This window comes from Cupriavidus sp. KB_39, assembly GCF_052114485.1.
In the GTDB taxonomy this organism is placed as follows: Bacteria; Pseudomonadota; Gammaproteobacteria; order Burkholderiales; family Burkholderiaceae; genus Cupriavidus.
This window is the reverse complement of the sequence record NZ_JBFREV010000020.1, coordinates 1-115,343: the sequence shown is the minus strand read 5'-3', so window position 1 is coordinate 115,343 and position 115,343 is coordinate 1. Positions and strand designations below refer to the sequence as shown.

Below are 115,343 nucleotides of genomic sequence, written 5' to 3'. Positions count from 1 at the left end.
GCGACCTGGCCCTGATGCGCGACATGGCGACCTGGCTCGAGCGCGTCTGGGTGGATGGCCGCCGGCTCAAGCCGCGCGAGGTGGTGGCCGAGTTCGACAAGTACCTGCACGACGAACTCGACCTGATGATCGAGGCCGCCAACGCCAGCCAGTTGCGCCGCAACTTCATCGAGAGCGGGCTGCTGCTGGTGCCGGAAGTGTTCTGGGACTGGTGCACCAGCAACGTGTTCGTGATGGAGCGGATGCACGGCATCCCGATCTCGCGCATGGAGTCGCTGAAGGCGGCTGGCGTGGACATGCACCAGCTGGCCGAGGAGGGCGTGGAGATCTTCTTCACGCAGGTGTTCCGCGACGGCTTCTTCCACGCCGACATGCACCCCGGCAACATCCTCGTCTCGGTGCAGCCGGAGACGTTCGGGCGCTATATCGCGCTGGACTTCGGCATCGTCGGCGCGCTGTCCGAGTTCGACAAGAACTACCTCGCGCAGAACTTCATCGCATTTTTCCGACGCGACTACCACCGTGTGGCGCTGCTGCACGTGGAATCGGGCTGGGTGCCGGCCGAGACGCGCGTGGAGGAGCTGGAGTCCGCCGTGCGCGCCTGCTGCGAGCCGTACTTCGACAAACCGCTGCGCGAGATCTCGCTCGGCATGGTGCTGATGCGGCTGTTCCAGACCTCGCGGCGGTTCAACGTCGAGATCCAGCCGCAGCTGGTGCTGCTGCAGAAGACGCTGCTCAATATCGAGGGGCTGGGCCGGCAGCTCGACCCGGAACTCGACCTCTGGAAGACCGCCAAGCCGTTCCTCGAAAAGTGGATGTACGAGCAGGTGGGCTGGCAGGGCGCCTGGGAGCGGGTAAAGGTGGAGGCGCCGCAGTGGGCCAAGATGCTGCCTGACTTCCCGCGCCTGGCGCACCAGTTCCTGGAACGCCGCGCGCTGCAGAACAATGGCGAGCAGGAGCGGTTGCTGGCGCAGCTCGTGGTGGAGCAGCGGCGCACCAACCGTCGGCTGTCCACGGCGCTGATGCTGATCGGCGGCTTCCTGGCCGGCATCGTGCTGGTGCAGGCGCTGGCCTGGGCGGGCTACTGGTAAGCCTCGGACGCACGCCATGCCGAATCCCCCGAAACGCGAATTCGAGAGCCGCAACGCCGCCGACGCGGCGTTCTGGGACGAGCGCTTTGCGCGGCAATTCACGCCTTGGGACGCTCAGGGCGTGCCGGCCGAGTTCGAGGCGTTCGCTGCCGGATTGACGCCGTGCCCGACCCTGGTGCCGGGCTGTGGCAACGGCTGGGAGGCCGGCTGGCTCCACGCGCGCGGCTGGCCGGTGACGGCGATCGACTTCTCCGCCGAGGCGGTGGCGTCGGCGCGGCGGGCGCTCGGCGCCGCCGCCGTGGTGGTGCGGGAGGCCGATTTCTTCGCCTTCACGCCCGAGCCGCCCTGCCAACTGATCTACGAGCGCGCCTTCCTGTGCGCGCTGCCGCCGGCGCTGCGCCAGCCCTATGCCGACCGCGTAGCGGCACTGYTGCCACCGGGCGGATTGTTGGCCGGGTACTTCTATATAGGTGAGACGCGCGGCGGGCCCCCGTTCACCATGCCCCGCACCGAGCTGGACGGGCTGCTGGCGCCGGCCTTCGATCTGGTGGAGGACCGTCCGTCCGCCGCGCCGCTGCCGGTCTTCGCGGCCGGCCAGGAGCGCTGGCAGGTCTGGCGCCGGCGCGCCTGAAGCGAACCTGATCCGATCCAGATTCGACCCCGAGCCGTTTCCAAGTCGTCCATGCGGCGCTTCCCGCACCGGCGTGGGGAATTCGCCGCGCCCGGGGATTTTTTTTCGACCCGTCGGGTCTGCATCGCTATAATCCGCCGGCATTTCTCCGCAACTTCGGAAATCTGGGATAGGGCAGCGGCATGCTGATCTGGTTCGTCATCATCTATTGGGTTATCTCGGTCGGCATTGGGCTGTGGGCGGCGCTGCGCGTCAAGGGCACCGCCGACTTCGCCGTGGCCGGCCGCAGCCTGCCGTTCTACATCGTCACCGCCACGGTGTTCGCCACCTGGTTCGGCTCCGAAACCGTGCTCGGCATCCCGGCCGTGTTCCTCAAGGAGGGGCTCTCCGGCGTGGTGTCCGACCCGTTCGGCTCCTCGCTCTGCCTGATCCTGGTGGGCCTGTTCTTCGCCCGGCCGCTGTACCGGATGAACCTGCTGACCATCGGCGACTACTATCACAACCGCTACGGGCGCGTGGCCGAAGTGCTGACCACGCTATGTATCGTGGCGTCCTACCTCGGCTGGGTGGCGGCGCAGATCAAGGCGCTGGGGCTGGTGTTCTATACGGTGTCCGACGGCGCGCTGTCGCAGGACGCCGGCATGATGATCGGCGCGGCCAGCGTGCTGGTCTACACGCTGTTCGGCGGCATGTGGTCGGTGGCGGTGACCGATTTCATCCAGATGATCATCATCGTGATCGGCATGCTCTATATCGGCTACGAGGTCAGCGGGCAGGCCGGCGGCGTGGCGGCGGTGGTGTCGCACGCGGCGGCGGCCGGGAAGTTCGAGTTCTGGCCGTCGCTGGACCTGATCCAGATCATTGGCTTCGCGGCGGCGCTGTTCACGATGATGCTGGGCTCGATTCCGCAGCAGGACGTGTTCCAGCGCGTGACCTCGTCGCGTACCGAGAAGATTGCCGGGCGCGCCTCGGTGCTGGGCGGCGTGCTGTACTTCTTCTTCGCSTTCATCCCGATGTTCCTGGCCTATTCGGCCACGATGATCGATCCCGGCATGGTCGAGAGGTACATCAACTCGGATTCGCAGCTGATCCTGCCGCAGCTGATCCTGACCCATGCGCCGATGTTCGCGCAGGTGATGTTCTTCGGTGCGCTGCTGTCGGCCATCAAGAGCTGCGCGTCGGCCACGCTGCTGGCGCCGTCCGTGACGTTCGCTGAGAACATCATGCGGCCGTACTTCCGCCRTCTGACCGACAAGCAGTTCCTGCGCGTGATGCAGGCCGTGGTGCTGGTCTTCACGACGCTGGTGACGCTGTTCGCGCTGAATTCGCACCTGTCGATCTTCCACATGGTGGAAAACGCATACAAGGTGACGCTGGTGTCGTCCTTCGTGCCGCTGGCGTTCGGGCTGTTCTGGAAGCCGGCCACGCGACAGGGCGGGCTGGCCGCCATCCTGATGGGGCTGGCATCCTGGCTGACCTGCGAGGTGGCCTTCGCCGACGCCGCCGTGCCGCCGCAGATGGTGGGGCTGATGTTCTCGATCAGCGGCATGGTGTTCGGCTCGCTGCTGCCGCAATGGATCAGCGAGCGACCGGGCGTCAAGGAAGTGCATATTGCGTAACTTCCAAGCCTGAAACCGGGTCCGGCACCCCGGCGGCGCCGGTAAAACGGGCCSCAGGCGCCTCATRGGCKACCTGAGGCGCCCGGAATGGCCTCTTTTCCCGGCRGTGGACCGGCCGCCGACAGTTTATAATCCGAGGCTTTGCATCGCCGTGCGGGTGTTTTTCCGCGAATTGCCATTGCAAATGGCCTCCGGCGCTGCCACCTGTTGTTCCCAATCCAGATTTCCGCGAAAAGAACCATCATGCCGATCTATGCCTACCGTTGCGACGCCTGCGGCCACGGGCGCGATGTGCTGCAGAAAATGAGCGATGCCCCGCTCACGGACTGCCCATCCTGCGGCGCTGCCGGGTCCTTCAAGAAACAACTGACCGCCGCCGGCTTCCAGCTCAAGGGCTCGGGCTGGTACGTCACGGACTTCCGTGGCGGCAACAGCGGCAACAAGGGCGCCAGCGCGCCAGCGGCTACGGGCGGTGCGGCGGCATCGGCCCCGGCGGCCTCGGGCGGTGACTCGTCTGGTTCGTCGGCTTCGTCGTCGTCCACGTCCACGTCTTCGACGCCTTCCGCCCCGGCGGGCGGCAGCGCCAGCGCCTGACCCTCATGGCCAAAACCGTGGTTGCCAAGAAAACCTCCGCCCTCAAGACCTGGTTCCTGACCGGGCTGCTCGTGCTGGTGCCGCTCGGCATCACGCTGTGGGTGCTCAATTTGATCATCGGCACGATGGACCAGAGCATGGCCYTGCTGCCGGTGGCGTGGCAGCCCGAGAACCTGTTCGGGCGCCGCATTCCAGGTCTTGGCGCCATCCTGACGCTGCTGTTCATCCTGCTGGTGGGCGTGCTCGCGCACAACTTCATCGGCCAACGGCTGGTGCGCTGGTGGGAAATGCTGCTCGGCCGCATTCCCGTGGTGGGCCCCATCTACACCAGCGTGAAGCAGGTCTCGGACACGCTGCTGTCGTCGTCCGGCAACGCATTCCGCAAGGCGCTGCTGGTGCAGTATCCGCGCGAGGGGTCGTGGACCATCGCGTTTCTGACCGGCCGGCCCGGCGGAGACGTGCAGAATCACCTCCAGGGCGAATACGTCAGCGTCTACGTGCCGACCACGCCGAATCCGACCTCGGGCTTCTTCCTGATGATGCCCAAGGCCGACACCATCGAACTCGACATGACCGTCGACGCCGCGCTCAAGTACATCGTCTCGATGGGCGTCGTGGCGCCGACGGAGCTGCCCCGCAAGTCCGGCACGTCGGGCCGTCCGGCGGATGCGGCCGAGGCCGCGGACACCGCTGAAGAGGCGGTTGCGGTCGCCGACTCGAACTCTACTCATTGAATTGCGCGCGGGCCGCCTCGCGGCCGCGCATTACCGGGAATTTCTCCTATGTCCTCCATGCGTACTCACTACTGCGGTCTGGTGACCGAACAACTGATCGGCCAGGAAGTGGCCCTGACCGGCTGGGTACAGCGCCGGCGTGACCACGGCGGCGTGATCTTCGTCGATCTGCGAGACCGCGAGGGCCTGGTGCAGGTGGTTTGCGATCCGGATCGCCCGGAGATGTTCAAGGCCGCCGAAGAGATCCGCAACGAGTTCTGCATCCGCATCACTGGCAAGGTGCGTCCGCGCCCGGCCGGCACGGAGAACGCCAACCTGACCTCGGGCAAGATCGAGGTGCTGTGCCATGAGCTGAGCGTGCTGAACCCGTCGGTCACGCCCCCGTTCCAGCTGGACGACGACAACCTGTCGGAAACCACCCGCCTGACGCACCGCGTGCTGGACCTGCGCCGCCCGCAGATGCAGTACAACCTGCGCCTGCGCTACAAGGTGGCCATGGAAGTGCGCAAGTACCTGGACGCCCAGGGCTTCATCGACATCGAAACGCCGATGCTGGGCAAGAGCACGCCGGAAGGCGCGCGCGACTACCTGGTGCCGTCGCGCACGAACCCGGGCCATTTCTTCGCGCTGCCGCAATCGCCACAGATCTTCAAGCAGATGCTGATGGTCTCGGGCTTCGACCGCTACTACCAGATCACCAAGTGCTTCCGCGACGAGGACCTGCGCGCTGAYCGCCAGCCCGAATTCACGCAGATCGACTGCGAGACGTCGTTCCTGACCGAGCAGGAGATCCGCGACCTGTTCGAGGACATGATGCGCACCGTGTTCAAGAACGCCATCAACGTGGACCTGGACGCCGCGTTCCCGGTGATGGAGTACCGCGAGGCCATGGCCCGCTTCGGCTCGGACAAGCCGGACCTGCGCGTGAAGCTCGAATTCACCGAGCTGACCGACGTGATGAAGGACGTCGACTTCAAGGTGTTCTCGGGCCCGGCCAACAGCGACAACGGTCGCGTGGTGGGTCTGCGCGTGCCGGGCGGCGGTTCGATCTCGCGTGGCGAAATCGACGCCTACACCCAGTTCGTCGGCATCTACGGCGCCAAGGGYCTGGCCTGGATCAAGGTCAACGAAGTGGCCAAGGGCCGCGACGGCCTGCAATCGCCGATCGTCAAGAACCTGCATGACGCCGCGATTGCCGAGATCCTGAAGCGCACCGGCGCCCAGGACGGCGACATCATCTTCTTCGGCGCCGACAAGGCCAAGGTCGTGAACGACGCCATCGGCGGCCTGCGCCTGAAGATCGGCCATTCCGAATTCGGCAAGTCCAGCGGCCTGTTCGAGGACGTGTGGAAGCCGCTGTGGGTGATCGACTTCCCGATGTTCGAGTACGACGAGGAAGACGCGCGCTGGGTGGCCATGCACCACCCGTTCACGAGCCCGAAGGACGAGCACCTGCAGTACCTGGAAACCGATCCGGGCAAGTGCATCGCCAAGGCGTACGACATGGTGCTGAACGGCTGGGAAATGGGCGGCGGTTCGGTCCGTATCTACCGCGAGGACGTGCAGAGCAAGGTGTTCCGCGCGCTGAAGATCGGCGAGGAAGAGGCACGGGCCAAGTTCGGCTACCTGCTGGATGCGCTGCAATACGGCGCGCCGCCGCACGGCGGACTGGCATTCGGCCTCGACCGTATCGTGACGATGATGGCCGGCGCCGATTCGATCCGCGACGTGATCGCCTTCCCGAAGACCCAGCGTGCACAGGATCTGCTGACGCAGGCCCCGTCGGCGGTGGACGAGAAGCAGCTGCGGGAACTGCATATTCGGCTGCGGGCGCAGGAGGCCAAGACTACGGTTTGAGTTTTTTGACCGGGGTGTTGATGAGGGGTGCCAGCCTTGGGGTGGTGCCCCTTTTGTTTTTGGGGTGGTGATTGTGGGCAACGGCCACCATCGCAACAACAGAAACAACCGCGGCCGAACGAACCCATTAGCACCAAATCCGCCAACAATCTCGTTTCCATTTGTTACGAATAGGAACGAAGCCTCCCGCAACAATGTCTCCCTAGGTTGAAAAACCCATAATCAACCGCGCCGTCTGGGAGGACGAATCTGTGAACCTCGATATCGAACAAATCCGCCAGTTCCTGCAGGCGCATGCGGAGACCATCCTGACGTGGCTGGTGGCCGGCCTGGTGATGATGTTGCTGGCGAAATTCGAGCTGCGCCGCGCGGTGCGCAAGTCGGCGCAGGCGATGTCCGAGTCAGTGGCGACCACGGTGGCCGCGTGCGTGCCCGACATCGCCCATGCGGCGCAAACGGCGCATCCCGTGGCTGTGGATCCCGATGGCGCCGAGCCTGTCACTGCCCAGCGCGCAGATGCGCTGCGTCGCCTGTCGCTCGATACCGTGGCGACCGTCATGGCTCGTGGGCGATGGCTTGAGGATGTCGGCAACCTGCGTCTGGCCGAGGACGCGCTACTGACCGGCCGGCGTGCCGGTGGCGCGGACCCGCTGCTGGTCGTCGCCCCGCAACCGGTCGTGCAGGCCTACCTGACCGCTCAGCGTACGTTCGAGGATGAAGCCGCCCGGCTCCAGACCCATCGCCGCGAGGCGCTGACGCTTCAGGAGGCGCTCCAGGCGCTAGTGGCGGAAGCCGCCCATGTCGAACAGGAAACCGCCAGCATCGTGATGCGCTTCGAGCAGGTCAACGCCCAGGCCGCGCAAGGCGTGGAAGCGGGCGATTACCAGCGCTTCCTGATCCAGAAGTACAACCAGCTGGGTCAGCGCGAGAAGGACATTGGGCAGGAACGTGCCGAGCTGGCCGCGCAACTGCGCGAGAGCACCGATGCGTTGGCCGAGCATGCCCACGTGGCCTCGCAGCGCTACACGCAGGCGCTGGCGCCGCTGATGCAGCAACTGCGTTCTGCGTGGGGCCATGGCGATTCGCCGGACGTCTTCGAGACCTGGCTGCGCCACGCCAAGCCGGAAGACGGGATGCCGGCACCTGCCGCCGATCGCTCGGCGGCCTGAGCGGAGGGGTTTGCGCTATCCTTGGGTTTGTCCTTCCAACGCGCCCCATGCCCTACAAGATTCCCGAATCGGTGCTGGTTGTCATCTACACGCCAGACCTGCAAGTCCTGCTGATCGAGCGCGCCGACCGGCCCGGCTTCTGGCAGTCGGTCACCGGCAGCCTGGACGCCGAGGACGARCCGCTGCCAGTGACCGCCGCCCGCGAGGTGGCCGAGGAAACCGGCATCATCGCCAGCGCGCATAGCCTGACCGACTGGCAACACACCATCACGTACGACATCTACCCCCAGTGGCGCCACCGCTACGCGCCCGGGGTGGCACGCAACACCGAGCACTGGTTCGGGCTGTGCGTGCCCGCACCTCTTAATGTGACGCTGGCGCCRCGTGARCAYCTGCGCTACGCGTGGCTGCCCTGGCAGGAAGCCGCCGAGCGCTGCTTTTCCAGCAGCAATGCGGAAGCGGTGCGCCAGCTGGCCTGGCGGGCGGCGGCGGGGCTCGACGTCACCTCGGGAGCGGCATGATGAAGCTGCGCGTGGTCACGTACAACATCCACAAGGGCGTGAAGGGGTTCAGCGGGAAGCCGCGCATCCAGAATGTACGCACCGGCCTGCAGACCATGAACGCGGACATCGTCTTCCTGCAGGAAGTCCAGGACCGCAACGACCGGCTGGTCGCCGCCGAGTTGTTCGACCCTGACCACACCCAGCTCAACTATCTGGCCACCGACGCCTATCCGCATTCGGTCTACGGCCGCAACGCGGTCTACGATCACGGCCATCACGGCAACGCGATCCTGTCCCGGCATCCGATCCTGATGTCGGAAAATCTCGATATCTCCGATCACCGCTTCGAGCAGCGCGGCCTGTTGCACGCGGTGGCGGACATCAACGGCGTGGAGGCGCACCTGATCTGCGTGCATTTCGGCTTGTTCGCGCGCAGCCGGGCGCGGCAGGCGAGCGCGCTGGTGGAGCGTGTGCGCGCCGTGGTGCCGGCCGATGCGCCGCTGGTCATCGCCGGCGATTTCAACGACTGGAACCATCGGCTGGACGCCCAGATCTGCAACACGCTCAACGCGGTGGAGTCGGCGCACGCCAAGAGCGGGCGTATCCACACGTTTCCGAGCCATATGCCGTGGTGGCAGCTGGATCGGATCTACGTACGGGGATTCGAGATCGAGCGCACCCAGGCGCTGACCGGCCGCGAATGGGCCGAGCGTTCGGACCATGTGCCGCTGGTGGCGGAGCTGGCCCGCCGGGTGGCGATTCCCGAGGCGTAGTGCCCCGGGGTTACAGGCTGATGAGGGCGGTGCGGATCCAGTGGTAGATGGCGTCTGGATCGGCGAGGTCGAGTACCGGCAGCGCCGTTTGCGTGGCAACTTCGGCCGGCGCGTCGGTCGCCACGGCGACCACGCCGGGTACGTCGCGCCAGAGCGGCGGCTTGCCGTGGGCGGGCCGATAGACCTCGAGCTTGGGGAAATCGCTCCATTTATAGCCTTCGACCAGCACCAGGTCGGTCTCGGGCGGCAGCACGGCCAGCGCCTCGCTGATCTCGGGCGACGGCTTCGATTCCGGGTAGTGGCGCATCAGCGTCAGGTGACGCGCCCGGCGATGCCGAATACCTTCACAATTCTTTCCGTTTTCCGCCACACAATGGCCCGACAATAGCAGAGTTGGCCAGGGCGATGTGCAGGAGCCGCCCGTTATCCGATAATCAAGCCATGTCACGGATCTACGACCGGGTCGACCGCCCCACACCTGCCTCGACGCCCCAGGCTCCGGCGCCGCCCATTCCCCCCAAGGCAGCGCCGGCTGGCGCCGCCCTTCGCACGCCGCTGCTGCGCTGGGGCCGCCGGCGCGGCAATCCGGTGCCCGGCAATGCCGTGGAACTGCTGCGCAATGGCGAAACCTTCTTCCCCGCCCTGATCGCCGCCATCGGCGCGGCCACCCGCCACGTCGTGCTGGAGACCTATATCTATGCCGATGATGGGGTAGGCCAGCGCGTCAGCGAGGCGCTGATCGCTGCAGCGCAGCGAGGCGTGGACGTACGGCTGGTGGTCGATGGCTTCGGCGCCGGCGACATGCCCGAAGCCCTGCAACAGCGCCTCCGGGCCGGCGGGGTGAAGCTCGAGATCTACCGGCCACTGCGCGGCTTCAAGTTCGCGCGCCGGCATCTGCGCCGGCTCCACCGCAAGATGGCCGTGATCGACGACAGCGTGGCGTTCGTCGGCGGCATCAATATCATCGACGATCACAACCACGGCCCGCTCGATCTGCCCGAGCTCGGCCCGCGCTACGACTTCGCGGTGCGCGTGTCCGGGCCCCTGGTGGCGCAGATCGCGCTGGCGTCGGCGCGGCTCTGGTTCCGCATCGCCCAGCGCCGCGGCCTGCGCGAGACCGCCGAGGCCTTCGCCGAGGTGGAGACGCTGACCACGGCCGCCCGCCAGGCGCGGCGCAACGTGCAGCCGGGCGGCGTGCCGGCCGCGTTGCTGCTGCGCGACAACCTGCGCAACCGCCGSACGATCGAGCGCGAGTACCTCTACGCGCTGGGCGCGGCGCGGCACGAYGTGATCCTCGCCAACGCCTACTTCCTGCCGGGCCACAAGATGCGCCGCGCGCTGCTGGCCTGCCGCGAGCGCGGCGTGCGGGTGCGGCTGCTGCTCCAGGGGGTGGTCGAGTACCGGCTCCAGCATTTCGCCACGCACGCGCTCTACGCCACGCTGCTCGAGGCGGGCGTGGAGATCTACGAATACGAGGCGAGCTTCCTGCACGCGAAGGTCGCCGTGGTCGACGATACCTGGGCRACGGTCGGCTCGAGCAATATGGACCCGTTCAGCCTGCTGCTGGCGCGCGAGGCCAACGTGGCCGTCTACGACACCCACTTCGCGAACGACCTGCGCGGGCACCTGGAACGGGCCATGGCGCAGCGCAGCGCGCGCGTGGTGCCGGAGGCGCACGCGGGCCTGCCGCGCCTGCGGCGGTTTGCCAACTGGGCGGCCTACTATGTGTTGCGCGTCGGCGTCGTCATCGCCGGGGTGACGGGGCGGTACTGAATGCCTCGACGCATGGCCGCGCGCGTGGCGTTACCATGCTGCCCTGCCGCACGCGCCATCCCGCGCGCGCTGGTGCCGKGCGGTTTTAAGCCGTTGCTGCAATGCGTGGTCAACGCAGGGCCSGCACCGTCTGTTTAGAAACCCCGGTCTAATTAATTGCTTGATGCCAAACGGCCTCGCCAGAATAATCTGAACGACCGTTCTTTTTTGGCTTAGACTGCGTGCATTCGCGACTTGCCACGGCTTTACGGCAGCCGCAATGCCAGGTTCAAAGCAAAGTCAGGTCATAGGCAGCGCCCGGGAAGTGCGCTGCGAGAACGGAGAGAACACCATGCGACACCAGTCAGTCCGTCTTGAATCCGCCGCCGCACCCGCGCCCTTGCGCAAGGGTGAGATGACGCGCGTGGCGATTCTCGATGCCGCACTGGAATTGTCGTCCCGCGACGGGCTGGAAGGGCTGACCATCGGCCTCCTCGCGGAACGCATGCAGATGAGCAAGAGCGGCGTATTCGCGCATTTCGGTTCGCGCGAGGACCTGCAGGTGGAAGTGGTGCGCGAGTATCACCGCCGGTTCGAGCAGGAGGTGTTCTACCCCTCGCTGCACGAGCCACGCGGTCTGCCGCGCCTGTGGTCGATGGTGCGGCGCTGGATGGAAAAGCGCATCCAGGAAGTGACCACGGGCTGCATCTACATCAGCGGGGCGGTCGAGTACGACGATCGCGCGGAAAGCCCGGTGCGTGACGAGCTGGTCAAGAGCGTCACGATCTGGCGGGCCGCGCTGATGCGCGCGATCGACCAGGCCAAGGAAGAGGGGCACCTGCGCGCGGACTGCGATCCGCGCACGATGCTGTTCGAGATGTACAGCCTTGAACTAGGCTTGCATCACGACGCCCGTTTCCTGCGCCTGCCGGACAGCGCCGAACTTGCCATGGTCGCGCTCAACAAACTGATTCAGTCTTACCGAACCTGACGCCGCCCCCGGCAACGGTCTCGCCCCCTCCCTGCAGGCGGCGCGGCGCGTGCGTGTGGCGGCATCGCAAACCTCCAAGGAGTTTTTGATGGGCCAGTACACCGCACCGTTGCGCGACATGCAGTTCGTGCTCCATGAACTGCTCGGCGCAGAAGCCGAACTCAAGGCGATGCCGACGCACGCCGACATCGACGCGGACACCATCAACCAGGTTATCGAGGAAGCCGGCAAGTTCTGCGCCGACGTGGTCTTCCCGCTGAACCAGCCCGGCGACCGCGAGGGCTGCACCTACGAGGGCGACGGCGTGGTCCGCGCGCCCAAGGGCTTCAAGGAGGCCTACCAGCAGTACGTCGAAGCCGGCTGGCCGGCGCTGGCCTGCGACCCCGAGTTCGGCGGCCAGGGCCTGCCCATCATCATCAACAACGCGCTGTACGAGATGCTGAACTCGGCCGGCCAGGCGTGGACGATGTACCCGGGCCTCTCGCACGGCGCCTATGAGGCGCTGCATGCCCACGGCACGCCGGAGCTGAAGCAGACCTACGTGCCCAAGCTGGTGTCCGGCGTGTGGACCGGCACGATGTGCCTGACCGAGCCGCATTGCGGCACCGACCTCGGCATGCTGCGCAGCAAGGCCGAGCCGCAGGCCGATGGCTCCTACCTGATCTCGGGCACGAAGATCTTCATCTCGGCCGGCGAGCACGACCTGGCCGAGAACATCATTCACCTGGTGCTGGCCCGCCTGCCGGACGCCCCGCAAGGCACCAAGGGCATCTCGCTGTTCGTGGTACCGAAGTTCATCCCCGATGCCAGCGGCAACCCGGGCGAGCGCAACGGCATCAAGTGCGGCTCCATCGAACACAAGATGGGCATCCACGGCAACGCCACCTGCGTGATGAACCTGGACGGCGCGCGGGGCTGGCTCGTGGGCGAGGCGAACAAGGGCCTGAACGCGATGTTCGTGATGATGAACGCCGCGCGCCTGGGCGTGGGCGCCCAGGGCCTGGGCCTGACCGAGGTGGCGTACCAGAACTCGCTGGCCTACGCCAAGGACCGTCTGCAGATGCGCGCGCTGACCGGCCCGAAGGCGCCGGAGAAGCCGGCCGATCCGATCATCGTGCACCCGGACGTGCGCCGCATGCTGCTGACGCAGAAGGCCTACGTCGAAGGCGGCCGCGCGTTCAGCTACTGGACCGCGCTGCAGATCGACCGCGAGCTGTCGCACCCCGACGCCGCCGTGCGCAAGGAAGCCGGCGACCTCGTGGCGCTGCTGACGCCGGTGATCAAGGCCTTCCTGACCGACAACGCGTTCACCTCGACCAACGAGGGCATGCAGGTGTTCGGCGGCCACGGCTACATCGCCGAATGGGGCATGGAGCAGTACGTGCGCGACGCCCGCATCAACATGATCTACGAAGGCACCAACACGATCCAGGCGCTGGACCTGCTGGGCCGCAAGATCCTGGGCGACATGGGCGCCAAGCTGAAGGCGTTCGGCAAAATCGTGCAGGACTTCGTCGAGGAAGAGGGCACCAACGAGGCGATGCAGGAGTTCGTCAACCCGCTGGCCGACATCGGCGACAAGGTGCAGAAGCTGACCATGGAAATCGGCATGAAGGCCATGGGCAACCCGGACGAAGTGGGCGCGGCCGCCGTGCCGTACCTGCGCGTGGTGGGGCACCTGGTGTTCTCGTACTTCTGGGCCCGCATGGCCAAGCTCGCGCTCGAGAAGGAGGGCAGCGGCGACAAGTTCTACACCAGCAAGCTGGCCACGGCGCGGTTCTACTTCGCCAAGCTGCTGCCGGAAACCGCCGCGGAGATCCGCAAGGCGCGCGCCGGCTCGGCCACGCTGATGGCGCTGGACGCCGACCTGTTCTGATTTGCCGGCAGGCGCGCGCGGCCATCCGCCGCCGCGCCTGCCCGTACCTCACATCCTCTCAACGCTCACAGACTGAGGAGCGCGCATGTCCAATTTCATCGTCAAGAAAGTCGCCGTGCTGGGTGCCGGCGTCATGGGGGCGCAGATTGCCGCCCACCTGGTCAACGCCCGCGTGCCCGTGGTGCTGTTCGACCTGCCCGCCAAGGAAGGCCCCAAGAACGGCATCGCCCTGCGCGCCATCGAGAACCTGAAGAAGCTCTCGCCCGCGCCGCTCGGCATCAAGGACGAGGCCGGCCTGATCCGCGCCGCCAACTACGAGGACGACATCGCCCTGCTGGGCGAGTGCGACGTGGTGATCGAGGCCATCGCCGAGCGCATGGACTGGAAGCACGACCTCTACAAGAAGGTGGCCCCGCACCTCGCCCCGCATGCGATCTTCGCGACCAATACCTCGGGGCTGTCGATCACCGCGCTGTCGGATGGCTTCGACGCTGGCCTGAAGGCCCGCTTCTGTGGCGTGCACTTCTTCAACCCGCCGCGCTACATGCACCTGGTGGAGCTGATTCCGACGGCCACCACGCAGCCCGAGATCCTCGACCGCCTGGAAGCCTTCCTGACCACCACGCTCGGCAAGGGCGTGGTGCGCGCCAAGGACACGCCGAACTTCATCGCCAACCGCGTCGGCATTTTCTCGATCCTGGCCGTGTTCGCCGAGGCCGAGAAGTTCGGCATTCCGTTCGATGTCGTCGATGACCTGACCGGTTCCAAGCTGGGCCGCGCCAAGTCCGCCACGTTCCGCACCGCCGATGTGGTGGGCCTGGACACCATGGCGCACGTGATCAAGACGATGCAGGACAACCTGACCAACGACCCGTTCGCACCGGTCTACCAGACGCCGRCCGTGCTGAAGGGGCTGGTCGATGCGGGCGCGCTGGGCCAGAAGACMGGCGCCGGCTTCTACAAGAAGGAAGGCAAGGCGATCAAGGTGCTGGACGCCAAGACCGGCCAGTACGTGGAGTCGGGCAAGAAGGCCGACGAGATCGTGGTCCGCATGCTCAAGAAGGAGCCGGCGGAGCGCATCAAGCTGCTGCGCGAATCGACCAACCCGCAGGCGCAGTTCCTGTGGAGCGTCTTCCGCGACGTGTTCCACTACATCGCCGTCTACCTCGAACAGATCGCCGGTTCGGCGGCGGACGTGGACCTCGCCATCCGCTGGGGCTTCGGCTGGAACTCGGGCCCGTTCGAAGACTGGCAGGCCGCCGGCTGGAAGCAGGTGGCCGAGTGGGTCAAGGAAGATGTCGATGCAGGCAAGGCGCTGTCGAACGCCGCGTTGCCCGCCTGGGTGTTCAGCGGTGCCGTGGCCGAGAACCAGGGCGTGCATAGCGCCAAGGGTTCGTGGTCGCCGGCGACCAGTTCGTTCGTCCAGCGCGCCGAACTGCCGGTGTACCAGCGCCAGGTGTTCCGCGCAGCGCTGCGCGGCACCGACGCGGCCGATCCGCGCACGGCTGGCAAGACTGTCGAAGAGAACGATGCCGTGCGCATCTGGACCAGCGCCGGCGCCGACGACGTGCTGGTGGTGTCCTTCAAGAGCAAGATGAACACGATCGGGCCGGATGTCATCGACGGCCTGACGCGCGCCATCGACCTGGCCGAAGCCGGCTACAAGGGCCTGGTGGTGTGGCAGCCGACCTCGCTGCAACTGGGCGCGCCCGGCGGTCCGTTCTCGGCCGGCGCCAACCTCGAAGCTGCCATGCCCGCGTTCATGATGGGCGGCGCCAAGGGCATCGAGCCGTTCGTCAAGAAGTTCCAGGACGGCATGATGCGCGTGAAGTATTCGGCCGTGCCGGTGGTGGCGGCGGCGTCGGGCATCGCGCTCGGCGGTGGCTGCGAGCTGATGCTCCATTCGGCCAAGCGTGTGGCCGCGCTCGAAACCTACATCGGCCTCGTCGAAGTGGGCGTGGGCCTGGTCCCGGCCGGTGGCGGCCTCAAGGAGGCGGCACTGGCTGCCGCGCGCGCGGCGCAGGCGGCGGGCAGCACCAACTACCTGCAATTCCTGACCAACCGCTTCCAGGCGGCGGCGATGGCGAAGGTGTCCACCTCGGCGCTCGATGCGCAGCAGATTGGCTATCTGCAACCGACTGACACCATCGTCTTCAACGTCCACGAACTGCTGTACGTGGCGCAGAGCGAAGTGCGCGCGCTGGCCAACGCCGGCTACCGCGCCCCGGTGCCCGGCGCGCTGGTGCCGGTGGCGGGCCGCTCGGGCATCGCCACCATCCAGGCGTCGCTGGTCAACATGCGCGACGGCAACTTTATCTCGGCCCACGATTTCCTGATCGCCACGCGTATCGCCGAGGCCGTGTGCGGCGGCGACGTGGAAGCCGGCTCGCTGGTCAGCGAGGACTGGCTGCTGGCGCTGGAGCGCCGCGCGTTCATCGAGCTGCTCGGCACGGGCAAGACGCAGGAGCGCATCATGGGCATGCTGCAGACCGGCAAGCCGGTGCGCAACTAACAGGCCAGAATAGGAACCGACATCATGAAACAACTGCAAGACGCCTACATCGTCGCGGCCACCCGTTCGCCCATCGGCAAGGCCCCCAAGGGCGCGTTCCGGAACACCCGGCCTGACGACCTGCTCGCCATGATCCTGCGCGCTGCCGTGGCGCAGGTGCCCAATCTCGATCCGGCGCTGATCGAAGACGCCATCGTGGGCTGCGCCATCCCCGAAGCCCAGCAGGGCCTGAACGTGGCGCGCATCGGCGCGCTGCTCTCGGGCCTGCCAAACACCGTGGGCGGCATCACCGTGAACCGCTTCTGCGCCTCGGGCGTGTCGGCCGTGGCGATGGCCGCGGACCGCATCCGCGTGGGCGAGTCGGACGTGATGATCGCCGCCGGCGTGGAATCGATGAGCATGGTGCCGATGATGGGCAACACGCCGTCGATGTCGCCGTCGATCTTCACGCGCGATGAGAACGTCGGCATCGCCTACGGCATGGGCCTGACCGCCGAGAAGGTGGCGACCCAGTGGCAGGTCAGCCGCGAGGATCAGGACGCGTTCTCGCTGGCGTCGCACCAGAAGGCGATGGCCGCGCAGCAGGCCGGGGAGTTCGCCGACGAAATTACCCCAATCGAGGTAACCGAGAAGTTCCCGGACCTCGCCACTGGTCAGGTCGGCGTCAAGACGCGTACTATCTCGCTGGACGAGGGTCCGCGCCCCGACACGTCGCTGGAAGGCCTGGCCAAGCTGCGYCCGGTGTTCGCCAACAAGGGCAGCGTGACGGCCGGCAAYAGTTCGCAGACGTCGGACGGCGCCGGCGCGCTGATCCTKGTCTCGGAAAAGATCCTCAAGCAGTTCAATCTCGTGCCGCTGGCCCGCTTCGTGTCGTTCGCGGTGCGCGGCGTGCCGCCCGAGATCATGGGGATTGGTCCGAAGGAAGCGATTCCGGCCGCGCTGAAGGCTGCGGGGCTGACGCAGGACCAGATCGACTGGATCGAACTGAACGAGGCCTTCGCCGCGCAGTCGCTGGCGGTGATGCGTGACCTGGCGCTGGACCCGGCCAAGGTCAACCGGATGGGCGGCGCGATTGCGCTGGGCCACCCGCTCGGTGCCACGGGCGCGATCCGCTCGGCCACCGTGGTGCACGCGCTGCGTCGCCACAACCTCAAATACGGCATGGTGACCATGTGCGTCGGCACGGGCATGGGCGCCGCCGGTATCTTCGAGCGCGTTTAAACGCGCCAGGGGCAGCGCGCCACSGGGACAGCCCGGCGGGTGGGCTGTCCCGAACCCTCTGATCAGGTGAAGAACGTAGTGCGATGGAACGGAGAAGCCACACACTGAAACGCTTGATACGGAGGAACACAATAATATGCAGGAGACAGCTATTCTGGCCGACGCGGCATGCGACATGCCGCGCGCAATGATGGACGCGCTGGGCGTCCATACCATCCCTTTCCGGATTCGCGCTGGCGACCGCTTCGTGGTCGACACCCGCGACGAAGCCGCGCTGCCCGACCTGTACCAGCAGTACCTGGTCGGCAAGCAGGACCACTACGCCGAATCGATCCCCCTGCTCGAACGCGAGCTGGAAGACCATCTGCTCAAGCATGTGGTGGCCGGCTGCGACCGTGCCATCCTGCTGACGATTGCCAGCACGCGCAGCAAGTTCTACGCGAACGCCACCGGCGCCGTGGTCGGCACCGTGGCGCGCAGCTTCAAGCTGCGCAAGGACGCCGGGCGCAGCGGCCTGTTCGACCTGACCGTGATCGACACCGGCGCCATCGGCCCGGGCCAGGCGCTGATCGTGCGCGAGGTGGCCCGCATGCTGGGCCACGGCGGTGACGCCGCGGCGATCTCCCATGCSGTGGAGACCCGCCTGCGCGACGCCGCCCACATGATCATGGTGCCGAACGAGCTGCTCTATATGTATACGCGCGCCAAGCAGAAGGGCGAGAACAGCATCACCTGGGGCCGCTACATGCTGGGCAATGCGTTCAACATCCGCCCGATCATCCGCATGCACCAGGGCGAGACCGAGGCGATTGCCAAGGCGCGCGGACAGGAGGACGGCATCCGCCGGCTGCTGGCTCATGCCGAGAGCTGCGTGCGGGCCGGCTGCCTGCTGACGCCGGACATCTCGGTGGCCTATGCCGGCAATATCGACGAAGTGCGCGCGTGGCCCGCGTGGCAGTCGCTGGCCGCCACGGCCGAGCGCGCCGGCGTGGAGCTGATGCTGGCCCCGATGAGCCTGACCGTGGCGCTGAACATCGGCGCCGGCGCGTTCAGCATCGGTTACCTTTCCGAAGTGCCGCCACCGTTCGTATGAGCGGCATCCCAATGAGCTAGACGAGACAGACGAGGTTTGACATGAGCATTGCCACACGAATCGACCAGGGCATCCTGACCATCGGCTTCGACCGCATCGACAAGAAGAATGCGATCACGGCCGCGATGTACCAGACCATGGCCGATGCGCTGCGCGCGGCGGAGACTGACGCCGCCGTGCGTGTGATCGTGATCGAGGGCAAGCCGGAGATCTTCACCGCCGGCAACGACCTCGAGGACTTCATGAAGCGCCCGCCGTCGCACGGCGCGGATGGCACGCCGGCGCCGGTGTTCCAGTTCCTGCATGCGATCAGCCACGCGAGCAAGCCCGTGGTGGCGGCGGTCAGTGGCGCGGCGGTGGGCATYGGCACGACGCTGCTACTGCATTGCGATCTCGTCTACGCCTCGGACACGGCGAAGCTGTCCCTGCCGTTCGCGCAGCTCGGCCTGTGCCCGGAGGCGGCGTCGAGCCTGCTGCTCCCGCGTCTGGTCGGCTATCAGCGCGCTGCCGAGAAGCTGATGCTGGGCGAGGCGTTCAGCGCGCAGGAGGCGCTGGCGATGGGTCTGGTGACCAAGGTGCTGCCGGTGGCCGAATTGCAGGACTACGTGCGCCAGCAGGCGGCCAAGCTGGCCGCGCTGCCGGCGTCGTCGCTGCGCGAGACCAAGCGGCTCATGAAGGGCGACGACGTGGCAGCCGTCGAGCAGAAGATGGGCGAGGAGGGCGAGGTGTTCCGGCGCATGCTGGTGGCGCCGGAAGCGAAAGAGGCGTTCTCGGCGTTCTTCGAGAAGCGCAAGCCCGATTTCTCGAAGTTCAGCTAAGACGCGAGCGTTGGCGCTTCAGGCGGTCGGGAGGGTTCTCGGCTGCCGCGTATCGTCGGTGGCCACGTAGGTCAGCGTGGCCTCCGTCACCTTCACGCATTCGTGGCTGTGGCGCATGCGTTGCGCGTAGACCTCCACCGACACGGTGATCGAGGTCCGGCCGGTCTTGACGATATCGGCATAGAAGCTCACCAGATCGCCCACCATCACCGGGTGCTTGAACAGGAACGAGTTCACGGCCACCGTGGCGACGCGGCCCTGGGCGCGCTCCACCGCCGGGATCGAACCGGCGATGTCCACCTGGGACATGATCCAGCCGCCGAACACATCGCCATGCACATTGGCGTCGGCGGGCATCGGCACCACGCGGAGGGCGGGGTTCTTGCCGGCGGGCAGTTCGGAGAGCGGGGCAGGATGGTTCATATCGGCAGGAAGGTAAGGCGGGGTGCGGGGGAATGTCATGGCCTGCCGGGATGTGCGATCTCTGCGACAATCGCGGCATTGGCAAGAATTCTAACGTATGCGCCGCTACTCCACGTCCGCCGATTCCCCCCCCGAATCGGCCAAATCGCTGTTCCCCGCCGGCGGCAAGCCCCGYAGCGACTGGCAGACCGTCCGTAACCTGCTGCCCTACGTCTGGCACTACAARTGGCGCGTGATGCTGGCGCTGACCTGCCTGGTGGCGGCCAAGGTGGCCAACCTCGGCGTGCCGGTGCTGATGAAGAAGCTGATCGACAGCATGAACATCGCCCCCGGCGATACCGCCGCGCTGCTCGTGGTGCCGGTCGGCCTGATCGTCGCCTACGGGGTGCTGCGGCTCTCGGGCACGCTGTTCACCGAGTTGCGGGAGATCCTCTTTTCGAAGGTGACGCAGAGCGCGGTGCGCGAGATCGCGCTGCAGGTCTTCCGCCATCTGCACGCGCTGTCGCTGCGCTTCCACCTGGACCGGCAGACCGGCGGCATGAGCCGCGACATCGAGCGCGGCACGCGCGGCATCCAGTCCCTGATCTCGTACTCGCTGTACAGCATCCTGCCCACGCTGGTGGAGATGTCGCTGGTGATCGGCTTCTTCGTGGTCCGCTACGACATCTGGTTCGCGGCGATCACCACCTGCGCGCTGGTCGGCTACATCGTGTTCACCATCGTCGTGACCGAGTGGCGCACGCACTTCCGGCGCAAGATGAACGAGCTGGACTCGCGCGCCAACCAGAAGGCGATCGACTCGCTGCTGAACTTCGAGACCGTGAAGTACTTCGGCAACGAGGAATACGAGGCCCACCGCTACGACGAGAACCTGCGCACCTACCGCACCGCCGCGATCCGCTCGCAGAACTCGCTGTCGTTCCTGAACTTCGGCCAGCAGACCATCATCGCCCTGGGGCTGATCCTGATCCTGTGGCGCGCCACGGTGGGCGTGGCGGCCGGCACGCTGACGCTGGGCGACCTCGTGCTGGTGAACACGCTGATGATCCAGCTCTATATCCCGCTGAACTTCCTCGGCGTGATCTACCGCGAGATCAAGCAGTCGACGACCGACATGGATCGCATGTTCGTCCTGCTCGGCACGAACCAGGAGGTGGCCGACACGCCCGGGGCGCTCCCGCTCCAGGTGCGCGGCGCCGAGGTGCGCTTCCGCCATGTGGGATTCGGCTACGAGAGCAACCGGGTGATCCTGGACGACGTCGATTTCACCATCGCCGCCGGGACGACCACCGCCGTGGTCGGCCACAGCGGCTCGGGCAAGTCCACGCTGGCGCGGCTGCTGTTCCGCTTCTACGACGTGTCCCGCGGCGGGATCGAGGTCGATGGCCAGGACATCCGCAACGTGCGCCAGTCGAGCCTGCGGGCGTCGATCGGCATCGTGCCGCAGGACACCGTGCTGTTCAACGACAGCATCTACTACAACATCGCCTACGGCCGGCCGGAGGCCACGCGCGACGAGGTCATCGAAGCCGCGCGCGCGGCCCAGATCGACACCTTCATCCGMGAACTGCCGCAGGGCTACGACACCCCGGTGGGCGAGCGSGGCCTGAAGCTGTCCGGCGGCGAGAARCAGCGCGTGGCCATCGCCCGCACGCTGCTCAAGAATCCGCCGATCCTGGTGTTCGACGAAGCCACCTCGGCGCTTGATTCGCGCACCGAGCAGGCCATCCAGGCCGAACTGATGCGGCTGGCGCAAAACCGCACCACGCTGCTGATCGCCCACCGGCTCTCCACCGTGGTCCACGCCGACCAGATCCTGGTGATGGATCACGGCCGCATCGTCGAGCGCGGCACGCATGCCGAGCTGATGCGCGCCAACGGCCGCTACGCGGAGATGTGGCTGATYCAGGCGCGCAGCGCGGCGGAGGGGGCGGTGGAGGCGGCGTCGCCGTCCGACGTGCTCGCCATCGACGTCGGCGACGCCACGCAGGACGCCTGAGATTGGCTTGGGATTGTCGACAATCGCTGTCGGCAACCCCGTCCCACAGAGCGCCGCGCACAATCATGGTTCGTCAATGCACGGCGCGCRTGCCCCGGATCGGGGCATGACACCCATGTGAAAAGCTGGCACGCGCCTTGCGAAAAGCCTTCCCAGGAGAGATCAACAACTGGAGAAGGTTCATGCCGCAATTCGCCGCGCGCCGTCATCTGCTGAAGCTGTGTACCGCATTGGGCACCACCATGGTGCTGTCGACACTCTGTGCAGGCACCGCTCAGGCGCAAGCCGCCACCAAGGTCCGCTTCCAGCTCGACTGGCGTTTCGAGGGCCCGTCCGCGCTGTTCCTGCTGGGCGAGCAGAAGGGCTACTACAAGGCGGAGAAGCTCGACGTGTCCATCGACGCTGGCAACGGCTCGGGCAACGTGGTCAACCGCGTGGCCTCCGGCACCTACGACATGGGCTTCGCCGACCTGGCCTCGGTGATGGAGTTCTACGGCAATAACCCGGACGCCAAGAACAAGCCGGTGGCCGTGATGATGGTCTACAACAACACGCCGGCCGCCGTGCTGGCGCTGAAGAAGTCCGGCATCCGCGCGCCCAAGGACCTGGCCGGCAAGAAGCTCGGCGCCCCGGTGTTCGATGCCGGCCGCCGCGCCTTCCCGATCTTCGCCAAGGCCAATGGCCTCCAGGCACAGTCGTTCAACTGGCAGGCGATGGACCCCACGCTGCGCGAGACCATGCTCACGCGCGGCGACCTGGACGCCATCACCGGCTTCTCGTTCACGTCGATCCTGAACCTGAACGCGCGTGGTGTGAAGGATGAGGACATCGTCGTCCTGCCGTACCCGCAGTTCGGCGTGAAGCTGTACGGCAACGCCATCATCGCCTCCGAGCAGTTCCTGAAGAGCAACCCGGAGACGGTCAAGGCGTTCCTGCGCGCGTTCTCCAAGTCCGCGCGCGACGTGATCGCGCATCCCGAGGAAGGCATCAAGGCCGTGAAGGCCCGTGACGGCATCATCGACGAGAAGCTGGAGGTGCGCCGCCTGAAGCTGGCGCTGGACAGCGTGGTGAAGTCGCCCGATGCCAAGGCCGAGGGCTTCGGCCGCGTGAGCAAGCCGCGCCTCTCGCTGATGGCGTCGCAGGTGGCCGATGCCTTCGGCACCAAGGGCCGGATCAACCCGGACACGCTCTGGACCGACGCCTACCTGCCTTCTGCCGCCGAACTGGACGTCCTGCGATGATGATGGCGCGAGAAAGCCTGTCCCCCGCCTCGGGCGGGGCGGCCAGCGGGGTCACGGAGGCCACCCTGGCTCCCCCGAAGCCGTTCGTCGATTTCAACCGTGTCTGGCTCGCCTATGACGACGAGCTGGCGCGGCGTGGCGAGTTCGCYGTGGAGGACATCTCGCTGCAGGCGGCGCAGGGCGAGTTYATCGCCATCGTCGGGCCGTCCGGCTGCGGCAAGTCCACCTTCATGAAGCTGGCCACCGGGCTGCGGCCGGCCACGCGCGGCGTGGTCAGCATCGCGGGCGAGAAGGTGAACGGCCCGCTCAAGCAGGTCGGCATGGCCTTCCAGGCGCCGACGCTGCTGCCGTGGCGCACCACGCTCGACAACGTGATGCTGCCGCTGGAGATCGTCGAGCCGTACCGCTCCACCATGCGCGCCAAGCGCAAGGAGTACGAGGCCCGGGCGCGCGACCTGCTCAAGACCGTCGGCCTSGCGGGCTACGAGGACAAGTTCCCGTGGCAGCTGTCCGGCGGGATGCAGCAGCGCGCGTCGATCTGCCGCGCGCTGATCCACCAGCCGCGCATGCTGCTGCTGGACGAGCCGTTCGGCGCGCTCGACGCCTTCACGCGCGAGGAACTCTGGTGCGTGCTGCGCGACCTCTGGCAGGCCCAGCGCTTCAACGTCATCCTCGTCACGCACGACCTGCGCGAGGCCGTGTTCCTGGCCGACACGGTCTACGTGATGAGCGCCCGCCCGGGCCGCATCCTGTTGCGCAAGGAGATCGACCTGCCGCGTCCGCGCGCGCTCGACGTCACCTATTCCGAACCGTTCGCCGAACGCGTGCACGAGTTGCGCGAGAAGATCGGCCACGTCCGCCAGCAATAAGAAGCGATCCACACCATGGCAACCATGACTTCCACCCAGGCAAAGCGCGTGCAGCGCGTGGCGCCGTGGCTCCTGCTGGGGGCTTTCCTGATGGTCTGGCAGGGCGCGTGCCTCGCTTTCCAGATCTCCGATTTCATCCTGCCGAGCCCGTCGGCCATCGTCGCCTCGCTGACCGAGTACAGCGGCGTGATCGCCGGCCATGCCTGGCGCACGTTCTGGACCACGATGGTTGGTTTTGGGCTGGCRATTGGCGTCGGTGTGGTGCTGGGCCTGCTGATGGGCTCGTCGAAGCTGGCCTACGCGGCCACCTACCCGCTGATGACCGCCTTCAACGCGCTGCCCAAGGCCGCCTTCGTGCCGATCCTCGTGGTCTGGTTCGGGCTGGGCGCCGGGCCGGCCATCCTGACGGCGTTCCTGATCTCGTTCTTCCCGATCATGGTCAACATCGCCACCGGGCTGGCCACGCTGGAGCCGGAGCTTGAGGATGTGCTGCGCGTGCTTGGCGCCAAGCGGCGCGACGTGCTGCTCAAGGTGGGCCTGCCGCGCGCGATGCCGTTCTTCTTCGCCTCGCTGAAGGTGGCCATCACGCTGGCCTTCGTCGGCACGACGGTGTCCGAGATGAGCGCCGCGAACGAGGGCATCGGCTACCTGCTGGTGTCGGCCGGCTCGGCGATGAAGATGCCGCTGGCGTTTGCGGGGCTRGTCGTCATCGCCGTGATGGCGATGGGGATGTACGAGCTGTTCGCGGTACTGGAAAAGCGCATGACGGGCTGGGCGCACCGGGGCTGATGCGCCCCGCAGGCGCCGCTCAGGCGTAGTCCAGCGGTAGCGCCGTCGTGTACTTGATTTGTTCCATCGCGAAGCTGGAGCTGACATCGGCCAGTTCCGCGCCCTGGATCAGCTTCTTGTACACGGCGTCGTAGGCGGCGATATCGGGCACCACCACGCGCAGCAGGTAGTCCGTGTCGCCGGCCATGCGGTAGAACTCGGTCACTTCGGGGATCGACGCCACCAGCCCGTGGAAGGCCTTGAGCCATTTCACGTTGTGCTGGTTGGTCCGGATCGACACGAAGACGGTCACGCCCACATTGAGCTTGCCGGCATCCAGCAGCGCCACGCGCTTGCGGATCACGCCCGATTCCTCGAGCTTCTGCACCCGCCGCCAGCACGGCGTGGACGTGAGGCCGACCTGCTCGCCGATATCGGCGACGGGCACGGTGGCGTCTTCCTGGAGGATCTCCAGGATCTGGCGGTCATAGCGGTCCATGAATCCTCAACTGACGATGGTATCCACCAGCAGGTTCACGCCGGTGGCGATGCGGTCCTGGTCCACGCCGTAGATATGGAGCGACACCGCCACGGCGTCGCTGGCATTGCCCAGCGCGTGGATGTGCTGCAGGCCGGCCGGCACGCTGAAAGTGTCGCCGGCCTCGCGGGTGACCGCGTTGACCTGAGATGCGGTGCGGTCCTCCGGGTTCCAGCGGTAGTGGCGCTCGGCCAGCGTGCCGCGCAGCACGCGGTAGGCGCACCAGGTGCGATGGCCGTGGACGSGGCTGAACTGCCCCGGCCGCCAGACCAGCACCATGACCGAGAACCGTTCGAAGGGATCGGCATGGACCAGGTGCCGCGTATAGCGGTCCGGACTGCCTTCGAGCGCGCCCGGCGGCAGGCTGGCGAGCAGCGTGTCGGCGTCCGGCAGGCTGGCCGCCACGTGCGCCGCCACCATCCGCGCGCTCTGGGCGAGCGTGGCTTCCATGCCGGTGGCGAGCGTGGAAAAGGACGAAGGGAGGACAAATGGTTGCATGGCGGTTGCGGGGGCAGGATGGGATCCCATTCATCTTAGTCGGCCCCCCTGAGCAAGGATATCCAATYTGTCGTCCAAATCTCGCTCCAATTGTAATCCTGTTCCAAAAAYATTCAAGAAATTGGAATAGATTTGCTCATCGTGCAGCCCGATGGCCGGCAAGCGATAATCCGCGCCATGGAAATCAAATGGCTTGAAGACTTCGTCAGCCTGGCCGAGACGCACAGCTTTTCGCGCTCGGCGGAGCTGCGGCATGTCACGCAACCGGCGTTCTCGCGGCGTATCCAGTCGCTYGAGGCGTGGGTGGGCACCGAACTGATCGACCGATCGAGCTACCCGACCACTCTGACCGACGCCGGAAAGGTGTTCTACGAGCAGGCGCTGGCCATGCTGGCCCAGGTCAGCGAAACCCGGGCGCTRATGCGCGGCCAGCGCTCGGCCAACGCCCAGGTGCTGGAATTCGCGGTGCCGCACACGCTGTCGCTGACCTTCTTCCCGGAATGGCTCAAGGGCGTGGAGCGCAAGGTCGGCACGCTGCCCTGCCGGCTGCGCGCGCTGAACGTCCACGATGCCGTGCTGATGCTGGTGGAGGGCGGCTGCGACCTCGTCATGGTCTACCACCACCCGCGCCAGGCCATCCAGCTGGATCCGGCCCACTACGACATGCTCGTGCTCGGCACCGAGCGGCTGTCGCCCTACAGCGTGCCCGACAGCACTGGCCGGCCCGTGTTCCGGCTGCCCGGCAGCGACAAGAAGCCGGTGCCGTTCCTCAGCTACACGCCCAATGCGTTCCTGGGACGGATGGTGGACATGCTGCTGTCCGAGTCGCCGGACATCCTCAAGCTCGACAAATGCTACGAGACCGATATGGCCGAGGCGCTCAAGGTCATGGCGCTGGCCGGCCACGGCATGGCTTTCCTGCCCGAGAGCGCGGTGCGGGACGACGTGCACGCAGGCCGGCTGGTGCGGGCCGAGGCCGCGCGCGGGCTGCCGCAGTCCATCGACATGGAGATCCGGCTCTACCGCGAACGGCCCACCGATGTCGGCAACGACCGCCGCAGCGGGCAGAGCCGGCGCAAGCGCCAGCTGGTGGACAAGGTCTGGGCTGCGTTGACGACGCAAGCCTGAGGGGTCGGGCGCAAGGTTATGCGCATCTTGCATAATGCTGCAGGGCGGGATGAGCAAACGGCATTGGATTCCGATGTGGAGGCGCCGATATTCTGCGTGTCACCTTCACTCGGAACTCAACGATGTCTTCCGCAGCACCGTCCAAGCCGTCCATCGCCTCCCACATCCTGCCTTCGTACCTGAACGCCGACGCGCTCGGGCCCTGGGGCATCTACCTCCAGCAGGTTGACCGTGTCACGCCCTACCTGGGTTCGCTGGCCCGCTGGGTGGAAACGCTGAAGCGCCCCAAGCGCGCGCTGATCGTGGACGTGCCCATCGAGCTGGACAACGGCACCATCGCCCACTACGAGGGCTATCGCGTGCAGCACAACCTCTCGCGCGGCCCGGGCAAGGGTGGCGTGCGTTTCCACCAGGACGTGACGCTGTCCGAGGTGATGGCCCTGTCCGCGTGGATGTCGGTCAAGAACGCTGCCGTCAACGTGCCCTATGGTGGTGCAAAGGGCGGCATCCGCGTGGATCCGCGCACGCTCTCCACGGCCGAACTGGAACGCCTGACGCGCCGCTACACCAGTGAAATCAACCTGATCATCGGCCCGACCAAGGACATTCCGGCGCCGGACGTGAACACCAACGCCCAGGTCATGGCCTGGATGATGGATACCTACTCGATGAACTCGGGCAGCACGGCCACCGGCGTGGTGACCGGCAAGCCGATCTCGCTGGGCGGCTCGCTGGGCCGTCACGAGGCGACCGGCCGCGGCGTGTTCGTGGTCGGCAAGGAAGCCGCCCGCAACCTCGGCATGGACATCAAGGGCGCGCGCGTGGCCGTGCAGGGCTTCGGCAATGTAGGCGCCGTGGCGGCCAAGCTGTTCCACGAGGCTGGCGCCAAGGTGGTGGCCGTGCAGGACCACCGCACCACGCTGTACAACCCGGCCGGGCTCGATGTGCCGGCGATGATGGAATACGCGTCGCACAGCGGCACGATCGAAGGCTTCCAGGGCGAAGTGCTGACCACCGAGCGGTTCTGGGAAGTCGAGTGCGACATCCTGATCCCGGCCGCACTGGAAGGCCAGATCACGGCCGCCAACGCGCCCAAGATTACGGCCAAGCTGGTGATCGAGGGCGCCAACGGCCCGACCACGCCCCAGGCGGACGACATCCTGCGCGAGCGCAACATCCTGGTCTGCCCGGACGTCATCGCCAATGCCGGCGGCGTGACCGTGTCCTACTTCGAATGGGTGCAGGATTTCTCGAGCTTCTTCTGGACCGAGGAGGAGATCAACGAGCGCCTGGTACGAATCATGCAAGAGGCCTTCCGGGCGATCTGGCAGGTGGCCCAGGACAATAAGGTCACGCTGCGGACGGCTGCGTTTATCGTTGCTTGTACGCGAATCCTGCAGGCGCGCGAGATGCGCGGCCTGTATCCCTGATTGAAACGGGCAATGAAAGGGGCGGATGGATGTTGCGACGCAGCATCCATCCTTTCCCCGGACATGAAAGGACGCGGCGGCCGGAGTTTTCCGGCTGCCGCGTTTTTTGTTGTCTGAATCATTGCAGTTGTGTCGCATTTTGGCGCAATGCCGCGCAACCATGCCTGAACTGGCACCAGTTAGGGGAAAAACCCGTTGTCTTGGGTCACGAGCTAAGCAATACTGTTTCGCCGGTGGGGCGTTTTTTTGCTAGAGTCCCGCCTTTCTCTTCATGGTCAAGGAGATGTTATGAATGTAGCCAAGCTGGCTAGCCTGGCGGTTGCTGCGGGTATTCTGTGCGGTACCGCGCAGGCTGCAGAGCCGCTGACGGGCACGCTGCAGAAGATCAAGGACACGGGTGTCATTACGCTGGGTGTGCGGGATTCCTCGATTCCGTTCAACTACAACCTTGGCGGCGTGCGCCAGGTGGGCTATTCCTACGATATCAATATGAAGATCGTGGAAGCCGTGAAGGACCAGCTGAAGCTGCCGAACCTGCAGGTCAAGGAAATCCCGATCACCTCGCAGAACCGGATCACGCTGCTGCAGAACGGCACGATCGACATCGAGTGCGGTTCCACGACCAATAACCTGGAACGCCAGAAGCAGGCCTCGTTCTCGAACAGCATCTTCATCATCGGCACCCGCATCATGGTGAAGAAGGATGGCGGCATCAAGGACTGGTCTGACTTGAAGGGCAAGAACGTGGTCACCACCGCTGGCACGACGTCCGAGCGCCTGCTGCGCAAGATGAACGACGACCAGAAGCTGGGCGCCAACATCATCAGCACCAAGGACCATGGCCAGTCGTTCCTGACGCTGGAATCGGGCCGTGCCGTGGCGTTCATGATGGACGACGCGCTGCTCTTCGGCGAACGCGCCAAGGCGAAGAACCCGGCCGACTGGATCGTCGTGGGCAAGCCGCAGTCGCGCGAGTCGTACGGCTGCATGATCCGCAAGGATGATGCCCCGTTCAAGAAGGTGACGGACACCGTGATCGCCGGCCTGATGAAGGACGGATCGATCAACACGATGTACACCAAGTGGTTCATGCAACCGGTACCGCCGAAGGGCCTGAACCTGGACTTCCCGCTGTCCGACGACATGAAGGCGCTCTTCAAGAACCCGAACGACAAGGCACTCGACTGATCCCTGTGATCGGAGCAGTGCGAAACGGAAGGAGAAGTCCTTCCGTTTCTTTTTGAAGGACGCACTATGGATTACATTTTTCACTGGGGAGTGTTCCTCGAGCAGGCCGCGCAGAACGAGACGTACCTGGACTGGATGATTTCCGGTCTCAAGGTGACGATCGCGCTGGGCCTGACCTCGTGGGCCATCGCCCTCGTCATCGGCTCGGTGCTCGGCGTGCTGCGCACGGTGCCGAACAAGCTGCTGTCGGGTATTGCCGCGACGTATGTCGAGATTTTCCGGAACATTCCGCTGCTGGTTCAGCTGTTCATCTGGTATTTCGTGATTCCCGAGCTGCTGCCGTTCGGCGACGCGATCAAGCAGATGAACCCGTTCACCCAGCAGTTCCTGGCCGCCATGCTCTGCCTGGGCACGTTTACCGCCGCCCGGGTTTGCGAACAGGTGCGCTCGGGTATCAACTCGCTGCCGCCGGGTCAGCGCAACGCCGGCCTGGCGATGGGCTTCACGCTCGCGCAGACTTACCGCTTCGTGCTGTTGCCGATGTCCTTCCGTGTCATCGTGCCGCCGCTCACCTCCGAATTCCTGAACATCTTCAAGAACTCGGCGGTGGCGTCCACGATCGGCCTGCTGGAACTCGCCGCGCAGGGCCGCCAGCTGGTGGATTACACGGCGCGTCCGTATGAATCGTTCATTGCGGTCACGGTGATGTACATGCTGATCAATCTGACGGTCATGCTGATCATGCGCTGGGTGGAACGCCGGACCCGGGTGCCGGGCTTCATCGGCGGCAAGTAAAGGGGCGCACATGGCATACGAATTCGACTTTAGTTCCATCAACCACGAAACGCTGGACGTGCTGTGGGAAGGCATGACGGTGTCGCTCAAGATCACCGTGACCGCGGTGGTGGTGGGCATTGTCTGGGGCACCATCCTTGCGATGATGCGCCTGTCTTCCTTCAAGGCGCTGAACTGGTTTGCGCAGGGGTACGTGACCATCTTCCGCTCCATCCCGCTGGTGATGGTGCTGTTGTGGTTCTTCCTGATCATCCCGCAGCTGCTGCAGAAGGTGTTCAACCTGTCGCCCGCGGCCGATTTGCGGATGACCTCGGCGCTCATCGCGTTCGCGCTGTTCGAGGCCGCGTACTACTCCGAAATCATCCGGGCCGGTATCCAGAGCGTGTCGCGCGGACAGATGTTCGCCGCGCAGGCGCTGGGCATGACCTACGGCCAGACCATGCGGCTGGTGATCCTGCCGCAGGCGTTCCGCAACATGGTGCCGCTGCTGCTGACGCAGGGCATCATCCTGTTCCAGGATACGTCGCTGGTCTACGTGAGCGCGCTGGCTGACTTCTTCGGCCAGGCCTACGGCATTGGCGAGCGCGACGGGCGCATCGTCGAAATGCTGCTGTTCGCGGGCTTCGTGTACTTCGTTATCTGCTTCTCCGCTTCGCTGCTGGTCAAGCGTTATCAGAAAAAGGTGGCTGTATGATCGAAATTAATAACGTTTCCAAGTGGTACGGCACGTTCCAGGTGCTGACGGACTGCACCACCAAGGTTGCCAAGGGCGAAGTGGTGGTRGTGTGCGGCCCGTCCGGTTCGGGCAAGTCCACGCTGATCAAGACCGTGAACGCGCTGGAGCCGTTCCAGAAGGGCGACATCCTGGTCGACGGTACTTCGGTGGGTAACGCCAAGACCAACCTGCCGAAGCTGCGCTCGCGCGTGGGCATGGTGTTCCAGAACTTCGAACTGTTCCCGCACCTGTCGATCACCGAGAACCTGACCATCGCCCAGATGAAGGTGCTCGGCCGCTCGAAGGACGAGGCGATGGCCAAGGGCCTGAAGTACCTGGAGCGCGTGGGCCTGAAGAACCAGGCGGCCAAGTTCCCCGGTCAGCTGTCTGGCGGCCAGCAGCAGCGCGTGGCGATTGCCCGCGCACTGTCGATGGACCCGATCTGCATGCTGTTCGACGAGCCGACCTCGGCGCTTGACCCGGAAATGGTCAACGAGGTGCTGGACGTGATGGTGCAGCTGGCTCAGGAAGGCATGACCATGATGTGCGTGACCCACGAAATGGGCTTCGCACGCAAGGTGGCCAACCGCGTGATCTTCATGGACGCCGGCAAGATCGTCGAGGAMTGCCCGAAGGAAGAGTTCTTCGGCGACATCGCTGCCCGCTCGGAGCGCGCCCGCCAGTTCCTGTCGAAGATCCTGCAGCACTAATTGGTGTAGCAGGTCGTCGGACCCCCTCTCCCGTCGGGAGAGGGGCGCAGCATCCCTCCCGCTTTACCCTCCCCAAAGCCTAAAGCCTCAAGTACACGCCGTATTGGCCGCGTTCTTCGCCTGCACCTCGGGCGGGATCGGCACGGTCAGCGTCATCGTCGGCAGGCCATGTTCGAACATGATCAGCTCGCCCGGCATGAAGCGCGTCCACGTCTCGTTGTCGGTCAGCGGCGCGGTGGCGATCACGGCCACGCGGTCGTCGGGTGTGGTCACCTGGGCGAAATCGATCGACAGGTCGGCATCGATCAGATGCGCCTTCGAGAACGGCCACTGCCGCACGATGTAGTACAGATGCGTCGAGCAGTGCGCGAACAGCGCCTGGCCATTGCATAGTAGAAAGTTGAAAACGCCATGCAGCGTGATGTCGCGCGTGATGTCCGCCAGCGCGTGGCCCAGCTCGTTCAGCGGCGGCTGGGAGCCCGGGAACCGCTTGCGCAGCCCCTGCATCAGCGTGCAGAACGCGAGTTCGCTGTCGGTATCGCCCACCGGCTGGTACACGCCGGACAGGAACGGCGAGAAGCCCTTCAGGTCGCCGTTATGGGCGAAGATCCAGTGCCGGCCCCAGAGTTCGCGCATGAACGGATGGCAGTTCTCGAGCAGCACCGTGCCCTGCGTCGCCTTGCGGATATGGGAAATGACGTTTTTCGACTTGATCGGATAACGCTTGATCAGCTCCGCCACCGGCGAGGTGCCGGCGGACTGGTTGTCGATGAACAGCCGGCAGGCCTTGTCCTCGAAGAATGCCACGCCGAAACCATCGGCATGGTGGTCGGTTACGCCGCCACGGGCGGCAAAGCCCGTGAAGGAGAACGTCACGTCGGTTGGCGTGGCGCAGTTCATGCCTAGCAGCTGGCACATGGGGGCACCGGTGCGGCAAGGGGCTGCCGCTTTGCAATAGAATGCAGACATTATCCCGCGCGTGCGGGACGCTGCCAAGCGCGGCGCCCGGGCGCCCCCCCTGCTGTTCAGCCCCAGCCCCTTCCCAGCCATGAGTCAATACAAGATCGCTGTCATTCCCGGAGACGGAATCGGAACGGAAGTGATGCCCGAAGGCATCCGTGCCATGGACGCCGCCGCGCGCCGCTTCGGCATCGACTTCCAGTGGGACCACTTCGACTTCTCCAGCTACGACTACTACGCCCGCCACGGCAAGATGCTGCCGGACGACTGGTTCGACACGCTGGTCAAGTACGACGCCATCTACTTCGGCGCCGTGGGCTGGCCCGAGAAAATCCCGGACCACGTGTCCCTGTGGGGCTCGCTGCTCCAGTTCCGCCGCTCGTTCGACCAGTACGTGAACCTGCGCCCGGTGCGCCTGATGCCCGGCATCAAGAGCCCGCTGGCCGGCCGCCAGCCTGGCGATATCGACTTCTACGTGGTGCGCGAGAACACCGAGGGCGAGTATTCGAGCATCGGCGGGCGCATGTTCCCGGGCACCGAGCGCGAAATCGTGGTCCAGGAGACCGTGATGAGCCGCGTCGGCGTGGACCGCATCCTGAAATTCGCGTTCGAGCTGGCCCAGAAAAGGCCCAAGCAGCACCTGACCTCGGCCACCAAGTCGAACGGCATCTCCATCACCATGCCGTACTGGGACGAGCGCGTGGAGGCCATGGCGGCCAATTACCCGGGCCTGAAGGTGGACAAGTACCACATCGACATCCTGACTGCGCACTTCGTGCAGCATCCGGACTGGTTCGACGTGGTCGTGGCCAGCAACCTGTTCGGCGATATCCTGTCCGACCTCGGCCCGGCCTGCACSGGCACGATCGGCGTGGCSCCGTCGGGCAATATCAACCCGGACAAGACCTATCCGAGCCTGTTCGAGCCCGTGCACGGCTCGGCGCCGGACATCGCCGGGCGCGGCGTGGCCAACCCGATCGGCCAGATCTGGTGCGGCGCGATGATGCTGGAGCACCTCGGCCATGCCGATGCGGGCGCCGCCGTGCTGGCCGCCATCGAGAAGGTGCTGGCCGCCGGGCCGGGCCACGCGCCSCTGACGCGGGATATTGGCGGCACCGCCGGAACGRCCGACCTGGGTCGTGCGATTGCGGAGGCGCTGTGAATACCGCTAACACCACCAACACCGTGACCTCCCATATCGACCCCCGCACGCTGCTGCTGGAGAGCTTCCGGGCCGCCGTGGCCGCAGCTGACCCGCTCGAGATCGTCGCCGCCCACCTGCCGCCGCCCCATGCCGGCGGCCGCACGCTCGTGGTCGGGGCGGGGAAGGCCGCCGCATCGATGGCGCTGGCCGTGGAGCGCGCCTACGCGGGCCGCGCCACGCTCGACGGCATCGTTGTCACCCGCTACGCGCACGGCCTGCCGACCGACCATATCCGCGTGATCGAGGCCGGCCATCCCGTGCCCGACGAGGCCGGCGAACAGGCCGCGGCGGACATCCTCGCCCGCGTGCAGGCGCTCGGGCCGGAAGACCGGCTGATCGTCCTGGTGTCTGGCGGCGGGTCGAGCCTGCTGTCGCTGCCGGCCGAAGGCATCGCCATGGCAGACCTCAAGGCCACCACGCGCGAACTGCTCCGATGTGGCGCACCGATCACAGAAATGAATATCGTGCGCAAGCACCTGTCGCGCATCCAGGGCGGCCGGCTGGCGCAGGCGAGCAAGGCGCCCGTGACCACGCTGATCGTCTCGGATGTGGCCGGCGATGATCCCAGCGCGATTGCATCCGGCCCCACCGTGGCCGATCCGAGTACGTATGCCGATGCGCTGGCCATCCTGCAACGCTACGGCGCGAAGGTGCCGGCCCCGGTGCAATCCCACCTGGAACGCGGCGCGCGGGGCGAGATCGACGAGACGCCCAAGCCGGGTGATCCGTTGTTCACCCGGGTCGAGAATCACATGATCGCCACCGCGCACGGCAGCCTGGAAGCCGCCGCCGCGCTGTTCCGCAAACAGGGCATCCAGCCCGTGGTGCTGGGTGACACCGTGACCGGCGAAGCCCAGGAAGTCGCGCGGGTCTATGCCGCGCTGGTGCGCGAGATTCGCGCGTACAATGCGCCGTTCGCCGCGCCGGTGGCGCTGATTTCCGGTGGCGAATGCACGGTGACGCTGCCCGCGAGCGGTGCCGAGCGGGCCCGGGGCGGCCGTTGCTCGGAGTTCCTGCTGTCGCTGGTGATCGAGCTGGGCGGGGCGGACAATATCCATGCGATCGCCGCCGATACGGACGGCATCGACGGCTCCGAGGACAACGCCGGCGCCGTGTGCTGCCCCGATTCGCTCAAGCGCGCCGAGGCCGCCGGCGTCTCCGCCCGCCAGCAACTCGATGCGCACGATGCCTGGGGTTTCTTCGATGCCATCGGCGACCTGGTCCAGACCGGCCCCACGCGCACCAACGTGAACGATTACCGCGCCATCCTGATTCTTTGAATTTCCAGCTATGACCCAGACGCTCACCATCACCCGCCCGGACGACTGGCACCTGCACCTGCGCGACGGCGCGGCGCTGGCTGCCGTGCTGCCGGACACCGCGCGCCAGTTCGGCCGCGCGATCATCATGCCGAACCTGAAGCCGCCCGTGACCACGGTGGAGCAGGCTGCCGCCTACCGCGCGCGCATCCTGGCCGCGCTGCCGTCCGGCATGGCGTTCGAGCCGCTGATGACGCTGTACCTGACCGACAACTTGCCCGCCGAGGAAATCGTCGCCGCCAAGGCGAGCGGCTTCATCCACGCGGTGAAGCTGTACCCGGCCGGCGCCACCACCAACAGCGACGCCGGCGTGACTGATATCCGCCGCTGCGCCGCCACGCTGGAAGCCATGCAGCGCGCCGGCCTGCCGCTGCTGGTGCACGGCGAAGTGACCGATGGCGACATCGACATCTTCGACCGCGAAGCCGTGTTCATCGACCGCGTGATGCGGCCGCTGCGCAAGGATTTCCCGGAGCTGAAGGTGGTCTTCGAGCACATCACCACCAAGGACGCGGCCCAGTACGTGGCCGAGGCCGAAGGCCCGGTCGGGGCGACGATCACCGCGCACCACCTGCTGTACAACCGCAATGCGATCTTCACCGGCGGCATCCGCCCGCATTACTACTGCCTGCCGGTACTCAAGCGCGAGACCCATCGCGAGGCGCTGGTCAAGGCGGCCACGTCCGGCAGCGCGCGGTTCTTCCTCGGCACGGACAGCGCGCCGCATGCACGCGGCCTGAAGGAACACGCCTGCGGCTGCGCGGGCTGCTACACGGCACTGCATGCGATGGAGCTGTACGCCGAAGCGTTCGATACTGCCGGGGCGCTCGACAAGCTGGAAGGCTTCGCCAGCTTCCACGGCCCGGCGTTCTACGGCCTGCCGCGTAACACCGGCACGCTCACGCTGTCGCGCGAAGACTGGGAGTTGCCGGCTGAACTGCCGTATGGCGACACCACGCTGGTGCCGCTGCGCGCCGGCGAGACCCTGCGCTGGAAGGCGCAATAAGCGACTTGCCTGGCATCGACTGGACGCGGCCGTGGTTCCGGCCATTCGCCGCGTCCGGGGTCGCGCTCTCCGCCGCCGCGCTTTCCGCCGCCGATCTGCGCGCGGCGCTCRACGAACAAGCYGYMGCCGCCGGGCTGGCGAACGCCAACGACCAGCCACTGYGCTTCGTCCCCCAGTCTGACCTCCCCGATGGGGTGGCCTATGAGGCGCATATCCACGCCACCGGCCACGTTCCCACGCGCGACAACCTCCACGACGCGTTCAACGCGCTGATCTGGCTCCATTTCCCCGCGACCAAGGCCGTGCTGAACCGGCTCCAGGCCGAGGCCATCGCCCGTGATGGCGTGCTGCCCGTGCGCGGCGGCCTGCGCGATGCCGCGACGCTATTCGACGAAAACGCGGTGATCTTCCTGACCGAGGACACCCGGCTGGCCCAGGCGCTGCAAGGGTTTGCGTGGCACACGCTGTTCGTGGCGGCGCGCGCCGCATGGGGCAGCGCCTGCAMGGTCATCCCGTTCGGCCACGCCTTGCTGGAGAAGCTGGTGCAGCCCTACAAGTCGATCACGGCCCACGCATGGTGGCTGCCGATGCCGCCCGGCACGCCGCGCGCGGTCATCGACCGGAAGCTGGCCGAATCGCTGGCCGAGGCAGCCGGGCAGGGCACGCTGCGCGGCGGCCGCTGCTTCGCGCCGCTGCCGGTGCTGGGCATTCCAGGCTGGTGCGATGAGAACGATGCGCCGTCGTTCTACGACGATACGGCCGTGTTCCGCCCCGGGCGCCAGATCCGCTGAGTTCGGTGGTAGACTGCGGGCCGCAAAGCAGGCCAGACAATCGCTGCTTGTCTCGCAAGGGGCAAGGGGAGGAAAGTCCGGACTCCACAGGGCAGGGTGTTGGCTAACAGCCATCCACGGTAACGTGCGGAATAGGGCCACAGAGACGAGTCTTGCCGCCGGGTTCGCCTGGCGGGAAGGGTGAAACGCGGTAACCTCCACCCGGAGCAATCCCAAATAGGCAGACGATGAGGCGGCCCGCTGAGTCTGCGGGTAGGGAGCTGGAGCCGGCCGGTAACGGTCGGCCTAGAGGAATGGTTGTCACGCGCAGCGCGCCGCAAGGCGGGCCGCGCGCACAGAATCCGGCTTATCGGCCTGCTTTGCTCTCTCTTCCTGACGTCAGGGCGTTCAGCCCTCGACGATTTCCATCGTGTGCGTGATCTCGGCGGTCTTGGCCAGCATGATCGAGGCCGAGCAGTACTTGTCGTGCGACAGCGTGATCGCGCGCTCCACCGTGGTCGGGTTCAGGTTGCGGCCCGTCACSGTGAAGTGGAAGTTGATGCGCGTGAAGACCTTCGGGTCCTCGTTGGCGCGCTCGGCTTCGAGCTTTACCGTGCAGCCGCGCACGTCCTGGCGGCCACGCTTGAGGATCAGCACCACGTCATAGGCCGTGCAGCCGCCGGTGCCGAGCAGCACCATCTCCATGGGACGCGGCGCCAGGTTGTTGCCACCGCCATCGGGCGCGCCGTCCATCGCCACGATATGGCCGCTGCCGGTCTGGGCCACGAAGCTCATGCCTTCCGGGCCCATCCATGTCACTTTGCATTCCATTTTGTTCGTTCCTGGGTTTACGAATGTGTTTTCGCGCTCACGTCCGCGCAATCACGAATCTTGCATTTCGTCAGTATATGGCATCGGCGGATCGTGCCCGAGGCGAGGGATTTCCCTTGGGATTCTGAGGGAATCCTCTATTGTGGCGCCGATGACTCAGCATCACATCGAGGATAAGTCTTTGATTTYTAAGAAAGACAAACATTTGCAAGAGGCTAYTAAAGCATTGCRCAATGTGCAATGCGATTTCGCACTGCAAATTTTCTTGCGTTGCGACGGCCGCTATGTATAATTCAGTTCATTGAACGACGGCGCATCTGGCGCGCCAGAGTGCGAAAGCGAAAGCCCTCCGCACCGCCCGCCGCCCCGTCGATCTACCAGTGTCTCCTCCACCCTCCTCCTTTGGTGGATTCAAACCCAAGTCCAAACCGACTTGGGTTTTTTTTCGTCCACTTTCGTCCACATTTCGCCCCCGGCTTCCATGTGATGCAGGGGGCTTGACGAAAAGCCACGACTTTGCTTGTGCGCCATCGCATTCCCCGAGTATAATCGCAGGCTTTTCCGGTCATTGCCCCCGGAAAAGGAATCAGGGAGAGCCTGCAAACACAAGCAGGAAGGTCAGGTCCCAAGGGCCGGCCGAACGACAGGACGCTAAAACGGCGACCGTCACATCGGGCAGTATTCAATAGTCAGGAAAAATCATGAAGACCTTTTCCGCCAAGCCTCATGAGGTAAAGCGCGACTGGTACGTGATTGACGCGACGGACAAGGTCCTCGGCCGTGTTGCCAGCGAAGTGGCACGCCGACTGCGCGGCAAGCACAAGCCGGAATTCACTCCGCACGTCGACACGGGCGATTACATCGTCATCGTCAACGCAGCCAAGCTGCGTGTCACGGGTACCAAGGAAACGGACAAGAAGTACTATCGCCATTCGGGTTACCCGGGCGGTATCTACGAAACGACGTTCGGCAAGATGCAGCAGCGTTTCCCGGGCCGCGCCCTGGAAAAAGCTGTCAAGGGCATGCTGCCGAAGGGTCCGCTGGGCTATGCAATGATCAAGAAGCTGAAGGTTTACGCCGAAGCCGATCATCCGCATGAGGCACAGCAACCCAAGACGCTCGACATCTAAGGAGGCCAATCCATGATCGGTAACTGGAATTACGGTACTGGCCGCCGCAAGAGCGCTGTGGCTCGTGTCTTCATCAAGTCGGGCAAGGGTGAAATCGTCGTCAACGGCAAGCCCATCAACGAGTACTTCGCTCGCGAAACCTCGCTGATGATCGTGCGTCAGCCGCTGGAACTGACCACCCACGCCGAAACGTTCGACATCAAGGTCAACGTGACCGGCGGTGGCGAAACGGGCCAGGCTGGCGCAGTGCGCCACGGCATCACCCGCGCCCTGATCGACTACGACGCCACGCTGAAGCCGACGCTGTCGAAGGCTGGTTTCGTCACGCGCGATGCACGTGAAGTGGAACGTAAGAAGGTCGGTCTGCACAAGGCACGTCGCCGGAAGCAGTTCTCGAAGCGCTGATGCGCTTTCGCAGGTCCGCTCTGGCGGATCTGTCGAATCCGGAAAAACCGCACGCTCTGTCGTGCGGTTTTTTTTCGTCTGCGTGGTGCAGAAATCACCACTTTTCTGGCGAAGGTGTCTCAGATGTCATACATTGATCGGCACAATGGCGGCTCGGAGATACAATCACGGGCCTGCGAATGAGAGGACGAACGATGGTGTCATGGGCCTGAAGTACCGGCCACTGCGACCGCGCCGGGGATTGCGCGCTTCGCGGGCCGTGATTCGTGTGCATCGGCCGTGGCGTGTGTGGATCTGGGCGCTGGTGCTGGCRATCGGGCTTGGACTCGCCGTGGTCTGGGCCATCGATGCCGGCCATGCCATGCGTCAACCTGCCGCGCCAACGGATACGGCACTCGTGGCGGCCAATGCCGCGTTGCGTGTGCAACTGGCCGAGGTGACCGCCGAGCGCGACCAACTGCTTACCAGCGCGAACACCCCGGAGGCCCGTCTCGAGATGGCCCGCGCCGAGCGCGAGCGTCTGGTGCAGCAACTGAAGTCGGCAGAGGCCGAGGTAAGCCAGCTCAAGGAAGACCTTGGGTTCTTCGAGGCGCTGCTGCCGGCCACCGGCGATACGTCTGGCATCCACGTGCGCAGTTTCCGCGTGGTCATCGACGAAGCACAGCCCCAGGCCGTGCACTATCGCCTGCTCGTGATGCAGGGCGGTTCGAAGGCATTTGTCGAGCAGCCCGAATTCAAAGGTGATCTACAATTCACAATTTCAGCAGTCCGGGCTGGGCAGCCGTTAACCATGACACTGCCGAATCCGAAAGAGGCGCCGTTACCGGCGGTGCGCCTCACGCATTACCAGCGTATCGAGGGCGACCTGGCGATTCCCAAGGGCGCCGAGGTACGTGCCGTATCGGTCCGTATCGTGCAGAACGGACAGGTCCGCGCGGCGCAGTCGGCAACGCCGTAGGACCCGAACAAGGAGAGGGATCATGTTGTTTTCGAAGAAGAAAGGCCTGTCGATCGACACCCTGATCGGCCAGGACGCCACCATCGAGGGCGATGTCACGTTCGCGGGCGGCCTGCGCCTGGATGGCCGCGTGCGCGGCAACGTGCTGGCATCGGACGCGCAGCGCAGCATGCTCGTCATCAGCGAGAAGGGCGCAGTCGAGGGCGAAGTGCGCGTCGGGCACCTGATCCTCAACGGCACTGTGACCGGCCCGGTGAGCGCCAGCGAACTGCTCGAACTGCAGCCCCATGCGCGCGTCTACGGYGAAGTGCACTATGCRGCGCTGGAAATGCACCAGGGCGCCATCGTCGAAGGCCGTCTCGTGCCAATCGGGCAGGGTGAGGTGCGCGCCTTGCCGAACCATGTACCGGCCGCCGAGGTCAATCAAGAGACGCCAGTGGAATCGAATACGTCCGAAACCGAGGCCGAAGAGGTGTCGGCCAAGGCCACACCCGAGAACGCAGGCGCCGCGGCCTGATTGTTTGTCGATGGATGTGACGTGAACGCCTAGAAGCCCTTGAAATTTAATGGGTTCGGCACGATTTCGAAGTAGCGCTTAGAATACGGCGTATCTAAATAGGAGAATCCCCATGAACGCAGTCGCTGAGGCACCCGTAACCGAGGACGTGCCGGCACCGTTCGTCTTTACCGACAGCGCCGCCGACAAGGTCAAGCAGTTGATCGAGGAAGAGGGCAATGCCGAGCTGAAGCTGCGCGTATTCGTGCAGGGCGGCGGCTGCTCTGGCTTCCAGTACGGCTTCACGTTTGACGAAGACGTCAACGAAGACGACACCACGATGGTCAAGAACGGCGTGATGCTGCTGATCGACTCGATGAGCTACCAGTACCTGGTGGGCGCCGAGATCGACTACAAGGAAGACATCAACGGCGCGCAGTTCGTGATCAAGAACCCGAATGCCTCGACCACTTGCGGTTGCGGCTCGTCGTTCTCGGCCTGATCCCGGTTTCGGTCGATAAAAAAGCGCACTTCGGTGCGCTTTTTTGTTGCCTGTCGATTCCTGGCAATCAACGCGCGACCTCAACGCGGATAGATCGCCCCAAGCACGCGCGGGCCGGCCGCGCCGGTAACCGTGGGCACGTTGCCGGGCGCGCGCCGCACGCATTGCCGCGCCAGCCAGGCGAAGGCGAGTGCCTCCACCTCCAGGACCGGTACGCCGAAATCATCGGTCGTCTGCACGGCCACGCCCGGAAGCAGCCGCGCGAGTTCAGCCATCACATAGCCATTGCGGGCGCCGCCGCCGCAGACGATGAGCCGGCGCGCATCGGCGGCATGCGTCTGCACGTCGCGCGCGATGGCGGTGGCCGTCAGCGTCGCCAGCGTGGCCTGCACGTCGGCGGCGGGCGGCTGCCGGTCGCCGCGCGTGGCCAGCAGCGCCTGCAGCCAGCCCGGGTGGAACAGATCGCGCCCGGTGCTCTTGGGCGGCGGCGCGCTGAAATAGGGCTCGGTCAGGCACTGCGCCAGCAGCGCCGCATCCACCGTGCCGCTCGCGGCCCAGGCGCCATTGTCGTCGTAGGGCAGGCCGCGATGGCGGTGRATCCAGTCGTCGAGCAGCGCGTTGCCGGGGCCGCAGTCGAACCCGGTGACCGGGCGACCGCTGGCCGTTTCCGGCAGGATGCTGATATTGGAGATGCCGCCGATGTTGCAGACCACGCGGGTCTCGTCCGGCGCGCCGAACAGCGCCGCGTGCACAGCGGGCACGAGGGGCGCGCCCTGGCCGCCGGCCGCCACGTCGCGGCTGCGGAAGTCGGCGATCACGTCGATGCCGGTCAACTCGGCCAGCAGCGCCGGATGCTGACTCTGCCGCGTGTAGCCGGTGCCGTCATAAAGACCGGGGCGATGGCGGATGGTCTGGCCGTGCGCGCCGATGGCCGCGACCGATGCCGGGCGGGCATCGGCGAGCCGCAGCAGCGTCGCCACGCACTCGGCATAGACGCTGGCGAGCGCGTTGGCGGCCAGCGCCTCGCGATGGATCTCATCGTCGCCCGGCTGCTGCAAGGCGCCGAACGCCTCGCGCAACGGCTGGGGAAAGGGGGTGTGCGCCGCCGCCAGCACGACGGGGTGCGCGCCGGAAAAATCGACGAGCACGCCATCCGCGCCATCCATGCTGGTGCCCGACATCAGGCCGATAAATCGCTCGCTGCTTGCCGGGGGCACGGACATGGTCAGTTGCTGGCGGTCAGGACGTTGTAGGTGCGCAGCATGTTGATGCGGCTCAACATCGCGCTGGTATAGGTCAGGAACTGCGTGCGCGACTTGCCGGTCAGCGCCGGCGCTTCCATCAGGGTGATGGTGAGCGGGTTCTGCGGCACGTCGTTGAAGCGGAATTCGTAGTGCAGGTGCGGCCCGGTGGCCCAGCCGGTGGCGCCGACATAGCCGATCACCTGGCCCTGGCTCACGTGCTGGCCCTGGCGCAGCCCGGCAAAGCCGGACAGGTGGGCGTAGTACGTCGAGTACCCGCCCGCGTGCTGGAGCACCACGATGTTGCCGTAGCCGTTCTGCTGGCCGACGAAGTCCACCGTGGCATCGCCGGTGGCGATGACCTTGGTGCCCTGCGGCGCGGCGAAGTCCACACCCTTGTGCTGCGCCCACTGGTGGTGGAGCGGATGGTCACGCCCGCCGAAGCCCGACGATACGCGCGAGAACTCCACCGGCGAACGCAGGAACGGCCGCTTCATGGTGCGACCGTCGAACGTGTAGTAGGCGCCGGCTTCACCTTCTTCCGGGGCGTACCAGAGCGCCTGATGCAATGTGTTGCGATTGATCAGCTCCACGGCCACCACGCGGCCGTTGCGCACGAAGGCGCCGTCGCGGAAACCGGCCTCGTAGACGATGCGGAAGCGGTCGCCCTTGGCGATGTCGTGGTGGAAGTCGATCACGCCCGAGAAGATCGAGATCATCTTCTGGACGATGTCGTCCGGCACGTTGGCGCTGTCCATCGACTTGAAGAAGCCGCCGGCCTCGATCCCGCCGGAAGCCATCTCGTAGTGCACGTCGTTGTCCACGGACTGGACGCGCGCCTTGTAGGTGTAGTCGCCGCCCTCGGCCTTCGGCGCCACGCGCTCGATCACGAGTTCGCGCGAGGCGGCGGCGTCGCCGCCCAGGTTGGCCTGGAGCGACACCAGCAGGTTGTGGTCGTCGATCTCGGCCTGCACGGCCTGGCCGGCGTCGAGGTTGAGCAGCCCACGCGCGGTGGCGTTCTTGAGGATGAACGCCTGGGCGTCGGGATCCTCCACGCCCAGCCGGCGCAGCAGCGTGGCCAGGGTGTCGCTGCGCTGCATGCGGTCCTCGCGCACATAGCGGCTTTCGGGATCGCTCTCGGTGAGCTGTTCGAGCTGGGTGCGCAGGTCGGGCAGGCGAATGGCCTCCTGCACCTTCGGCGCCTGGGGGTCGTCATAGGCATTGCGCGGGGCGACGCCCATCGCGGCAGCCATGCCGAGCGTGAAAACGGTGCCGACAGCAACGGTGAGTTGCTTCCGGCGCCGGGCATGCTGGGGGTTGGTCGGGTCGACAAGCACCACCAGCTCGCGCGCGAAAACTTCGCGGAGACTGGACCACATCACGTAAAATTCAACCTTGATTCCGGGCTCCGCTGCCGCGACGATGTGTCTTCGTCTGCCTTCCTCCCCCGAGGTTGCGGCGCGGGCCAATGTTTGTCAGCCGCCTACAATGGCGGTTGCCGCCGGGCTGCCCCGGCAGACGCAAAGCGCGAATTATACCAGAACGACACCGGCTGTCCGTCGGCGATTCCTTAATTATTTCAACGACTTATCTCATGTCTGAAGTGACCCCGGCCGCCGCGGCCAAATATCCACTTACGCCGTCGGTGATGCAGGCCCTGGAGATCACCAAGCGTGGCTGCGACGAGCTGTTGATCGAAGCCGAGTGGCTCCAGAAGCTCGCCCGCAGCGAGGCCACCGGGGTGCCACTCCGCATCAAGCTGGGCCTGGACCCCACCGCGCCGGACATCCACCTGGGTCACACCGTGGTGCTGAACAAGCTGCGCCAGCTCCAGGACCTTGGCCACCAGGTGATCTTCCTGATCGGCGATTTCACCTCCACGATCGGCGATCCGTCCGGCCGCAATGCCACCCGGCCGCCGCTTACCCGGGAGCAGATCGAGGCCAACGCCCAGACCTACTACCGCCAGGCCAGCCTGGTGCTCGACCCCGCCCGGACCGAAATCCGCTACAACAGCGAGTGGAGCGACCCGCTCGGCGCGCGCGGCATGATCCAGCTGGCAGCCAAGTACACCGTCGCCCGGATGATGGAGCGCGACGACTTCACCAAACGGTTCCGGTCTGGGATTCCRATTTCGGTCCATGAGTTCCTTTATCCGCTCATGCAGGGCTACGATTCCGTGGCGCTCAAGGCCGATATCGAGCTGGGCGGCACCGACCAGAAGTTCAACCTGCTGGTGGGCCGTGAGCTGCAGAAGGAATACGGCCAGGAGCCGCAGTGCATCCTGACCATGCCGCTGCTGGTGGGGCTGGACGGCGTCGAGAAGATGTCGAAGTCGAAAAACAACTACATCGGCGTGGCCGAGGCCCCGAACGACATGTTCGGCAAGCTGATGAGCATCTCGGACGACCTGATGTGGCAGTACTTCACGCTGCTGTCGTTCCGGCCGATGAGCGAGATCGACCTGATGAAGCARGAGATCGCGCTGGGCCGCAACCCGCGCGAATGCAAGGTGGCGCTGGCGCAGGAGATCGTCACGCGCTTCCACAGCGCGGCCGATGCCGAGAAGGCGCTCGAGGACTTCAACCACCGCGCGCGCGGCGGCGTGCCGGACGACATCCCGGCGGTGACGCTGGAAGGCGCGCCGCTGGGCATCGCCCAACTGCTGAAGCAGGCCAACCTGGTGCCGTCCACCTCGGAAGCCAACCGCAATATCGAGCAGGGCGGCGTCAAGATCGACGGCTCCGTGGTCGGCGACAAGTCCACAAAGGTGGCCGCCGGCACCTATGTGGTCCAGGTGGGCAAGCGCCGCTTCGCGCGCGTGACCCTGGTGTAAGGCGCGATGATCGCCCTGATCCAGCGCGTGGCGCAGGCCCGCGTGACCGTGGCGGGCCGCACCACCGGCGAGATCGGCGCCGGGCTGCTGGCGCTGGTCTGCGCCGAGCGCGGCGACACCGAGGCCCAGGCCGAGCGCCTGCTGGCCAAGCTGCTCGCCTACCGCGTGTTTTCAGACGCCGAGGGGAAGATGAACCTGCCGGTGCAGAACATGGACGGGCAGGGCAAGGCGGGCGGGCTGCTGGTGGTGTCGCAGTTCACGCTTGCCGCCGATACCAACAGCGGCACGCGGCCGAGCTTYACGCCGGCGGCGTCGCCCGAGGATGGTMGGCGATTGTATGAACATTTCGTGGCCCGCGCGCGCGCCGCGCATTCGTCGGTGGAAACCGGCGAGTTTGGCGCGATGATGCAGGTCAGCCTCGTCAATGACGGCCCCGTGACGTTCTGGCTGCGCGTGCCGCCGGCCGGCACGGCGTGACACATCCAAGGAGATCCTCATGAAACTCTGGAGCAAGGCATTTGCCGACAACGCGCCCATTCCGGGCGAGTTTGCGTTCTGCGTGCCCGATGCCGCCAATCATGTGGCGCTGTCGAGCAATCGCAATCCGGACCTGCATTGGGACGGTTTCCCCGCCGAGACGCGTTCGTTCGTGCTGGTCGCCCATGATCCCGATGTGCCGAGCGTGGGYGACGACGTGAACCAGGCCGACCGCGAAGTGCCGGCCACGCTGCCGCGCGCGGACTTCTTCCACTGGGTGCTGGTGGACATACCGCCGGGCCTGAACACGATCTCGGCCGGCACGCACAGCGACGGCGTGATCGCGCGCGGCAAGCCGGGCCCGGACACGCTGGTCGGCACGGCCGTGGCCGGCGGCCTGCGCCACGGCACCAACGACTACACGGCGTGGTTTTCCGGAGACGAGGACATGAAGGGCCACTACTTCGGCTACGACGGTCCCTGCCCGCCCTGGAACGACGCGCTGGTGCACCGCTACGTGTTCACGGTCTACGCGCTCGATATCGAACGCCTGCCCGTGGAAGGCCATTTCACTGGCGCCGATGTGCGCCAGGCCATCCAGGGCCACGTGCTGGCCGAAGCCTCGCTCACCGGCACCTACACGCTCAATCCGAAACTGATCCGGTAATCATCCGCACGCCGGGCGCAGACCCGGCGCGCAACCGTCGCCCCCAAGGAACCGGCATGTCGCAAAGCTCCGGGCCGCAGTCGCTGGCCTACACCCACCTGATCGTGATCCGTCATGGCGAGACGGCCTGGAACCGCGCGCGGCGCCTGCAGGGCCAGCTCGATATCCCGCTGAACGAGGTGGGCCGCGCCCAGGCGGCCGCGCTGGCCGAGGCGCTGGCCGGCGAGCCGATCGACGCCATCTATTCGAGCGACCTGGGCCGCGCCATGGAAACCGCCATGCCGCTGGCCGAGACGCTGGGTCTGCAAGTGCGGCCCGACGCCCGCCTGCGCGAGCGCTGCTACGGCGACCTGGAAGGCATGACCTATGCCGAAGTGGCCGAGCAGCGCCCCGAGGACTTCGCGCGCTGGCAGGCCCGCGTGCCGGACTACGCGCCGCCCGAGGGCGAGTCGCTGCTGGAGTTCCACGAGCGCGCGGTCGAGGCCGCGCTGGCGCTGTCGCGCCGGCATCCGGGCGAGCGCATCGCGCTGGTGGCGCACGGCGGYGTGCTCGACTGCCTGTATCGCGAGGCCACCGGCATGACGCTCGAGGCGCCGCGCCAGCACGAACTGCTGAACGCCAGCGTCAACCGCCTGCGCAGCGACAGCGCGCACCTGACCCTGCTGCAATGGGGCGATGTGAGCCACCTGGAGGCGCTGGCGCTCGACGAAGTCGACAAGCGCGTGCCCTAGCCGCGCGTCCGGGGGCCCACCCCGGAAGGCTCAGACCTTGAGCCGGAACGGCGTGAAGTTGGTGTGCCGGTCGAACCAGTCCTCGTTCTCGGCCCGCTTCAGGAAGCCCACCACCTTGTAGGTGACCGGCGTCATGACCACTTCCCAGGCCGTCTTCAACACGTACTGGGCCACGGCCACCTGGATGACCTTCTCCAGCGGCCAGATGCCATAGAAGGCAATCACGTAGAACAGCGAGGAATCGACCAGTTCCCCGGCCAGCGTGGAGCCGATGGTGCGCGTCCACAGCCAGCGCCCGCCGCTCCACAGCTTCATCTTCGCCAGCACGTAGCTGTTGGTGAAGCTGCCGCAGCAGAACGCGATCAGCGACCCCAGCGCGATCCGCCACGTGTTGCCGAACACATCCTCCAGGCTCTTCTGGTAGTCCGCCATGAACGGCGCCACCGGCATCTTCAGCACCACCAGGCTCATGAACGTGGCGAAGGCCAGCGCGGTGAAGCCGGCCCAGACCACGCGGCGGTCGCGGCCATAGCCGTAGACCTCGGTCAGCACGTCGCCAAAAATGTACGAAATCGGGAAGAACAGCACGCCGGCGCCGAAGGTGACCGGGCCGATCACGGGTAGCGTGACCTGCGCCGCCTTGGCCGCGCCGATCAGGTTGGAGCAGAGCAGTACCGTGACGAAGGCCACCATGACCAAGTCGTAGTAGCGGTAGACGCGACCAGTGTGCGCGGCATCGACGGCAGGGAGGGGCGTGGCGTGAGACTCGGGCGAGGACAGGGGCGGGGGCATGGGCGGGAGCGCTTCCGGTGCGGGGGTTCGCGCGATTATGCCAGCGCGGCGCCACACGTGTCGGCAAGCCGGGCCCGCCGGGCCCGCAAAAGAAAACTCCCGGCCGGAGCCGGGAGCCAACACACCCTGGAGGATGGGAAAACCAGGTCGATCAGAGCGACAGCTTGCTGATCTTGGAGCCGTCGATCGAGGCATCGAACATCAGCCCCGCGTTGGTCTGCACGAAGCCGATCACCGGCTGCTGGCCCGTGACGGTATCCAGCTTGCCGTTCGCGCCGATCTTGGCCAGCGCCACGCTGCCGTCCACGCCGGCCGTCCAGCCGCTGGACTGCACGAACTTGTTGTAGGCCTCGGGCGTCATGAACATCAAGATCACCGCTTTCGACTGGCCGCCGGCGGTGAAGCCGAACGAGGCCGAGATCGTGCGGTAGTAGCCCACCGTGGCGCCCTTCGAGCGCAGCGCGCCGTCGCCGTACTCGCCGGCCACGACCAGCCCGCCGCCGATCACGCGCGGGAACACCAGAATGCCCTGGGAACGGTTAGCCAGCTCGCGCGAGCCGTCCACCGAGGCGTAGAGCCGGTTCAGCGCGCCGTCCACGCCGGCGTCGATTTCCTGTTTCTTGGCGGCGGCGTCCTCGGGCGTCTTGGGACCCGTGGTGGTGCAGCCCGCGGCAAAGGCCGTGGCCACGAGCAGGCCCGATCCGGTCACCCGCGTCACGAAATGGCGTCGATTCATATGCAACCTCCTGATGGGGAAAAGTACTGCATTCGACTCTTTCCGGTGGTTCGGACCGGACTTCAGCCGGCGTTAGGCGACTTCACGGTGATGGCGACCACCTCACGCACGACGATCTTCGCCATCTGGCCCTGCTTGATCTTGGTGAGGTCGATGTTCGGGTCACGGACCTTGACCGTGCGCAGCGTCTCGCGCGGGCCACGGAAGGTCACGGTGCGATTGGCGGTATCGATCTTGGTGATCTGCGCCGTGATGGTGGTGGTGATCTCGCGCATCACGCCGGGCTTGCCGCCCTCGGCCGCGCGCGAGGTGCGCTCCACCTGCTCCACCAGCGGGGTGTCCTTGCTGTCGAGCGGCTCCAGCGCCGCCACCACGGCCGCCGCGCGCGTCAGCGTGACGATGTCACCCTTGCGCACGTTGCCGATATTCTTGGCCTCGTCSCCGCCCACGATCTCGACGATATTGCCCTTCGGCCCCTGCACGAGCACGGCCTTCGAGTTGACATCGACATCGACGACCTTGCCGCTGATAACGGCTTCCTCGGCGATGCCGACCGGCGCAGGCGTCTTCTGCGCATGCACGGCGCCAGCGGCCAGGAGCAGGCTGGCAAGCAAGGCAAGGGTCGGGATGGGTCGCTGGATCATGGCTCTGAGTCCTTTCTGGCGCAATGGGCGCTGTAAGTGGAAACTGATGGAGCCATTGTGGACAACCGGCCATAAGCGGGCAATCCACTTCGAAAAAATTTGGAGCGGTGCGCGAAAACGTTTAACTGGCGGGGGCGGGCTGCAATGCGCGGTCGTTGCGCACTGCAGCAGGCCGGATTCGGCYGATTTTGTCTGGGGAGAGGCTTAGGGGACGCTCAGCGGACGCTTAGGGGACGCTTAGGGGACGCTTAGGGGACGCTTAGGGGACGCTCAGGGCGTCTCAAGCAGATCGCTGCCGGAGTCGTCCTGCGGCGTGGCGAGCCCGAAATGCCGGTACGCCGCCGCCGTCGCCACCCGGCCGCGCGGTGTGCGCTGCAGGTAACCCTGCTGGATCAGGTAGGGCTCCAGCACGTCCTCGATGGTGTCGCGCTCCTCGCCGATGGCCGCCGCCAGGTTGTCCACGCCCACCGGGCCGCCGCCGAACTTGTGCAGCACGGCTTCCAGCAGCTTGCGGTCCATCAGGTCGAAGCCGACGCGGTCCACGTCGAGCATCGCCAGCGCGGCATCGGCCGTCTCGCGGCTGATCGTGCCGTCGCCCTTCACCTCGGCGTAATCGCGCACGCGGCGCAGCAGCCGGTTGGCGATACGGGGCGTGCCGCGCGCCCGGCGGGCTATCTCGAGCGCACCCAGGGGCTCGATCACCGCGTTGAGCAACTGGGCCGAGCGCGTGACGATGCGCGCCAGTTCCTCGGCCGTATAGAACTCCAGCCGCGCCACGATGCCGAAGCGGTCGCGCAGCGGGTTGGTCAGCATGCCGGCGCGCGTGGTGGCGCCCACCAGCGTGAACGGCTGCAGGTCCAGCTTGACCGAGCGGGCCGCCGGGCCTTCGCCGATCATGATGTCGATCTGGTAGTCCTCGAGCGCCGGGTACAGGATTTCCTCGACGACCGGCGAGAGCCGGTGGATTTCGTCGATGAACAGCACGTCGTTGGCTTCGAGGTTGGTCAGCAGYGCGGCCAGGTCGCCCGGGCGCTCGAGCACCGGCCCGGAGGTCTGGCGCAGGCTCACGCCCATTTCGCGCGCGATGATGTGGGCCAGCGTGGTCTTGCCGAGGCCCGGCGGGCCGAACAGCAGCACGTGGTCCAGCGCYTCGCGGCGGTTGCGGGCCGCGTGCATGAAGATGTCGAGCTGGCCACGGATCTTTTCCTGGCCGACGTACTCGTCCAGCAGCTTGGGCCGCAGGGCGCGCTCGAAGGCCTCCTCGCGGGCGGAGGCGGGGGTGGCCGAGATAACCCGTTCGGGCTGGCGCTCGGCGCCGGTGAGCTTGTCGGTTTCGATCATGGCGGTGGAATGCGGGACAGCCGTCATTCTACGCCGGCTGCCTCTCGCGCTAGCCCTTCGCTAGCCCTTCGAGAGCGACTTCAGCGCCAGCTTGATGCCGTCGGACACACCCGTGCCGGCCGGCACCTGCTTGATGGCCAGCGCGGCCTCTTTCTCGGAGTAGCCCAGCGCCAGCAGGGCGTTGAGCACGTCCACGGCGCTGTCGGCGACGGGCGTGGCGCCCGGCGCGTGGCCCAGTTCGGCCCCCAGCTTGCCCTTGAGTTCCAGCAGCAGCCGCTCGGCGGTTTTCTTGCCGATGCCTGGAATCCGCGTCAGCCGGCCTGCCTCCTGCAGTGTGACGACCTGCGCCAGTTCGCTCACGGACAGCCCCGACAGCACGGCCAGCGCCATGCGTGCGCCGATGCCGGTGATCTTGATCAACTCGCGGAACGTGTTGCGCTCGGACGCCGAGCCGAAGCCGTAGAGCAGGTTGGCATCCTCGCGCACGATCTGCTGCGTCAGCAGCGTCACCGGCTGGCCCACGGCGGGCAGGTTGTAGAACGTGCTCATCGGCACGTCGATCTCATAGCCCACGCCGTGGCAGTCGACCAACAGGTGCGGGGGATTCTTCTCAAGCAGGGTGCCGGCAATGCGACCGATCATGGTGGGCAGGGTGGGGTGACGAAATTGCCGGCAAGTGTAGCGCGTGCGGGTGGCGCGCTGGCGGTTATCGCTGCGGGTTATCGCTCCGGTGCGCTGTCCACGGCGCGGCGGCCCAGCGCCGGGTCGTCGGTGAAGACGCCATCCACGCCGGCGGCCAGGAAGGCCTGGATTTCGCGCACCAGGCCGTTGGGGCTGCGCGTGGCGTCATCGCCGGCCACCCGGAACGGCTTCGGCAGGAAGCTGTTCTCGGGCCGGAACGTGTACGGGTGGACCGTCAGCCCGGCCGCGTGGGCGTTGGCCACCAGCGCCGTGGGGGCGGCCAGCCCGCCCTGGGCGTCGCGTGGCACCACGTTGCTCTTCTCGGGGCCGATGCCGTTGGCGTAGGTCGCCACTTCGCGCAGGCCCAGTGGCGTGAGCATCTCGGCGTAGTTGCGCGTGTCGCCGGCCAGGCGCCAGTCGGCGGGGCGGCTGGACGGGCTGCCAATCAGCTGTACGATCTTCACGTTCGGCATCGAGGTGCCCAGCAGCCGCTTCATCGTGCGCAACGGGCCCACTTCGAACGACTGGACGAAGACCGGCGCGCTGCGGGCGTAGGCGTTGGCCTGCAGCGCGGCGGCGACTTTCTCCTCGAGCGGCAGGCCGATACCCCGGAAGTAGCTCGGGTGCTTCAGCTCGGGGTAGATCCCCACCGGGCGGCCGCGCTTGATGGCCGCCTGCGAGGCCAGCCGCAGGATTTCGTCGAAAGTGGGAATCTCGAACTGGTCGTTCAGCTTGGCGTTGAGCGGGCGCAGCTTGGGAATGCGCTCGCGGGCGCGCAGCGTCTTCAGCTCGGCCAGCGTGAAGTCCTCGGTGAACCAGCCGGTCAGGCGTTCCCCGTCGATGACCTTGATGCGCTTGCGGTCGGCAAACTCCGCCACTTCGGCCACATTGGTGGTGCCGGTGATGTCGTTCTCGTGGCGGGCGACCAGCACGCCGTCGCGGGTCATGACGAGGTCCGGCTCGATCACGTCGGCGCCGTCCTCGATGGCCTTGGCGTAGGACGCCAGCGTGTGCTCCGGGCGCAGCGCGCTGGCGCCGCGATGGGCGATGACCAGCGCTTTCGGGGCCGGCGGGGCGGCCGGGGCGGGCGCCGGGACCGCCGCGGTGGAGGCCGCCGCCTTGTCCTTATGTGCGTGGTGCGGCGTGGCGCAGCCCGCAATCAGGGTGGCAGTGGCAAAGGCAAGGGTCAGGCGGGGAAGGAAGGACATCGCGCGGCGTTCATGGGATGGGGCGGAACGCCGATTGTACGAGCAGAGGCCGGAGTTGGCCTGTCCGGCGCCGGACTACCCGACCAGGCGCCCGCGCCGCACGCGCAGCCCCTTGCGGGCCAGGTCGGGCGCCATGCCGGCCAGCGTGCCGAGGGTATCGCCGCCGTTGGCATGGCAGATGGCCACGCCGAGCGCATCGGCCGCATCGGAACTCGGCCGGCCGGACAGCGCCAGCAGCCGCATCACCATCTCCTGCACCTGTTCCTTGTTGGCCCGGCCATAGCCGACCACGGCCACCTTCAACTGGAGCGCGGTGTACTCGAACACGGGCAGGCCATGGCCGACAAGGCCGCAGATGGCGGCCCCGCGCGCCTGGCCGAGCATCAGCGTGGACTGCGGATTGACGTTGACGAAGACCTTCTCGATGGCCGCGCAGTCGGGCGCATAGGTGCGGGCGACTTCGGAGATGCCGTCGTAAAGGGTCTTGAGCCGCTCCGGGAGGCTGGAATTCCCGTCGCTCTTGATGGTGCCGGAGGCCACGTAGGCCAGCTTGTTGCCGTGTTTTTCCAACACGCCAAAGCCGGTGGTGCGGAGGCCGGGATCGATGCCGAGGATGCGCATGGTGTTGTTTGGGCTTCGTTCGTCGTGGTGCTTTGCTAGACCACCCCTCTCCCCGACCCTCTCCCACTGAGGGGAGAGGGCCGGCGCCTCAGTATGCGCCGCCGCGTCTCAATGCCGGAAGTGGCGCGTGCCGGTCAGCACCATGGCGATGTTGCGCTCGTCGGCGGCGGCGATCACCTCGTCGTCGCGCATCGAGCCGCCCGGCTGGATCACGCAGGTTGCGCCTGCATCCACCACCACGTCCAGGCCGTCACGGAACGGGAAGAAGGCGTCGCTGGCCACGGCGGAGCCCGCCAGGGTCAGGCCGGCGTTCTGCGCCTTGATGCTGGCGATGCGGGCGGAATCCACGCGGCTCATCTGGCCCGCGCCCACGCCCAGCGTCATGCCGCCGCCGCAGAACACGATGGCGTTCGACTTCACGAACTTGGCCACGCGCCAGGCGAACATCAGATCGTCCATTTCCTTCGGGGTGGGATGGCGGCGCGTCACCACGCGCAGCTCGGACGGCTGCACGTTGCGCGCATCGGGRCCCTGCACCAGCAGGCCGCCGCCCACGCGCTTGAGGTCGTATTGGTTCACGCCCTTGCCCAGCGGAATCTCCAGCAGACGCACGTTCTGCTTGGCCGCGAACACGTTGCGGGCCGCCGTGCTGAACGAAGGGGCGATCAGCACTTCCACGAACTGCTTCGCCACGGCCTGCGCGGCGGCTTCGTCCAGTTCCACGTTGAAGGCGATGATGCCGCCGAAGGCCGAGGTCGAGTCGGTCTTGAAGGCYTTGTCGTAGGCTTCCAGCGCGTTCACGCCCACGGCCACGCCGCACGGGTTGGCGTGCTTGATGATCACGCAGGCGGCGCCGTTGGCGGCATCGAACGACTTCACGCACTCCCACGCGGCGTCCGCGTCGGCGATGTTGTTGTACGACAGCTCCTTGCCCTGCAGCTGCACGTAGTTGGCCAGCGCGCCGTCCACGGCCTTCAGGTCGCGGTAGAAGGCAGCCGACTGGTGCGGGTTCTCGCCGTAGCGCATCTCCTGCACCTTCTCGAAGGCCAGGTTCAGCGTCTTCGGATAGGCGCTGCGGGCCTGGTGCGACTTGTCGGCGCCGAGGCTGGTCAGGTAGTTTGTGATCGCGCCGTCATATTGGGCGGTATGCGCGAAGACCTTGGTGGCCAGGCGGAAGTTGGTGTCGTAGCCGACGCTGTTGGCGTTGGCGCGCATTTCGTCCAGCACCACGGCGTAGTCGGCCGGGTCCACGATCACGGTCACGTCGCGGTGGTTCTTGGCCGCCGAGCGCAGCATGGTCGGGCCGCCGATGTCGATGTTCTCGATGGCGTCCGGCAGCGTGCAGTCATCCTTGGCCACGGTCTGCTGGAACGGGTACAGGTTCACCACCAGCAGGTCGATGGTGGGAATCTGGTGCTCGGCCAGCGCGGCCATGTGCTCGGGCAGGTCGCGGCGAGCCAGGATGCCGCCGTGCACCTTGGGGTGCAGCGTCTTCACGCGGCCGTCCAGCATTTCCGGAAAGCCGGTGTAGTCGGCCACCTCCGTCACGGGCAGGCCGGCGTCGGCCAGCAGCTTGGCGGTGCCGCCGGTGGAAAGCAGCACCACGCCGAGCGCGTTCAGGTCGCGCGCGAAATCGACGATGCCGGTCTTGTCGGAAACGGAGAGAAGGGCTTGCTTGATCATGGCTTGGGGGAACGCTTCAAAGTAAACCGTGTTGCTGCAGCTTCTTGCGCAGCGTGTTGCGATTGATGCCGAGATAGGCGGCCGCCAGCGACTGGTTGCGCTCTGCGCGCGCCATCACGGCTTCCAGCAGGGGCCGTTCCACGGCCTCCAGCACCATGTTGTACATATTGGACGGCTCTTCGCCGTCCAGGTCGCGAAAGTAGGTATCCAGGCTGTCCCGGATGCATTGATCGATGGCGTTGCGGCTCATGCGGCAAGCAATTCCTTGTTCTTGTTGTTGTTGTCGGCGTTCTTATCTTGGCCTTCGGCCGTGGCGTCGCCGTCTTCCACATAGACCAGGCGGTCGGAAATCGCCGCCTGCTCGTCGAAGAAGGCGTTCACGGCCTCCAGCTGCGCCGTGGTGGACTCCAGCGTGTTCATCCGATGCCGGAACAGGTTCGCGCCCTTGAGGCCGCGCGTGTACCAGGCAATGTGCTTGCGCGCGGTGCGCACGCCGGTGAACTCGCCGTAAAACGCGTAGTGGTCGGCCAGGTGATGGTTCATGATCGCGCGGATCTCGGCCACCTCGGGCGACGGCAGCATCTCGCCCGTCGCCAGGAAGTGTTCGATCTCGCGGAACAGCCACGGCCGGCCCTGCGCCGCGCGGCCGATCATGATCGCGTCCGCGCCGGTGGCGGCCAGCACCTCGCGCGCCTTCTGCGGCGACGTGATGTCGCCGTTGGCCACCACGGGAATCCGGATCGACTGCTTGACCGCCGCAATCGTCTCGTACTCGGCCTCGCCGTGGTACAGGTCCGCGCGGGTGCGCCCGTGGATCGTCAGCATGCTGATGCCGGCGTCTTCCACCAGGCGCGCCACGCGCAGCGCATTCTTGTGCTCGCGGTCCCAGCCGGTGCGGATCTTCAGCGTCACGGGCACGCGGTCGCCCACGGCACCCACCACGGCCTCGACGATGCGCACCACCAGCGGCTCGTTCTGCAGCAGCGCCGACCCGGCCGCCACGTTGCAGACCTTCTTGGCCGGGCAGCCCATATTGATGTCGATGATCTGCGCGCCCCGGTCCACGTTGTAGCGGGCCGCCTCGGCCATCATCCCCGGCTCGGCRCCGGCAATCTGCACCGAGATCGGCTCCACCTCGCCCGCGTGGTTGGCGCGGCGCATGGTCTTCTCGCTCTTCCAGAGCTGGGCGTTGGACGCCACCATCTCGGACACCGCGTAGCCCGCGCCCAGCTGCTTGCACAGCTGGCGGAACGGCCGGTCCGTCACCCCGGCCATGGGGGCGACGAACAGGTTGTTGCGAAGACGATGCGGACCGATCTGCACGATAGGAATAGCGAATGGAACAGGCGCACGTGACGGTTTTGCGTCACATGGCGCGTTCGGTAAACGGGTACTGGGGGAAGGCGCGAGGGCGGGATTTTACCGCCAAACGGACCGGGTTGCCCAAGAAATGAGCAAATATCATGGATGAGGGGGCGGGCCGTGCCTGCGTGGCACGGTGCCCGCCCCCCACGAGGGATCAGCGGCGCGCGCCGTACATCATGTGGCGCGCCAGCGCGTCCTTGAGCGGCGCCACGCAGGCCAGCGCTGCCAGCGACGCCCCGCGCGCATGGGCCGCCAGCGGCCCGCCGATGCCGAAGACACGCGGCAGCAGGTCGGTCACGCCGATGGTCATCGCCCGGTCCACGCGGTGGCGGCCGGCGAAGGCCTGCAACGCCTGCGGCGTGCAGCCGGCGCGCAGCGAGTCAGCCAGTGCGAAGGCATCGCGCAGGCCAAGGTTCAACCCTTGTCCGGCCACCGGATGCAGCGTCTGGGCGGCGTTGCCGACCGCCGCGATGCGGCCATCGACGGTCACCGGCGCCGCATTCAGCCCCAGCGGGAACGCGTGGCGCTTGCCCACCAGCGTGAAGCGGCCCATGCGCGAGCCGAACGCCTCGCCCAGTTCCGCGGCGAATTCGGCATCGGACAGCGCGAGCCGCCGCATGGCCGTATCGGGCGGGCAGCACCAGACCATCGCATAGCCGGCAGTGCCGTGTTCGTCATGCGGCAGCAGCGCGAGCGGCCCTTCCTCGGTGAAGCGCTCCCAAGCCCAGCCTCGCCGCGGTTGCGTACACGTCACATGGCCGATGATGGCCGTCTGTTGGTAGTCGCGCCGCCGGGAGGTTTCGGCGCTGCGCGCCAGCCGCTGCGTGCGCTGGTGGAACAGTCCGCCTTCGGCCTGCACGGCGAGGCGCGCCGTGACCGCCATGGGCAGCCCGACCTGATCGGCATGCGAGGTGCCGGTCAGCCGCACCAGCGCGGCATCTTCCTGCCGCTCGGCCTTGGTGTCCTGCGCGATGTCGTCGATGCGCGTCTCGAACTGGCGCGCCAGGCGGCCCGGCGCGGCGTCCGCGGCACGAGCCAGCGCGCGTTCCAGCGTCTGGCACAGGTCGCCATAGCGCACGACATAGCCGAGCGCCGGCACGCCGTAGTCGTCGTGATGCAGTTTCACGTGGCCAAAGCGCCCGCGCTGCGACACGTGAATGTGCTCGATAGGTTGCACCGGCATCGGCCACGCGCCAATCTGCTCGAGCAGCTGGCGGCTGCCGTGCGACAGCGCAATCGCCCGGGGGTCCCGCGCGGCGCGGGCCGGCGTGGCCGCATCGATCAGCACGATCCGCCACGGCGTGGTGCGCAGCAACTGCGCCGCCAGCGCCAGGCCGACGGGCCCGCCGCCGACGATGGCGATGTCGAACGGCTCAGGGCTGGGCGCCGGACTGTGGCTGGGACTGGGAGTGGTGCTGAGGGTCACGGGGCTTGTCATCAGGAGCTTCCTCGCCGGATTGGGCCGTATCGGCCGCATTCGCCGCATTCGCCGCGGCACGCTTCCACAGCACGGCATCCGTGCGCGACTTGCCGGCGGCGGCATCGCGCAGCGCGTTGTCGAGCTTCTGCTGGTGGAAGCCGGGCAGGGCCTGGAGGTGCGCCACCAGCGCATCGCCGTTGGCGGCGTCCAGCGGGGCCACGCAGCCCTGCTTGCTCTCGGCGTCGCCGGCCAGGATCAGCCAGGCGGCGCCGGTCCACGGCGCGCGGTCGGAAACGCGCACGATCACGCGTTCCAGCGCGTCCCAGGCGAGTTCCTCGCGCTGGCCGTCAGGACGATGCACGACCAGGCGGTCGTCATACAGATTGATCACGAACGGCTCGCCCGGCACCACTTGCCGCGCTGCTGCGGGCTTGCTGGAATGCGTGTGTTGCGTGCCGCCACCGCTGAACAGCTTGCGGAGCAGGGTCTTCATCGTGCGATGTCTCCCAGGTTGTCGCGCATCAGCGCTTCGATGTCATCGGCCTTGACCGGCACGCCGCGCGTGAGCAGGTCGCAGTCGCCGGCGGTGACGACCGCGTCGTCCTCGATCCGGATGCCGATATGCCAGTAGCGCTCCGGCACGTCTTCAGCCGGGCGCACGTAAATACCAGGTTCGATGGTCAGCACCATGCCGGGTTCCAGCGGCCGCCACGGCCGCTCGCCCTCATGGCCGGCGGGCAGCGGGCCCGGCGCGCGGTACTCGCCCACGTCGTGCACGTCCATGCCCAGCCAGTGGCCGGTGCGGTGCATATAGAAGCGGCGATAGCTGCCGCTGGCCAGCACGTCGTCGAGCGTGCCTTCCTTGTTGCGATCGAGCAGGCCGGTGTCGAGCATGCCCTGCGCCAGCACCTTCACGGCGGCGTCGTGGGGCACGTTGTACGGCACGCCGGCGCGCGTCTCGGCGATGGCGGCGTCCTGCGCGGCCACCACCAGGTCGTACAGCTCGCGCTGGGCGGGCGAGAAGCGGCCCGAGACCGGGAAGGTGCGGGTGATGTCCGACGCATAGCCGTCGAGTTCGCAGCCGGCGTCGATCAGGCACAGGTCGCCGTCGCGCAATTCGGCCGGGCCGGCGCGGTAGTGCAGCACGCAGGCGTTCGGGCCGGTGGCCACGATCGAGTTGTAGGCCACGCTCTGCGCGCCATGGCGACGGAATTCGTAGAGCAGTTCGGCTTCGAGGTGATATTCGCGCAACCCGGCCCGCGAGGCGCGCATGGCCCGCACGTGCGCCTGGGCCGAGATCTCGCCCGCGCGGCGCATGATCGCCACCTCGCCGGCGTCCTTGAACAGCCGCATTTCGTCGAGGATAGTGCGCACGTCGAGCGCGGCGGACGGTGCGGCCACGCCGGCGCGGCCCTGCATGCGCACGGCGTCGAGCCAGCCGCGCACCTTCAGGTCCGTCTCGGCCGAGGCGGCCAGCGGGTAGGCCACCTGGGCGCGATTGGCCAGCAGCGGCGGGAGCAGGGCGTCGATTTCCTCCACCGAGTGCGCCTCGTCCAGGCCGAACGCGGCGCGCGCGCCTTCCGGGCCATGGCGGAAGCCATCCCAGATCTCGCGCTCCTCGTGCTTGGGGCGGCAGAACAGGATGCTGCGGTCCGCGCCGGCGCCTTCCCCGGGCGCGCCGGCCACCAGCACCAGCACCGCCTCGGGCTCGGTGAAGCCGGTCAGGTAATAGAAATAGCTGTCGTGACGATAGGGATAGTCGCTGTCACGGTTGCGCATGGCCTCGGGCGCGGTGGGCACGATGGCCACGCCGCCGCCGCCGGCGCGCAGATGTTGCAGCACGCGGGCGCGGCGGTCGCGGCAGGCGCCAAGCAGGGCGGAGTCGGGTGCGGACATGGAGTGGGTGGCGAGGTGGCGAGGTGGGGAATGATGCCGATTCTAAACCCGTCGGCGTGCGGGTGGCCCCGCTGGGAGCCTGGCTGGTGGCGCGGGCGCCTCAGGCGCCGCCGGTGCCGGTGGCGGGCACGCCCAGTTCGGCGCGCAACTCGGTATCCAGCGCGGCCAGCTGCGCCGGCGTGCCGACGTTCTCCCAACGGCCGTCGAAACGTTCGCCGGTGGCATCGCTGCTGGCAATCGCTGCGCGGTAATAGGGCGTCATCGCCACTTTCTGACCCGGCGCGATCTCGCGGAACAGGCGCGTGTCGTACAGGCCGATATTGCCGAAGGTCAGCGGCACGGCATCCCCCGCATCATCGGGCAGCCGCAGCAGGCCGTCGGCGCCCAGCGCGAAGTCCCCGCGCGGGTGGAAGGGCGGATTGGGCACCATCACCAGGTGCATCATCGGTCGCTCCGCACCGGCCATGGCGCGGGCGCGCGGCAGCAGCGCGGCGTAGTCGAAGTCGCAGAAGATGTCGCCCGACACGGCCAGGAAGATCTCGCCGGCGTCAGGGTTTGGCGTCAGTAGCGGCAGGGCCTTGGCGATGCCGCCAGCCGTCTCCAGCGCGCTGCCTTCGGCCGACCAGTGCAGGCGCACRCCGAAGCGCGAGCCGTCGCCGAGCGCCGCTTCCAGCTGCTCGCCGAGCCAGGCATGGTTGATGACGATGTCGGTCAAGCCGGCGCGCGCCAGCGCCTCGATCTTCCAGACGATCAGCGGCTTGCCGCCCACGCGCAGCAGCGGCTTGGGGCAGGTATCGGTCAGCGGACGCATGCGGTCGCCGCGTCCCGCCGCGAAGATCATCGCTTTCAGGGTGTTCACAACCAATACTCCAGGGCGATCAGCGTGGCCATGCCGCCGGCAATCGTCCAGCCCACGCTGCGCGTGTAGGCGGCGATGACGATGGCCACCAGCCCGGCCACGAGCCGGGTGTTATAGGGGCTCAGGTAGAGCGCGCCGTCGTGCATCAGCAGGTCCGGGGCGATCAGCGCCGAGAGCATCGCCGCCGGCACGAACTGGAGCGCGGTGCGGAACCAGGACGGCAGCCGCACGCGGCCTTCCACGGCGATGAACGACAGCCGGATCAGGTACGTGGCAAGCCCGGCGCCCAAAAACACCCACAGCAAGGTCATCGGATTCATGCCGCCGGCTCCTTGCGCGGGCTGCGGCCCGGCGTGGGGTGCCCGCGCCCGAGCAGCAGCATGCCCGCCGCGATACCGCCCAGCGCGGCCACCATCAGGCCCAGCTTGTGCGGCAGGCCGAAGCAGGCCACCGCCAGCGCCGTGGCCACCAGCGCGGCGGCCACGTGGGCGCGGTGCTTGAGGTTCGGCACGATGATGGCGATGAAGGTCAGCGGCAGGAAGAAATCGAGCGGCCAGTCCTGCGGCACCTGCGCGCCGACCAGCACGCCGGCCAGCGTGGAGAGCTGCCAGCTCGACCACAGCGAGAAGCCGGCGCCGAAGTAGAACCAGTGGCGGTAGCGCGCCCGCTCGCCGGTATCGCCCAGGCGGCGCGTCATGGCGGCGAAGGCCTCGTCGGTCAGCAGGTAGGCCACCAGCGCCTTCCAGCGGCGCGGCAGCGGTGCCAGCGACGGGGCGATCGTGGCCGAATAGAGCGCGTGGCGCAGGTTGACCATCGCCACGGTGAAGGCGATCACCAGCGCCGGCGTGCCGGCCGCCCAGAGTTGGGTCAGGATCATCTGGGAGGCGCCGCCGAACACGATGGCGCTCATCGCGCAGGCCAGCCAGGCGGGCATGCCGGCATTGACCGCCAGYACGCCATAGATCAGGCCGAACGGCACCACGCCGAGCAGCATCGGCGCCAGCGCGCGCACGCCGGCCCACCATTCCCCGCCACGGGTGACCGGCGCGGGGCTGGGCGATGCAGGATCAGCGGGGGCGGCGCTCAAAACGTGAACCCGGCGGGGCGCTCGGTGCCTTCCAGGGCATCGAGCAGCCGCACCAGCTTGCGCAGCTCGGTGTAGCGGCCGGCCACGTTGCGCGTGTACTTGAGYACCAGCGGCAGGTTGGCGAGGTAGCCGTCCTTGCCATCCCGGTGGTACAGGCGGGCGAAGATGCCGAGCACCTTCAGGTGGCGCTGCAGGCCCATCCACTCGAAATCGCGGTAGAAGGCGCCGAAATCGGCGTTCAGCGGCAGCCCGGCCTTGCGCGCGCGCTCCCAGTAGCGGATCAGCCAGTCGAGCTGCTGCTCTTCGTCCCACTCTATATAGGCGTCGCGCCAGAGCGAGACCGCGTCATAGGTGGCCGGGCCGATCACGGCGTCCTGGAAGTCCAGGATGCCGGGGTTGGCGCCATCGGGCAGGACCATCAGGTTGCGCGAGTGATAGTCGCGATGCACGTAGACCTGCGGCTGGGCCAGGTTGTTGGCCAGCACGGCGTCGAAGACTTCGCGCAGGTCGGCCTGCTGGGCGTCGTTCAGCGTGGCGCCCAGGTGGCGGCCCACGTACCACTCGGGGAACAGGTCCAGCTCGCGCTGGAGCAGGGCGCKGTCGTAGGCGGGCAGCGTGCCGGGGCGGGTGGCCAGCTGGATCCTGACCAGCGCGGCGGCGGCGTCGTCATAGAGGCCGCGCGCGGACGAGGCGTCCAGCTTCGACAGGTAGGTCTGGCTGCCGAGGTCGGCCAGCAGCAGGAAACCCTGCGCCAGGTCCTGGGCCAGCACGGTGGGCACGGTCACGCCGGCCTCGCCGAACAGCCCGGCCACGTGGATGAACGGCCGGCAGTCCTCGTGCGCGGGCGGGGCGTCCATGACGATGGCCGTCGGATGGGCGGCATGGCCGGTGCGCACGCGGAAGTAGCGGCGGAAGCTGGCGTCGGCGGATGCCGGGGCGCAGGAGTCGGGGTCGATCGACCATGTGGCGCCGAGCCCGGCGACCCAACTCTTGAGCTGGGCGATACGCGGGTCGGAGGTTGGGTCGTGAATAAGTGCTGCCATGCCGGATTGGGTGGATACGATGCCCCGTATAATACCCGACCAGACCCGGGCGCCGGGTGGCCCCCGGGAGGGGCCTTTGTTGCCCCGCAGCCTGCTCCGGCAAGGGTTGGCGGGAAGTACGGAACCGTTCGCGGGACCGTTCCGCAGCCCGGCGCCGAGCCGACCGATAACCGTCCGCATGACCGAACAACAACGATCACCGCATCATCCGGCCACCCGACCGCCCGCGCTGCGCGGCCTGCCGCGGCGCATGCGTGCCGCTTTGCCGGCCAGCACCCTGCGTCCGCTCGTGCTGGCCATGGCGGGCCTGTCGGTGAGCGTGCACGCGCAATATGGCGCGGGCTCGGCCATCCCGAACATCGACATCGCCGAGCCGGCGGTCACCCAGACCCCCGAAGCCCCGCCGCCCRCGCCGGAAGCCGGCGTGCTGGTGCCGCGCCTGGACGAGGCGCCGCCGAAGGCGGCCACGGCCAGCAGCATGAACATCGCGCCGAGCTCGACCCCGTCGAACCCCAACGCCCCGGCCTATGTCTCGGGCGACAGCCTGACCGGCTTCAGCGAAAAGGGCGTGGCGCTCGAGGGCAATGCCGAGCTGCGCCGAGACGGCGCCGTGGTCAAGGGCGACAAGGTGACCTATGACCAGGACACCGACGAGGCCCATGCCACGGGCAACGTGCGCCTGTCCAAGAGCGGCACGCTGGCCGTGGGCCCCGAGGCCAAGCTGCGCGTGGAGGCCAACGAGGGCTACATGCTCTCGCCCGACTACTATTTCCACCAGACCGGCGGCGCGGGCAGCGCGGAGCGCATCGACTTCATCGACCCCGACCGCAGCACGATGAAGAAGGCGTCGTACACGACCTGTTCGCCCGACAACGCCGACTGGTACTTCAGCGCGAACCGCATCGACATCGACAGCGACCGCCAGGTGGGTACCGCCTACGGCGGCGTGCTGCGCTTCTTCAACGTGCCGATCGCCGGCGCGCCGGCGTTCTCGTTCCCGCTGAACGACGAGCGCCGCAGCGGGGTGCTGGCGCCGCTGATGGGGTACAGCTCCAAGTCGGGGCTCGACCTGACAGTGCCGTACTACTTCAACCTGGCGCCGAACCGCGACCTGACGCTCTATCCGCGCCTGCTGACCTCGCGCGGCGTGCAGCTGGGCGGCGACTACCGCTACCTCGGCGATGGCTACTCGGGCCGCCTGCGGGCCGAATTCCTGCCGGACGACAGGAAGGCCGAGCGTGACCGCTGGGCGTATTCGTTCCAGCACACCCAGCGGATCATTCCGGGCATGACGGCGTATGCCAACGTCAGCAAGGTGTCCGACGACCAGTATCCGGACGACCTGACGCGCTCGGTCTCCCAGTCCACGCTGCGCCAGTACACGCAGGAAGGCGGCGTGATCTACAACTGGCAGGACTTCACGTTCATGGCACGGGTGCAGAAGTTCCAGACGCTGCGCCCGAGCGAGCCGTCGTACGAGCGCGAGCCGCAGTTGAACGCCCGCTACACGCGTTATGACTTCGGCGGCTTCGATATCTCGGTGGAAGCCGACTACACCCGCTTCCGGATCCCGCTGACGTCCACCGGCTTCCAGCAGCCCGAGGGCAACCGCGCGTTCATCCAGCCGGTGATCAGCTACCCGATCATCCGCCCGGGCTGGTTCGTGACGCCGAAGGTGATTTTCAACGCCGCGCAGTACAACATGGACACCGGCACCAACACCACCGGCGCGCAGAACTCKTTCGGCCGCGCCATTCCCACGGTGAGCCTGGACTCGGGCATGGTGTTCGACCGCGCGGCGCCYGGCGTRAGCAARCTGTTCGGCGTGAACTACACCCAGACGCTGGAACCGCGCCTGTTCTACGTCTACACGCCGTTCCGCGACCAGAGCCAGTTCCCGCTGTTCGATACTGTCCAGACAGACTTTGGCTATGGGCAGATCTTCAGCGAGAACGCGTTCACCGGTAATGACCGGATCGCCGACAACAACAAGCTCACGGCGGGCGTGACCACGCGCCTGATCGAGTCCGAKACCGGCATCGAGCGCTTCCGCGGCACGCTGGCGCAGCGCGTGGACTTCACCGGCCAGCGCGTGCAGCTGACCGGTACATCCACAGATACCAAGCCGAGCTATTCTGACTTGCTCGCAGCTACCACGATCCAGCTGTTCCGCGGCTACTATCTCGATGCGGGCATCCAGTACAGCCCCGAGGACAACCGCGTGAATTACTCGAACGTGGCGTTCGCGTGGCGGCCGGAGTCGCGCAAGCTGGTCAACGTGGGCTACCGCTACCGCCGGCCGACCTCGGTGACCGATAACTCCGCCATCGACCAGTTCGAGCTGTCGAGCCAGTGGCCGATCACGCGCCGCACCTACGGTATTGGCCGGGTGGCGTTCGACCAGACCGCCAACCAGCTGGTCGATGCGCTGGCCGGCATCGAATACGCCGCCGACTGCTGGGTGGGACGCGTGGTATACCAGCGTTTCCGCAACACCACGCAGGGCTATACCGGCCGGTTCTTCCTGCAGGTGGAATTCCGCGGGTTGTCCAAGATCGGTTCCAACCCGCTGGACATGCTGCGTCTGAACGTGCCCGGCTACGAGCCTGTTACCGCACGTCCGGTGCCCACGTCCCAGTACGATCACTATGAATGACGGACCAAGATGAAACGTCGAGCTTCCAACGCGCTGTCCCGATCCAACCCCCTGTGGCACGTGGCGATGGCTGCCGTGCTTGCCGCGCTGGCCGCGCCAGCCGTGGCGCAGCTCAAGGCCCCGTCGGCGCCCTCGGGCAAGCCGTCACTTTCCGGTAGCGGCAGCGGCAGCGGCCGCACCTCGGGCATCTTCCTGCAGCAGCCCGCCCAGCAGGCCGTGCCGCCGAGCGAGCCGCAGATGGGCGTGCCGCAGCCGGGCCAGAAGCGCTCGCAGCTTGTCGATGAAGTGGTGGCGGTGGTCAACAACAGCGTGATCACGCGGCGCGAGCTGCTGGACCGCGCCGACGAGATCGAGAGCCAGCTGCGCGCCGCGCAGCGTGAGGTGCCGCCGCGCGCCGACCTGCTCGGCGAAGTGCTCGAGCGACTGGTGATGGAGCGCGTGCAGACGCAGGCCGCGCAGGACGCCGGCATCCGCGTGACCGACCAGGAAGTCGACCGCGCCATCGAGTCCGTGGCGCAGCAGAACCGCCTGACCGCYACCGAACTGCGCAGCCGCGTGGAAGCCAGCGGCATGAGCTGGACCAAGTATCGTGACGAACTCCGCAAGCAGGTGCAGGTGATTCGCCTGCGCGAGCGCGAGGTCGACTCCAAGGTGCAGGTCTACGACGGCGAGATCGACAACTACCTCGCCGCGCGCAAGGGCGGCGCCGCGCCGGCCGGGCCGACCGAGTACAACGTCGCCCAGATCCTGATCCGCGTGCCCGAAAACGCGTCCGACGCCCAGAAGGCCGAGCTGAAGACCAAGGCCGAGGGCCTGCTGAAGCAGGCGCAGGGCGGGGCGGACTTCGCCGCGCTGGCCAAGGCCAACTCGGAAGCACCTGAGGCGGCGCAGGGCGGCGCGCTCGGTTTCCGCGAGATCGGCCGCCTGCCGGCGCTGTTCGCCAACGCCGTGGTGGACCTCCAGCCCGGCGCACTGGCGCCCGAGGTGGTGGAGTCGGCCAACGGCTTCCATGTGATCCGGCTGATGGCCAAGCGCGCCGCGCCGGCCGCCGACCAGCCGCAGGCCAGCGAGCGCATCACGCAGACCCAGGTGCGCCACATCCTCGTGCGCACCGGTCCGAACATGCCCGAGGCCGAGGCACGCCGCCAGATGACGACGCTGCGCGACCGCATCACGCACGGCGGCGACTTTGCCGACTTCGCGCGCCGCTTCTCGCAGGACGGCTCGGCCCAGCAGGGCGGCGACCTGGGCTGGGTCTCGTCGGGCGAACTGGTGCCCGAGTTCGAGCAGGCCATGAACCGGCTGCGTCCGGGCGAAATCTCCGACCCGGTGGTCACCCAGTTCGGCGTGCACCTGATCCAGGTGATGAATCGCCGCGAGACCGAGGTGTCGGCGGAGAAGCAGCGCGACTTCGCCCGTTCGGAAGTCCGGGAGCAGAAGCTGCGCGCCGCCTATGATGACTGGGTGCGCCAGCTCCGCAGCGCGGCGTACGTGGAATACCGCATCAACCGCCAGCGCTGATCCGCCGGCGCCCCCGACCCCACCCCATCCATGCCCGACCCGCTCGCGCTAGCCATTACCACCGGAGAACCTGCCGGCATCGGCCCCGACATCACGATCGGGGCGCTGCTGCAGCTTGCCGGCAGCAATGGCAACCGCAACGGGCACTACCGCTTCCATGTGCTGGGCGATGCCCGTCTGCTGGCCAGCCGGGCCGCGGCGCTGGGCGTCGGCCACGCCTGGACGCGCCAGATCGGCGAAGGCGGGGTGGTGGTGGAGGATGTGCCGCTCGGCGTGCAGAGTGAGCCGGGCAAGCTCGACGCCCGCAACGGCCGCTACGTGCTGGCGCTGCTGGACGCCTCCATCGACGGCCTGCAGGCCGGCAAATACGCGGCGATGATCACCGCGCCGGTGCAAAAGAGCACGATCAACGACGCGGGCGTGCCGTTCACCGGCCACACCGAATACCTGGCCGAGCGCGCCGCCGTGCCGCGTGTGGTGATGATGCTGGCCGGCCCGCAGCCGGCCCACGACAACGCCATGCTGCGCGTGGCGCTGGCCACCACGCACCTGCCGCTGCGCGCGGTGCCCGACGCACTCGACATCCCGATGCTGGTGGAGACGCTGACCATCATCGATACCGACCTGCGTCGCCATTTCGGCATCGCCCGGCCGCGCATCCTGGTGACCGGCCTGAACCCGCACGCCGGCGAGAGCGGCCACATGGGGCGCGAGGAGATCGACGTGATCGGCCCCGCCCTGTCCCTGGCCTGCGATGCCGGCATCGACGCCCGCGGCCCCTATCCAGCCGACACGCTGTTCCAGCCGCGCCACCTGCGCGACGCGGACTGCGTGCTGGCGATGTACCATGACCAGGGACTGGCGCCGCTCAAGTACGGCACCTTCGGGCACGGCGTGAACATCACGCTGGGCCTGCCCTTTATCCGCACCTCGGTGGACCACGGCACCGCGCTCGACCTGGCCGGCAGCGGCCGCGCCGAGCACGGCAGCATGATCGAGGCCATCCGCAGTGCCATTACCATGGCTGGCCACGCCAACGGGCGCCATCACGACGGCAATGCCGGCGTGTGGCCCGCTACCCGCTGACCGCCAGCCGCAGACACCATGCGTTCAAACGTGCACCAGGGCCATGTGGCCCGCAAACGATTCGGACAGAACTTCCTGGTCGATGACGGCATCATCCACGGCATCGTCGGCGCGATCGATCCGCAACCGAATGACATCGTGGTCGAGATCGGCCCGGGCCTCGGCGCGCTGACCGACCCGCTGCTCGAGCGCCTGCCGCAGATGCAAGTGGTGGAGCTGGACCGCGACCTCGTGGACCGCCTGCGCCGCCGCTACAACGACCGGCTGGTCGTGCACGCCGGCGACGCGCTGGCGTTCGACTTCGGCAAGCTGCACGAGACCGGCCGCCCSCTGCGCATCGTCGGCAACCTGCCGTACAACATTTCCAGCCCGCTGCTGTTCCACCTGATGGACTTCGCGGACCAGGTGCGCGACCAGCACTTCATGCTCCAGAAGGAAGTCGTGGAGCGCATGGTGGCGGACCCGGGCAGCAAGGCCTTCGGGCGGCTGTCGATCATGCTCCAGGTGCGCTATCACATGGAACATGTGCTCGATGTGCCACCTGGCTCGTTCAATCCGCCGCCCAAGGTCGATTCTGCCGTGGTGCGCATGATCCCGTGGCCGCGCGGCGAGGATGGCCGGCTGCGCTCRCCGTACCCCGCCTGCGACGCAGGCGTGCTGGGCGACGTGGTGACCGCCGCGTTCTCGCAGCGCCGCAAGGTGCTGCGCAACACGCTGTCCTTCCTGCGCGATCAGGTCGACTTCGACAAGCTCGGCTTCGACCTTACCCGCCGCGCCGAGGAAGTGCCCGTGGCCGAGTATGTCGAGCTGGCGCGCACCGTCGGCGACAGCGCCGCGCCCCGCCCCGCGCGCGGCGTGGCCTGAATCACGCATAGTTTTCCGTTTTCCGAATTTTTTCGAATATTCCGAAGTTCCAGCGACGCTTATGACCGCCAACACGCTAACCGCGAAAACCGACCCGCGTCCCGTCATCCTGACCGGTGACCGCCCCACCGGCCCGCTGCACCTGGGCCACTTCGTCGGCTCGCTCAAGAGCCGCGTCGCCCTGCAGGACTCGCACAAGCAGTACGTGCTGCTGGCGGACACGCAGGCCATGACCGACAACGCCCACGATCCGGAAAAGGTGCGGCGCAACGTGCTGGAAGTGGCGCTAGACTACCTGGCCGTCGGCATCGACCCGGCCAAGACCACGATCACSGTGCAGTCGCACCTGCCCGCGCTGGCCGAACTGACGCTGATGTACCTGAATTTCGTCACGGTGGCGCGCCTCGAACGCAATCCGACGATCAAGGAAGAGATCCAGGCGCGCGGGTTTGGCCGTGACATCCCGGCGGGCTTCCTGTGCTATCCCGCCTCGCAGGCGGCGGACATCACCGGCTTCAAGGCCGTGCTGGTGCCGGTGGGCGAGGACCAGGCGCCGCTGATCGAGCAGACCAACGAGATCGTGCGCCGGATTAACCATCAGGTGGGTCGCGAYGTGCTGCCCGAAGCCGCCGCGCTGATCCCCAAGCATGGCCGCCTGCCGGGTGTCGATGGCAAGGCCAAGATGAGCAAGTCGTTGGGCAACGCGATTCCGCTGGGCGCCTCGCCCGAGCAGATCAAGGAAGCGGTGCACCGCATGTACACCGACCCGAACCACCTGAAGGTGTCCGATCCGGGCCAGGTGGAGGGCAATGTCGTGTTCACYTACCTCGATGCGTTCGATCCGAACGTGGAGGAAGTGACCGAGCTKAAGGACCACTACCGCCGTGGCGGCCTGGGCGACATGGTGCTCAAGCGCCGTGTGGAAGGCATCCTGCAGGAGATGCTGCGCCCGATCCGCGAGCGCCGTGAGGAACTGGCGAAGGACCCGGGCTATGTGTTCGAGATCCTGCGCAAGGGCACGGCCGAAGCGCGCGAACTGACCCAGCAGACGCTGGAAGAGGTACGCGACGCGCTCGGAATGTTCTCGTTCCCGCGCTAAGTCGTTCGATGACAGGCGCCGCGAGCTTGATCGCGGTGCCTGTGCCTCAGCCCTTCCGGTTCACCAGCACGATCCCCAGCAGCACCAGCACCGCCGCCGCGCCGAAGCGCAGGCCGACGGCGTCGTGCATCAGCAGCACCCCGAAGGCTACGCCGAACAGCGGTGTCAGGAACGAAAACACCGACAGCCGCGACGCCAGGTACTGCCTGAGCAGCCAGAACCAGATCAGGTAGCTCGCAAACGCGATCAGCACCGACTGGTAGAACAGGCTCGCCACCACCATCCCGTTGACTTCCACCCGCCCGGCCTGACCCGCCGCTAGCGCCATCGCCAGCAGCAGCACCGCCGAGACCGCCAGCTGGTACAGCAGCGTCTTGCTGGCCGGGGCGCTTGAGAGCGAGCTGGCGCGCACGACGATGGTCGTGGCCGCCCAGAGCGCGCCGGCGACCACGCCCAGCGCGTCGCCGAGCAGCGTGCTGGCATGCGCCGAGGTGGCCGCGATGCCATCGACAAAGGCCAGCGCCATGCCGCAGAACGCCAGCACCACGCCCAGCCACTGGCCGCGCCGCAGGTGCTCGCCGGGCACGAAGAGGTGCAGGCCCAGCGCCGTGAAGATCGGCGCGGTGTAGAGGAACACGGCCATGCGCGAGGCCGTGGTGTGGCCCAGCCCGACGAAGATGCAGAAAAACTCGGCGCCGAACAGCAGCCCGGCCACCAGCCCGGGGCGCAGCGTGCCGTCGCGCTGCCACAGCGGCGTGCCGCGCCAGGACGCGAAGGCGAACACCAGCAGCGCCGCAATCGCCGAGCGCACGCCGGCCTGGAGCACGGCGCCCATCAGCGGCGCCGTCACCTTGATCACCACCTGTTGCAGGCCCCAGGCGGCGCACAGCAACACCATCAGGCCGATGGCCGTGCCGTCCAGCGGGCGCCGCGTCAGGGCTTGCGTGTTCATCGGGCTGGCTTACGGGCGCGACGCGTCACGCGTCGAATGCCGCTCGATCAGCTCGATCTTGTAGCCGTCCGGATCCTCGACGAAGGCGATCACCGTGGTGCCGCCCTTGACCGGACCGGCCTCGCGCGTGACCTTGCCGCCCGCCGCGCGGATGCGCTCGCAGGCCGCCGCGGCGTCCGGGGTTTCCAGCGCGATGTGGCCGTAGGCGGTGCCCAGGTCGTACTGGTCCACGCCGTAGTTGTAGGTCAGCTCGAGCACGGCCGTCTCGCTCTCGGGGCCGTAGCCGACGAACGCCAGGCGGTACTTGTACTCGGGGTTGTCGCTCTCGCGCAGCAGCTGCATGCCGAGCACGCGCGTGTAGAAGTCGATGGAGCGCTGGTAGTCGCCAACGCGGAGCATGGTGTGGAGGAGTCGCATGGGGAGCCCTTTTCTGGAATTCGTAGGATGGCGAGGCCGTATTTTAGTCCGGATGGCGGGGCCTCGCCGGCGGCTCCCCGCCTCGCCGGGCGTCAGAACGTCGGCAGCAGCTCGGGCGGATGCGCGCGCAGCTGGGCGCGGGCATCGCGGAACTCGGGAAAGATCGATTCCACTGTTTCCCAGAAGCGCGGGCCGTGGTTCATTTCCTTGAGGTGCGCCAGTTCGTGCGCGGCCACGTAGTCGATCATCGACAGCGGGAAATGCATGAGCCGCCAGTTCAGGCGGATCTTGCCGTCGGCGGTGCAGCTACCCCAGCGCGTGGCGGCCGAGGTCAGCGCGAAGCCGGTGTGGCGCACGCCGAGCTTGTCGGCGTAGATATCGAGCCGCTCCACCAGCAGGCGGCGCGCCTGGTGCTGGAGCCAGCCCTGCACGCGGTCCTTGATCTGCTGCTCGTCGGCGTGCGTCGGCAGCGCCAGGTGCAGCACGCGCGTGTCGGCGTCGAACAGCAGCGCGCCGGCCGGCGAATCGAGCTGGAGCGTGATCGGCTTGCCCAGGAACGGCAGGCTCGCGCCCTCGCGCCATTGCACCGTCGGCAGTATGCGGCGAGCCTCGCGGTGGCGCCACTCGCCCAGCTTGTTGAAGATCCAGCGCTGCTTTTCCAGGATGGCCGACTCGATATCGGTCAGCGTAACCCAGCGTGGCGCCGTGATCGACAGCCCGCGGTCATCCACCGTAAAGCCGATGGTGCGCCGCGACGAGCGCTTGAGCGCGTAGTGGAGCATGCGCTCGCCCACGTGCAGCGTGCGGCCGTTGGGCAGGGCGGGTGGCCAGGTGTCGGCCGGGGGCGTGTCCAGCGAGGGCGCCAGCAGCGCGGCATCCGCGGCGGAGGCAGCGCTGGGCGCAGCCTCCGCGAGCGGCAGTTCGAGCTGCGCGCCGGGGTTGTCGGGAGTGGGACGCAGCAGCTTCATGCGGCGGCTTCGCTGGGGTTGCGGCGATAGCTTTCGGGATCGATCCGGCGCATCTCGGCCTCGATCCACGCTTCCACTTCCTGGTTCAGCACGTCGGCGGTCTTGTTGGCCGACGAAATCGGCATGCCGATCGAGATCGTGATCAGGCCGGGGTATTTCAGGAAGGAGTTGCGCGGCCAGACGCGTCCGGAGTTGACCGCCATCGGGATCACCCAGGCGCCGGTTTCCACGGCCAGCCGGGCGCCGCCGCTCTTGTAGCGGGGGTTCTCCTGGCCGGCGCGCGTGCGCGTGCCTTCGGGGAACATGATGATCCAGGCGCCCTCGGCGAGCCGGTCGCGGCCCTGGCGCGCGGCCGAGGCGAACGCGCGCGTGCCTTCCTTGCGGTTGATATGGACCATCTTGAGCATGCCCAGCGCCCAGCCGAAGAACGGCACGAACAGCAGCTCGCGCTTGAACACGAAGCACAGCGGCTTGGGCATCAGCGCCACGTAGGCCACGGTTTCCCAGGCGGACTGGTGCTTGGAGAGCAGCACCACGGGCTTGTCGAGCATCGCGTCCATGCGCTCGCCGTTTTCGATGCGGTAGCGCATGCCGCAGATCAGGCGGCCAGCCCAGATCACGAGCAGGGGCCAGCCACGCACGAAGCGGAAGCGCCGGTCGGCGTTCATGAACGGGAAGGCGATGAAGCAGGCGCACGCGTAGGGCGGCGTGAGCACGATCAGGTACAGCGCGAACAGCAGGGAACGGATAAAGGTCATCAGTGTGGCCGGAATTCAGGGGGCGCTGGGCGCGGGTGACGAAGACGCCTTGTGGGCGGCATCGCCGGCAATCAGCCAGCGGGCGAACGCGGCCAGGTCGTCGTGGATGCGCGTGCCGGCGGGCAGGGTGCCCTTGTCACGCGTCTTCACGCCCTTGCCGGTCAGGACCAGATGGGGGATGCAGCCAACCGCCACGCCGGCTTCGAGGTCGCGCAGGGAGTCGCCCACCACGGGCACGCCGCGCAGCTCCAGGCCGAAGCGCTCGCCGATCTGCTCGAACAGGCCCGACTTGGGCTTGCGGCAGTCGCAGTTGTCGGCGGCCGTGTGCGGGCAGAAGAACACCGCCTCCACGCGCCCGCCGAGGTTGGCCAGCCCCTTGTACATCTTCTCGTGCATCGCATTCAGCGCGCTCATCTCGAACAGGCCGCGCCCGATGCCGGACTGGTTGCTCGCGATCACCACGCGGTAGCCGGCCTGGTTCAGCGTGGCGATGGCCTCGAGGCTGCCGGCGATCGGCACCCATTCATCGGGCGTCTTGATGAAGTGGTCGCTGTCGAGGTTGACCACGCCGTCGCGGTCGAGGATCACAAAGCGGGGCTGGGACTGTGGCATCGCAGGGCTCCGGTCAGGCGGCCAGCTTGGAGATGTCCGCCACGCGGTTGGCCAGCGTGTGCAGCGTGGCCAGCAGCGCAAGCCGGTTCGCGCGCAGGCGCGCGTCCTCGGCCATCACCATCACGTCGTTGAAGAAGCGGTCCACGGCGTCGCGGAGCTGGGCCAGGTCGCGCAGGGCGCCGGTGAAGTCGCCGCTGGCGAAGGCCGCTTCCCCACCCGGACGCACGCGTTCGATGGCGGCATGCAGCGCGCCCTCGGCGTCTTCCTGGAACAGCGCCGTGTCGACCGTGCCGATGGCTTCGTCGGTCTTGCGCAGGATGTTCGTGATGCGCTTGTTGGCGGCGGCCAGTGCCTCGGCCTCGGGCAGCGCGGCGAAGGTGCGCACGGCCTCCATGCGGCCCAGCACGTCATGCAGTTGCTGCGGGCGCAGGCTCACCACGGCTTCCACCTCGTTGGTGGTGTAGCCCTTGTCCTTGAGGTAGCCGCGCACGCGGTCGAACAGGAAATCGGTGATGGCCTCGCGCGACGGCTTGACGGCGACGATCCCCGCGAACGCCTGCTCGGTCAGCGCCAGCAGGGTGTCCAGCGGCACCGCCAGCGGGCGCTCGATCAGCATGCGCAGGATGCCCAGCGCGTGGCGGCGCAGCGCGAACGGATCCTTCTCGCCGGTGGGCTGGAGGCCGATACCCCAGATGCCGACCAGTGTCTCGAGCTTGTCGGCCAGCGCCACGGCGGTGCTGACGGCACCCTCGGGCAGCGCGTCGCCGGCAAAGCGCGGGCGATAGTGTTCCGAGCACGCCAGCGCCACCTCGTCGGCTTCGCCGTCATGGCGCGCGTAGTAGGTGCCCATCGTGCCCTGGAGTTCGGGRAACTCGCCGACCATGTCGGTCAGCAGGTCGGCCTTGGCCAGTTCGGCGCCGCGCATGGCGGCGGCCTTGTCGACGGTCACGCCGTGGGCATTCATCGCGTCGGCGATGTGGCCGGCAATCTGCTGCAGGCGCTGCACRCGGTCCAGCTGGCTGCCGATCTTGTTGTGATAGACCACGTTGCCGAGCTGCGGCACGCGCGAGGCCAGCGTCTTCTTGCGATCCTGGTCGAAGAAGAACTTGGCGTCGGCCAGGCGCGGGCGCACCACGCGCTCGTTGCCGGTGACGATGGACTCGGGCGTCTCGGTGGCCAGGTTCGACACGATCAGGAAGCGGTTGCGCAGGTGGCCGGCGGCGTCGGTCAGCGCGAAATACTTCTGGTTGGTCTGCATGGTCAGGATCAGGCATTCCTGCGGCACGGCCAGGAAGACTTCCTCGAAGTGGCAGGGATAGACCACCGGCCACTCGACCAGCGAGTTCACTTCGTCCAGCAGCGCGTCCGGCATGACCACCTGGTCGGCGCCGGCTTCCTTGAGCAGGGCGGTGCGGATGCGCTCACGGCGGTCGGCATAGCTCGCCACCACGCGGCCCTTGTTCTCCAGCAGCGTGGCGTATTCCGCCGCGTGCGGGATCTCGAGGGTGCCTTCGGACAGGAAGCGATGGCCCAGCGTGACATTGCTGGCCGGCAGGCCGAGCACGGACACCGGCACGATCTCGGCGCCGAACAGCGCAATCAGGCTGTGCGCGGGGCGTACGAAGTGCACCGTGGTGCCGTCCGGGCGCTGGTAGCTCATCAGCTTCGGAATCGGCAGCTTGCCGATTGCCTCGTCCAGCGCGGCCTGGAGGCCGTCGGCCAGCGTAGCCCCCTTGGCGGTGTAGCGATGGAACAGCGCCTCGGCCTTGCCGTCGGAGGCACGCTCCAGCGTCTGCCAGTCGATCTCGGCCACGCCGACGGACTTGGCCAGCGCGGCCAGTTTCTTGCCGAGCGGGGCGGTGGGGGCGCCGTTGGCGTCCAGCGCCACGGAGACGGGCAGGACCTTCTCGCGCTGCTCGCGGTCGGGGGCGCTGCGGCGCACGCCGGTCACCAGTGCGGCCAGGCGGCGCGGCGTGGCGAACGGGGTCACGCTGGCGCCGGCCTCAAGCAGGTCGCGCGCGCGCAGGCCGTCAGTCAGGCCTTGCGCGAAGGCATCGCCCAGGCGGGCGAGCGCCTTGGGCGGCAGCTCTTCGGTGAACAGTTCGATCAGCAGCGAATCGGTCATGGGTTGCGACATGAATCGTATCCAACGGGTATGAAAGGCGCGCGCTGTCAGCAGCGCGGCGCGAGATTGGGTTCTACGCCAGACAGCAGCCACAGGCCGTTCTGCTGGCGGAATTGCAGCGTGGTGTAGGCGCACTGCGCCACCACGCCGGAGGCGCCACGGGCGCCGGCGGCCGGGAAGCGGGCGTCGATGCGCTGCTGGCGGCGGTCATAGCGGATCTCGTCGATCCGTCCGCCCACCCAGAAATCGATCTTCTGCGGCAACTGCGCCGCTGAATAATAGTTGCGGACGGTGCGGCGCGAGCGGCCGTTGCGCTCTTCCCACGTTGCCCACTGCAGCGGGTAGCGGATGGCGCTCTCGTAGGTGCGCAGCGGCACGCGGTGCCAGCCGAGGTCGCGCGAGCCGGACAGGTCGCACGAGAACGAGCGCACCAGCTGCGTCCACTGGTCGATGCTGGCCAGCGACGGCTTCCAGTGCCGGGCGATGGCCTGCTGGAGCGCCTGCGGGTCGGCCTCGCAGATATTGGCGAGGTCGGCCGGCAGGTACAGCGCCTGCGGCACCGGGGTGGTGGCCGCGCGGGCAGCCGCCTGCGCCGCGCCGGGCGCCGCCAGCAGGCCGCCCAGCGTTGCCAGCGACACCACGGTCGCCAGCGCTGTCAGGCGCCTCGGCATGCGTGCGCCGCGCACGCGCGAGGTCATGCGCGGGCCCCGTTGCCGCACATCGGGAAGCCGAGCGCTTCGCGCGAGTCGTAGTAGGCCTGCGCCACCTGGCGCGACAGATTGCGGATACGGCCGATGTAGGCCGCGCGCTCGGTCACGGAGATCGCGCCCCGGGCATCGAGCAGGTTGAACGTGTGTGCCGCCTTGAGCACTTGTTCGTAGGCCGGCAGCGCCAGACGCACGCCGGAATCCTTCTTCTGGCCGTCTTCGGTGGTCTCGCCGCGACTGTCACCCACCTCGCCCATCAGCCGGCGGGCCTCGCCCTCGTGCTCGGAGAAATGGCGGAACAGGATCTCGGTGTTGCTGTGTTCGAAGTTGTAGGTGGACTGCTCCACCTCGTTCTGGTGGTAGACGTCGCCATAGGTCAGGCGGCGCGTCTCGCCGTTCTCGACCCACTCGGTCCAGACCAGGTCATAGACGTTCTCCACCTGCTGGAGATACATCGCCAGACGTTCGATGCCGTAGGTGATCTCGCCCGTGATCGGCTTGCAGTCGATGCCGCCGACTTGCTGGAAGTAGGTGAACTGGGTCACTTCCATGCCGTTGAGCCAGACTTCCCAGCCCAGGCCCCAGGCGCCGAGCGTGGGATTCTCCCAGTCGTCCTCGACGAAGCGGATGTCGTTCTGCTTGAGGTCCAGCCCCAGCGCTTCCAGCGAGCCCAGGTACAGGTCGAGGATGTTCTCGGGCGCGGGCTTGAGTACCACCTGGTACTGGTAGTAGTGCTGCAGGCGGTTCGGGTTCTCGCCATAGCGGCCATCCTTGGGGCGCCGCGACGGCTGCACGTAGGCCGCGCGCCAGGGCTCGGGGCCGATCGCGCGCAGGAACGTGTGCACATGCGACGTCCCTGCGCCGACCTCCAGATCGATCGGTTGCAGCAACGCGCAACCCTGCCGGTCCCAGTAGGCCTGCAGGGTAAGAATCATTTGTTGGAAGGTCAGCATAGGAAGACGAAAAAGAAAGCCGCCGGCAAGTGCACGAGCGGTCTCGTGCCAGGATTGCCAAACCCTGAATTCTATCGGGTTTTGGCCACAAGCCGACCGGAACAGGGGGCAATCCCGTACGTTGTGTCACGAAACGGGCCCCGGCGGCGGTGTCGGGCTTTCGCAACGGGTCGGGTAAATCCTGACACGCCATTCAGAACCCGCCGATAGGTGCCGATACTATTTTTGTATACAGTGGAACTACGCAGCCGCTTCACAGCGCGCTGCTCCCGGGCAGCCTCCTCAGGGGGACAACCGCTCATAAAAGGTGTCCGGGCAACAATAACTTTTGGGGATTGGTCATGACGCTACTTTCTCGCAAACCATATCTTGTCGCCCTGGCCGTGATGGCCGCCGCAGCCGCGGTATCGGTGGCGACCTCGGTCCTGGGCTAACCGCTCCGGGCCGTAAAGAAAACGGGCCCTCAGGCCCGTTTTTTTCATTGGCGAAGCTCACGCCGCTACGGGCGTGCCCGCCGCCGCGCGCCGAACGCCAGCGCRAGCACGATCAGGCAGGCCGCCAGCGCCGGCACATTGCCCCATCGCACAAAGGGGGTGAGCCCCTGCGTACCCTGCACCGTGGCCGCGAGCGTGCCGAGCTGGAAGGTCGGCAGCCGCGCCTGCACCGTGCCATCTGGCTTCACCACCGCCGTCATGCCGGTATTGGTCGCGCGCAGCATCGGGCGGCGCGTCTCCAGGGCGCGCATCCGCGAGATCTGGAGATGCTGGTCCAGGGCGATGGTGTCGCCGAACCATGCCAGATTCGTCACATTTGCCAGCATATTGGCCGGTGACGGCTGCTGGCGCAGGGTGGCGGCGATTTCCTCGCCGAACAGATCCTCGTAGCAGATGTTGGGCGCGACATGGATGCCGCGCACCGGCACCGCCGGCTGGTCCAGCCCGCCGCGCCGGAAGTCGCCGAGCGGCATCTTCATCATGTCCACGAACCAGTGGAACCCGAACGGGATGAACTCGCCGAACGGCACCAGATGGTGCTTGTTATAGCGGTAGAGCATGGGCTGCTCCGGGCCGATGGCGAACACGCTGTTGGTGAAGTCCACCGGCGAATCGGCCCCGGCCGCGCCGAACAGCACCGTGGTGCCRGTGGATTCCATATGCCGGCGCACTGCCTGGGCGATATCGACCGGCAGTTCCTGGAGGATCACCGGAAACGCGGTTTCGGGCGTGACCACGAGGTCGGCCGGCTCCGCCGTAATCAGGTCGCGGTACAGCTCCAGCGAACGCTGGATGCCCACCGGCTCGAACTTGATGTCCTGCGCGACGTTGCCCTGCAGCAGCCGCACCGAGATTGGCTCGCCCACCGGCGTGGTCCAGGCGATGGGCGTCAGCGCGAAGCCCAGCGCGGGCAGGCCGATGACGAGGGCCAGCGCGGTGACGAGGCCACGGCGCGATGCGGTGTCCGGCGTGGCGTCCTGCGTAGCCGAGCGGCGCAGGGCGGCGCGTACCGCCGTCACCAATAGCGCGGCTACCGCCGAAGCCAGCGCGGTAATGCCGTACACGCCTATCAGGGGGGCGAAGCCGGCGAGCGGCCCGTCGGTATGGGGATAGCCGCTGCCCAGCCACGGGAAGCCCGTGAAGACCACGCCGCGCAGCCATTCGCCCAGCGCCCAGGTGGCGCCGAACGCCAGCGCCGGCAGCACGCCGTGGCGTCCGCGCTGGGTCAGCCAGTGCCAGACGCCGCCCGCCAGCGCGGGCCAGATCGACAGATAGCCGGCAAACAGCACCACGGCCAGCCCGGCCATCCAGGCCGGCATCTCGCCGTAGACATGCATGCTGATATARAGCCACCAGATGCCGGACAGGAACCAGCCCAGCCCGAACGCGTAGCCCGTGGCGGCCGCCGCGCGCGGGCGCGGGGCATCGGCGAGCAGGGCGACCAGCCCGGCCATCGACAGGATCTGCAGCCACCACCAGTCATGGGGCGCGAACGCCTGCGTATGGGCGACGCCGAGCGTCGCCGCCATGAGCAGCCGGAACACAGCGGTAGCGGACCCGGCGCGCTGGCCGGTTTGCCGGGCGCTCGCCGTGCTGGCGGCGCCGGCCTGGACTTCGCGCGTCATGCGTCGGCCACGGCCAGGTGGTCGGTCGCCTCGCGGCGCACCTGGAGCAGGTGCACCTGCCGCGCGTCGGCGCGCAGCACTTCGAAGCGGAGCGGCGGCAAAGTGATGATTTCGCCACGATGGGGCACATGCCCCAGATGATTGGTCAGCAGGCCACCCACGGTGTCCACGTCGTCATCGGGGAAGGCGGTACCGAAGGCCTCGTTGAACTGCTCGATCTCGGTCAGCCCGTGCACGCGCCAGGCGCCATCGGCGGTCGGCAGGATGTTGTCGTGGTCCTCGTCGAGGTCGAATTCGTCCTCGATGTCACCCACGATCTGTTCGAGCACGTCCTCGATCGTCACCAGCCCCGCCACGCCGCCGTACTCGTCCACGACGATGGCGATGTGGTTGCGGTTGATCCGGAACTCGCGCAGCAGGATGTTGAGCCGCTTGGACTCGGGGATGAACACGGCCGGGCGCAGCGTTTCGCGCAGGTCGAACGTGTCGTCGGTGTAATAGCGCAGCAGGTCCTTGGCCAGGAGGATGCCGATGATGTTGTCGCGGCTGCCTTCGTAGACCGGAAAGCGCGAGTGCGCCGTCTGCTGCATATAGGGGATGAACGTCTCGGGCGCGTCGGCGATGTTGACGGCGTCCATCTGGGCGCGGGGCACCATGATGTCGCGGGCGGTCAACTCGGAGACCTGGAATACACCCTCGATCATCGAGAGCGAATCGGCGTCGATCAGGTTGCGCTCATGCGCTTCCTGCAGCACTTCCAGTAGTTCGGCGCGCGTGTCCGGCTCAGGGGAAATGAAATCGGTGAGGCGTTCGAGAAGGGACCTTGGGCGATCCGCCTGCTTGTGATTGGCAGGTTTCGAACTGGGATAGGGGTCGTTCATGTCGCGGCTTAGCGCGTGGTGGAGATCGTCTGAAGCATACACTAAAAGGATTCCAGCCCCGTGACAGGGGGTGCCGTGGCGCACGCAGGTGGCGCACACGGCACTTCACAATCCTTCGCTTCAGCGATCCTCGCGCACCGGCAGGTACGGGTCGGCGTAGCCGAGCGCCTGGAGCGTCTCGGTCTCGATCGCCTCCATTTCCTCGGCCTCGCCGTCATGCTCGTGCTCGTAGCCCTGGGCGTGCAGCGCGCCATGGACGATCAGGTGCGCGTAGTGGGCGTCGAGCGGCTTCTTCTGCGCCTTGGCCTCGGCCTCCACCACKGGGCAGCACAGCACGATGTCGCCGGTCACCGGGTCGTCGGCGTGCTCCGCGTAGGCGAAGGTCAGCACATTGGTCGCGTAGTCCTTGCCGCGATAGGTGCGGTTCAGCGTGCGGCCTTCTTCCTCGTCGACGAAACGGATGGTCAGCGCGGCATCGGCGAACAGCGCCGAGCGCACCCATTTGCCGATCTGCTTGGCGGAGGGCAGGCCGGTGCGCTTGCGCACGCCATCGCCATACTGGACGTCGAGTTCGACCTCAGGCGGCGTGGCCGGGGTGCCGGTGGTGGTCGCAAGTGGCGTAGCCGTCACGGCGACCGACACGGCGTCGTGGTTGTCCGGCCGCACCAGCAGGCCGGCCTGCTGGCGGGTATCGGTGTGTTCGGCCAGCAGGGCCACCACGCCGTCGGCGGCCTGGGACAGGTCCACGGTCAGGCTGCGCCCATCGGGCAGTTGCACGCGCAGCGCGTTTGCGGCGCTCTTGCGCGCGCGGCCGTCGGCATCGAACAGGATGAGGCTGGCGGCGGGAGACTTCTTGGTCAAGATCAGGCGTCCTTGTGCTGGGCGTGGAATTCGTCATACGCATCGACGATGCGCGCCACCAGGGGATGGCGCACGACGTCGGTGCTGGTAAAGCGCGTGAACGCGACGCCGCGTACATCGCGCAGCACGTGCTGGGCTTCCACCAGGCCGCTTTTCTGCCCGCGCGGCAGGTCGATCTGGGTGGTGTCGCCGGTAATCACGGCCTTGGCGCCGAAGCCGATCCGCGTCAGGAACATCTTCATCTGTTCCGGCGTGGTGTTCTGGGCTTCGTCGAGGATGATGAACGCGTGGTTCAGCGTGCGGCCGCGCATGTAGGCCAGCGGCGCGACTTCGATCATCTGGCGCTCGAACATTTTCTGCGTGCGATCGAAACCGAGCAGGTCGTACAGGGCGTCGTAGAGCGGGCGCAGGTAGGGGTCCACCTTCTGGGCGAGGTCGCCCGGCAGGAAGCCGAGCCGCTCGCCGGCCTCCACGGCCGGGCGGGTCAGCACGATGCGCTTGACGGCATCGCGCTCGAGCGCGTCCACGGCGCAGGCCACGGCCAGGTAGGTCTTGCCCGTGCCGGCCGGGCCGATGCCCAGCGTCAGGTCGTGCGCGAGGATGTGGCGCAGGTACTCGCGCTGCGTGGCGGTGCGGCCCTGCAGCCCGATGCGGCGCGTGTGCAGCACCGGGGATTCATCCAGCCCGCGCGGGTCTTCCTCGCCATTGGCGTAGCCGCTGGCCGTGGTCTCGGGCAGGTAGGCGCCGTGCGCGGAGATCTGGCGCGATTCCACCAGCCCAAGCTGGATGTCGTCGATCGACAGCGACACGCGCGAATCGTTATAGAAGCGCTCCAGCGCCAGCGCGGCGTCCTGGGCGCGCGCRCCGCGCACCGTCATGCGGTGGCCGCGGCGCTGGATCGTCACGTCGAGCGCCTGCTCGATCTGGCGCAGGTTCTCGTCGAGCGGCCCGCACAGGTTCTGGAGCCGCGCGTTGTCGTCCTTGGGTGCGACGAATTCCGCCGTCTGGATTTTCATGGAGGTCCTTACTGGCGCACCACGATCTCGCCGCGCAGCGAGTGCGGGAATGCCTGCGTGATGCTGACATCGACCATCTGGCCGATCATCTGGTCGCGCCGCGCCTGCGGTACGCCGGGCAGCGCGAAGTTGACCACGCGGTTGTTCTCGGTGCGGCCGTGCAGCTCGGTGGGGTCCTTGCGGGCCGGGCCTTCCACGAGGATGCGCTGGACCGTGCCGACCATGCCCTGGCTGATGCGCTGCACGTTTTCCTCGATGGTGGCCTGCAGCCGCTGGAGGCGGCGCAGCTTCACGTCATGCGGGGTGTCGTCGTGCAGGTTGGCCGCCGGCGTGCCGGGGCGCGGGCTGAAGATGAACGAGAACGAGGTGTCATAGCCGACTTCCTCGATCATCGACATCAGCTTCTCGAAGTCGGCATCGGTCTCGCCGGGGAAGCCGATGATGAAGTCGGACGACATCGACATGGTCGGCCGGATCGCCCGCAAGCGGCGAATAATGCTCTTGTACTCGAGCGCGCTGTAGCCGCGCTTCATCGCCATCAGGATGCGGTCCGAGGCGTGCTGCACAGGCAGGTGGAGATGGTTCACCAGCTTGTCGCAGCGCTCGTACAGCTCCACCAGCCGCGAGGTGAACTCCTTCGGATGGCTGGTGGTGTAGCGGATGCGCTCGATGCCGGGGATCTCGGCCACGTATTCGATCAGCAGGGCGAAATCGGCGATTTCCGTCGTACCGCCCATCGCGCCGCGATAGGCGTTGACGTTCTGGCCCAGCAGCGTGACTTCGCGCACGCCCTGGTCGGCCAGGCCGGCCACTTCGGCCAGCACGTCCTCGAACGGGCGCGAGACTTCCTCGCCGCGCGTGTAGGGCACCACGCAGTAGCTGCAATACTTCGAGCAGCCTTCCATGATCGAGACGAACGCGCTCGGGCCGTCCACCTTGGCGGGCGGCAGGTGGTCGAACTTCTCGATCTCGGGGAAGGAAATGTCGACCTGGGACTGGCCGGTGCGGCGGCGGCGATCGATCAGGTCCGGCAGGCGGTGCAGCGTCTGCGGGCCAAACACGACGTCCACGTAGGGCGCGCGGGAGACGATGCTGGCGCCTTCCTGGCTGGCCACGCAGCCACCCACGCCGATCACGAGGTCCGGCTTGGCGGCCTTGAGCGCCTTCATGCGGCCCAGCTCGGAGAACACCTTCTCCTGGGCCTTCTCGCGCACGGAGCAGGTGTTGAAGAGGATGACGTCGGCGTCTTCGACGTTGTCGCAGGGCTCCATGCCCTGCGTGGCGTTGAGTACGTCCACCATCTTGTCCGAGTCATACTCGTTCATCTGGCAGCCGTACGTCTTCACGAATACTTTTTTCATGGTGCCGGTCTCAGTGGTTTACCTGGGGGCATCAGGGTTTGCTTCTGCTTCTGGGGACAACGCGGCCGGGGGCGGGCCGCCTGCTACGTGTTTTTCAACTTAATGCGAGGCCTTCCATTCCTTCACCTCGGCATCGGTCAGCACCCAGGCGGTCTGGAGCTGGCCGTAGAGGTCCAGCTTGTAGCGCACCGGGAGCTTCTTGCCGGCGATGACCACCGGGTTCAGCAGCTGCGTTTCCGTGCTGAAGACCCGCAGGCCGGGCGCCGTGGCCACCGTCTTGCTGTCGAGCTTGGCGGTCAGCGGCGTGGAGGCCGTGGGCATCGCCATCACCATGCGCGCCATCGGCGCATCGGCCGGAATCACGCGGACCGGGGTGCCGGCCACGGGCACGTCCTGGGCCAGCGCGGCCGCGCCGGGCAAGGCCAGGGCGGCGGCAACCACCGCCAGGAACACGGACTGACGCGTCAGGGAGAACCGCAAGGACATGATGACTCCGGCTTCGGGTGACTGGTGAGGGGAATGGCGCCGTCCGCGCGACATGCGCACGGGCCGGGCAACCCGGCATTCTACCCGCATCGCCCGCCTTGTACCCCCGTTGGGAGGGTGCCGGGCGCCTGATGTGGCGAGATCCGGACACCCCCGGCGGCCCGGGGCGGGGGGCGGCGGGGGTGGAGCCGGCGCCACCCCATCGCCGGCAGGGTATGGGGAGGGCGCYGGGCTGGTACACTACGGCCCTTCTCCCCACCGGAGGCGGGGGCAATCGGCCCGTCCCACCGGGACCTGACCCCCTTCGGGGTGCTTCAGGTTCGGTTTCCTACCCATGCCGCCCTGCGATTGGCGCAATCCCTTGCGTGACGGGCGGCTGAAGCGTCATTTCATGTCTTTTTCCGATCTAGGCTTGTCCGACAAGCTGGTGCGTGCCGTGGCCGAACAGGGCTACACCACGCCGACCCCGATTCAGGCGCAGGCTATCCCTGCCATTCTCAAAGGTGGCGACCTGCTCGCCGGCGCCCAGACCGGCACCGGCAAGACCGCGGGCTTCACGCTGCCCATGCTGCAGCTGCTGGGCGAATCCGCCGCCCACAATCCGGCCCCGCGCGGGGCACGCCAGCCAGTGCGCGCACTGGTGCTGACTCCCACGCGTGAGCTTGCCGCCCAGGTGGAGGAGAGCGTCCGCAACTATGGCAAATACCTGAAGCTGCGCTCGATGGTGATGTTCGGCGGCGTGGGCATCAACCCGCAGATCGAGGCCCTCAAGCGCGGCGTCGATATCGTCGTGGCCACGCCGGGCCGGCTGCTCGACCACGTGTCGCAGCGGACCATCGACCTCTCCCAGGTAGAACTGCTGGTGCTGGACGAAGCCGACCGCATGCTCGACATGGGCTTCATCCACGATATTCGCAAGATCCTGAATATCCTGCCGGCCAAGCGCCAGAACCTGCTGTTCTCGGCCACGTTCTCGGACGATATCCGCGCGCTGGCCGACCGCCTGCTGAACAACCCCGCCTCGATCGAAGTGGCTCGCCGCAACACCACGGCTGAAACCGTGGCGCAGCGCGCCTACCCGGTGGACCGCGAACGCAAGCGCGAACTGCTGGCCCACCTGGTGCGCGAGGAGGACTGGCACCAGGTGCTGGTCTTCACGCGTACCAAGCACGGCGCCAACCGGCTGGCCGAGCAGCTGACCAAGGACGGCCTGTCCGCGCTGGCGATCCACGGCAACAAGAGCCAGTCGGCGCGTACGCGCGCGCTGTCCGAGTTCAAGGCCGGCACGCTGCGGCTGCTGGTGGCGACTGACATCGCGGCGCGTGGCATCGACATCGACCAGTTGCCCCACGTGGTCAACTTCGACCTGCCGAACGTGCCCGAGGACTATGTGCACCGTATCGGCCGTACGGGCCGCGCCGGCGCCGAGGGCGAGGCGATCTCCCTGGTCTGCGTGGATGAGCACGGCCTGCTGCGCGATATCGAACGATTGATCAAGCGCCAGATCGAACAGACCGTCCTGCCGGGYTTCGAAGTGGACCCGAGCATCGTGGCCGAGCCGATCCAGAAGGGCCGCCAGCAACGTGGCGGCGGTGGTGGTGGCCAGGGCGCAGGCCGTGGCCAGCGCCCGCCGGCACAGGCCAAGCCCCGGGGCGAGGGCGGCGACCGCCGTCAGGAACGCGCCCCGAAGCCCGCCGCACCGCGCCCGGAAGGCCAGCGCCAGGACRCACCGCGCAACCGCCCGGCCCAGCCGGCGCGCGGCGCCAACGGGAACGGCAATGGCAACGGCAACGGTGCCAACGGCGGCAACCGCGGTGGCCGACAGGCTGCCGGCAACGGTGGTGGCAACGGTGGTAACGGTGGTAACGGCGGCGGCAATGGCCGCGGCGGCAACGGCAACAACGCCCCGCGCCCGGCGCAGGACGCTGCCGGCGCGCCGCCCGCGCGCAACCGTCGTCCGGCGTCGCAGGCAGCGCTGCTCGGCGGCCGCAAGCCCTGAGCGGCACGCGCCCCATGACAGCGCCCGTCGACGAGGATGTGCCCTATGCCGGCCTGACGCCGGAGTGCATCCTCGACGCCCTGGAAGCCGCCGGCTTCCAGCCGGACGGGCGCCTGCTGGCGCTCAACAGCTACGAGAACCGCGTCTGGCAGATCGGCATCGAGGATGCCGCGCCGGTCATCGCCAAGTTCTACCGGCCGGGCCGCTGGACTGACGCCGCCATCCTCGAGGAACACGCGTTCGTCCAGCAACTRGCCGATGCCGAGATCCCGGCGGTGCCGGCGCTGTCTGCCTCGCTCGGCGGACAGCCGCCYGCCACGCTGCTCGTACACGACGATTTCCGATTTTCCGTTTTCCCGCGCTGCGGCGGCCGCGAGCCGGCGCTCGATCGCGCCGAGACGCTCACGTGGCTGGGCCGCTTTATCGGGCGCATCCACGCGGTGGGCGCGTCGGCGCCGTACCAGGCCCGTCCCACGCTCGACGTGGAGACCTTCGGCGTGGTCCCGCGCGACTACCTGCTCGCCCACGACTGCATTCCCGCCGACCTGCTCGCGCCGTGGCGCGCCGCCGTGGACCTGGCCCTGGACGCCGTGCGTCGCTGCTACGACCGCGCCGGCGATATCCGCCTGCTGCGGCTGCATGGCGACTGCCATCGTGGCAATGTGTTGTGGATCGATCCGGAAGACGCCCGCGGACGCGGCGCGCCGGGCCCGCATTTCGTCGATTTCGACGACAGCCGCATGGGGCCGGCGGTGCAGGACCTGTGGATGCTGCTCGAAGGCGACCGCGCGGCGATGCAGGGCCARCTGGCCGACATCGTGGCCGGCTACGAGGATTTTGCTGAATTCGAGACGCGCGAGCTATGGCTGGTGGAGGCGCTGCGCACGCTGCGCCTGCTGCACTACAGCGCCTGGCTGGCCGCGCGCTGGCGCGATCCCGCTTTCCCGGCCGCGTTCCCGTGGTTCGGCACGGCGCGCTACTGGCAGGACCGCATCCTCGAATTGCGCGAGCAGATCGCGCTGATGGACGAACCCCCGCTCTGGGGGTAGGCCAGCCGATCAGGCGGGGCGGCGATCGCCCTTGACCATCATCACCGGGCAGTCGGCCTGCGCCAGCACGCGGCCCGCCACGGAACCAATCACCGCATCGAAGAACGACCCCCGGCCATGGGTGCCCATGACGATGGCATCGGCATGGACCGCCCTGGCGTGCGCCAGGATCTTGTCCGGCGCGAAGCCGCGCAGCGGGTGGCGCTCGAACGGCACGCCGGCATCGCCAAGGATCTTGCAGACGGAGGCCATGGCCTTCTCGCTTTCATCGTGGTGCCAGGCGTCGATGGTGTCCTTGTTGACGAACGCGCGCACCTGACCCGTGACTTCGGGCGAGACGTGCACCACGTGCACGGTATAGCCCGGTTGCAGCAGCCGTCCGGTGGCCAGGAAGTGCGCGGCGGCATCGCTGAAGTTCGATCCATCGGTGGCAAGGATGATTTGGGGCATGGCGGCGATCTCCGGTTGTGGCATGACACAGGTGTCACGCATCCTCATCAGATTGGCAGATGTGCGGGGCTCGCCTTTCAACTTAGGTCAAATTCAGACGAAATTTTCAGGATTTCACGATTGTCATGTCCGTCGCGATGTGATTTGCCGATGTCATCCGCGCGCCCCGGGCGGACACAAATCCGCAGGAGCTGAAATTTCCGCATCGATACACGGAAGTTTCGCAGTGTCATTGCCGACGTTTCCGCATCCTGCACGGAAACGGACGGCCTATGCTCGGGCATCACTCAACTGTAGGAGCCCGAGCCCATGCCCACCGCCCTTGTCGTGGATGATCACCCCGCGATCCGGCTTGCCGTCAGAAGCCGCCTCACCGAGGACCTCGATTTCGACACCGTGACGGAAGTCACCAACGGCGCGGACGCGCTGCGCGTGCTGCGCGACGCCATCGCCGACCTGATCGTCGTGGACCTGAGCCTGCCCGGCGTGCCGGGCGAGGCCCTGCTGGCCGAACTCGTGTCGCGCCATCCCGCCACCCGGGTGCTGGTGCTGTCCGCGATGACCGGCGCCGGCGAGCGCGCCATCCATGGCGGCGCCCATGGCTATGTCGACAAGGGCGACGGCCTGCACGCACTCACGCCGGCCCTGCGCGCCGTCATGCAGGGCTTCGCGGTGTTTCCCACGCACCTGCTGCCCACGCTGCGGCGCCTCTCGGCCGTGGCCGGCGACCCCGCGCGCATTTTGAGCCGGCGCGAACTGACGGTATTGCGCATGCTGGCCTCGGGCCATACCAATAAGGCGATATCCGAATTACTGGAAATCAGCAATAAAACCGTCAGCTCGCACAAGGCAAATATCATGAGCAAATTGAAATTCAAATCGCTGATTGAACTGGCAGAGTTTGCGCGACGACATCACTTGCTGTAAGTCCCGACGTGATGGGGGCGCTCCGTGATGAATCTTTCTTGAGTCTCGCGACGCACGATTGACTTCGATTTATCCGGCATCTATATCAGCAGTGCGCGGAAATATCTTTTTGCTGTTTCTCACCGCGAGCGTTGGAAACCGATTTATCAGTGAATGCCGATTCAGCGATTTCCAAGTAAATCCGGCGAGATTCCCGCGCAATTCAACGACCTGCAATGCGAACCCGATAGATCCGGACAAGGAGATGTCATGCCTGCTCGTCTTTCACGTGTCATGGCCATCGCGGCCGTGCTGTCACTGCCGGTGCCACAGCTGGCAGGGGCGGCCACCAAGACCGGCACGTTCCTCGTGAGCGCCGTGGTGGTCAGCGATTGCGACATCCGTAGCACGCCGAACCTCGCCTTTGGCGAAGTGGGCGCGATCAGCCAGCCGGTGGATGTGACCACCGTCATCATCGTGGCGTGCACGACCGGCACCGCCTACACGATCGCACTGAACGCCGGTGACGGCACCGGTTCCACGGTGCCGGACCGGCGCATGAGCAACGGCACGAATTCGCTGAAATACCAGTTGTACAGCGACACCGCCCGCACGGCGGTCTGGGGCCAGACGGTCGGCACGGACACCGTTGGCGCCACCGGCAACGGCAATGACCAGGAGCGGACGATCTACGGCCGCATGCCACCCCAGACSATGCCGGCGGCGGGCACCTACCAGTCGCTGGTGACCGTCACTGTCCAGTATTGAGCCGCGCGCCTAACGGCACCTGCCGCGCCATCTCCACCCGACYCCCTGTCGGAGACACAACATGACAAGAACACTCCTGGCGACTTTTGCGCTCCTGCTGGCGATGCCCTTTGCGAACGCGGCGACGATTCACGTCAAGCCGACCATGACGCTGATTCCACCCGGCCAGTCCGCCGCCGTCATCACGCTGACCAATCAGGGCGATACGCCGCTCAACGCGCAGGTGCGATTGTTCGGCTGGGACCAGGTGGGGGGCGAGGACGCGCTGTCGCCCACCAACCGGCTCGTCGCCAGCCCGCCGATGCTGACGCTGGCGCCGCGCCAGACGCAATCGATCCGGCTCGTGCGCACGGAGAAGTCGCCGGCCACGCAGGTCGAGGCGTACCGAGTGCTGGTGGACGAGGTCCTGGACAGCAGCCAGCCCCGGCCGACCGGCGTGACGCTGCAGATGCGCTACTCGCTGCCGGTGTTCGTGCTGCCGCGCGAGAAGCTCAAGCCCGCGCAGGTCACGGTGACGGCCTCCGCCGACGGCAATCTGGTGAAGCTMGGCGCCGTGAACCGTGGCGAAAGCCACGCGCAGGCCACCGACGTCTCGTTGGTATACCGTGGCGGCGGCACCAGCCCCGTGGTGCCCGGCCTGCTCGGCTACGTGCTGCCAGGCAAGTCGATCGAATGGAGGCTGCCACTGCCCGCCGATGCCGCGGCCAAGGGCCGGCCCACGCGCGTCAAGATGATGATCAACGGCCGCGAGATGCTGGTCGACCTCTGATGCCGACCGTGCCCGCCCATGTCAAAACCGCCCCGTGGAGGTGCCGCCGCCCGCGCACCCCGCAAGCTGGCGCTCGCGCTGCTCTGCGGCGTTGCGATGGACCTGATGGCCGGCGCGCATGCGTGGTCGCAACCGGTGCCGGAGGCCGATGACGGTGCCTCCACCGCCTTCTACCTGCAGGCGGCTGTCAACGGTGTCGAAAAGGAGCTGATCGTTCGCGTCGACCGGCGGGCCGGTGTGCTGTACATGGCCGCCGGCGAGTTGGAGGAACTCGGCGTCCGCGTCGACGACCTGCCGTTCGGCCCAGACCAGCAGATCGCCCTGGACGCCGTGCCTGGCCTCGGCTACGACTACGACGCCGCCGCCCAGCGCATCGCGCTGCGCGTGCCCGAGGGGCTGCTCAGGGCCCAGCGGCTCGGCGCCGAGCCGCCCGTGCTGCCGCCGGTGCAGTCCGGCACCGGCCTGGTGGTGAACTACGCGTTCAATCTCCAGACCACGCGGCTCTCGCTGGACGAGCAGCGCGCGGCGCAGCGCAAGCCCAGCCCGCTGCAGGGCTCGGGCACGCACGGCCCGCAGCCGCTGCTCGGCGAGCAGGCCTTCGCAGACAGCTACGACCGCCTGAACCGGACCTTGTCCCTGTCGAGCGAGCTGCGCTTCTACGCGCCGTTCGGCGTGTTCCAGAACTCGGGCGTCACCACGCTGCACGAGGGCCAGACCGAGTACCTGCGCCAGGACACCTACTGGACCTACGAGGACCCCCGCCGGCTGATGAGCTACACGATTGGCGATTTCGTCTCCGCCGCCTTGCCGTGGTCGCGGTCGGTGCGCATGGGCGGGATCAGCGTGGCGCACAACTTCAACACCCGCCCGGACCTCGTGACCTACCCGGTGCCGTCGCTGGGCGGCAGCGCGGTGGTCCCGACCACGGTGGACCTCTATCTCAACGGCTTGCGCCAGTTCTCGGCGCAGTCGTCGGGCGGCCCCTTCGTGATCGCCACGCCGCCGGCCCTGACTGGCGCGGGCACCGCCACGCTGGTCTACCGCGACCAGCTGGGGCGCGAGGTGATCGTCAACCGGCCGCTGTATGTCGATTCGCGGCTGCTCGCGAAGGGGTTGTCGGAGTACGCGGTGCAGGCCGGCTACGCGCGGCGCAACTATGGCAGCTTGTCCTTCGACTACGCCGGCTCGCCCACCGCCACGGCCTCGGGACGCTATGGCGTGACCGACGCCGTGACCGTGGAAGCGCATGCGGAGGCCGCCAGCGGCCTGCGCAACGCCGGCATCGGCGGGCTGGTGCAGCTCGGGTACTTCGGTGTGGCGAACGCGGCCATCTCCGGCAGTACAGGCGATGCCAGCGGCATGCAGTTCAGCGGCGGCTACCAGTACATCTCGCGCGCGTTCAGCTTCACGGTGCAGGGCATCCACGCGGCGAACCAGTATCGCGATCTCGGCACGCTCGAGGGCGTGCCCGTGCCGGAGAATCAGCTGTACATCACGCTCAGCGTGCCGCTGACGGCGCGCCAGACGCTGTCGGTCAGCTACTCGCGCCAGGACGCGTCGTTCCTCGGCGGCTCGCGCATCGTGTCGGTCGGCTATACGGCGGCCATCGGCTCGCGTTTCAACATCTTCGCCAACGTGTTCAAGGACTACGACCAGCAGCAGACCGTCGGCGCCTTCATCGGCGTGACCATTTCACTCGGCAACAGCGTGAGTGTCGGCACGAATGCCAGTTCGTACGATGGCCGCAAGAGTGTCTCGGTGTCGGCCAACCGGCCCGTCGACTACGACAAGGGCGGTTTCGGCTGGAACGTGCAGGCCGACGCCGGCAGCGAAAGCTATCGCCGTGGCCTGGGCCGGGTGGACTATCGCGGCCGCTATGGCGACGTGACGGCGCAGGCCGAGCACATCAACTCGGGCAGCATCGAGTCGAACCATGTCTCGCTCTACGGGGCGGGGTCGCTGGTGGTGGCGGATGGCGCGCTGCTGGCCGGACGGTCGATCTACGACGCCTTCGCCGTGGTGTCGACCGACGGCCTGCCCGATGTGCCGGTCCTGCGCGAGAACCGGCTGGTCGGCAAGACCAATGCCGGCGGCCGCCTGCTCGTGCCCGACCTGCTGCCGTACGACGGCAACCGGATCGCCATCAGCACCCTTGGACTGCCGGCCGAGGCCAGCGTGACGACGGACCGCCAGGTCGTGGTGCCGCCCACGCGTGCCGGCGTGACAGTGCGCTTCCCGGTCACGCGCTACGAGGGCGCTACCGTGCTGCTGGTCGATGGTCAGGGCCAGCCGCTGCCGGTGGGGGCGCATGTCGTGCTGGAAGGGAGCGATGCCACGGCCGTGGTCGGCTACGACGGCGCCGTGTTCCTCCCCGCGCTGCAGCCGGACAACCGGGTGACAGTGACCTTTGGCGACAGGACCTGCACGGCGCAGGTGCCCTATGCCCCGCGCGATGTGATGACCACCATTGGCCCCTTCCCCTGCGTCCTCCGGGAGCGCCCATGAACACCGGCCTGGTTCGCCGTCTGGTCCACCACCTGCTGGCCTGCGGGCTGTTCATCTGGCTGGGGTGGGCGGGCAGCGCGTACGCCATCGACTGCACCGTCACGATGAGCGATATCGAGTTTGGCGATGTCAACGTGCTGACCACCACGCCGGTCAGTGTCAACGGCGAGGTGAAAGTCGAATGCACCGACATGACGACCAAGTTCGCCCGTGTCTGCCTGAGTTTCGGCKCGCCGGGCGGCGGTACGGTGGCGAATCGGACCATGRCCGGCGCGACCTCGACGCCGCTGGCGTACAACCTCTACCAGAACGCGTCGCACACCACCCCGTGGGGCTCCGTGTACTTCACGCCGCCGCAGTCCCGGTCGGTGACGCTGCAGGCCGATTCATTCGGCATGGCCACCGCCACGGTGATGTACTACGGCTACATGCTGCTGCCGCAGGCGACGGTGCCGGCCGGCAGCTATACCGCGATCTACACCACCGCGGACACGAACATGAACGTGCAAGGCTATGTGTCCACGCCACCGGCCTGCTCGACGAGCATGCCGCAAGGCACGTCCTGGACTTTCACCGTCCGCGCGACGGTGGTGTCGGACTGCAACATCACGGCGACCAATATCGATTTTGGGCAGATCGGCCTGATCAGCGGGCCCGTGTCGGCCAACGGCAACATCAGCGTGACGTGCACGGCGGGCACGGCCTATTCGCTCACGCTCAACAACGGCACGGGCGCAGGGGCCACCCCAACCGCGCGCAAGATGACACGCGATGGCGGCACGGAGACCCTGACGTATGGCTTGTATRTCGATGCCACGCACAACATCGCATGGGGAGATGGTACCGGTGGTGCGACCGTCCTGATGGGTACGGGCAATGGCTTGACCAACCAAAACACGGTCTACGGCCAGGTGCCACCGCAGGCCGGAGCAGCGCCGGGCCTCTATCGCGACACGATCATCGTCACGATTACGTACTAGTTCACGTACTCGCTCACATRCCAGAGGCGGGCAGCGACAGCGTCGCGACGGCGCCACCGCCGGGGCGGTTCTCCACGGCGATGTGGCCATGGTGCAGCGCCGCCACCTCGCGCACGAGGCACAGCCCGAGGCCGGTGCTCTTGTCCCGCCCATTGGGGCGCGGCAGCGAATAGAAGCGCTCGAACAGCCGCCCCTGCGCATAGGCGGGGATGCCCGGGCCATCGTCGGTAATGCGGATGTCGATCATCCCGGCCGCGCCGGGCAGGACGGCGATGTCCACCGTGCCGTGCGCCGGCGAGAAGTCGAGCGCATTGTCGAGCAGGTTGGCCAGCGCCTGATGCAGCAGGAACGRGTCGCCGCTGACCACGGGCGCCCCGAATCCTTCCKGCCGCGGCTGGCGGTGCAGCGTGACGCCGCGCTGGCGCGCACGCGGCTCGCACGCCTCCACGATCGCCTCCAGCAGCGGCAGCAGCGCCACCGGCTCGCTGGCATCGAGCTGCTGCTTCTGCTCCACCGCCGCCAGCATCAGCAGCTTGCCGATCATCAGTTCGAGCCGCCGGGTCTGGCCCTGGATATTGGCGGCGAAGCGGCGCCGGTCGTCGGCAGGCATCTCCTCCTGCAACAGTTCCGCCGCCCCGCCGATGGCCGCCAGCGGGCTTTTCATCTCGTGGGTCAGCGTGTGGATGTAGTGCTCGACGTACTGCTTGTCCTCCAGCCGCAGCCGCATCGTTTCCACGGCGCGGCCCAGCTCCGCCAGTTCGCCGGCGCCGCGCWGCGGCATCTCCGCGCGCTCGCCGGCGGCCACCGCGCGGGCGTAGCGTTGCAGCCGGCGCAGCCCGTGCACCAGCCACAGCGTGCACGCCAGCCCGATCACGAAGGCGCAGCCCATCAGCAGCAGCCCGTGGAGCAGGATCTTCTGTCGGCTGCGGTCGATGAACGGCGCCATCACGCGATTCGGCTTGGAGACGGTCAGCACGCCGATGATCGGACCGCCATGGGGCGTACCGCCCGCGTCATCGGCCCGGATCGGCGCCGCGACGTGCATCACGGTRCTGTCCTCGTCGTCCGGGTCGGTGCGYGTGCTGCGGGCGCCGTACTTGCCCTGCAGGGTGCGCGCCACATCGTTCCAGCGGGAGTGGTCGGCGCCCGCGGCGGTGCCGGCGGAGTCGAAGCGCACGATGCCCCGGCTGTCGGTGATGGTCACCCGATAGTGGATGGTGTCCTTGTGCACGCCCCAGATCGTCGCGTCTACCGGCACGCTGGCCAGCGTGGCCACGCGCCGCGCGAACGCGCCATCGCCGATGTGGCCCTGCTGCATGTCGTCGGCGGCCAACAGGGCCAGCACCTGGGCGGTGTCGGCCAGCGTGTCCTCCATCGCCTGGCGCGCGCCCGGCTTCACCTCCTGCACGAACACCCGCAGCGTGAGGAACGCGGCYAGCCCSACGATCAGGAAGAAGCCGAAGAAGATGCGGAGTCCGATATGCATGCCGGCCGGGCGCTCAGGGATCGAGCGAGTARCCCATGCCGCGATGGGTGCGGATGGCATCGAACGTGGCATCCACCGCGCGCAGCTTGGCGCGCACGGTCTTGATATGGGTGTCGACGGTGCGGTCGATGGTGTCGGCGGCGTCGTGCCAGACCATGTCCATCAGCTGGGCGCGCGAGTAGATGCGCCCCGGCTGCGCCACCAGCAGCGCCAGCAGCCGGTACTCGTAGCGCGTGAGGGCCAGCCACTGGCCGTGGAAGGCGATGCGCGCGCCGGCGGCATCGTGGGTGAACCGGGCGGGTTCGGGCGCCGTGGGGGGTGCTCCGGCGCGACCGCCGGCACGGCGCAGGATCACCCGCACCCGGGCCGCCAGTTCGCGCGGCGAGAAGGGCTTGACCACGTAGTCGTCCGCGCCGATYTCCAGCCCGACGAYGCGGTCGATCTCCTCGTGCCGCGCCGTCAGAAAGATCACTGGCACGTCAGAGAACGTGCGCAGCGTCCGGCAGACCTCGAAGCCGCTCATGTCCGGCAAGCCCACGTCCAGGATCACAAGGTCGGCCGGTGCCGCGCGCAGCCGCTGGAGGGCATCGCCGCCCAGCACGAGGTGCTCGGCCTGCATGCCGTCGGTGCGCAGTGCATAGAGGATGGTGTCGGCGATGGCGGCTTCGTCTTCCACCACGACGACGGTCGGCGGGTTCATTGGTTCCGGGGGCTCTGGGATGCTGGAATGCAGGGATTGGCGCGATCTTATCAGGCGTGCACCCCACGCCGATGGAAGTAGACCCGCTCGGCGGCCAGCCGCAGCGGCGCGGAATGGAGCAGCACCTCGAACGGCCAGTCGAACTGCAGGCGGTYGAACACCCAGCGCAGCGCGCGCTTGGTCAGGAAGCGTGGCGCGCTGGCCGCCGCCACCCGCTCCGGCGCCGGCCCGCCGTGGAGCAGGTGGGCGGCCATGGCCTCGCCGATGGTCTCGCCGTGGCGCCATGCCGAATGGATTCCGCCTGCCGTCACCGGTGAGACCACCCCGGCTGCATCCCCRGTCAGCATTACCCCGGGTCCGGCGATGGGCGCGACCGGCCCGCCGCACGGAATCAGCCCAGCCCGCGTGGCGCCGGGCATGGCGTCGTCCGGAATTTGCAGCAGATGGCGCACGCGCTGCAGAAAGCCGTCGATGTCAGGCGCACGCGGGCGGCGCGGCGTCTGGCGCAGGGCCAGCCCGGCTTGCACGCCGGTCGGGTTCTGCGTCACCCAGCCGATATAGCCTGGCGCRAAGCGCTTGCTGACGAAGCAGTGGAGGGCGCCCGGCTCGGGCAGCGTCATGCCGGGAAACTCGTACTCGACGCCATAGAGGAAGTCGTGCACGCGCCCCAGCCCGGCCGTGATCGCCACGCGCGAGCGCACCCCGTCCGCGCCGACTAGGTAGCGCGTGCGGCCCACCCCGGGCACGCGCCAGCCGCCCTCGCAGGGCTGGGCGCCCGTGAACGCGGTGCCGAGGCGCAGGTCCACGCCATGGCTCACCAGTTCAGCGGCCAGCCAGCGCATCAGGCGCGGGGTATCGGTCGTCAGGAAGTAGTAGCCGGGGGCGCGCAGCGCCAGGTTGCGCAGGCTGGGCGCGTAGAGCCGCACCTGTTCCACGCGGTGCAGGCAGTCTGCCGGCGCGTGGCGCAGCCAGGTCTGCTCGGCGGCCTCCTTGACGATGATGCCGGTGGTGTGGAGTTTTTCGCCCGGATCGACCTTGCGCTCCAGCACCACCACGCGCAGGCCGGCCCGCGCCGCCGCCAGCGCACAGGCCGCGCCCGCGAAGCTGGCCCCCACGATCACCACGTCCGCATCGAAATTCGCACCGGCTGCCGTCATGTCACTGCTCCTGAAGTTGGACGGAGCGAGTGTCGCCAGCGACGGTGAAGCCGGTATGAGGCGAATGTGTGGCGTGGTGCAGCGCCACCGCGATGGCCGTCGCGCCGGCAGGCGCCACGGCCTTGCTACCGGCCGGCCCAGAAGCGACGCTGCGCCGCGGCGATCTCGGCCTCCATCTCCGGCACCGGGCCGATCAGCTCCAMGGCCTTCTGGCAATGATCGAACACATAGCGCGACGGCACGCTCATGGTCGGGTTCTCCGCGTGGCTGCCTGTGTACTGCAGCAGCGCATGCTCGGTCATGCCGAACACCACCCGGCCGATATTGGCCCAGTAGGCCGTGCCGGCGCACATGCAGCACGGCTCCACGGTGGTGTAGAGCGTGCAGCCCCACAGGTAGTCGGCCGGGAAGTTGGTGGCGGCCACGCGTGCGAGCGTGGATTCGGCGTGGTTCACCGTGTCGATGTTGCACTGCTCCAGCAGCACGGTTTCCTGGTCCGGACCGACCAGGATGGCGCCGAACGGGTGGTGGCCCAGCGTCACGGCGCGCTCGGCCACCTGCTGGGCGCGGCGCAGGTGGCGGCGGATCTGTTCCGGCGTGGGCGGCAGGCCCTGGGCGGGCAGGGTAGTGGGTTCGGGCGTGGTCATAGACATGGTCATGGTCTCCGCAGGTCTTCGTGAGGGCATGGCTCGGAGGGGCAGCAAGGCGTCRGTCAGGGCCTGCGGGCAGGCCAGTTGCGGCACGTGGCCGCAGTCGAGCGAAATCCGGTGGGCGCCCGGCGTGAGCGCCTGCATGCGCCGCTGGAGCGGCAGCGTGACGGAGCGGTCCTGCAGGCATTCGACATAGACACGCGGCACGCGGCCGAAGCGCGCGGGGCTGAGCGYGTTGCGCATGTCGCGGCCTGTGTCTGGTTGGGGGCAGAGCCGCGCGGCGGCGGTCTGCGCGGCCTCGGGCGGGCAGTCGTGCAGGAAGATCTCGCACGCGGCGGCGGGCGGCACGCGGCTGGTGGTGCCATCGGCATCCCATGCGAGGAGCGGCACGATGCCGGTGTAGTGGAAATCGGCATCGGCGGCGCGGCATTGGGCGATCACGTCGCCGAAGCTGACCCCGGTGGGCAGCATCATGCCGGCGAGGTAGACCAGCGCGCGTACGCGGTCTGGCAGGGTTTCGGCCACCTGCGAGGCGGTCAGGCCGCCGCCGCTGTGGCCGAGGACGACTGCGGGCGCGTCCAGCGCGGCCAGCAGTGCGCACACGTGGGCGGTGTAGCCGGCGAGGGTGGCGTCGGCTTTCCTTTCGGGGCTGCGGTCGTTGCCGGGCAGGTCCACGGCGTGTACCTGCCAGCCGGCGGCTTCGAGCATCGGCTGCCAGGCGGCGAAGGCCCAGCTGCCTTGCCAGGCGCCATGGATCAGCACGATGTGGGGGCGTKGCATCGACATGATCGGGTCAGCCGTAGGTGCGCCGGTAGCAGTCCATCAGGTGCTGCTCGACGGTCACGGGCGGGTACTTGGCGGCCTCGCCTTCGGCACGGCAGGTCGGCAGGCACGCCACCTCGTGCAGCGGGTTGCCGGTGAAGAAGAACGGCACCGAATAGCGCTCGCGGCCCGAACGGTTGATCACGCGGTGCAGCGTGGAGACGTAGCGGCCATTGGTCCAGCGCGCGAACAGGTCGCCGATATTGACGACGAAAGCGCCGGGCACGGGCGGGGCATCGATCCAGCTGGCCTGGAGGGCGTCCCAGACCTGGAGGCCGCCGGTCTCGTCCTGGAGCAGCAGGGTCACGCCGCCGAAGTCGGTATGTTCGCCGCAACCCTTCTCGCCGGGCTGGGGCTGCGCGGGTTGGGGCGGGTAGTGCAGCAGCCGCAGCGTGGCGGAGGCGTCGTGCAGGTAGCCRTCGAAATGGTCCTCGGGGAGGTCCAGCGCCAGCGCCAGCCCGCGCRCGACCGTGGCGCCCAGCGCGTACGCCTGCTGGTARTACGCCTCCATCACGTCGCGGAAGGCCGGCAGGGTGGCGGGCCACTGGTTCGGGCCGGTGTTGAAGCGGCCGGCCAGCACGCGCGGGTCATCGGCGGCAATCTCGGCACCAATATAGAGGCTCTCCTTCAGGTCCGGCGGCGCGCCGGCTTCCAGCGTCTGGGCGCGCAGCGGCTCATAGCCCCGGTTGCAGGGCGAGAGGCGCTTGTCCACGGCGAGCTTGTCGGCCATGCTCAGGTCGAAGAAGCGCTGGCTGGCCGCGAACACATCGCGGATCAGCGCCGGGTCGATGCCGTGGTTCGTCAGGTAGAAGAAGCCGCGATGCGCGCAGGCATCGTGCAGCTGCGTGGCCACGGCGCGGCGCGCGGCGGGCTCGGCGCTGTGCAGTCCGGCGATGTCGATCAGGGGCAGGCTGAGGGAGGCGGGGGCGGTGGCAGTCACGGTGAGCGGCGGGCCTCGAAGGCTGGGCGACGGATGCAACCCAGTCTAGGGAGGGGCCACTGCGCTGGATAGCGCCGATTTTTGCGCGGGGYGATGCCGAAATGCGAGCACCCCGGCGGGCCGCCCGGCGCACTGCCGGGGCGGCTATCGGCTCATGCACTCAAGGCGTGCGCGAGTGGCTCCGTCGATGCCTCGCTTTGGCGCGCCGGGGCACGGTCGCGGTGCGGCGCGGTGGGCTTGCGCAGCGCGAGGGCTTCGTCGCGCTCGCGCGCCTCGATGGCCTCCGCGGCAATCCGGATGAAGGCGTCCAGCGCCGGCGGCGGCGTGCGGCCGGCGCGCACATAGACGCCGAGTTCCGARCAGATCGGCGCGGGGGTGTCCAGCGGCACGTGCACCAGCCGCCCGTCGCGCAGTTCGCGCTCGAGGCCCAGCCGGCTCTGGAAGAAGATGCCCACGCCGCGCTCSACGAGGCCCTTCGCCAGTTCGATCGACGAAGTTTCCAGCAGCACCTGCAAGGCGCGCTTGTGATGGGCGAGCACGGGCTGGAGCAGTTCATGCATCGACAGTTCCGGCCGGGGCAGGATCAGCGGGTAGGCCGCGCATTCGGCAAAGGCCACGTGCGGCAGGCTGGCCAGTGGATGGCCGGGCGGCACGATGGCGCCSAGCGCGAAACGCGACACCATGCACTGGCGCAGGCCGTCGTGGCGGCGGATGGAGAAGCCGATGCCAAGGTCCGCCTCGCCATCGATCACGGCCTGGGCGGCCTGTTCGGAGCCGCAGATGCGCACGTCGATCTGGATAGTGGGGTAGCGCCGGTGCATCTGCGTCAGCATGGCGGGCATCAGGTCGGCATTCAGCCCCTCCACGGCCGCCACGCTGAGCGATCCGCGCCGCACGCCGCGCAGCAGTTCCAGCTCGGTGGCCAGGCGCTGCTCGTCCTGCAGCACGGTGATCACGTGGCGCGAGAACACCTCGCCGGCCGGGGTCAGGCGCAGGCCGGTGGCCAGGCGCTCGAACAGCGGGCTGCCGATCTCTTCCTCGAGCTGCAACAGCTGGCGGTTGATGGCCGACGAGGCCACGTGCAGCCGCCGCGCGGCTTCGCGGATGGAGCCGCAGCGGCGGATCATGTCGAAATACTTGATGGCGCGGGCGTGGATGTGCATGGCCGGATCGAGCATGCACCGTGCCAGCGCGGGGGGCGGCACCCGGTTCGCCCCCTTGCCGATCAGCGGTCGGCGCGGACCGGACCGTACTCCACCGGCACCCAGCTGTAGCCGCGCGCATCCTTGCGGATGTGGCCCAGGCCCGGGAACGGCATGTGCGCGCCGGCAATCAGCCAGCCCTTGGCGGCGGCCTGCGCGAAGACGGCCTTGCGCGTCTTGATGGCCTGCTGCTGGTCCGAATCGAACTCGATCGACACCTCGGGGTGGGCCATCTGCACCGAATGGCTGTGGACGATATCGCCCCACAACAGCAGCGTCTGGCCCTTCGACGTCACCAGATAGGAACTGTGCCCCGGCGTGTGGCCCGGCGTGCCGAGCACGCTGAAGCCGGGCAGCGGCTGCGCCCCGTCGGCGTAGGTGTGGAGCGCGCCCTTGGCCTTGTAGGGCGCCACGGCGTCCTGGGCCATCTTGAAGAACGGCTTCTTGTCCTCGGGGGCCTGCTGCGCGGCGGCGTCGCTGAGCCAGTAATCGGCATCCTTCTGCGAGGCCCAGACCGTGGCATTGGGGAAGACCGCCGTGGTGCCCTGGGTCAGGCCGCAAGCGTGGTCGGGGTGCAGGTGGGTCAGGAGCACCGCGTCCACGTCCTCCGGCTTGTAGCCGGCGGCGCGGATGTTGTTCACCAGCCCACCCATGGTCGGGCCGAAACACTGCGCCGCGCCGGCATCGACCAGCACGAGCTTGTCCTGCGTATGCACCAGGAAGCCGTTGACGGCAGTCTGCACGCCGTTCTTGTCGACCACGAACATGCGCGCCATCAGCGACTGGAGATCCTTGGCCTGCATGCCCTTGAGGAGCTTGCTGCCGAGATCGACATAACCGTCATAGAGGGCGGTGACGACCACGTCGCCAACCTGCTGGCGATAGAAGCCGGGCACCTGCTCCTTGACCTGCGCGGGCGCGGCCGTGGCGGCAAGACTGGCAAACATCAAGCCGGCCAGCGCGGCGCGAACCAGCCGGCGGGCGGCCTTGGGGGCAAAGGCGAGGGATTTCATCGGGGACAGATCCTTCCTGGATGGGAGTGGAAGCGAATAGGACAGGCAAGTTGCCGGAGGCCCATTCTAATGATCTGTCGGAAAATGCGCGCTGAGGGTCACGCAGGGGGGGCGGAAGGCGGCCCAAAGCAAAAAGCCGCAATCCCGTGAAGGACTGCGGCTTTTCTAATRGATGGTGGCGAATCAGGGATTCGAACCCCGGACCTGCGGATTATGATTCCGTCGCTCTAACCGACTGAGCTAATTCGCCAACGAAGACCGCAATTATACCCACGGATTGGAGCCTGTCAACACCCTCGTGACAGTTTTATGCAAGCTTCCGCAGKCTGCCCAAAAAAATGGCAGATCCGAAGATCTGCCTGAGAAGGAGCGACCGGCCGTGTACTAGCTTTGCGGTGCCGGTCTATCCTGAGCGCGGTTGCGCAGCGCTGGCCTGAATCTGAATCTGGCTCAGTCGTTGGCGTAGATATCCACGTCCTTGGTTTCGCGGACGAACAGCGCGCCGATCACGAAGGTCATGGCGGCGATGATGATCGGGTACCAGAGGCCGTAGTAGATATTGCCGTTCTGGGCCACCARCGCGAACGAGATGGTGGGCAGCAGGCCGCCGAACCAGCCGTTGCCGATGTGATACGGCAGCGACATCGACGAGTAGCGGATCCGCGTCGGGAACATCTCCACCAGCATCGCMGCGATCGGGCCGTACACCATCGTCACGTAGATCACCAGGATGACCAGGATCACCAGCACCATGATCGTGTTCATCTGGGCCGGGTCAGCCTTGGTCGGATAGCCGTGGGAGGCCATCGAGCCGGACACTTCCTTCTTGAACGCGGCGATCCTCCCCTTGCTCTCGTCGTCGAACGCGCCCTTCACGACSGTGGCGTCGAACGCCTTGATCTCCTTGTCGCCGATCTTCACCGAGGCAGGCGTGCCGGCCGGGGCGTCGATCACTTCATAGCTGGCCGATGCCTGGGCCAGCGTGCGCTTGACGATGTCGCACGAGCTGCGGAAGTCGATTTCGCGGGCGATCGGGCTGCCCTGGAACGAGCAGGTCTTCGGGTCGGCCGTGACCACGATCTGCGCGGTCTGCTGGGCACGCTCCAGCGCCGGGTTGGCGTAGTGCGTGAGCGCCTTGAACAGCGGGAAGTAGGTCAGCACGGCGATGGCGCAGCCGATCATGATGATCCACTTGCGGCCGATCTTGTCAGACAGCGAGCCGAAGAAGATGAAGAACGGCGTGCCGATCACCAGTGCGCCGGCGATCAGCAGGTTGGCCGTCTTGGCGTCCACCTTCAGCACCTGCGTCAGGAAGAACAGCGAGTAGAACTGGCCCGTGTACCAGACCACGGCCTGGCCGGCGGTCAGCCCCAGCAGCGCCAGGATCACGATCTTCATGTTGCGCCACTGGCCGAATGCCTCGGTCAGCGGAGCCTTGGAGGTCTTGCCCTCGGCCTTCATCTTCTGGAACGCCGGCGATTCGCTCATCGACAGGCGGATGTAGACCGACATGCCGAGCAGCAGGATCGAGAGCAGGAACGGGATACGCCAGCCCCAGACGTCGAAGTTCGGGCCGGTCAGCTCGCGCGTCAGCAGGATCACGATCAGCGACAGGAACAGGCCCATCGTCGCGGTGGTCTGGATCCAGGCCGTGTACGCGCCGCGCTTGCCGTGCGGGGCGTGCTCCGCCACGTACGTAGCCGCGCCGCCGTACTCGCCGCCGAGCGCCAGGCCCTGCAGCATGCGCAGCGCGATCAGGATGATCGGGGCCGCCCAGCCGATGGTGGCGTAGCCGGGCAGCAGGCCCACCAGGAAGGTGGACAGGCCCATGATCAGGATGGTGACCAGGAACGTGTACTTGCGGCCGATCATGTCGCCCAGGCGGCCGAACACCAGCGCGCCGAACGGGCGCACCAGGAAGCCCGCCGCGAAGGCCAGCAGCGCGAAGATGAACGCCGAGGTCGGGTCCAGGCCCGCGAAGAACTGCTTGGCGATGACCGCCGCCAGCGAACCGTACAGGTAGAAGTCRTACCACTCGAATACCGTGCCGAGCGAAGAGGCCAGGATGACCTTCCTCTCTTCGCGCGTCATCGGCGTGTTTTGTGCACCGCCCCCCGGCACTGCCACGTTTTGCGCGTTTGCCATTATTGTCTCCTCCGTCTCATCGAAAGGTTCCCCGTTGTCAGCGGCCACGCGTGTGCGGACCGCTGCATCGAAGTTGAAGAGGATTGTGGGAGGTGAAACTTACTGCGTTCTGACAGAAATGACGGGAATGGCGCCTAAATCGTCGGGGTATACGCTAGCGGGCGGAACTTCCCCCGAGGCGCCCGGGTTGCTGCGCTGCGGTTGGGCGCGGCACCGGGCGGGCCACGCGGTACGGCGGGGCGGGAATCTTGCTATGCAGCATCGGCCCCGGCAGGGGCTTGCGGGGGAGGTGGGGCGACGTGCGGGACGGCTTCGGCCCCGGCCGGCGGGGCAGGGTGGCCGTCAGGTTCGAACTCGTGGTCGGCGCGGTTCATGCGCCAGGCGTAGAGCGCGGCCATCGCCACGTAGACGATCAGCGCCCCCTGGGCGCCCACCCAGAACGAGAAGGGCCAGCCGAAGAAGTCGAAGCGCAGCTCTCGCGCGTACCAGCTCACCACGAACGACACCACGAACCACACTACCAGCAGCGCGCCGATCCAGCGCCGGTTGTGGCGCCACGCGCGGCGCTCCTGCGGCGACATGCGGTCGCGCGGGGGCTTTCTCATGCCGGCTCCCCGGTGCCGGTGCCGTTGCCGTTCTGGGCGCGGCGCAGCGTCACGCGCAGCCGCGTGCCGGCCAGCCGGGGCGACGGCTGGTAAACGTGATCGTCGATGGCCACCTCGCCGCCATGCTGCTGCACGATCTCGCGCACGATGGCGAGGCCCAGCCCGCTGCCCTCGGTATTGGTGCCGAGCACGCGGTAGAAGCGCTCCATCACCCGTTCGCGCTCGGACGGGGCGATACCCGGCCCGGTGTCCTCCACATCGAGATAGGCGAACGGCTCGAACGGRTCGGCGGCCACGCGCACGGTGGCATGGCCGCCGGACGGCGTGTAGCGGATCGCGTTGTCCAGCAGGTTGTTGAGCATCTCGGTCAGCATCAGGCGGTTGCCGGTGATGGTCACCGGGTGGTCGTCGGCTTCCAGCCCCAGGTCGATGCGGCGCGCCCACGCCTGCGGCAGCCAGTCCTTGACCACCTCACGCGCCAGCGCGGTGAGGTCCAGCGGCGCCATGCCGCCCGCGCCGGCCAGGTTCTCCATGCGCGCCAGCGAAAGCAGCTGCGTCACCAGGTGCGCGGTGCGTTCGGAACTGCCGGCGATCTGCGCCAGCGAGCGGCGCAATTCCTCGGGCGACTGCTCGCGCTGCGCCAGCTCGGCCTGCATGCGCAGCCCGGCCAGCGGCGTCTTCATCTGATGCGCGGCATCGGCGATAAAGCGCTTCTGCGTCTGCACGGACTGGTCCAGTCGCGCCAGCAGGTCATTGAACGATGCCACCAGCGGCGTGATCTCCTGCGGCGCGGCGGTCTCGTCGATGGGGCTCGTATCGCCGGGGTTGCGCGCCCGGATGCGCTGCTGGATCGCGGTCAGCGGCGCCAGCCCGCGCGTGAGGCCGAACCAGACCAGCACCACGGCCAGCGGCAGGATCACGAACTGCGGCAGGATCACGCCCTTGATGATTTCGTTGGCCAGCCGCGCGCGCTTGTCGAGCGTCTCGGCCACCTGCACCAGCACCGGCTGGGAGCCGGCGCTTTTCAGGTCGACATAGGTATAGGCCACGCGTACGTCGTTGCCGGCCACGCGGTCGTCGCGCAGGGACACCAGCCCGGCATGGCCCTGGTCCTCCTCGGACGGCAGCGGCAGATCGTGGTCGCCGGCCACGTACTCGCCGCGCTTGCCCACCACCTGGTAATAGATATTGTCGGTTTCGTCGGCCCGCAGGATCTCGCGCGCGGAGAGCGGCAGCTGCAGCGTCACGCGGCCGTTCACCTCGCGCACCTGCTGGGACAGCACGATGGCGCTGGCCTCCAGCGCGCGGTCGAACGGACCGTTGGCGATGGATTTGGCGACGAGGTAGGTGACCGCAATGCTCATCGGCCAGAGCAGCAGCAGCGGGGCGAGCATCCAGTCGAGGATCTCGCCGAACAGCGAGCGCGGGGAGGGATGGGCGGACGATTCTTCCAGGTGCGGCAGGGCGTCGGCCAGCGCGGCGTCCTCCGCCGCGGCGTCGGCCAGGGTCGGCAGGGGCGGCGGCGAGTTGGGCAGGGGGGGCAGGGCCGGCGGGCGGCCCCAGCGCAGTCTCAGCAGGCGCATGCCGCCCCCGGATCAGCCATGCGCCGCCATCACCGGCTGGAACTTCTCCAGGCAGTAACCCAGGCCGCGCACCGTGGCGATGCGGATGCCACCCACTTCGATCTTCTTGCGCAGCCGGTGCACATAGACCTCGATGGCGTTGTTGCTGACTTCCTCGCCCCACTCGCAGAGGTGGTCCACCAGTTGTTCCTTGGAAACCAGCCGCCCGCTGCGCGTGAGCAGGATCTCCAGCAGGCCGATCTCGCGTGCGGACAGGTCCAGCATCTGCTCGTTCAGRTAGGCGATGCGGCCGACCTGGTCGAAGGCCAGCGGCCCGTGGCGCATCAGCGTGGCGCCGCCGCCCGCGCCGCGCCGGACCAGCGCGCGCACGCGCGCCTCCAGCTCGGACAGCGCGAAGGGCTTGGCCATGTAGTCGTCGGCGCCCAGGTCCAGGCCCTTGACCCGCTCRTCCACGCCATCGGCGGCGGTCAGGATCAGCACCGGCAGCATCGCGCCGCGCGTGCGCAGGCGCTTGAGCACCTCCAGGCCGGGCATGCGGGGCAGGCCGAGGTCCAGGATCAGCAGGTCGAAATGCTGGGTCGACAGGGCCGAATCGGCTTCCACGCCGTTGGCGACGTGGTCGACGGCGTAGCCGGAATGCCGCAGCGAGCGCGTGAGCCCGTCTGCCAGCACGTCGTCATCTTCCGCAATCAGAATGCGCATGGTTGTCTCCACCCTGTTGCCAGCATCGCACGCCACGCGGTTGCGGAACCGGTGGGGCTTGCCAAGCATACTGTTTTTTTATACAGTACCCGACATTCCGCAGGCTGCCTTGTGGGCAGCCGGGTCGGGTCGCACGCCAGATCACTTTTCAGGCCGATTTCCGTCGGAAATCGCTTAAAAATCAGGCGTCGCGCCGCATGCGGCCTATTTATACACCATTGACTGAAGGACGACCATGGACGACAAGAAGGCCGGCGCCGGCGTGAGCGCTGAGAAGCAGAAGGCGCTTGCCGCCGCGCTCTCCCAGATCGAGAAGCAGTTCGGCAAGGGCTCGATCATGCGTCTGGGCGATGGCGAGATCGAAAAGGACATCGAGGTGGTGTCGACCGGCTCGCTGGGGCTCGATATCGCGCTGGGCGTCGGCGGCTTGCCGCGCGGCCGCGTGGTGGAGATCTATGGTCCGGAATCGTCGGGCAAGACCACGCTGACGCTGCAGGTGGTGGCCGAGATGCAGAAGCTGGGCGGCACCTGCGCCTTTATCGACGCGGAACACGCGCTGGACGTGAACTACGCCGGCAAGCTGGGCGTGAACGTGGGTGAACTGCTGATCTCCCAGCCGGACACCGGCGAGCAGGCCCTGGAAATTACCGACGCCCTGGTGCGCTCGGGCTCGATCGACCTGATCGTGATCGACTCGGTGGCCGCAYTGGTGCCGAAGGCCGAAATCGAGGGCGAAATGGGCGATTCGCTGCCCGGCCTGCAGGCCCGCCTGATGAGCCAGGCGCTGCGCAAGCTGACCGGTACGATCAAGCGCACCAACTGCCTGGTGATCTTCATCAACCAGATTCGTATGAAGATCGGTGTGATGTTTGGTTCACCTGAAACGACCACCGGCGGCAATGCGCTGAAGTTCTACGCCTCGGTGCGCCTGGACATCCGCCGCATCGGCTCGATCAAGAAGGGCGACGACGTCATCGGCAACGAGACCAAGGTCAAGGTGGTGAAGAACAAGGTGTCGCCGCCGTTCCGCGAGGCATTCTTCGACATCCTCTACGGCCAGGGCATTTCCCGTCAGGGCGAGATCATYGACCTCGGCGTGGATGCCAAGATCGTCGAGAAGTCGGGCGCGTGGTACAGCTACAACGGCGAAAAGATCGGCCAGGGCAAGGACAACGCGCGCGAATACCTGCGCGAGAACCCTGACATCGCCGCTGAGATCGAGAACAAGGTCCGTGCGGCGCTGGGCGTGGTGGCGATGAACGCCGCTGTCGTCAGCGCGCCGGCCGAAATCGAAGGCTGAGGCGGAGCTTTCTCCGCCCCTCGGAAGCCGTCGCAGATCGTGCGGCGGCTTTTTTTATTGGTACTGCACTGTCGATGACCCCCTGATGGCTGGCTCCCGCCCCCCGCTCTCGCTGAAGGCCCGCGCCGTTGGCTACCTGTCGCGCCGCGAGCACAGCCGCGCCGAACTGCGGCGCAAGCTGGCGCCGCACGCCGAGACGCCCGAGGAGGTGGATACCCTGCTCGACGCGCTCGAGCGCGAGAACTGGCTCTCCAACGACCGCTTCGTCGATAGCCTGGTCCATCGCCGCGCCAGCCGCTATGGCGCCGCCCGGGTGATGCAGGAGGCCAAGACCCATCAGCTCGGCAATGAACAACTGCATGACCTCCAGGACCGCCTGCGGGAMACCGAGGTCGAGCGGGCCCGGGARGTCTGGCGCAAGCGCTTCGGCACCGCCCCGGATTCTCCGGAGGCCAAGGCCAAGCAGATCCGCTTCATGGTCGCGCGTGGCTTCTCGCGCGCCGTGGTCGGCAAGATCATCCGCGGCGCGGAAGATGACGAGTGAGATGGCAACAACGTGTCGATTACGCCACGTAGACCACTGTATACCTGCGTGCGCAACAGGGATTTTGTGATCCGGCGCCTAACGTTGCGGCGCCGCACCACCGACGGTGCCGCCGGATACGATGGCCGCCCGCCAGCCCTTGTCGCGCCGTGGTTCGGCGTTGTCACCGGCGCAACAATTCGCCCCCGACATTCCGTATCGCAGGATGTTCCCGGTCAAAGCGGCGCGGCATGTTAAACTCTCCCGGTTTTCCGGCCTTGGCGGCCGTGCGGCTGTCGGCCGTCCCGCCCCGGCCGTGACGTTTGCCCCCGGTCACACCTCAACATCCCGCGTCAGCCCCAGCTGTCATGCCACTTTCCCCGCCTGCCAACCGCACCTTGCGTCATCGCCGTGCCATCACGGCGGAAGCGTATGCGCGGGAAGACGGTCTGTGGGACATCGAGGCCCGCCTTACCGACACCAAGCCACGTGACATCGAACTCGCCGGCGGCGGCATTCGCCCCATCGGCCAGCCGCTGCACGACCTCTGGCTGCGCGTGACGATCGACCTCCGCATGAACGTGGTGGATGCTGAAGCCTGCTCMGACTGGGTGCCGTATCCGACGCATTGCGACACGATCGGCCCGGCCTACCGGAAGCTGATCGGCCTGAACCTGACAAAGGGCTTCCGCAAGGCGGTGCGCGAGCGGCTGTCCGGCGTGTCCGGCTGCACCCACCTGACGGAGCTGGCCGGCGTGCTGCCGACCGCCGCCATCCAGGCGTTTGCCGGCGATGTCTTCAATGTGCGCGACGGCGCCACCGTCAACGATCCGAATCCCGAACCKCCTTACCAGCTCCATGGATGCCACGCGCTCCATTTCGAGGGCGAGGTGGTTCGCCAGTTTTACCCGCGCTGGTATGGCTACCAGCCGGCACCGAAGGCCGGCGCTGCGGCGTCATCGTCCCAGACCGCGTCACGCGTCGATGCTCCGGCATCGGGCGACGACACCCTGGCCCACCGGCCCAACGGAACCTCGGGCTGACCGTCACGGTCCGCCCACAGGAACAGCGAGAGACGAATCGTCTCCCCCATTTTTCCCATCCCTTTACGCCTACCCGAAAGGAAACACGCATGAATATCCATGAGTATCAAGGCAAGGAAATCCTGCGCAAATACAATGTGCCGGTTCCGCGCGGCATCCCGGCTTTCTCGGTTGAAGAAGCCCTGAAGGCGGCTGAGCAGCTCGGCGGTCCGGTGTGGGTCGTCAAGGCACAGATCCACGCAGGCGGCCGCGGCAAGGGCGGCGGCGTGAAGGTGGCCAAGAGCATCGAGGACGTCAAGACCTACGCCACCAACATCCTGGGCATGCAACTGGTGACGCACCAGACCGGTCCGGAAGGCAAGAAGGTCAACCGCCTGCTGGTCGAAGAAGGCGCTGACATCAAGAAGGAACTGTACGTGTCGCTGGTGGTGGACCGTGTCTCGCAAAAGGTGGCCCTGATGGCCTCCAGCGAAGGCGGCATGGACATCGAGGAAGTGGCTGCGCACAGCCCGGAAAAGATCCACACGCTGATCGTGGACCCGGCCGTGGGCCTGCAGGACGCCGAAGCCGACGACATCGCCCGCAAGATCGGCGTSCCGGACGCCAGCGTGCCGCAAGCGCGCCAGGCACTGCAAGGCCTGTACAAGGCGTTCTGGGAAACCGACGCTTCGCTGGCCGAAATCAACCCGCTGATCCTGACCGGCGACGGCAAGGTGATCGCYCTGGACGCGAAGTTCAACTTCGACTCCAACGCGATGTTCCGTCACCCGGAAATCGTGGCCTACCGTGACCTGGACGAAGAAGACGCCAACGAAATCGAGGCCTCGAAGTTCGACCTGGCCTACATCTCGCTGGACGGCAACATCGGCTGCCTGGTGAACGGCGCCGGCCTGGCCATGGCCACCATGGACACCATCAAGCTGTTCGGCGGCGAGCCGGCCAACTTCCTGGACGTGGGCGGCGGTGCCACCACCGAGAAGGTGACCGAAGCCTTCAAGCTGATGCTGAGCAACCCGAACGTGGAGGCCATCCTGGTCAACATCTTCGGCGGCATCATGCGCTGCGACGTGATCGCCGAAGGCGTGATCTCCGCTTCGAAGGCTGTGCAGCTGGGCGTGCCGCTGGTCGTCCGCATGAAGGGCACCAACGAAGACCTGGGCAAGAAGATGCTGGCCGAGTCGGGCCTGCCGATCATCTCGGCGGACACGATGGAAGAAGCCGCCCAGAAGGTTGTGGCCGCTGCCGCTGGCAAGTAAGCCGAAGCCGATACGCCAACAAATGCAAGCGCGCGGTGCGCAGGCCCTGCCCGCGCCGCGCGACGCCAAGCAAAGGATTACAGCATGTCGATTCTGATTAACAAAGATACCAAGGTCATCACCCAGGGGATTACCGGCAAGACCGGCCAGTTCCACACCCGTGGCTGCCGCGACTACGCGAACGGCAAGAACGCCTATGTGGCGGGCGTGAACCCGAAGAAGGCCGGYGAGGAYTTCGAGGGCATTCCCATCTACGCGAGCGTGAAGGACGCCAAGCAGGCGACCGGCGCGACCGTGTCGGTGATCTACGTGCCGCCCGCCGGCGCTGCCGCCGCCATCTGGGAAGCCGTTGACGCCGATCTGGACCTCGTGGTCTGCATCACCGAAGGCATTCCCGTCCGCGACATGATGGAAGTCAAGGACAAGATGCGTAAGCAGAACAAGAAGACCCTGCTGCTGGGTCCGAACTGCCCGGGCCTGATCACGCCGGACGAGATCAAGATCGGCATCATGCCGGGTCACATCCACCGCAAGGGCCGCATCGGCGTGGTGTCGCGCTCGGGCACGCTGACGTACGAAGCCGTGGGCCAGCTGACCGCGCTGGGCCTGGGCCAGTCGTCGGCCGTGGGCATTGGTGGCGACCCCATCAACGGCCTGAAGCACATCGACGTGATGAAGATGTTCAACGACGATCCCGACACGGACGCCGTGGTCATGATCGGTGAGATCGGCGGCCCGGACGAGGCCAACGCCGCGCACTGGATCAAGGACAACATGAAGAAGCCGGTGGTTGGCTTCATCGCCGGTGTGACGGCGCCCCCGGGCAAGCGCATGGGYCACGCCGGCGCGCTGATCTCGGGTGGTGCGGACACCGCCCAGGCCAAGCTGGAAATCATGGAAGCCTGCGGTATCACGGTGACCAAGAACCCGTCGGAGATGGCCCGCCTGCTGAAGGCGATGCTGTAAATCATGCGTCACTTCCCGCGCCATGGCGTGCCGATTCGGGCGCCTGGCGTGTGGTGATTGCATCGCATTGCCCCCGCTCGCCCGGGGGCAATGTCATTCTGGCGAGACGCTGACCTAGGGTATTTCCCGAGCCGCCTGCCGGAAGGTTGAAACCGAATCGTAAGGTTCGTGCGATACATCTCCATGTCTGTAAGTTCAGACATCCAAAAGTTCGCAGTGGCGCCGCCTGCCGGGCGGTYGGCGAACGTGGAATAAACCTAGAAAYTCGAGGAGTCTTGCCGTGGAATTGYTGTCGAGCAGCGCATTYTGGATTGCGCTGGGATCCATCATCCTGACCAATATCGTGCTGTCCGGCGACAACGCCGTGGTGATCGCGCTCGCCTCGCGCAATCTGCCGCCGGCCCAGCARAAGAAAGCCATTTTCTGGGGCAGCGCCGCCGCCATCATCATGCGCGTGGTGCTGACCGTGGCCGCCGTGAAGCTGCTGACGCTGCCGTACCTGAAGATCGTCGGCGCCATCCTGCTGGTCTACATCGGCGTGCAACTGCTGACCGGTGATGACGGCGAGGAAGGCCACGACGCCAAGGACAACATCTGGCAAGCCATCCGCACCATCCTGATTGCCGACCTGGTGATGTCGCTGGACAACGTGGTGGCCGTGGCCGCCGCCGCCCAGAAGGGCCCCGAAGGCAGCCAGCTGATGCTGCTGGTGCTGGGCCTGGGCCTGTCGATTCCGCTGATTGTGTTCGGCAGCACCATCCTGCTGAAGGTGATGGAGCGCTTCCCGCTCATCATCGTGCTGGGCGCCGCGCTGCTGGGCTACCTGGCCGGCGAGATGCTGGTGAGCGACCCCGTGGATGCAGAGTGGTTCCAGGTGCATGTGCCGCACGCCCATCTGGTGTTTGGCTTGGTCGGGGCCGTGCTGGTGGTGCTGGTGGGCAAGCTGCTCAAGCGCCGGAGCGCGCAGGTGGCCTGACGCCTCTGCATTGCAGTCTCGTCATGCCTGAAACGGGCGGCCGATCTGGCCGCCCGTTTTTCTTTGGTGGCGCCGCTACAACAGGGCGCTGTGGGCGCCCGCGCCACGAATTCCTGTGGATTTCCAAGCAATTCCCACAAGCCTGTGGGAATTGTCGGAGATCAATCGGAGTAGGGGGCTGACCTCCCGATCATGGGTGCCGTGCCGGTGCGCAACGCCGCGCGGCACGGACATCAACCATCACCATGAAAAGGGTCAATATGCAACGCAAGCCTTCCGCACGCCGCCATCGCGGCTTCACGCTGATCGAACTGATGATCGTGGTGGCGATCATCGGCATCCTCGCCGGGGTCGCCATTCCACAGTATCAGGACTACGTGGCGCGCTCGCAGTTCGCCGAGGGACTGAGCCTGGCGTCGGGGCAGAAGCCGGCGGTGATCGAAACGTTCTCGTACGGCGGCACCTGCCCCAGCAACGCCAGCGGGGCGGCGGACGGGATTCCGCTGGCGACCAGCATTGCCGGGACGTACATCAAGAGCGTGGTCACGGGCGGCACGCCCACGGCGGCGGGTGGCTGCACCATCGTCGCCAACTTCAAGGACGCTGGCATCGCCAAGGGGCTGGTCGGCAAGTCCCTGACGCTGCGCATGACCGGCGCGGACCAGGGTGCCGTGGCGTGGCAGTGCGAATCGGGCGCTGAACGGAAGTACCTGCCCAAGGCGTGCAGCCACGTGGCGGCGGCTGCGGCGCCGGCCTGATCTGATGACGGCGGCTGACCGGGGGTGGGASCGCTCCCAGCCTCGGTCAGCAACGAAAAAATCGGGCCGAAATGCGCCATTTATGGTGCATTTCCATCAGAGTGAATCAACGTCCGGCGGCTTGCGCGCGATCAAATTTGTAGCGCGCAGCCCGCCACAGCATACGACCCCAGTCATCGCGTCGATGACGACAACCAAAAAGGGGGTCCTATGCAACACACCAACACTTATCCACGGCGGTCTGGCCGTCTTGTGCGCCGGACCATGCGCGCCGGCTTCACGCTGATCGAACTGATGATCGTTGTGGCGATCATCGGCATTCTGGCCAGCCTTGCCATTCCGCAGTACCGCGACTACGTGGCGCGGGCCCAGTTTGCCGAGGCGCTGACGCTGGCGTCGGGCCTGAAGACGTCGCTGGTGGAGGCCTACGTCAGCTCCGGGTCGTGCCCGGACAACAAGACGGCCAATAACTCCGGCCTGCCGCTGAGTTCGACCATCAATGGCCGGTATGTGGCATCGGTGGAAACCAAGGCCAATGGCGTGGTGGGCGACTCCGGCGGTTGCGTGATCACGGCCCGGTTCCGGAGTGACGTCTCGCAGGCGCTGGCCGGCAAGCATGTGGAGTTGGAACTGAAGGGCTCCGAGGGCTCGTTCACCTGGGATTGCTTCTCCAACGTGGACCACAAGCTGATGCCGAAGTCCTGCAGCGTGCGGGGATCGAGTTCCACCTCGGCCTGAGGCGGTGCGCCATGGATCGCCGCAAGCGCCTTCCACGGCGGGCGGGCTTTTCGCTGATCGAGCTGATGATCGTGGTGGCGATCATCGGCATCCTGGCCAGCCTCGCCCTGCCGCAGTACCGCGCGTACGTGGCGCGGGCCCAGTTTGCCGAGGGACTGTACTTGCTGGGTGGGTTGAAGGTCTCGGTGCTGGAGACCTATGTCTTGTCCTCTCAATGTCCTGACAACACCGGGGAGAACGATACCGCTTTGCCGCCCGCTGAAACCATAAACGGAAAGTACGTGGAGCGCGTGGTGGCCCAGCGCATGGGCCAGGTCTCAGACGGCGGCGGGTGCTTTCTCCGGGCGTACTTCCGCGAGGACGCGTCGCCGCTGCTCCGGGGCAAGTTCGTGGAGCTTGAGTTAAGTGGGACCGGCAAACCGTCTGAAGGCTACGCTGGCGGCGGCGCGGCGTCTTGGGACTGTTATTCGAACGCGCGCGAAAATGTGCGTCCAAAGGCATGTCGGTATCGGTGGGGGTACACCCCAGAGGCATAGCCCGTCCCGCCCGCCTCAAAGTGCAAAACTTTGGCAGTCCCGCAGACACAAAATGTGACAAATTTTGTTGATTGGTCGTCCCTTGGAATCGTAGATCGGCCAAATTTTGTCACTCCCGCATGAGATTATCGGCATTTGCTGGCCTGGCACACTCCCTGCTTTAGGGGTAATGCATCACATGCAAGCAGATGTTTCTTTCTGTAACGAAAATCTCATCGAGGGGTCAATCCTTATGCAACGGGTACAACAAATCAAAAAACTGGGCCGCCAAGCTCAGAAGGGTTTCACGCTGATCGAACTGATGATCGTGGTTGCGATCATCGGTATTCTGGCTGCTATCGCGATTCCGCAGTACCAGGATTACGTGGCGAAGACGCAAGTTGCTCGCGTGATCGGTGAAATGTCTGCATACAAGACGGCCATTGAAGACCGTCTTAATCAAGGCGCTGCCGCAATCACGAAGGCTGACCTTGGCGCTACCGATTCGACGTTGCTGGCTGCCAGCCCCTTTGCTACCGATCTGGCACCCGCCGCCGATGGTTCTCTGTCGTACGTCGGCACCCTGGGTGGCAACGCAAGCAAGTCGGTTGCTGGCGCCACGATCACGGTTTCGCGTGACAAGTCGGGTAACTGGAAGTGCGTGAGTGATGGTGCCAAGGCTGGTGCCTGGAAGGACACGTACGCACCGGCTGGTTGCGGCAAGGCCGTTGTTGTTCCGTAACGCTGCATAAGCGTCAGTTACCATCAGCGAGCCTTTCCCTCGCCTGATGTCTGAAGCTTGAAAAAGCGCCTTCGGGCGCTTTTTCTTTTCCTGCTTCCCCAAGCCGCCAAGCTATCATGGCGCCTTTCCTTCCCCTCGCGCCCGCATGCCGCCATCCAGGGCTTTGCTTCCGGGGTCGGCGATCATCGCCGCCTTTACCCTCCCGCTG

The 115,343-nt window shown here is 67.1% G+C and carries 111 protein-coding genes, 1 tRNA gene, 1 other RNA gene and 2 pseudogenes (1 of these 115 running past the window's edge); 62 read left to right on the top strand and 53 right to left on the bottom strand.

Annotated features, from left to right (window positions below; translation table 11 throughout):
* The 9 genes from ubiB to AB4Z27_RS16505 all read left to right on the top strand — a co-directional run.
* Positions 1 to 1,091, top strand: partial view of a ubiquinone biosynthesis regulatory protein kinase UbiB gene (ubiB, locus tag AB4Z27_RS16545; protein ID WP_092291817.1) — the 3' portion only. 487 nt of this gene lie to the left of the window's left edge; the window shows 1,091 of its 1,578 coding nt (coding positions 488-1,578); the start codon falls outside the window, past its left edge; it ends in the stop codon at positions 1,089 to 1,091.
* Positions 1,092 to 1,107: 16 nt separating this feature from the next.
* Entirely contained in the window at positions 1,108 to 1,722 is a 615-nt protein-coding gene (locus AB4Z27_RS16540; RefSeq protein WP_092291819.1) for a methyltransferase domain-containing protein, read from the top strand.
* Positions 1,723 to 1,904: 182 nt separating this feature from the next.
* Positions 1,905 to 3,341 carry a sodium:solute symporter family protein gene (locus tag AB4Z27_RS16535; RefSeq protein ID WP_441644839.1) on the top strand — a complete coding sequence of 479 codons (1,437 nt, stop codon included), beginning with the start codon at positions 1,905 to 1,907 and terminating at the stop codon, positions 3,339 to 3,341.
* A gap of 243 nt (positions 3,342 to 3,584) precedes the next feature.
* Positions 3,585 to 3,935: an FmdB family zinc ribbon protein gene (locus AB4Z27_RS16530; protein WP_441644838.1), complete on the top strand. Its 351-nt coding sequence runs from the start codon at positions 3,585 to 3,587 to the stop codon at positions 3,933 to 3,935.
* Between the two features lie 17 nt (positions 3,936 to 3,952).
* Entirely contained in the window at positions 3,953 to 4,669 is a 717-nt protein-coding gene (locus tag AB4Z27_RS16525; protein ID WP_092292141.1) for a DUF502 domain-containing protein, read from the top strand.
* Positions 4,670 to 4,717: 48 nt separating this feature from the next.
* The gene (gene aspS / locus AB4Z27_RS16520) at positions 4,718 to 6,526 is read left to right on the top strand and encodes an aspartate--tRNA ligase (RefSeq protein ID WP_092291825.1); all 1,809 of its coding nucleotides are present in this window, start codon (positions 4,718 to 4,720) and stop codon (positions 6,524 to 6,526) included.
* Between the two features lie 251 nt (positions 6,527 to 6,777).
* The gene (locus AB4Z27_RS16515) at positions 6,778 to 7,695 is read left to right on the top strand and encodes a hypothetical protein (RefSeq protein WP_092291827.1); all 918 of its coding nucleotides are present in this window, start codon (positions 6,778 to 6,780) and stop codon (positions 7,693 to 7,695) included.
* A gap of 47 nt (positions 7,696 to 7,742) precedes the next feature.
* Positions 7,743 to 8,216, top strand: a complete 474-nt coding sequence (gene nudB / locus AB4Z27_RS16510; protein WP_092291829.1) for a dihydroneopterin triphosphate diphosphatase — start codon at positions 7,743 to 7,745, stop codon at positions 8,214 to 8,216.
* Positions 8,213 to 8,971, top strand: coding sequence for an endonuclease/exonuclease/phosphatase family protein (locus tag AB4Z27_RS16505; protein WP_177219860.1), 759 nt, complete (start codon positions 8,213 to 8,215; stop codon positions 8,969 to 8,971). Before nudB ends, AB4Z27_RS16505 begins: the two co-directional genes overlap by 4 nt.
* Positions 8,972 to 8,981: 10 nt before the next feature.
* On the opposite strand, the pseudogene AB4Z27_RS16500 reads toward AB4Z27_RS16505, so the two are convergent.
* A pseudogene (locus AB4Z27_RS16500) lies at positions 8,982 to 9,296 on the bottom strand (molybdopterin-guanine dinucleotide biosynthesis protein B); the annotation flags it as partial.
* Between the two features lie 116 nt (positions 9,297 to 9,412).
* Between AB4Z27_RS16500 and clsB the strand changes: the two are divergent.
* From clsB to AB4Z27_RS16465, 7 genes are all read left to right on the top strand, one after another.
* Positions 9,413 to 10,744 (top strand): cardiolipin synthase ClsB, encoded by a 1,332-nt coding sequence (clsB, locus tag AB4Z27_RS16495; protein WP_441644837.1) that lies wholly within the window; start codon positions 9,413 to 9,415, stop codon positions 10,742 to 10,744.
* Between the two features lie 379 nt (positions 10,745 to 11,123).
* Complete coding sequence (locus tag AB4Z27_RS16490; RefSeq protein WP_092291837.1) at positions 11,124 to 11,714, top strand: TetR/AcrR family transcriptional regulator; 591 nt, start codon at positions 11,124 to 11,126, stop codon at positions 11,712 to 11,714.
* A gap of 88 nt (positions 11,715 to 11,802) precedes the next feature.
* Complete coding sequence (locus tag AB4Z27_RS16485) at positions 11,803 to 13,590, top strand: acyl-CoA dehydrogenase C-terminal domain-containing protein (RefSeq protein ID WP_092291839.1); 1,788 nt, start codon at positions 11,803 to 11,805, stop codon at positions 13,588 to 13,590.
* An 85-nt stretch (positions 13,591 to 13,675) separates the two neighbouring features.
* Positions 13,676 to 16,102: a 3-hydroxyacyl-CoA dehydrogenase/enoyl-CoA hydratase family protein gene (locus tag AB4Z27_RS16480; RefSeq protein ID WP_441644836.1), complete on the top strand. Its 2,427-nt coding sequence runs from the start codon at positions 13,676 to 13,678 to the stop codon at positions 16,100 to 16,102.
* A gap of 21 nt (positions 16,103 to 16,123) precedes the next feature.
* The gene (locus AB4Z27_RS16475) at positions 16,124 to 17,323 is read left to right on the top strand and encodes an acetyl-CoA C-acyltransferase (RefSeq protein WP_092291843.1); all 1,200 of its coding nucleotides are present in this window, start codon (positions 16,124 to 16,126) and stop codon (positions 17,321 to 17,323) included.
* A 136-nt stretch (positions 17,324 to 17,459) separates the two neighbouring features.
* Positions 17,460 to 18,416, top strand: a complete 957-nt coding sequence (locus AB4Z27_RS16470) for a DegV family protein (protein ID WP_092291845.1) — start codon at positions 17,460 to 17,462, stop codon at positions 18,414 to 18,416.
* Positions 18,417 to 18,457: 41 nt separating this feature from the next.
* Positions 18,458 to 19,234 carry an enoyl-CoA hydratase gene (locus AB4Z27_RS16465; RefSeq protein ID WP_092291847.1) on the top strand — a complete coding sequence of 259 codons (777 nt, stop codon included), beginning with the start codon at positions 18,458 to 18,460 and terminating at the stop codon, positions 19,232 to 19,234.
* A gap of 18 nt (positions 19,235 to 19,252) precedes the next feature.
* Here the strand turns inward: AB4Z27_RS16465 and AB4Z27_RS16460 are convergent, their stop codons facing one another.
* Positions 19,253 to 19,657, bottom strand: a complete 405-nt coding sequence (locus AB4Z27_RS16460) for an acyl-CoA thioesterase (protein WP_092291849.1) — start codon at positions 19,655 to 19,657, stop codon at positions 19,253 to 19,255.
* 97 nt (positions 19,658 to 19,754) lie between these two features.
* Here AB4Z27_RS16460 and AB4Z27_RS16455 point away from each other — a divergent pair, with 97 nt between their 5' ends.
* The 4 genes from AB4Z27_RS16455 (at position 19,755) to AB4Z27_RS16440 (ending at position 24,555) form a co-directional block, all read left to right on the top strand.
* Complete coding sequence (locus tag AB4Z27_RS16455; protein ID WP_092291851.1) at positions 19,755 to 21,656, top strand: ABCB family ABC transporter ATP-binding protein/permease; 1,902 nt, start codon at positions 19,755 to 19,757, stop codon at positions 21,654 to 21,656.
* A gap of 182 nt (positions 21,657 to 21,838) precedes the next feature.
* Positions 21,839 to 22,897, top strand: coding sequence for an ABC transporter substrate-binding protein (locus AB4Z27_RS16450; RefSeq protein ID WP_092291853.1), 1,059 nt, complete (start codon positions 21,839 to 21,841; stop codon positions 22,895 to 22,897).
* Positions 22,897 to 23,766, top strand: a complete 870-nt coding sequence (locus tag AB4Z27_RS16445) for an ABC transporter ATP-binding protein (RefSeq protein WP_092291855.1) — start codon at positions 22,897 to 22,899, stop codon at positions 23,764 to 23,766. The genes AB4Z27_RS16450 and AB4Z27_RS16445 overlap by 1 nt, the downstream gene beginning before the upstream one ends.
* Positions 23,767 to 23,781: 15 nt before the next feature.
* Positions 23,782 to 24,555 carry an ABC transporter permease gene (locus AB4Z27_RS16440; RefSeq protein ID WP_092291857.1) on the top strand — a complete coding sequence of 258 codons (774 nt, stop codon included), beginning with the start codon at positions 23,782 to 23,784 and terminating at the stop codon, positions 24,553 to 24,555.
* Between the two features lie 19 nt (positions 24,556 to 24,574).
* Here the strand turns inward: AB4Z27_RS16440 and AB4Z27_RS16435 are convergent, their stop codons facing one another.
* Positions 24,575 to 25,033 (bottom strand): Lrp/AsnC family transcriptional regulator, encoded by a 459-nt coding sequence (locus AB4Z27_RS16435; protein ID WP_092291859.1) that lies wholly within the window; start codon positions 25,031 to 25,033, stop codon positions 24,575 to 24,577.
* A gap of 6 nt (positions 25,034 to 25,039) precedes the next feature.
* Positions 25,040 to 25,570, bottom strand: a complete 531-nt coding sequence (locus tag AB4Z27_RS16430) for a cysteine dioxygenase (protein ID WP_441644835.1) — start codon at positions 25,568 to 25,570, stop codon at positions 25,040 to 25,042.
* Positions 25,571 to 25,747: 177 nt separating this feature from the next.
* Here AB4Z27_RS16430 and AB4Z27_RS16425 point away from each other — a divergent pair, with 177 nt between their 5' ends.
* The 6 genes from AB4Z27_RS16425 to AB4Z27_RS16400 all read left to right on the top strand — a co-directional run bounded on the left by AB4Z27_RS16425 (position 25,748) and on the right by AB4Z27_RS16400 (position 31,536).
* Positions 25,748 to 26,698, top strand: coding sequence for a LysR family transcriptional regulator (locus AB4Z27_RS16425; protein WP_092292143.1), 951 nt, complete (start codon positions 25,748 to 25,750; stop codon positions 26,696 to 26,698).
* Positions 26,699 to 26,820: 122 nt separating this feature from the next.
* On the top strand, positions 26,821 to 28,128 hold the full coding sequence (locus AB4Z27_RS16420; protein WP_092291861.1) for a Glu/Leu/Phe/Val family dehydrogenase: 1,308 nt from the start codon (positions 26,821 to 26,823) through the stop codon (positions 28,126 to 28,128).
* A 288-nt stretch (positions 28,129 to 28,416) separates the two neighbouring features.
* Positions 28,417 to 29,316, top strand: a complete 900-nt coding sequence (locus tag AB4Z27_RS16415; RefSeq protein ID WP_092291863.1) for a glutamate/aspartate ABC transporter substrate-binding protein — start codon at positions 28,417 to 28,419, stop codon at positions 29,314 to 29,316.
* A gap of 66 nt (positions 29,317 to 29,382) precedes the next feature.
* Positions 29,383 to 30,111 (top strand): amino acid ABC transporter permease, encoded by a 729-nt coding sequence (locus tag AB4Z27_RS16410; protein WP_092291865.1) that lies wholly within the window; start codon positions 29,383 to 29,385, stop codon positions 30,109 to 30,111.
* Positions 30,112 to 30,121: 10 nt separating this feature from the next.
* Positions 30,122 to 30,805: a glutamate/aspartate ABC transporter permease GltK gene (gltK, locus tag AB4Z27_RS16405; RefSeq protein ID WP_092291867.1), complete on the top strand. Its 684-nt coding sequence runs from the start codon at positions 30,122 to 30,124 to the stop codon at positions 30,803 to 30,805.
* Complete coding sequence (locus AB4Z27_RS16400) at positions 30,802 to 31,536, top strand: amino acid ABC transporter ATP-binding protein (protein ID WP_441644834.1); 735 nt, start codon at positions 30,802 to 30,804, stop codon at positions 31,534 to 31,536. Before gltK ends, AB4Z27_RS16400 begins: the two co-directional genes overlap by 4 nt.
* Before the next feature lie 87 nt (positions 31,537 to 31,623).
* Here AB4Z27_RS16400 and AB4Z27_RS16395 read toward each other — a convergent pair whose 3' ends face one another.
* Entirely contained in the window at positions 31,624 to 32,454 is an 831-nt protein-coding gene (locus AB4Z27_RS16395) for a class II glutamine amidotransferase (protein WP_092291871.1), read from the bottom strand.
* 130 nt (positions 32,455 to 32,584) lie between these two features.
* Between AB4Z27_RS16395 and AB4Z27_RS16390 the strand changes: the two genes are divergently transcribed.
* The 5 genes from AB4Z27_RS16390 (at position 32,585) to rnpB (ending at position 37,181) form a co-directional block, all read left to right on the top strand.
* Entirely contained in the window at positions 32,585 to 33,658 is a 1,074-nt protein-coding gene (locus AB4Z27_RS16390) for a tartrate dehydrogenase (RefSeq protein WP_441644833.1), read from the top strand.
* Between the two features lie 23 nt (positions 33,659 to 33,681).
* Positions 33,682 to 34,980 carry a glycerate kinase type-2 family protein gene (locus tag AB4Z27_RS16385; protein WP_441644854.1) on the top strand — a complete coding sequence of 433 codons (1,299 nt, stop codon included), beginning with the start codon at positions 33,682 to 33,684 and terminating at the stop codon, positions 34,978 to 34,980.
* A gap of 10 nt (positions 34,981 to 34,990) precedes the next feature.
* A complete protein-coding gene (pyrC, locus tag AB4Z27_RS16380) occupies positions 34,991 to 36,025 on the top strand; it encodes a dihydroorotase (protein WP_092291877.1) in 1,035 nt (344 codons plus the stop codon).
* 5 nt (positions 36,026 to 36,030) lie between these two features.
* Complete coding sequence (locus AB4Z27_RS16375; RefSeq protein WP_441644832.1) at positions 36,031 to 36,816, top strand: DUF3025 domain-containing protein; 786 nt, start codon at positions 36,031 to 36,033, stop codon at positions 36,814 to 36,816.
* A gap of 24 nt (positions 36,817 to 36,840) precedes the next feature.
* An RNA gene (gene rnpB / locus AB4Z27_RS16370) (RNase P RNA component class A) lies at positions 36,841 to 37,181 on the top strand.
* A 22-nt stretch (positions 37,182 to 37,203) separates the two neighbouring features.
* Here the strand turns inward: rnpB and AB4Z27_RS16365 are convergent.
* Positions 37,204 to 37,626: an OsmC family protein gene (locus tag AB4Z27_RS16365; RefSeq protein ID WP_092291881.1), complete on the bottom strand. Its 423-nt coding sequence runs from the start codon at positions 37,624 to 37,626 to the stop codon at positions 37,204 to 37,206.
* Between the two features lie 701 nt (positions 37,627 to 38,327).
* On the opposite strand from AB4Z27_RS16365, the gene rplM reads away from it, so the two are divergent.
* The 5 genes from rplM (at position 38,328) to erpA (ending at position 41,117) form a co-directional block, all read left to right on the top strand.
* A complete protein-coding gene (gene rplM, locus AB4Z27_RS16360) occupies positions 38,328 to 38,756 on the top strand; it encodes a 50S ribosomal protein L13 (RefSeq protein WP_092291883.1) in 429 nt (142 codons plus the stop codon).
* A gap of 12 nt (positions 38,757 to 38,768) precedes the next feature.
* Complete coding sequence (rpsI, locus tag AB4Z27_RS16355; RefSeq protein WP_092291885.1) at positions 38,769 to 39,161, top strand: 30S ribosomal protein S9; 393 nt, start codon at positions 38,769 to 38,771, stop codon at positions 39,159 to 39,161.
* Between the two features lie 202 nt (positions 39,162 to 39,363).
* On the top strand, positions 39,364 to 40,119 hold the full coding sequence (locus AB4Z27_RS16350) for a DUF6776 family protein (protein WP_092291887.1): 756 nt from the start codon (positions 39,364 to 39,366) through the stop codon (positions 40,117 to 40,119).
* A gap of 22 nt (positions 40,120 to 40,141) precedes the next feature.
* Positions 40,142 to 40,636, top strand: coding sequence for a bactofilin family protein (locus AB4Z27_RS16345; RefSeq protein WP_092291889.1), 495 nt, complete (start codon positions 40,142 to 40,144; stop codon positions 40,634 to 40,636).
* A 112-nt stretch (positions 40,637 to 40,748) separates the two neighbouring features.
* Positions 40,749 to 41,117 (top strand): iron-sulfur cluster insertion protein ErpA, encoded by a 369-nt coding sequence (gene erpA, locus AB4Z27_RS16340; protein WP_092291891.1) that lies wholly within the window; start codon positions 40,749 to 40,751, stop codon positions 41,115 to 41,117.
* Positions 41,118 to 41,197: 80 nt separating this feature from the next.
* On the opposite strand, the gene AB4Z27_RS16335 is transcribed toward erpA, so the two are convergent.
* Together AB4Z27_RS16335 and AB4Z27_RS16330 are read right to left on the bottom strand one after the other, a co-directional pair.
* Positions 41,198 to 42,340: an anhydro-N-acetylmuramic acid kinase gene (locus AB4Z27_RS16335; RefSeq protein WP_441644831.1), complete on the bottom strand. Its 1,143-nt coding sequence runs from the start codon at positions 42,338 to 42,340 to the stop codon at positions 41,198 to 41,200.
* A gap of 2 nt (positions 42,341 to 42,342) precedes the next feature.
* Positions 42,343 to 43,737 carry a M23 family metallopeptidase gene (locus AB4Z27_RS16330; RefSeq protein WP_092291895.1) on the bottom strand — a complete coding sequence of 465 codons (1,395 nt, stop codon included), beginning with the start codon at positions 43,735 to 43,737 and terminating at the stop codon, positions 42,343 to 42,345.
* Between the two features lie 215 nt (positions 43,738 to 43,952).
* On the opposite strand from AB4Z27_RS16330, the gene tyrS reads away from it, so the two are divergent.
* The 4 genes from tyrS to AB4Z27_RS16310 are packed head-to-tail and all read left to right on the top strand — an operon-like array spanning position 43,953 to position 47,069.
* A complete protein-coding gene (gene tyrS / locus AB4Z27_RS16325) occupies positions 43,953 to 45,194 on the top strand; it encodes a tyrosine--tRNA ligase (protein WP_092291897.1) in 1,242 nt (413 codons plus the stop codon).
* Between the two features lie 6 nt (positions 45,195 to 45,200).
* Positions 45,201 to 45,671, top strand: a complete 471-nt coding sequence (gene dtd / locus AB4Z27_RS16320; protein ID WP_092291899.1) for a D-aminoacyl-tRNA deacylase — start codon at positions 45,201 to 45,203, stop codon at positions 45,669 to 45,671.
* A 19-nt stretch (positions 45,672 to 45,690) separates the two neighbouring features.
* Positions 45,691 to 46,338 carry a YbhB/YbcL family Raf kinase inhibitor-like protein gene (locus tag AB4Z27_RS16315; RefSeq protein WP_092291901.1) on the top strand — a complete coding sequence of 216 codons (648 nt, stop codon included), beginning with the start codon at positions 45,691 to 45,693 and terminating at the stop codon, positions 46,336 to 46,338.
* Positions 46,339 to 46,394: 56 nt separating this feature from the next.
* On the top strand, positions 46,395 to 47,069 hold the full coding sequence (locus tag AB4Z27_RS16310; protein WP_092291903.1) for a histidine phosphatase family protein: 675 nt from the start codon (positions 46,395 to 46,397) through the stop codon (positions 47,067 to 47,069).
* Between the two features lie 30 nt (positions 47,070 to 47,099).
* Here the strand turns inward: AB4Z27_RS16310 and AB4Z27_RS16305 are convergent, their stop codons facing one another.
* The 17 genes from AB4Z27_RS16305 to AB4Z27_RS16225 all read right to left on the bottom strand — a co-directional run bounded on the left by AB4Z27_RS16305 (position 47,100) and on the right by AB4Z27_RS16225 (position 62,445).
* On the bottom strand, positions 47,100 to 47,762 hold the full coding sequence (locus AB4Z27_RS16305) for a queuosine precursor transporter (RefSeq protein WP_255370731.1): 663 nt from the start codon (positions 47,760 to 47,762) through the stop codon (positions 47,100 to 47,102).
* Positions 47,763 to 48,012: 250 nt separating this feature from the next.
* Complete coding sequence (locus AB4Z27_RS16300; RefSeq protein WP_092291905.1) at positions 48,013 to 48,597, bottom strand: BPSL1445 family SYLF domain-containing lipoprotein; 585 nt, start codon at positions 48,595 to 48,597, stop codon at positions 48,013 to 48,015.
* Between the two features lie 62 nt (positions 48,598 to 48,659).
* Positions 48,660 to 49,241 (bottom strand): hypothetical protein, encoded by a 582-nt coding sequence (locus AB4Z27_RS16295; RefSeq protein ID WP_092291907.1) that lies wholly within the window; start codon positions 49,239 to 49,241, stop codon positions 48,660 to 48,662.
* Between the two features lie 270 nt (positions 49,242 to 49,511).
* Positions 49,512 to 50,582, bottom strand: a complete 1,071-nt coding sequence (gene ruvB / locus AB4Z27_RS16290) for a Holliday junction branch migration DNA helicase RuvB (protein ID WP_092292147.1) — start codon at positions 50,580 to 50,582, stop codon at positions 49,512 to 49,514.
* Between the two features lie 60 nt (positions 50,583 to 50,642).
* Complete coding sequence (gene ruvA, locus AB4Z27_RS16285; RefSeq protein ID WP_092291909.1) at positions 50,643 to 51,224, bottom strand: Holliday junction branch migration protein RuvA; 582 nt, start codon at positions 51,222 to 51,224, stop codon at positions 50,643 to 50,645.
* Positions 51,225 to 51,301: 77 nt separating this feature from the next.
* Positions 51,302 to 52,471, bottom strand: a complete 1,170-nt coding sequence (locus tag AB4Z27_RS16280; protein ID WP_441644830.1) for a glycerophosphodiester phosphodiesterase — start codon at positions 52,469 to 52,471, stop codon at positions 51,302 to 51,304.
* A gap of 75 nt (positions 52,472 to 52,546) precedes the next feature.
* Complete coding sequence (gene ruvC / locus AB4Z27_RS16275) at positions 52,547 to 53,092, bottom strand: crossover junction endodeoxyribonuclease RuvC (RefSeq protein ID WP_092291913.1); 546 nt, start codon at positions 53,090 to 53,092, stop codon at positions 52,547 to 52,549.
* A 108-nt stretch (positions 53,093 to 53,200) separates the two neighbouring features.
* A complete protein-coding gene (gene purH / locus AB4Z27_RS16270; RefSeq protein ID WP_092291915.1) occupies positions 53,201 to 54,775 on the bottom strand; it encodes a bifunctional phosphoribosylaminoimidazolecarboxamide formyltransferase/IMP cyclohydrolase in 1,575 nt (524 codons plus the stop codon).
* A 16-nt stretch (positions 54,776 to 54,791) separates the two neighbouring features.
* Entirely contained in the window at positions 54,792 to 55,025 is a 234-nt protein-coding gene (locus tag AB4Z27_RS16265; RefSeq protein ID WP_092291917.1) for a Fis family transcriptional regulator, read from the bottom strand.
* Entirely contained in the window at positions 55,022 to 56,098 is a 1,077-nt protein-coding gene (gene dusB / locus AB4Z27_RS16260) for a tRNA dihydrouridine synthase DusB (RefSeq protein WP_092291919.1), read from the bottom strand. Before dusB ends, AB4Z27_RS16265 begins: the two co-directional genes overlap by 4 nt.
* 196 nt (positions 56,099 to 56,294) lie before the next feature.
* Entirely contained in the window at positions 56,295 to 57,578 is a 1,284-nt protein-coding gene (locus AB4Z27_RS16255) for a UbiH/UbiF/VisC/COQ6 family ubiquinone biosynthesis hydroxylase (RefSeq protein WP_092291921.1), read from the bottom strand.
* Positions 57,514 to 58,053: a hypothetical protein gene (locus tag AB4Z27_RS16250; RefSeq protein WP_255370716.1), complete on the bottom strand. Its 540-nt coding sequence runs from the start codon at positions 58,051 to 58,053 to the stop codon at positions 57,514 to 57,516. Before AB4Z27_RS16250 ends, AB4Z27_RS16255 begins: the two co-directional genes overlap by 65 nt.
* Complete coding sequence (locus AB4Z27_RS16245; RefSeq protein ID WP_441591709.1) at positions 58,050 to 59,456, bottom strand: aminopeptidase P N-terminal domain-containing protein; 1,407 nt, start codon at positions 59,454 to 59,456, stop codon at positions 58,050 to 58,052. The genes AB4Z27_RS16250 and AB4Z27_RS16245 overlap by 4 nt, the downstream gene beginning before the upstream one ends.
* 100 nt (positions 59,457 to 59,556) lie before the next feature.
* Positions 59,557 to 60,306 carry an N-acetylmuramate alpha-1-phosphate uridylyltransferase MurU gene (gene murU / locus AB4Z27_RS16240; protein ID WP_092292149.1) on the bottom strand — a complete coding sequence of 250 codons (750 nt, stop codon included), beginning with the start codon at positions 60,304 to 60,306 and terminating at the stop codon, positions 59,557 to 59,559.
* 5 nt (positions 60,307 to 60,311) lie between these two features.
* On the bottom strand, positions 60,312 to 60,635 hold the full coding sequence (locus AB4Z27_RS16235; RefSeq protein ID WP_092291925.1) for an AzlD domain-containing protein: 324 nt from the start codon (positions 60,633 to 60,635) through the stop codon (positions 60,312 to 60,314).
* Positions 60,632 to 61,309: an AzlC family ABC transporter permease gene (locus AB4Z27_RS16230; protein WP_255370732.1), complete on the bottom strand. Its 678-nt coding sequence runs from the start codon at positions 61,307 to 61,309 to the stop codon at positions 60,632 to 60,634. The genes AB4Z27_RS16235 and AB4Z27_RS16230 overlap by 4 nt, the downstream gene beginning before the upstream one ends.
* An 89-nt stretch (positions 61,310 to 61,398) precedes the next feature.
* The gene (locus AB4Z27_RS16225; protein WP_441644829.1) at positions 61,399 to 62,445 is read right to left on the bottom strand and encodes an aminoglycoside phosphotransferase family protein; all 1,047 of its coding nucleotides are present in this window, start codon (positions 62,443 to 62,445) and stop codon (positions 61,399 to 61,401) included.
* Positions 62,446 to 62,623: 178 nt separating this feature from the next.
* Between AB4Z27_RS16225 and AB4Z27_RS16220 the strand changes: the two genes are divergently transcribed.
* From AB4Z27_RS16220 to trpS, 5 genes are all read left to right on the top strand, one after another.
* A complete protein-coding gene (locus AB4Z27_RS16220; RefSeq protein ID WP_441644828.1) occupies positions 62,624 to 65,101 on the top strand; it encodes an LPS-assembly protein LptD in 2,478 nt (825 codons plus the stop codon).
* A gap of 9 nt (positions 65,102 to 65,110) precedes the next feature.
* A complete protein-coding gene (locus AB4Z27_RS16215) occupies positions 65,111 to 66,622 on the top strand; it encodes a peptidylprolyl isomerase (RefSeq protein ID WP_441644827.1) in 1,512 nt (503 codons plus the stop codon).
* 30 nt (positions 66,623 to 66,652) lie between these two features.
* On the top strand, positions 66,653 to 67,708 hold the full coding sequence (gene pdxA / locus AB4Z27_RS16210) for a 4-hydroxythreonine-4-phosphate dehydrogenase PdxA (protein WP_441644826.1): 1,056 nt from the start codon (positions 66,653 to 66,655) through the stop codon (positions 67,706 to 67,708).
* An 18-nt stretch (positions 67,709 to 67,726) separates the two neighbouring features.
* Positions 67,727 to 68,572, top strand: coding sequence for a 16S rRNA (adenine(1518)-N(6)/adenine(1519)-N(6))-dimethyltransferase RsmA (gene rsmA, locus AB4Z27_RS16205; protein WP_092291937.1), 846 nt, complete (start codon positions 67,727 to 67,729; stop codon positions 68,570 to 68,572).
* 61 nt (positions 68,573 to 68,633) lie between these two features.
* Positions 68,634 to 69,671 (top strand): tryptophan--tRNA ligase, encoded by a 1,038-nt coding sequence (trpS, locus tag AB4Z27_RS16200; protein ID WP_092291939.1) that lies wholly within the window; start codon positions 68,634 to 68,636, stop codon positions 69,669 to 69,671.
* Between the two features lie 46 nt (positions 69,672 to 69,717).
* Here trpS and AB4Z27_RS16195 read toward each other — a convergent pair whose 3' ends face one another.
* The 14 genes from AB4Z27_RS16195 to AB4Z27_RS16130 form a co-directional block, all read right to left on the bottom strand.
* The gene (locus AB4Z27_RS16195; protein WP_092291941.1) at positions 69,718 to 70,623 is read right to left on the bottom strand and encodes a DMT family transporter; all 906 of its coding nucleotides are present in this window, start codon (positions 70,621 to 70,623) and stop codon (positions 69,718 to 69,720) included.
* A gap of 9 nt (positions 70,624 to 70,632) precedes the next feature.
* Entirely contained in the window at positions 70,633 to 71,040 is a 408-nt protein-coding gene (gene gloA, locus AB4Z27_RS16190; RefSeq protein WP_092291943.1) for a lactoylglutathione lyase, read from the bottom strand.
* Positions 71,041 to 71,132: 92 nt separating this feature from the next.
* Positions 71,133 to 72,008 (bottom strand): M48 family metallopeptidase, encoded by an 876-nt coding sequence (locus tag AB4Z27_RS16185; RefSeq protein ID WP_092291945.1) that lies wholly within the window; start codon positions 72,006 to 72,008, stop codon positions 71,133 to 71,135.
* The gene (locus tag AB4Z27_RS16180) at positions 72,005 to 72,766 is read right to left on the bottom strand and encodes a lysophospholipid acyltransferase family protein (protein ID WP_092291947.1); all 762 of its coding nucleotides are present in this window, start codon (positions 72,764 to 72,766) and stop codon (positions 72,005 to 72,007) included. The genes AB4Z27_RS16185 and AB4Z27_RS16180 overlap by 4 nt, the downstream gene beginning before the upstream one ends.
* Positions 72,767 to 72,781: 15 nt before the next feature.
* Positions 72,782 to 73,378, bottom strand: a complete 597-nt coding sequence (gene gmhB, locus AB4Z27_RS16175) for a D-glycero-beta-D-manno-heptose 1,7-bisphosphate 7-phosphatase (RefSeq protein ID WP_092291949.1) — start codon at positions 73,376 to 73,378, stop codon at positions 72,782 to 72,784.
* Positions 73,379 to 73,391: 13 nt separating this feature from the next.
* Positions 73,392 to 75,515, bottom strand: a complete 2,124-nt coding sequence (glyS, locus tag AB4Z27_RS16170) for a glycine--tRNA ligase subunit beta (protein ID WP_441644825.1) — start codon at positions 75,513 to 75,515, stop codon at positions 73,392 to 73,394.
* A gap of 35 nt (positions 75,516 to 75,550) precedes the next feature.
* On the bottom strand, positions 75,551 to 76,201 hold the full coding sequence (locus tag AB4Z27_RS16165) for a hypothetical protein (protein ID WP_255370717.1): 651 nt from the start codon (positions 76,199 to 76,201) through the stop codon (positions 75,551 to 75,553).
* Positions 76,198 to 77,163, bottom strand: a complete 966-nt coding sequence (gene glyQ / locus AB4Z27_RS16160; RefSeq protein WP_092291953.1) for a glycine--tRNA ligase subunit alpha — start codon at positions 77,161 to 77,163, stop codon at positions 76,198 to 76,200. The genes AB4Z27_RS16165 and glyQ overlap by 4 nt, the downstream gene beginning before the upstream one ends.
* 499 nt (positions 77,164 to 77,662) lie before the next feature.
* Positions 77,663 to 79,282 carry an apolipoprotein N-acyltransferase gene (lnt, locus tag AB4Z27_RS16155; protein ID WP_441644824.1) on the bottom strand — a complete coding sequence of 540 codons (1,620 nt, stop codon included), beginning with the start codon at positions 79,280 to 79,282 and terminating at the stop codon, positions 77,663 to 77,665.
* Complete coding sequence (locus AB4Z27_RS16150) at positions 79,279 to 80,163, bottom strand: HlyC/CorC family transporter (RefSeq protein ID WP_092291957.1); 885 nt, start codon at positions 80,161 to 80,163, stop codon at positions 79,279 to 79,281. The genes lnt and AB4Z27_RS16150 overlap by 4 nt, the downstream gene beginning before the upstream one ends.
* Before the next feature lie 120 nt (positions 80,164 to 80,283).
* Positions 80,284 to 81,024, bottom strand: coding sequence for an rRNA maturation RNase YbeY (gene ybeY / locus AB4Z27_RS16145; RefSeq protein ID WP_441644823.1), 741 nt, complete (start codon positions 81,022 to 81,024; stop codon positions 80,284 to 80,286).
* 2 nt (positions 81,025 to 81,026) lie between these two features.
* A complete protein-coding gene (locus AB4Z27_RS16140) occupies positions 81,027 to 82,040 on the bottom strand; it encodes a PhoH family protein (RefSeq protein ID WP_092291961.1) in 1,014 nt (337 codons plus the stop codon).
* Positions 82,041 to 82,048: 8 nt separating this feature from the next.
* Entirely contained in the window at positions 82,049 to 83,401 is a 1,353-nt protein-coding gene (miaB, locus tag AB4Z27_RS16135; RefSeq protein WP_441644822.1) for a tRNA (N6-isopentenyl adenosine(37)-C2)-methylthiotransferase MiaB, read from the bottom strand.
* 99 nt (positions 83,402 to 83,500) lie between these two features.
* Positions 83,501 to 83,887, bottom strand: a complete 387-nt coding sequence (locus tag AB4Z27_RS16130) for a hypothetical protein (protein ID WP_092291965.1) — start codon at positions 83,885 to 83,887, stop codon at positions 83,501 to 83,503.
* 391 nt (positions 83,888 to 84,278) lie between these two features.
* Here AB4Z27_RS16130 and AB4Z27_RS16125 point away from each other — a divergent pair, with 391 nt between their 5' ends.
* A complete protein-coding gene (locus AB4Z27_RS16125; RefSeq protein ID WP_441644821.1) occupies positions 84,279 to 85,886 on the top strand; it encodes a DEAD/DEAH box helicase in 1,608 nt (535 codons plus the stop codon).
* A 14-nt stretch (positions 85,887 to 85,900) separates the two neighbouring features.
* A complete protein-coding gene (locus tag AB4Z27_RS16120; protein WP_092291967.1) occupies positions 85,901 to 86,935 on the top strand; it encodes a serine/threonine protein kinase in 1,035 nt (344 codons plus the stop codon).
* A 9-nt stretch (positions 86,936 to 86,944) separates the two neighbouring features.
* On the opposite strand, the gene AB4Z27_RS16115 is transcribed toward AB4Z27_RS16120, so the two are convergent.
* Positions 86,945 to 87,385 carry a universal stress protein gene (locus tag AB4Z27_RS16115; protein WP_092291969.1) on the bottom strand — a complete coding sequence of 147 codons (441 nt, stop codon included), beginning with the start codon at positions 87,383 to 87,385 and terminating at the stop codon, positions 86,945 to 86,947.
* A 309-nt stretch (positions 87,386 to 87,694) separates the two neighbouring features.
* Here AB4Z27_RS16115 and AB4Z27_RS16110 point away from each other — a divergent pair, with 309 nt between their 5' ends.
* The 5 genes from AB4Z27_RS16110 to AB4Z27_RS16090 all read left to right on the top strand — a co-directional run bounded on the left by AB4Z27_RS16110 (position 87,695) and on the right by AB4Z27_RS16090 (position 93,313).
* Positions 87,695 to 88,312, top strand: coding sequence for a response regulator transcription factor (locus AB4Z27_RS16110; protein ID WP_092291971.1), 618 nt, complete (start codon positions 87,695 to 87,697; stop codon positions 88,310 to 88,312).
* 249 nt (positions 88,313 to 88,561) lie between these two features.
* Positions 88,562 to 89,059 carry a Csu type fimbrial protein gene (locus AB4Z27_RS16105; protein WP_092291973.1) on the top strand — a complete coding sequence of 166 codons (498 nt, stop codon included), beginning with the start codon at positions 88,562 to 88,564 and terminating at the stop codon, positions 89,057 to 89,059.
* Between the two features lie 61 nt (positions 89,060 to 89,120).
* On the top strand, positions 89,121 to 89,828 hold the full coding sequence (locus AB4Z27_RS16100; RefSeq protein ID WP_092291975.1) for a fimbrial biogenesis chaperone: 708 nt from the start codon (positions 89,121 to 89,123) through the stop codon (positions 89,826 to 89,828).
* An 18-nt stretch (positions 89,829 to 89,846) separates the two neighbouring features.
* Entirely contained in the window at positions 89,847 to 92,333 is a 2,487-nt protein-coding gene (locus tag AB4Z27_RS16095) for a fimbria/pilus outer membrane usher protein (RefSeq protein ID WP_143093863.1), read from the top strand.
* Positions 92,330 to 93,313 (top strand): Csu type fimbrial protein, encoded by a 984-nt coding sequence (locus AB4Z27_RS16090; protein ID WP_441644820.1) that lies wholly within the window; start codon positions 92,330 to 92,332, stop codon positions 93,311 to 93,313. Before AB4Z27_RS16095 ends, AB4Z27_RS16090 begins: the two co-directional genes overlap by 4 nt.
* Positions 93,314 to 93,326: 13 nt before the next feature.
* On the opposite strand, the gene creC is transcribed toward AB4Z27_RS16090, so the two are convergent.
* The 13 genes and pseudogenes from creC to AB4Z27_RS16025 all read right to left on the bottom strand — a co-directional run bounded on the left by creC (position 93,327) and on the right by AB4Z27_RS16025 (position 106,318).
* The gene (gene creC, locus AB4Z27_RS16085) at positions 93,327 to 94,799 is read right to left on the bottom strand and encodes a two-component system sensor histidine kinase CreC (protein WP_441644819.1); all 1,473 of its coding nucleotides are present in this window, start codon (positions 94,797 to 94,799) and stop codon (positions 93,327 to 93,329) included.
* 13 nt (positions 94,800 to 94,812) lie between these two features.
* Positions 94,813 to 95,499 (bottom strand): two-component system response regulator CreB, encoded by a 687-nt coding sequence (gene creB, locus AB4Z27_RS16080; protein ID WP_441644818.1) that lies wholly within the window; start codon positions 95,497 to 95,499, stop codon positions 94,813 to 94,815.
* Positions 95,500 to 95,549: 50 nt separating this feature from the next.
* Positions 95,550 to 96,656, bottom strand: coding sequence for an NAD(P)/FAD-dependent oxidoreductase (locus tag AB4Z27_RS16075; protein ID WP_441644817.1), 1,107 nt, complete (start codon positions 96,654 to 96,656; stop codon positions 95,550 to 95,552).
* Between the two features lie 125 nt (positions 96,657 to 96,781).
* Positions 96,782 to 97,309, bottom strand: coding sequence for a nucleoside deaminase (locus tag AB4Z27_RS16070; protein WP_441644853.1), 528 nt, complete (start codon positions 97,307 to 97,309; stop codon positions 96,782 to 96,784).
* A gap of 66 nt (positions 97,310 to 97,375) precedes the next feature.
* Positions 97,376 to 98,086 (bottom strand): annotated as a pseudogene (locus AB4Z27_RS16065) (alpha/beta fold hydrolase); the annotation flags it as partial.
* Positions 98,087 to 98,099: 13 nt separating this feature from the next.
* Positions 98,100 to 99,068 (bottom strand): isopenicillin N synthase family dioxygenase, encoded by a 969-nt coding sequence (locus AB4Z27_RS16060; RefSeq protein ID WP_441644816.1) that lies wholly within the window; start codon positions 99,066 to 99,068, stop codon positions 98,100 to 98,102.
* Positions 99,069 to 99,220: 152 nt separating this feature from the next.
* Positions 99,221 to 100,231 (bottom strand): LysR family transcriptional regulator, encoded by a 1,011-nt coding sequence (locus AB4Z27_RS16055; protein ID WP_092292159.1) that lies wholly within the window; start codon positions 100,229 to 100,231, stop codon positions 99,221 to 99,223.
* A 62-nt stretch (positions 100,232 to 100,293) separates the two neighbouring features.
* Positions 100,294 to 101,283, bottom strand: coding sequence for an MBL fold metallo-hydrolase (locus AB4Z27_RS16050; protein ID WP_092291981.1), 990 nt, complete (start codon positions 101,281 to 101,283; stop codon positions 100,294 to 100,296).
* 173 nt (positions 101,284 to 101,456) lie between these two features.
* Positions 101,457 to 101,533, bottom strand: a tRNA-Met gene (locus tag AB4Z27_RS16045).
* Positions 101,534 to 101,733: 200 nt separating this feature from the next.
* On the bottom strand, positions 101,734 to 103,428 hold the full coding sequence (locus AB4Z27_RS16040; protein WP_092291983.1) for an MFS transporter: 1,695 nt from the start codon (positions 103,426 to 103,428) through the stop codon (positions 101,734 to 101,736).
* A 251-nt stretch (positions 103,429 to 103,679) separates the two neighbouring features.
* Positions 103,680 to 104,033 (bottom strand): DUF4212 domain-containing protein, encoded by a 354-nt coding sequence (locus tag AB4Z27_RS16035; protein ID WP_092291985.1) that lies wholly within the window; start codon positions 104,031 to 104,033, stop codon positions 103,680 to 103,682.
* Positions 104,030 to 105,616 carry a sensor histidine kinase N-terminal domain-containing protein gene (locus AB4Z27_RS16030; protein ID WP_441644815.1) on the bottom strand — a complete coding sequence of 529 codons (1,587 nt, stop codon included), beginning with the start codon at positions 105,614 to 105,616 and terminating at the stop codon, positions 104,030 to 104,032. The genes AB4Z27_RS16035 and AB4Z27_RS16030 overlap by 4 nt, the downstream gene beginning before the upstream one ends.
* A gap of 12 nt (positions 105,617 to 105,628) precedes the next feature.
* Positions 105,629 to 106,318 (bottom strand): response regulator, encoded by a 690-nt coding sequence (locus AB4Z27_RS16025; protein ID WP_092291989.1) that lies wholly within the window; start codon positions 106,316 to 106,318, stop codon positions 105,629 to 105,631.
* Between the two features lie 235 nt (positions 106,319 to 106,553).
* Here AB4Z27_RS16025 and recA point away from each other — a divergent pair, with 235 nt between their 5' ends.
* From recA to AB4Z27_RS15975, 10 genes are all read left to right on the top strand, one after another.
* On the top strand, positions 106,554 to 107,618 hold the full coding sequence (gene recA, locus AB4Z27_RS16020; protein WP_092291991.1) for a recombinase RecA: 1,065 nt from the start codon (positions 106,554 to 106,556) through the stop codon (positions 107,616 to 107,618).
* Positions 107,619 to 107,703: 85 nt separating this feature from the next.
* The gene (gene recX, locus AB4Z27_RS16015) at positions 107,704 to 108,162 is read left to right on the top strand and encodes a recombination regulator RecX (RefSeq protein WP_441644814.1); all 459 of its coding nucleotides are present in this window, start codon (positions 107,704 to 107,706) and stop codon (positions 108,160 to 108,162) included.
* Between the two features lie 347 nt (positions 108,163 to 108,509).
* Positions 108,510 to 109,184 (top strand): DUF2889 domain-containing protein, encoded by a 675-nt coding sequence (locus tag AB4Z27_RS16010; RefSeq protein WP_092291995.1) that lies wholly within the window; start codon positions 108,510 to 108,512, stop codon positions 109,182 to 109,184.
* A gap of 89 nt (positions 109,185 to 109,273) precedes the next feature.
* A complete protein-coding gene (sucC, locus tag AB4Z27_RS16005) occupies positions 109,274 to 110,440 on the top strand; it encodes an ADP-forming succinate--CoA ligase subunit beta (RefSeq protein WP_092291997.1) in 1,167 nt (388 codons plus the stop codon).
* Positions 110,441 to 110,524: 84 nt separating this feature from the next.
* On the top strand, positions 110,525 to 111,406 hold the full coding sequence (sucD, locus tag AB4Z27_RS16000; RefSeq protein WP_092291999.1) for a succinate--CoA ligase subunit alpha: 882 nt from the start codon (positions 110,525 to 110,527) through the stop codon (positions 111,404 to 111,406).
* A 280-nt stretch (positions 111,407 to 111,686) separates the two neighbouring features.
* Positions 111,687 to 112,382, top strand: a complete 696-nt coding sequence (locus AB4Z27_RS15995) for a TerC family protein (RefSeq protein ID WP_092292001.1) — start codon at positions 111,687 to 111,689, stop codon at positions 112,380 to 112,382.
* A gap of 260 nt (positions 112,383 to 112,642) precedes the next feature.
* Positions 112,643 to 113,140, top strand: coding sequence for a pilin (locus tag AB4Z27_RS15990; protein ID WP_255370718.1), 498 nt, complete (start codon positions 112,643 to 112,645; stop codon positions 113,138 to 113,140).
* 210 nt (positions 113,141 to 113,350) lie between these two features.
* On the top strand, positions 113,351 to 113,878 hold the full coding sequence (locus tag AB4Z27_RS15985; protein WP_441644813.1) for a pilin: 528 nt from the start codon (positions 113,351 to 113,353) through the stop codon (positions 113,876 to 113,878).
* Between the two features lie 11 nt (positions 113,879 to 113,889).
* The gene (locus AB4Z27_RS15980) at positions 113,890 to 114,414 is read left to right on the top strand and encodes a pilin (protein WP_441644812.1); all 525 of its coding nucleotides are present in this window, start codon (positions 113,890 to 113,892) and stop codon (positions 114,412 to 114,414) included.
* Between the two features lie 232 nt (positions 114,415 to 114,646).
* Complete coding sequence (locus AB4Z27_RS15975; RefSeq protein ID WP_441644852.1) at positions 114,647 to 115,135, top strand: pilin; 489 nt, start codon at positions 114,647 to 114,649, stop codon at positions 115,133 to 115,135.
* Positions 115,136 to 115,343: the final 208 nt, after the last annotated feature.

Excerpts from the sequence above, each read along its gene's own strand:
- AB4Z27_RS16530 (WP_441644838.1), top strand. The coding sequence starts at position 3,585 with ATGCCGATCTATGCCTACCGTTGCGACGCCTGCGGCCACGGGCGCGAT.
- AB4Z27_RS16505 (WP_177219860.1), top strand. The coding sequence starts at position 8,213 with ATGATGAAGCTGCGCGTGGTCACGTACAACATCCACAAGGGCGTGAAG.
- AB4Z27_RS16485 (WP_092291839.1), top strand. The coding sequence starts at position 11,803 with ATGGGCCAGTACACCGCACCGTTGCGCGACATGCAGTTCGTGCTCCAT.
- AB4Z27_RS16460 (WP_092291849.1), bottom strand. The coding sequence starts at position 19,657 with ATGAACCATCCTGCCCCGCTCTCCGAACTGCCCGCCGGCAAGAACCCC.
- AB4Z27_RS16450 (WP_092291853.1), top strand. The coding sequence starts at position 21,839 with ATGCCGCAATTCGCCGCGCGCCGTCATCTGCTGAAGCTGTGTACCGCA.
- AB4Z27_RS16435 (WP_092291859.1), bottom strand. The coding sequence starts at position 25,033 with ATGGACCGCTATGACCGCCAGATCCTGGAGATCCTCCAGGAAGACGCC.
- AB4Z27_RS16420 (WP_092291861.1), top strand. The coding sequence starts at position 26,821 with ATGTCTTCCGCAGCACCGTCCAAGCCGTCCATCGCCTCCCACATCCTG.
- AB4Z27_RS16415 (WP_092291863.1), top strand. The coding sequence starts at position 28,417 with ATGAATGTAGCCAAGCTGGCTAGCCTGGCGGTTGCTGCGGGTATTCTG.
- AB4Z27_RS16410 (WP_092291865.1), top strand. The coding sequence starts at position 29,383 with ATGGATTACATTTTTCACTGGGGAGTGTTCCTCGAGCAGGCCGCGCAG.
- gltK (WP_092291867.1), top strand. The coding sequence starts at position 30,122 with ATGGCATACGAATTCGACTTTAGTTCCATCAACCACGAAACGCTGGAC.
- AB4Z27_RS16395 (WP_092291871.1), bottom strand. The coding sequence starts at position 32,454 with ATGTGCCAGCTGCTAGGCATGAACTGCGCCACGCCAACCGACGTGACG.
- pyrC (WP_092291877.1), top strand. The coding sequence starts at position 34,991 with ATGACCCAGACGCTCACCATCACCCGCCCGGACGACTGGCACCTGCAC.
- rplM (WP_092291883.1), top strand. The coding sequence starts at position 38,328 with ATGAAGACCTTTTCCGCCAAGCCTCATGAGGTAAAGCGCGACTGGTAC.
- rpsI (WP_092291885.1), top strand. The coding sequence starts at position 38,769 with ATGATCGGTAACTGGAATTACGGTACTGGCCGCCGCAAGAGCGCTGTG.
- erpA (WP_092291891.1), top strand. The coding sequence starts at position 40,749 with ATGAACGCAGTCGCTGAGGCACCCGTAACCGAGGACGTGCCGGCACCG.
- AB4Z27_RS16330 (WP_092291895.1), bottom strand. The coding sequence starts at position 43,737 with ATGTGGTCCAGTCTCCGCGAAGTTTTCGCGCGCGAGCTGGTGGTGCTT.
- AB4Z27_RS16305 (WP_255370731.1), bottom strand. The coding sequence starts at position 47,762 with ATGGTGGCCTTCGTCACGGTACTGCTCTGCTCCAACCTGATCGGCGCG.
- AB4Z27_RS16300 (WP_092291905.1), bottom strand. The coding sequence starts at position 48,597 with ATGAATCGACGCCATTTCGTGACGCGGGTGACCGGATCGGGCCTGCTC.
- ruvA (WP_092291909.1), bottom strand. The coding sequence starts at position 51,224 with ATGATCGGTCGCATTGCCGGCACCCTGCTTGAGAAGAATCCCCCGCAC.
- AB4Z27_RS16280 (WP_441644830.1), bottom strand. The coding sequence starts at position 52,471 with ATGTCCTTCCTTCCCCGCCTGACCCTTGCCTTTGCCACTGCCACCCTG.
- ruvC (WP_092291913.1), bottom strand. The coding sequence starts at position 53,092 with ATGCGCATCCTCGGCATCGATCCCGGCCTCCGCACCACCGGCTTTGGC.
- AB4Z27_RS16265 (WP_092291917.1), bottom strand. The coding sequence starts at position 55,025 with ATGAGCCGCAACGCCATCGATCAATGCATCCGGGACAGCCTGGATACC.
- AB4Z27_RS16255 (WP_092291921.1), bottom strand. The coding sequence starts at position 57,578 with ATGACAAGCCCCGTGACCCTCAGCACCACTCCCAGTCCCAGCCACAGT.
- AB4Z27_RS16250 (WP_255370716.1), bottom strand. The coding sequence starts at position 58,053 with ATGAAGACCCTGCTCCGCAAGCTGTTCAGCGGTGGCGGCACGCAACAC.
- AB4Z27_RS16245 (WP_441591709.1), bottom strand. The coding sequence starts at position 59,456 with ATGTCCGCACCCGACTCCGCCCTGCTTGGCGCCTGCCGCGACCGCCGC.
- AB4Z27_RS16235 (WP_092291925.1), bottom strand. The coding sequence starts at position 60,635 with ATGAATCCGATGACCTTGCTGTGGGTGTTTTTGGGCGCCGGGCTTGCC.
- pdxA (WP_441644826.1), top strand. The coding sequence starts at position 66,653 with ATGCCCGACCCGCTCGCGCTAGCCATTACCACCGGAGAACCTGCCGGC.
- AB4Z27_RS16195 (WP_092291941.1), bottom strand. The coding sequence starts at position 70,623 with ATGAACACGCAAGCCCTGACGCGGCGCCCGCTGGACGGCACGGCCATC.
- gloA (WP_092291943.1), bottom strand. The coding sequence starts at position 71,040 with ATGCGACTCCTCCACACCATGCTCCGCGTTGGCGACTACCAGCGCTCC.
- AB4Z27_RS16185 (WP_092291945.1), bottom strand. The coding sequence starts at position 72,008 with ATGAAGCTGCTGCGTCCCACTCCCGACAACCCCGGCGCGCAGCTCGAA.
- AB4Z27_RS16180 (WP_092291947.1), bottom strand. The coding sequence starts at position 72,766 with ATGACCTTTATCCGTTCCCTGCTGTTCGCGCTGTACCTGATCGTGCTC.
- gmhB (WP_092291949.1), bottom strand. The coding sequence starts at position 73,378 with ATGCCACAGTCCCAGCCCCGCTTTGTGATCCTCGACCGCGACGGCGTG.
- AB4Z27_RS16165 (WP_255370717.1), bottom strand. The coding sequence starts at position 76,201 with ATGACCTCGCGCGTGCGCGGCGCACGCATGCCGAGGCGCCTGACAGCG.
- glyQ (WP_092291953.1), bottom strand. The coding sequence starts at position 77,163 with ATGCTGACCTTCCAACAAATGATTCTTACCCTGCAGGCCTACTGGGAC.
- AB4Z27_RS16150 (WP_092291957.1), bottom strand. The coding sequence starts at position 80,163 with ATGAACGACCCCTATCCCAGTTCGAAACCTGCCAATCACAAGCAGGCG.
- miaB (WP_441644822.1), bottom strand. The coding sequence starts at position 83,401 with ATGAAAAAAGTATTCGTGAAGACGTACGGCTGCCAGATGAACGAGTAT.
- AB4Z27_RS16130 (WP_092291965.1), bottom strand. The coding sequence starts at position 83,887 with ATGTCCTTGCGGTTCTCCCTGACGCGTCAGTCCGTGTTCCTGGCGGTG.
- AB4Z27_RS16115 (WP_092291969.1), bottom strand. The coding sequence starts at position 87,385 with ATGCCCCAAATCATCCTTGCCACCGATGGATCGAACTTCAGCGATGCC.
- AB4Z27_RS16110 (WP_092291971.1), top strand. The coding sequence starts at position 87,695 with ATGCCCACCGCCCTTGTCGTGGATGATCACCCCGCGATCCGGCTTGCC.
- AB4Z27_RS16095 (WP_143093863.1), top strand. The coding sequence starts at position 89,847 with ATGTCAAAACCGCCCCGTGGAGGTGCCGCCGCCCGCGCACCCCGCAAG.
- AB4Z27_RS16050 (WP_092291981.1), bottom strand. The coding sequence starts at position 101,283 with ATGAAATCCCTCGCCTTTGCCCCCAAGGCCGCCCGCCGGCTGGTTCGC.
- AB4Z27_RS16035 (WP_092291985.1), bottom strand. The coding sequence starts at position 104,033 with ATGAGAAAGCCCCCGCGCGACCGCATGTCGCCGCAGGAGCGCCGCGCG.
- AB4Z27_RS15990 (WP_255370718.1), top strand. The coding sequence starts at position 112,643 with ATGCAACGCAAGCCTTCCGCACGCCGCCATCGCGGCTTCACGCTGATC.
- AB4Z27_RS15985 (WP_441644813.1), top strand. The coding sequence starts at position 113,351 with ATGCAACACACCAACACTTATCCACGGCGGTCTGGCCGTCTTGTGCGC.
- AB4Z27_RS15980 (WP_441644812.1), top strand. The coding sequence starts at position 113,890 with ATGGATCGCCGCAAGCGCCTTCCACGGCGGGCGGGCTTTTCGCTGATC.
- AB4Z27_RS15975 (WP_441644852.1), top strand. The coding sequence starts at position 114,647 with ATGCAACGGGTACAACAAATCAAAAAACTGGGCCGCCAAGCTCAGAAG.